This is a genomic window from Micromonospora echinofusca (assembly GCF_900091445.1).
Lineage (GTDB): Bacteria > Actinomycetota > Actinomycetes > Mycobacteriales > Micromonosporaceae > Micromonospora > Micromonospora echinofusca.
Genome location: NZ_LT607733.1, coordinates 3,120,286 through 3,235,628 on the forward strand (window position 1 = coordinate 3,120,286; position 115,343 = coordinate 3,235,628).

Genomic DNA, 115,343 nt, shown 5'->3' on the forward strand with positions numbered 1-115,343 from the left:
CCCGGCCGCGGGCGGCCTCCAGGGCGGGCAGCGCGGCGGCGGTGGTCCGCCAGGCGGCGAGCAGGTTCACCTCCAACTGCTGGCGCACCACCTCGTCCGGCGGCAGTTCCGCCGGGGCGGGTCCGCCGACGCCGGCGTTGTTGACCAGCAGGTCCAGCCCGCCGAGGCGCTCCACGGCGGCGGCGACGGTAGGTGCCACGGCGGCGGGGTCGGTCAGGTCGCAGCCGAGCACCGGTACGCCGTCGACGGTGCCGGCCTGGCGGTCGACGCCGACGACCCGTGCCCCGGCGGCGGTGAGCGCGGCGCACAGGTGCCGGCCGAAGGTGCCGCTGGCCCCGGTCACCAGCACCCGGCGGCCCGGCAGGGCGCTCATGCCGCGGCTCCGGTGGCGCGGGCGCGGCGGGCGCCGGCGACCAGTTCCCGTCTCAGCTCGGCCAGGTACGCGTCGAAGTCCACCCGCATGGCGGGCCGGCGCTGTCCCCAGCGGGCGGTGGCAGCGCGCAGCTCGGCCCGGCAGGCGGCGCGCTGCGCGTGCGGCTCGGGCAACGCGTAGCGGCCGGACAGCTGCGCGGCGACCAGTTTGGCCTGCGCCTCGACCAGCGGGAACGCGGCGCCGGTGGACTGCATCAGCCCGACGAACGCCAGCCCGGGCGCGTCGAGGTGGAACACGTGCCGGTACAGCGGCAGGGTGTCCGCCCCGTCGCCGAGCAGCGCGGGGTCGAGGAAGGGGACCTGCACCCGGTAGCCGGTGCACCAGATCACCAGGTCGACCTCGTCGACGCGGCCGTCGGTGAAGGTGACCCGTTCGCCGTCGAAGCCGGCGATGCCGGGGCGGGGCTCGATCTCGCCGTGGGTCAGCCGCGACAGCAGCCCGTCGGACAGCGTCGGGTGGTCCTGGAGGAAGCCGTGGGTGGGGGCGGGCAGGCCGTAGCGGGTGGGCGCGCCGACGGTCGCGGTGAGCAGCCGCTGGGTGATGCGCTGGCGCAGCCGCCACGGCAGCCGCCGGGCGAGGGCGCCGTTGAGGGTGTCCGACGGGCGTCCCAGCAGGTGTTTCGGCACCACCCAGACGCCGCGGCGCAGCGACAGCAGGGTGCGCCGGGCCGCGTACGAGGCGTCCACGGCGATGTCCATCGCGGAGTTGCCGCCGCCGACGACCAGGACCCGCCGGCCGGCGAGCTGTTCGGGCCCCCGGTAGGCGTGGCTGTGCAGCTGCTCGGCGGTGCAGGTGCCCGGCGGGGCGGGGGTGGGCGGTTTCGGCACCCGGTTGTGGCCGTTGGCGACGACGACGGCGTCGACGCTGACGTCGACGCCGCCGTCGGGTCCGGCGGCGTGCACGCTCCAGCGGCCGTCGCCGCCGCGTTCGACCCCCTCGACGGTGTGCCGCAGCCGCACCGCGTCGTGCAGGCCGAAGCGGTCGGCGTAGTCGGTGAGCCAGCCGGCGACGCGGGCGTGGTCGGGGTAGTCCGGCCAGTGCGCCGGCATCGGATGGTCGGCGAACTCGGTGCGCGCCTTGCTGGTGTTCAGGTGCAGGGTCCGGTACGCGGGCGAGCCGGGTGCCCCGTACACCCAGAGGCCGCCGACCCGCTCGGCCGCCTCGAAGCCGACGGCGGGCACGCCGGCGTCGGCGAGCGCCTTGAGGGTGGCCAGTCCGGCCGCGCCCGCGCCGATGACCGCCACGGACGGCTGCGCACCCATCGCCGGCTCCTTCCCGTTAATCCAACGTGCGTTGGATAATGGCCCGGTGCGGGCGGCACGTCAAGGCGTCGCCGGCCCGTACAGCCCGTCGAGGAAGCGGTGCACGAACGCGCGGAACTCCCGCCGCTGCCGCGCCTGCGAACCCCCGCCCGCGGCCAGGGCCACCACGTGCCCGTGCACCGCCCACACCAGGCTGCGCACCGTCACGTGCGGCGCCGGCTCGACCAGCGCCCCGGCCGCCGCGGCGGCGGTGAGCAGGTCCGCGACGAGCCGGTACAGCGGGGCGGCGTAGCGCTCGTCGAGTTCGGCGTGCCGCTGCGGCTCCAGCCAGCGGCGCAGCCACAACGCGGTGGTCTCCGGCCGGTCCTCCAGGAAGTCCACGAACACGTCCACCAGGTCGTGCAGCGCCCGCCGGACCTCGGCCGGCCCGCTGTCGAGCGCCTGCCGGGCGCGCCCCGCCGCCGCCTCGAGCACGTCGCGCTCGGCGGCGAAGACCCGGGCGAAGCAGGCGTCGTAGAGCTGCGCCTTCGTACCCGTGTGGTGCGAGACCGTGGCCACGTCCACGCCGGCCGCCGCCGCGACCTCCCGCAGCCCGACGGCGTCGAAGCCCCGCCGGGCGAACAGCGCGGTCGCGGCGGCGAGCACCACCTCCCGGGTGGGCCGGGTCTCCTCGCGGCGGGGCCGCCCGGGTCGGCGGCGAGGCATGGTCATGGCCGCCATTCTGCCCCTACAATCCAGCATCCGTTGGATTGCGGGCGGCGTGCCCGCAGAGGAGGCCGTCATGACCGGGCTCGACCAGCAGCCGGCCGGCACGCGCAGCGCCACCCTGCCCCGCGGGCCGTTGCTCGGCTTCGCCGCCGGTTCCCTCGGCATGGGCGTCTGGGTGACGGTCCCCGGCCTGCTGCTGCTCTACTTCCTCACCGACGTGCTGGCCGTCGCCCCCTGGCTCGCCGGCCTGGCGCTGCTGCTGCCGAAGGTCGCCGACGTCCTGCTGCACCCTTGGATCGGGCACCGCTGCGACGTCGAGCAGACCCGCCGGGGCGACCGACGGCGGCTGCTGCTGCTCGGCTGCGCCCTGCCGCTGGCCTTCGCCGCCCTGTTCGCCGTGCCCGGCGCGCTCACCGGCGCGCCGGCCGCCGCCTGGGTGGCGCTCGCCTTCGTCGCCGGCAACCTGCTCTTCGCCGCCTACCAGGTCCCCTACCTGGCCACCCCCGCCGACCTGCGCATCGGCTACCACGAACGCACCCGCCTGATGGCCTTCCGGATGGTGGTGCTGACCCTGGGCATCCTCGCCTCCGGGCTGCTGGCGCCGCTGCTCGCCGGCGGGCAGGACGCCACCCGGGGCGGCTACCAGCGGATGGGCGTGCTGCTGGCCGTCGGCATGCTGGCCACCATGCTGGTCGGGGTCGCCGGCATCGGTCGGCTGCGCCGGGCCGCCGCCGCGACGCCCGCACCGCACGCCGGCGGCTGGCGGGGCCTCGCCGTGGCGCTGCGCGATCGGCAGTTCCGGTGGCTGGTCGCCGCCTACCTGGCCATGTCGAGCACCACCCACCTGGTCCTGGCCGGCGTGCCCTACTACGCCGAGTACGAGCTGGGCCGCCCCGGCCTGACCACCGTGCTGGTGGCCGCCTTCGTCGCCCCGGCCCTGCTGGTCACCCCGGCCTGGCTGGTGGCGGCCCGCCGGGTCGGTAAACAACGGGCGCTGCTGGGTGCCCAGGGCGCCTTCGCGGCCGGCTCGCTGGTGCTCGCCGTCGGCCGTCCGGCGGGGCTGCCCGTGCTGGTGGCGGCCGTGGCGGTGCTCGGCGTCGCCTTCGCCGGCATGCAGTTGCTGCCGTTCTCGATGGTGCCCGACGTCATCCGTGCCAGCGGCGGCGCCGCCGGCACCTACACCGGGGTCTGGACGGCCACCGAGGCCACCGGCGCGGCGCTGGGCCCGTGGGCGTACTCGCTGTGCCTGGCCGCGGGCGGGTTCGTCGCCTCCACCGCCGGGGCCGGCGTCACCCAGCCCGACGGCGCGCTGGACGCGATCCGCTGGGGCTTCGGGCTGCTGCCCGCGGCGGCGATGCTCGTCGCGCTGCTGCTGCAACGCCGCTACACCCTGGACCGTACGGCCCGCACGGCCGGCTGAGCGCGTCGACGCCGCACACGGCGGCCACCGTCTGGTGCGTCGGCCAGGTGCGAGGGCGGTCCGGTCGGGCGCTGCGGCGGGGACCGGCGGGGCCGGCAGTAGACTGCGCCCTCGATGGACGCCGAGCCCACCTCCGTTGAGACCCGCCCCTGCGCCCACTGCGGACGCCAGGTGCCGCAGCGTGTCGGCGCCGGCCGGCCGTTCCGCTACTGCCGCGACAACGACGGCGCCTGCCAGCGGGCCTCCCGCAACAGCCGGATGCGGCACCGCAACGCCCCCGGCCTGCCCGGTCAGGTGGCCCGCACCTGGGAGGCGGTGGACCGGCTGGAGCAGGTGGCGGAGACCCTCGTCGACGCCCTGCACGCCGAGCTGTCCCCGGTCGGGGTGGAACGCCAGCTCGCCCAGGCCCGCGCCGACGCGGCCACGCAGGTCGCGGCGGCACAGACCGAGCGCGACGAGGCCCGCCGCGACGCCGAAGACGCCGCCGCGGCCGCCGTCCTGGCCCGCGAGCAGGCCCGCTCCGCCACCGCCGAACGCGACGCCGCCCACACCGAGGCCCGCTCCGCCGCCGAGCGGGCCTCGGCGGCGATCGCCCGCGCCGACCGGGCCGAGGCCGCCCGCGACGAGGCCCGCCGGCAGGCCAGCGCCGCGGAGGCCCTGCGCACCCAGGCCGAACGCGACCGCGACACGGCCCGCCACGAGCTGCGTGCGCTGCGCGTCGACGTCGACGCCGAGCGCCGCCGCGTCACCGAAGTGACCGGCGAGCGCGACGCCGCCCGCGCCGACGCCGACCGGGCGACCCGCGCCGCCACGGAGGCCCTCGACCGCGCGCAGCGCCTGCACGCCGAAGCCGAACAGGCCCGCGAGCGCGCCGAGCAGGCCCGCGCCGAGACTGACGTCGCCCGCACGGCCGCCGCCGAGGCCGACACGGCCCGGCAGCGCGCCGAGGCGACCAGCCGCGACGCCGAGGCCGCCCGGCAGCGCGCCGAGGCGACCGCCGAGCAGGCCCGCGCGCAGGTGGCCGACCTCGCCGGGCACCGCGACACGCTGCGCGCCGAGTTGGCCGCCGCACGCGAGGTTGCGAGCGCCGCCGAGGGCCACGCCGCCGACCTGGCCGTACGGCTACGCGCCGCCGAGACCGACCGCGACGAGGCGCAGCGGCGCGCCGCCCAGCTCGCCGACCAGGTCAGCCACCTCGCCGCCGCCCTGGCCAACCTCGGCGCCCCCGGCCCCGCCCGGCAGGCGCCGTGAGTGAGGCGCACGCCCCGCACCGGCACGGGGTCTGCCCGGTGTCGACGTCGACCCGGTGTTGACCTTGATTTCTTGATCTCGGTTCGGTGCCTCTCCCGGGCCGAGCGCGTCGCCGCGTCCACACGCTGAGCACCGCGCCGCCCGGGGCAGCCGGGCGGGACGTCGGCGGGTCATGATGCCGGGGTGGGAAAGACACATGAGCGCATCGAGGGCCGCCTGCGCACCTTCATCGAGCAGCAGCCGCTGTTCTTCACCGCCACGGCCCCGCTGTCGGCCGACGGCACCATCAACCTGTCGCCGAAAGGGCTGCGCGGCTCGTGGGCGGTGCTCGACGCGCACACGGTGGCCTACCTGGACTTCGCGGGCAGCAACGCCGAAACGATCGCACACCTGCGGGAGAACGGCCGGATCACCCTCATGTGGTGCGCCTTCGAGGGCCCGCCGAACATCGTGCGGGTGCACGGGCGCGGGGAGCCCGTGTTCCGCGACGACGCCCGCTGGCGGGAGCTGACGGGCCACTTCCCCGACATCGACCCCACCGTGCACGGCCTGCGGGCGATCATCGTCGTACGCGCCGAACTGATCCGCGACACCTGCGGCTACGCGGTGCCGTTCATGTCCTACGACGCCGACCGCGACCTGCACGGCCGGCGCTTCGCCCGGGAGGACGACGCGTCGCTGAGCGACTACTTCGCCGGCAAGGACCACGTGGCGCACAGCATCGACGGCCTGCCGGGCCTGCCGCTGCCCCTGCCACCGACCCCGGCGAGCTGAATCGCCCCCGCGCACCTGGTGTCGCCGTCGGCAGGAGCACGCAGCGCCGGTGCTGGCCGGCGCGTCACCGGCCAGCGCGAGCTGCGCCGACGCGGGACGGCTACCATCGCCGTTGGCACCGCGGAGACACCGCAGGACCCGACCCGGCGCGGGACGATCCCGCCGGGCAGCTGGCATGGCCCGCTACCCTTGTGCAGGCCCGCCCGGGCATCCGGGCGGGAATGGCCCGGCGGGAACGGACCGTTACACCGAGTAGACCAGCACCACGAACGAGGGGAAGTCGATCATGGGCGAGCGTATGCTGCGTGGCAGCCGTCTGGGCGCGGTCAGCTACGAATCCGACCGCAACACGGAGCTCGCGCCGCGTCAGACCCGCGAGTACCTCTGCGCCAAGGGCCACCAGTTCGAGGTTCCGTTCGCCGTCGACGCCGAGGTCCCCACGACCTGGGAATGCAAGTTCGACGGCAGCGTGGCCCGGCTAGTCGACGGCAATGAGCCGGAGCAGAAGAAGGCCAAGCCGCCGCGCACCCACTGGGACATGCTGCTGGAGCGGCGCTCCATCGCCGAACTGGAGGACATCCTCGCCGAGCGGCTGCAGGAGGTCCGCACCCGCCGCGGCCGCGCCTGAGCCACACCGCACACGACGGCGCCCCGGAAGCGATGCTTCCGGGGCGCCGTCGTGTGCGACTCAGTTACGGCCGGGCTCCACGATCTCACCCTCGATGGCCCGACCCCCGTCGACGACGACGACGGTCGGCTCGGCCGGCTGCGGCTCCGCCGGCGCGGCCGCGCCCCGACGCACCCGCACCCGCCGCGGCCCGAACAGGTCACCGGCCACCATCGACGACACCCGCCGCTCCGCCGCCCGCTGCACCCCGCCGCGCGCCAACCGGCGCACCGGCGGCACCAGCAACAACACTCCCACCACGCCGCTGAGCAGGCCCGGCAACGCCAGCAGCAGCGCACCGAGCAGCCCGACGAGACCGTCGGTGACCTGCCGGCCCGGCGGCTGCCCGGCCTGCGCGGACGCCTTGAAGCCCCGCCAGGCCCGCATCCCCTCGCGGCGCAGCAGCACCAGCCCGAGCAGCGACGCCGCGAACACCGCCAGCAGCGTCGAACCGAACCCGATCGCCCGTCCCACCGCGACGAACACCACCAGCTCCAGCAACACCGCCGCCAACAGGGCCAACGGCACAAACCTCAGTCCTCGGCGCATCTCACCCCACTCACCATCCGCGGCGCACCGACGCGGGTCACCCGCGCGGGCACCGGCGCCCCGTCCAGCATGACACGCGGCCGCTCAGGGCCACCGGACCTGACCGGTGCGGGTGCCGTGCAGGCCCCGCCGCAACGCCACCCGCCGGTCCTGCACCGCCCACGTCGTGATCCGCCACAGCGCCTCCACCACGATCAGCGGACTCATCTTGCTGCTGCCGCGTTCCCGCTCGGCGAACGTGATCGGCACCTCCACGATGCGCGCCCCCGAACGGTGCGCCAACCGCGACAGCTCCACCTGGAACGAGTAGCCCTGCGAACAGACCGACTCCAGGTCGATGGCGTCCAGGGCCGCCAGCCGGTACACCCGGTAGCCGCCCGTCGCGTCGGACAACGGCATGCCCAACGCCAGCCGCGCGTACAGGTTGCCGCACCGCGACAACAGCAGCCGCCGCAGCGGCCAGTTCACCACCCGCGCCCCGGCGGTCCACCGCGAACCGATCACCACGTCGGCGTCGCGGGCCGCCGCCAGCAGCGCGGGCAGATCCTCGGGGGCGTGCGAACCGTCGGCGTCCATCTCCACCACCGCGTCGAAGCCACGCTCGCGGGCCCACGCGAACCCCGCCAGGTAGGCCGCCCCCAGGCCCTGCTTGCCCTCGCGGTGCAGCACGTGCACCCGGCCGTCGGCGCCCGCCAGGGCGTCGGCGACCGCGCCGGTACCGTCCGGGCTGTTGTCGTCGGCGACCAGGATCTCCACCGCCGGCGCGGCACGACGCACCCGCGCCACGATCCGCGCCACGTTGTCGGCCTCGTTGTAGGTCGGGATCACCACGAGCACCCGACCCACCCCCGGCTGACCGGTGTCCGCCCGGGTACCGGTCGTCTCGCCCACCGTGCTTCCCCTCCGCCGGCGTACCGGCTGGTGTCAGCCGCCGTGGTGCCGGCGGCGCAGCACGACCGCGCCCGCCAGGGCCGCCACGGCCAGGGCGGCCAACGCCACCTCCGGCCACAGCCCGACCCGCGTGGCCAGGGTGCGCCCGTCGTCCAGCCGCAGCTGCCGCACCACGACCGCTCGGGTGTTGAACCCGGTGGCGTCGCTTACCCGCCCGTCCGGGGCAACGAACCCGGACACCCCGACCGTCGAGGCCATCAACGCCGGCCGCCCGTGCTCCACCGCCCGCAACCGCACCATGGCCAACTGCTGACGCGCCTCGGCCACGTCGAACGTGGCGTTGTTGGTCTGCACCACCAGCAACTGCGCCCCACCGGTCACCGTGTCACGCACCACCTCGTCGTAGGCGACCTCGAAACAGATCACGTCGCCGAGCACCGCCGCCCCGCTGTCCAGCACCCCCGGCTCGCTGCCCGGCACGAAATCGGCGCGCACCCGGTCGACCTGCTTGCTGACCATCCGGGCCAGATCACGCATCGGCACGTACTCGGCGAACGGCACCGGATGCCGCTTGGTGTACAGCTGCGCCAGATCCGGGCCACTGCCGGGCCGCCACAGGATGCCCGCGTTACGGACCTGACCGTCGCCCGGGCCACGCAGCACCGCACCCACCAGGACCGGGGCACCGACCGCGTCGGCGGCCTGCGAGATGCGCGCCCCGGCATCGGTGTCGCGCAGCGGGTCGATGTCGCTGGAGTTCTCCGGCCACACCACCAGGTCGGGGCGGGGCCGCACGCCGACGGCCACCTGCCCGGCCAGCTCGATCGTGGCGTCGACGTGGTTGTTCAGCACCGCCTGCCGCTGCGCGTTGAAGTCCAGGCCGAGACGCGGCACGTTGCCCTGCACGATCGCCACCGTCACCGCGTCGCCGCCCCCCACGGCGGCCACCGGCACCAGCAGCCCCACCACGGGCACCGCGACCGCCCCCGCGCTCAACCCGGCCACCGGCACCCACCAGCGCCGCCGCCCGCCCCACGGCCGCCACAGCGCCGCCACCAGCAGCCCACCGGTCAACGCCACCGCGAACGTCACCAGCGGCGCCCCACCCCACGCGGCCAGCCGCAGCAGCGGCGAGTCACCCTGACTGAACGCCAGCCGCCCCCACGGGAACCCGCCGAACGGCGTACGGTCACGCAGCGCCTCCTGCCCCACCCACAACACCCCGGTCACCGCCGGCCAGCTCCACCGCAGCCGGTCCACCAGCGGCGACACGTACGCGCCCGCCGCGCCCAGCAACGCCAGGTAACCGGCCTGCAACAGCGACAAGAGCACCCACGGCAGGTAGCCGGTGTGCAGGTTCGTCCAGCTCAACAGCGGCGCGAACAACGCCACCCCGGTCAGGAAACCCAGCCCCGCCCCGGCGCGCAGCCGACGGCGGTGCGTCGCCGCCGCCAGCAACGCCACCCCCAGCGGCGCCAGCGGCCACAGCCCGTACGGCGGAAACGCCCCCAGCAACGCCAGACCCGCCGCCACCGCCATCGGCGCGGCCACCCGCAACGGCAACGCCTCCGCCCGCCCGGCAGGCCGGTCGTCGTCCCCGGTCGCCGCCGGTCGATTCCCCACGATCACGCGCCGAAGGCTACCCGCCCGTACCGCCGCCGCCCCGCCACGCCCACCCGGCCGCTCTGCCCCCGCCGCCAACGGACACCGGACACAAATCGGGGCGCGGCTCGCGCCGCGCCCCGATGCTCCCAGGCCCTTCCCGGCCGGTGGGGCGAGAATGAGCTGCGCCGACCTTCGGACCGACCCGACGCGGACTGGCTGCCCCCGCCTGGCCGTTGTCTACTGGCCGTGCACCTCACCCTGCCCGTACACCGGTAACCGCGGCCGGTTCGCGCCGCCCCGCCGACCCCCGCCCGCTGGACCTGGCCGCCGCGACGCACTGCTCACATGTCGCTCGGCCAGCGGACGAAGGGACGAAGCGAACAACAGCCGCTTCCCGTAGTAGGACTCAAAGACGGTACGGCGTACACCCCCGCCGCTGTCAACCCACCCGGGCCTGTCGTGTGATGTACCACGGCGTGTCGCGTCGGCGAGTCTCAATCCGTGCCCAGGTGCCGCCGCAGCAACGCCACCGCCGCCACCGGATGCTCCGCCGCCAGCAGCCCACCGGCGGCCAGCACGTAGTCGACGTCGACCACCGGCCGGGCCGCCCGCGGCAACGCCCACCCGCCGGCATGATCCGTCAGCACCGCACCCAGCACCCCCGCCGCGTCCACCGGCGCGGCATGCCGCAACACCCCACCCGAGCCCACCAGCAGCCGCACGTCGCGCAGGTCCCGCCCGGCCCGCTCACCCGTCGCGGCACCCCGCGCGTGCCGCCGCAACGCCACCGTCGCCGCCAACGCCGCGATCCGGGCGTCCACCGCACGGTCCGCCTCCCCTGCGGGCAGGAAACCCGGATCGGCGGCCCGCGCCGCCGCCCCCGCCGCCAGCGCGTCGCGCTCCGCGTCGGTGAGCAACCGCTCCTCCGCCGCCGCCCGCACCACCCCCGGCGCGCTCCACCGCATACCCAGATCGCCCTCGACCGTACGGGCCCGCCACAGCGACCCCGCCACCTCCCGCCCCGGCCCCGTCGCCCGCTCGTCCGGCGTCAACACCGAGTACACGTCCGTGGTGGCGCCCCCCACGTCCACCACCACCAGATCACCACCCAGCGCGTCGGCCAGCACCTCCACCCCGGTCAACACCGCGTCGGGGGTGGCCGCGCGCACCAGCCGCGCGAACCGCGACCCCCGCGACAACCGCTTCCCGCCGATCACGTGCCGCAGGAACACCTCCCGGATGGCCGCCCGCGCCCCCGCCGGCGCCAACACCCCGATGCGCGGCAGCACGTTGTCGGCCACCGTCACCGGCACCCCCGCCGCCGCCAGCACCGCGTGCAGCTCCTCGCGGACGTCGACGTTGCCCGCAAGGACCACCGGCACCCGCCAGCGGGCCCGCGCCAGCCGCGTCGCGTTGTGCGTCAACGTCTCGGCGTCCCCGCCGTCGGTGCCACCCACCAGCAGCACCACGTCCGGGCGGGCCGCCCGCAACCCGGCCAGGTCCGCCGCGCCGAGCCGACCCGCCGCCACGTGCACCACGTTCGCGCCCGCCGACAGGCCCACCCGCCGGCCCGCCTGCGCCGTCACCAGCCGCTCGTATCCGATGACCGCCAACCGCAGCCCACCACCGGCCGACGAACACACGTACCACGGCGCATCCCGCACACCAGGCAACCCGGCGCGGGCCGCCCCGACCGCCGCGTCCAGGCCGTGCAGCACGTCCGTACCCACCGTCGTCGGCGCCGACGACGCACCCACCAACGCGCCGACGTCAAGGTCCACCACCGCCACCTTCGTGTACGTGGACCCGACGTCGGCGCAGACCGCGTACCTCACGCCGCGGGCGGAACGACCACCGTGCCGGTCGCCGTGACCGCCACGACCGGCTCGTCGAGCACCTCCGCCGCCGACTCACCCCGATCCGGACGCCCCCGACACACCACTCGCGCCTCGAAGTCGATCGTGCGGCTACGCGTACCCACCCGGGTCACCGTCGCCGTCACCTCCAACACGTCCCCCGCCTTCATCGGCGCCCGGAACTGCACATCCGAGTACGACGCGAACAACCCCTCGTCACCATCGGTGCGGATACACACCTCCGTGGCCACGTCCCCGAACAACCCCAACGCGTACGCCCCGTCGACCAGGTCGCCCGCGTAGTGGGCGTGCGAATACGGCACATACCGCCGGTGCACCACCGTCAGACCCACCCGGGAATCACTCATGCCTTCGCCTTCTTCTCGATCAACGCGTGCACCAGGAAACTCGCCACCTCACCCGGAGTCGTCCCCCGGCCGAAGATCCGATCCACGCCCAACTCACCGGCCATCGTCTCGTCGAACCGCGGCCCACCCACGATCAGCAGCGGCCGACGCCCCGCCGGCATCGCCTCCCGGAACGCCGCCGACATCTCCCGCGTGTTGTGCAGATGCGCATCCCGCTGCGTCACCACCTGCGACACCAGCACCGCATCCGCCCGCTCCACCCGGGCCGCCTCCACCAACTCCGGCACACTCACCTGCGCCCCCAGGTTGGTGACCTTCAACTCCCGGTAGTACTCCAGACCCTTCTCACCGGCGATGCCCTTGACGTTGAGGATCGCGTCGATGCCGACCGTGTGCGCGTCCGTACCGATGCACGCCCCCACCACCGACAACTTGCGCCGCAACCGCCGCTTCACCACCGCGTTGACCTCCTTGGCGCTCAGCAGCGGAAAGTCACGCTCCACCACCTGCACCGCCGACAGGTCCACCAGATGGTTCACCCGCCCATACACCACGAAGAACGTGAAACCCTCACTCATCGGCTTGGCGTGCACCAGCATCGCCGGATCGATGCCCATCTTGTTCGCCAACTGCACCGCCGCGCCCTCGGCCCGCTTGTCGTGCGGCACCGGCAACGTGAACGACACCTGCACCATGCCGTCGCCCGTGGTGTCCCCGTACGGCCGCACGACCTTCTTCCCGGCGGCCCCGCCGCCGGCCTCCACGGCGCTCACGCACCCGCCCCTTCCAGGATCTCGGTGGCCGGATTGAAGTAGCCGGCCTCGTGCGCGGCCACCCCCGCCAACCCCTTGCCCCGGTCCGCCGGCCGCTTCATGATCCCGAACGTGCCCTCGGCGATCGCCGTCAACAACGACTGCTCACCGATACGCTCCAACAACTCGACCGCCTCCGAGAGCACCCGGTTGGCCCGCTGCTGGATGAACCCACCCGGCGCCGGCACGAAATCCTCGTGCAACCCACCCGCCGCACCCAGCACATACCGCACGTTCTGCAACGCGATGTCCCGGTCCGACAACCACGGCGTCACCACCGCCTCGGTCATCATCCCCACCAGCAGGATCCCCTGCCCCGTCATCGTGCCCACCAGGTTGAAGAACCCGTCCAGCAGATTGCCCCGGAACACGTCACCCGTCATGTGCTTCGTCGGCGGCATCCACTTCAACGGCGCGTCCGGGAACAACTCCCGCGCCAACAACGCGTGCGCCAACTCCAGCCGGAACGACTCCGGCACATCCGGGTTGATCTCGAACGCGTGCCCCAGACCCAACTGCCAGTCCGCCAACCCCGCCTCGTGCGCGAAGAACTCGTTGAGCAACTGCGACACCGTCACCGTGTGCGCCTCGTCCACCGCGTCCGCCGTGGTCAGGTAGTTGTCCTCACCGGTGTTGATGACGATCCCCGCCCGCGCGTGCACCTGCCGCGAGAACCGCTGGTCCACGAACGTACGGATCGGATTGATGTCCCGGAACAGAATCCCGTACATCGAATCGTTCAACATCATGTCGAGCCGCTCCAGGCCCGCCAACGTCGCCATCTCCGGCATGCACAGACCCGACGCGTAGTTCGTCAACCGCACGTAGCGGCCCAACTCCCGCGACGTCTCATCCAACGCCGCCCGCATCAACCGGAAGTTCTCCTGCGTCGCGTACGTGCCCGCGAACCCCTCCCGCGTCGCACCCTCCGGCACGTAGTCCAACAACGACTGCCCCGTCGACCGGATCACCGCGATGACGTCCGCACCCGCCCGCGCCGCCGCCTGCGCCTGCGGAATGTCCTCGTAGATGTCCCCCGTCGCCACGATCAGATAGATCCACGGCCGCTGCTTCGGATCCCCGAACCGCTTCACCAGCCGGTCCCGCTCCGCCCGCCGCCGGTCGATCGCCCGCACCCCCGCACCGACCGCCCGCCGCGCCGCCCGCCGCGCCGCCGTCGCGGCCTTCCCCGTCGGCACCTCGAACCGCACCGACCCCGCCGCCGCCTTCTGCGCCAGCAACGTCACGTCACCGAGCTGCTCCCGGGCCAACGCGTCGAACACCGGCAACGCCACCCCGTGCCCCAACCCCACGTCCGCGACCACCGCGTCCACGAGCCGGTTCACCCACGGAATCCCGTCCGGATCGGCACCGGAAACCCCGGCCAGCCGCAACACCGCCCGCTCCACCGACACCGTCGTGTGGCTACGCGCCAGATCCACCACCGGCTGACCCGCACGGCGCGCCAACTCCCGCGCCCGCGCCACCAACCGCGGATCCAGATCAAGCTTGCCCGTCACACCGTCACCCCACCCTGCCCCGCGACGGCGCCACACGCCGTACCGATGGATCGCTCGCTCACGAAGACCCTTCCTCGAAGATCACGTCACCACGCAACACCGTGCGCCGACACACCGGCAGCGGCGTCGGATCCTGCGGACCACGCGCCTCCGGATCCGCCGCCAACAACACCGGTAGACCCCGCTCCACCCCCGCCGGCGTCGACCACACCGCGAACGTCGCCGGCGCCCCCAACGCCAACACACCCTCGTTGTCCAGCCGCACCGCCCGCCACCCACCACGGGTATGCGCCGCGAACGCCGCCCGCACACTCATCCGCTGCGCCGGGCTGTGATGCCACACCGCCGCCCGCACCGAACCCCACGGATCCAACGGCGTCACCGGCGAATCCGACCCGAACGCCAACGCCACCCCCACCGCGTGCATCGCACCCATCGGATTCGACTCCAACGACCGGTCCAACCCCAGCCGCGACTCGTACATCCGACCCGCACCGCCCCACAACCGGTCGAACGCCGGCTGCATGCTCGCCACGATCCCGTACTCCACGAACCCCGCGATCAACCGCTTGTTCATGATCTCCGCGTGCTCGATGCGGTGCCGCGCCGCCCGCACCCGGTCCGTGCCCAGCTTCTCCGCCGCCCCCGCGAACCCCTCCAACACCGTCGAGATCGCCGCGTCACCGATCGCGTGGAAACCACCCTGCACACCGTGCGCCGCACAGTCCAACAGATGATCCCGCACCTGCTCCGCACTCAGATAACCGTGACCACACCCACCGTCACCGTCCAGGTAGTCCCGCGACACGTGCGCCGTACGCGACCCCAACGCCCCGTCGGCGAACAGATCACCACCCGCACCCACCGCACCCAACTCCCGGGCCCGCGCCGCACCACCCAGCTCACCCCAGTACCCGTACACCTCCGCCACGCCGTCACCCGACAACGCCAACAGACCCGTGAAGTCCTCCTCGTCGGAGATCTCCGGACCACCGCACTCGTGCACCGCCGCGACACCCAACGACGCCGCGTGCCCCAACGCCGCCCGCTGCGCCGCCACCCGCTGCGCCCGCGTCACCGACGCGAACGCCGCCGCCCGCACCACGTGGTGCGCGTCGCGCCGCAACCACCCCGACGCGTCGTACCCCACCGCAAACACCACCTGCGGACACGCCGCCAGCAACGCCTCCGACACCAACGCCGAATGGATCGACGCCTGCGACAGATAGACCCGCCGCCCCCCGGCCGCCCGGTCCACCATCGCCGCGTCCGGCAGCTCCGGCACCGGCCAACTCGACTCGTCCCAGCCGTGCCCCAGCACCACCGCGTCCGACGGCAATCCCGCCGCGAACCCCGCCACCGCGTCCAACAGCTCCGCCGCCGAACGCACCCCCGATAGGTCCAGCCCCGACAACGCCAACCCCGTGTCCGTGGCGTGCACGTGCGCGTCCACGAACGCCGGCGTCACCAACGCCCCGTCCAGATCCACCACCCGGTCGGCGGACGGCGCGTCCGCGTCCACCCCCAGCCAGGAGATCCTGCCGTCGGACACCAGCAGAGCCGTCGCGCTCGGATCGGCCGGGCAGTGCAGCGTCCCGCCGCGGTACAGAGTCGAGGGGTTCGTCATGACCATCAGTCTGCCGCGAGTCGCGCCTCGAACAACGCCCGCACCCCCGGCTCCGACCGCAGCAGACCGAGCGCGAACTCCGCGTGCCCCGGCACGTAACCGTTGCCGACCAGCATCGTCACGTCCGCCGCCAGGCCCTCCGCCCCCAACGCCGCCGCCGCGAAACTCGTCGCCATCGAGAAGAACACCACCGTGCCGCCGTCCGCCGTCGCCAGCACCGCCCCGTGCTCACAGCCCGGCACGTCCACGCACACCACCGTCACGTCCGCCGGCGCCTCCAACGCCGTCGTCACCGCCGTCGACAGCGCCACCGGATCCCGGGCGTCGGCCAACGCCACCGCGTCCGCCAGCCCCACCGCCGTCAGCGCGTCCCGCTCCGCCACCACCGGCACCACCCCGACCGTACGGGCGGCACCCGCCCGCCGCGCCGCCGCCAGCGACAGCGACCCGCTCTTGCCCGCGCCACCGATCACCGCCACCCGCACCGGCGTCGGGTCCCCCGCCCGCTCCCGCTCCACCACGTACCGCGACACCACCCGCGCCGTCAGCGCCGGAGCCCCGCACACGTCCAGCACCGCCAGGGACAGCTGCGGGTCCAGGTCCGCCGGCAGCACCGCCGCGATCGACCGGGCGAACAGGATCGCGTACCCGTCGCACGGCACCTGCTCGCTGCGCCCGTCCCAGCGGGCCAACCCGTCGAGGATCGTCAGCGGCGTCAACGTCAGCGACACCAGGGTCGCCACCCGCTGCCCCACCCGCAGCCCCAGCGGGGAACGCCGCCCCGCCTCCTCCACCGTGCCGATCAGCATCCCGCCCGACCCCGTCACCGGGTTCTGCATCTTGCCCCGCGCGGACACGATCTCAAGCACCTCGGCGCGCACCGCGTCGCCGTCCCCGCCGTGCTTCTCCCACAACTGCCGGAAGCTCGCCGCGTCCAGGTTCAACCGCTCCACCCGGATCCGCACCTCGTTCGGCGCGATCTCCGGACTCGCGTCCAGCCGCCACGCGGCCTGCGGCAGCACCCCCGCCGGTTCGACAACGCGGTGCAGACCCACCGGTGACGTCACGCCGACCTCCCCCTGTCACGCCGCTCGAAGCCCCGGCCAGGGCTCGCGTAGCGGGAAAACTTCCGGCAGACTAATTTCTTCACCGAATATTTTCCAGTAGCCTTCGGGATCGCTGATCAACCCGCACCACATCGAGGAGGGGCCGTGACCCAGACCCAACCGGTGGAGACCCTGCCCCCGCCCCACCCCGCGCCGGTCGCGGTACCCACCGCCGGACAGCCCTACGAATACCGCCGCGCGCCCCTCGTCGAGCCCGACTGGACCCGCTTCCCCGGCTGGCGCCACATCACCCGCGAGCAGTGGGAGAACGCACAGTGGCAGCGCGTCAACTGCGTCAAGAACATCAAGCAGCTGCGCACCGTCCTCGGCGACACGGTCGACGAGACCTTCTACGCCGACCTCGAGGCCGACCAGAAGGCCCTGGCCACCATGTCCATGCTGGTGCCGCCACAGATGATCAACACGATGGTGCCGTTCGCGCCGATGACCACCGAGGCGTTCCTCGCCGACCCCATCCGGCGCTACATGATCCCCGTCGCCTCCGACCGGCGCACCGACTGGCCCTCCCACCCGTACGCCAGCCGCGACTCCCTGCACGAACACGACATGTGGGTCGCCGAGGGCCTCACCCACCGCTACCCCACCAAGGTCCTCGCCGAGCTGCTCTCCACCTGCCCCCAGTACTGCGGGCACTGCACCCGCATGGACCTCGTGGGCAACTCCACCCCCGCCGTCGACAAGCTCAAGCTGACCCTCAAGCCCGTCGACCGCTACGACGCCCACATCGGCTACCTCAAGGCCCACCCCGGCGTCCGTGACGTCGTCGTCTCCGGTGGCGACGTCGCCAACGTGCCGTGGAAGAACCTCGAGTCCTACCTGATGCGGCTGCTGGAGATCGAAACCATCCGCGACATCCGGCTCGCCACCAAGGCCCTCATGGGCCTGCCCCAGCACTGGCTCCAGCCCGACGTCGTCGAGGGCCTCGAACGCGTCGCCCGCACCGCCGCCCGCCGAGGCGTCAACCTCGCCATCCACACCCACGTCAACCACGCCCAGTCGCTCACCCCGCTGGTCGCCAGGGCCGCCCAGACCGCCCTCGACGTGGGCGTACGCGACGTACGCAACCAGGGCGTGCTCATGCGCGGCGTCAACGCCACCGCCCCCGACCTGCTCGACCTCTGCTTCGCCCTCCAGGGCGAGGCGGGCATCCTGCCGTACTACTTCTACATGTGCGACATGATCCCCAACGCCGAGCACTGGCGGGTGCCGGTCTGGCACGCCCAGCAGCTCCAGCACGACATCATGGGCTACCTGCCCGGCTACGCCACGCCGCGCATCGTCTGCGACGTCCCCTTCGTCGGCAAGCGCTGGGTGCACATGCTCACCGAGTACGACCGCGACCGCGGCATCTCGTACTGGACGAAGAACTACCGCACCTCCATCGAGTCCGCCGACGCCGAGGCGCTCAACAAGCGCCACGCCTACTACGACCCGATCGACACCCTGCCCGAGACCGGGCAGCAGTGGTGGGCCGAGCACCGCAACGACTGACCCCGCTCGCGACACCGTCACCCCCGGCGCCGACCACCGGCCCGGGGGTGACGCGTTTCCGGGTCCCCCGGGCCCACCACTCCCCTGGTGGTACACCGGCCCGCTGGCACGCCACGTCCGGCCCGCCTGGACTCCCTCCTCGGTGTCGTCTGTCTTCGTTGATCCGCCCCTCTGCTGTCTGTGCGGTGGCTCGCACACCCGCTAAGGCATCCTAGGACACTAGGTGAAGGATGGGAGCCGGTCGTCTGGTTGACTGGACGGATGGGAGAGCTTCTGCTGATCCGGCACGGCGAGACCACCTGGAGCGCCAGCCGGAGGCACACCTCGTACACCGACCTCCCTCTCACCCCCGACGGCGAGCGGCAGGCCCGCATCCTCGGCCGGTTCCTCGCCGGCCGACGCTTCGCCGCGGTCCTCACCAGTCCCCGCGCCCGGGCGCTGCACACCGCGCGGCTGGCCGGCCTCACCGTCACCGGCACCCTCGACGACCTGGCCGAATGGAACTACGGCGAGTACGAGGGGCGGACCACCGCCGACATCAGCGACGACCACCCGAACTGGTCCATCTGGACCGACGGCTGCCCCGGCGGGGAGTCCCCCAACCAGGTCGGCGAACGCCTCGACCGGGTGCTCGCCCGGGTCCACCCACTGCTCGACCGGGGCACCGTCGCCCTCGTCGGGCACGCCCACAGCCTGCGCGTGCTCGGCGCCCGCTGGGTCGGCCTGCCGCCCTCGGCCGGCGGGCTGCTGCGGCTGGACACCGCCACCGTCAGCGTGCTCGGCCACGAGCACGGCCGACGGGTCATCCTGCGGTGGAACCAGCCGGTTCCCCCGACGCCCGGGAACGCACCCGAACGTGGGACTCGGCACTGATCTTCGGCGGCCGGTTCTCGTACGGCGTCGACAGCACCACCGTCGTACGGGTGGTGACGTTCGCCGCCGTACGGATCTCCTGGAGCAGCCGCTCCAGGTCCGCCGGGCTGGCCACCCGCACCAGCAGGAGGTAGAAGTCCTCCCCCGCCACCGAGTAGCACGAGTCGATCTCCGGCAGGTGGGCCAGCCGCTCCGGCGCGTCGTCGGGCTGCGACGGGTCGAACGGTCGGATCGCCACGAACGCGGTAAGCGGCAGCTCCAAGGCCTCGAAGGAGACGCGGGCGGCGTACCCCTTGATGACGCCGCGCTGCTCCAGGCGGCGCACCCGCTGGTGCACGGCGGAGACCGACAGGCCCACCCGCTCCGCCAGATCGGTGTACGACAGCCGACCGTCAGCGGTCAGCGCGGCGATGATGGCGCGGTCGATCTCCTCCACGGCGTGCAACCTACCGGGAAAACCGCGCCACGGCGACGACGCGGCCCGCCGGCGCGACGCGGCACACGCGCCGGCCGGCGGGACGACGCCCGTCAGCCCTTCGCCAGCGCCCGGGAGATGACCAGCCGCTGGATCTGGTTGGTGCCCTCCACGATCTGGAGCACCTTGGCCTCGCGCATGTAGCGCTCCACCGGGTGGTCGGCCACGTAGCCGGCCCCGCCCAGCACCTGCACCGCGTCGGTGGTCACCCGCATCGCCACGTCGGTGGCGAAAAGCTTCGCCTTCGCCGCCTCGATCGAGTACGGCCGGCCAGCGTCACGCAGCCGGGCCGCGGCCAGCGTCAACGCCCGGGCCGCGGAGATCTGGGTCGCCAGGTCGGCGAGGGTGAACCCCAGCCCCTGGAAGTCGATGATCGCCTTGCCGAACTGCTGGCGTTCCCGGGCGTAGCCGACCGCGTAGTCCAGCGCCGCCTGGGCCAGCCCCACCGCGCAGGCGGCGATGCCGAGGCGCCCCGAGTCGAGCGCGGACATCGCGATGGTGAAGCCCGCCCCCTCCCCGCCGATCAGCCGCTCGGCCGGCACCCGGGCCGAGTCGAAGGCGATCTGCGCCACCGGGGAGGCGCGCAGCCCCATCGTGCGCTCGGCCGCCTGCGGCGCGATGCCCGGCGTGTCGCGGTCGGCCAGCAGGCAGGAGATGCCCTTCGGGCCGGGCCCGCCGGTACGGCAGAAGATGTTGTAGAAGTCCGCCACCTGGGCGTGGGTGATCCACGCCTTGGTGCCGTCGACCAGGTAGGCGTCGCCGTCGCGTACCGCCCTCGTCGTCAGCGCGGCGGCGTCCGAGCCGCCCTGCGGCTCCGACAGGCAGTACGCCCCGAGCAGCTCCCCGCCGACCATGGCGGGCAGCAGCTTGCGCTGCTCGTCGGTGCCGAACTGCGCCAGGGGGTAGCAGGACAGCGTGTGCACGCTGACCGCCTCGGCGACCGCGAGCCAGCGGCTGGCCAGGATCTCCAGCACCTGGAGGTACACCTCGTAGGGCTGGGCGGCGCCGCCGTGCTCCTCGGCGTACGGCAGGCCGAGCAGGCCGGCCCGCCCGAGGGTGCGCAGCACCTCGCGGGGGAACTCCGCGCGTTCCTCGAACCCGGCGGCCCGTGGCGCCAACTCCCGGTCGGCGAGTTCGGTGGCGAGGTCGAGCAGGTCGTGGGCCTCGTCGGTGGGGAGGATCCGGTCGACAGTCATAGCGCGATGAGCTCCGTGGGGGTGGTGTTGAGCCGTTGCACGCCGTCCGGGGCGCAGACGACGATGTCCTCGATACGGGCGCCGTGGCGGCCCGCCAGGTAGATGCCCGGTTCGACGGAGAACGCCATCCCCGCCTCCAGCGGGCGGGCGTTGCCGGCCACCACGTAGGGCTCCTCGTGGCCGTCCAGGCCGATGCCGTGGCCGGTGCGGTGCAGGAAGGCCGCGCCGAACCCCGCGGCGGCGATCGGTTCGCGGGCCGCCGCGTCGACGTCCTCGGCGGTCACCCCGGGGCGGACCGCGGCCACCGCGGCGCGCTGGGCGGCGTGCAGCACCGCGTAGTAGTCGACGAACTCGGCCGGCGCCGGGGCGCCGGCGACGTAGGTGCGGGTGCAGTCGGAGCGGTAGCCCGAGGGCATCGTCCCGCCGATGTCCACGACGACGGGCTCGCCGGCGCCGATCGGCCGGCCGGAGGTGCCGTGGTGCGGGCTGGCGCCGTTCGGGCCGGCGGCGACGATCACGAAGTCCACGCTCACGTGGCCGGCGGCCCGGATCGCCGCGGCGATGTCGGCGCCCACCTCCGCCTCGGTGCGCCCCGGCCGCAGCCACTCCCCCATCCGCCGGTGCACGGCGTCGATCGCCGCGCCCGCCTCGGCCAGCGCCGCGACCTCGGCCGGGGACTTTCGCAGGCGCATCTCGCGCAGCACCTCGGAGGCCAGCCGCTGGGCGGCGCCGGGCAGCGCCGCGCGCAGGGCCAGGACCTGCTCGGCCCACATCCGGTCGGCCAGCCCGACCGCCGCCACCGGTCCGCCGAGGGCGGCGACGAGCAGCGGGTACGGGTCGGTGCCGTCGGCGTGGTCGACGATGCGTACGCCGGTGGCGGGTGCCGGGGACGCCTCGGCGGCCGGCCGCTCCAGGGTGGGCACGATCAGGGTCGGCTCCCCCTGCGCGGGCAGCACCAGGCAGGTGAGCCGCTCCCCCTCGTGGGCGTCGTAGCCGGTCAGGTAGCGCAGGTCGGAGCCGGGGGTGAGCAGCAGCGCGTCCAGGCCGGCGGCGGCGGTGGCGCGCTGGGCGTCGGCCAGCCGTCGGGGCGGATACAACTCGTCGGATGCCACCCGGTCAGCTTAACGGTCGTTCGGGGGGCCGCCCCAGCCCGCCCGGCTGCGGGGAGCACTCTCCGATCCATCTAGCGGCGTCGTTGACGCCACAGTTAACACTCCTTAGGATTTGGCTGCCTCGAGGATGTCCGCCCGTCCCACCCGTTCGCCCGCTTTCCGGCGCCGGTCGCCGACGCGGGCGGCACGGCCGCCGCAACCCGCCCACGGGAAGGCCCCCGATGCCCTCATCGCTGCCCCGCCTCAGGTCGGCCCTCGCCGCCGGCCTGACCCCCGCCCCCGCGCAGGCCGCCGCGCTGCCCGACGGCTTCCGCAGCGTGGGTTACCTGCCGTCGTGGACCGGCGACGTCAACGCCGTGCAGTACGGCAAGCTCACCCACGTCAACTACGCATTCGTGCTGCCCAACGGCGACGGCACGCTGCGTCCGGTGGAGAACCCCGCCAAGCTCTCCCAGCTGGTCTCCCGCGGCCACGCCAGCAACGTCAAGGTGTCGATCGCGATCGGCGGCTGGAACAACGGCGACGACTCCGCCTTCGAGGCGCTCGCCACGAACGCCGGCAGCCGCACGACGTTCGTCAACAACGTCGTCGCCTTCGTCAACCAGTACGGCCTCGACGGCGTCGACATGGACTGGGAGTACCCCGACCCGGGCGCCTCGGCCACCAACTACACGGCGCTGATGCAGCAGCTGGCCGGCGCCCTGCACAGCCGGGGCAAGCTGCTCACCGCCGCCGTCGTCTCCGAGGGCTGGTACGCCGAGGGCGTGCAGCCCGCCGTGTTCGGCCACGTGGACTGGCTCAACATCATGGCGTACGACGGCGGCAGCCCACACGCCAACTACGACTGGTCGATCAACGCCGTCAACTACTGGAAGTCCCGGGGCCTGCCCGCCCGCAAGGCGGTGCTCGGCGTGCCGTTCTACAGCCGGCCCGGCTACCACACCTACGCCTCGCTGGTCGCCATGGACCCGGCCAACGCCAACCGCGACTGCACCACGGTCGGCGGGACCCAGCAGTGCTACAACGGCGTCCCCACCGTCAGGCGCAAGACCCAGTGGGCCATGGCCAACGCCGGCGGCATGATGAACTGGGAACTCAGCCAGGACACCACCGGGGCCACCTCCCTGGTCAGCGCCATCTACGACGTCGCCACCGGCGGCAGCATCCCGCCGCCCGCCGGGCGGACCGGCCCGATCACCGGGATCGGCGGCAAGTGCGTCGACGTGGCCGCCGCGAACACCGCCAACGGCACCGCCGTGCAGCTCTACGCCTGCAACGGCACGAACGCCCAGAGCTGGACGGTGGGCACCGACGGCACGCTGCGCGCCCTCGGCAAGTGCGCCGACGTGGCCAGCGGCTCCACCGCCAACGGCGCCAAGGTGCAGCTGTGGGAATGCAACGGCACCGGCGCCCAGGTCTGGCAGGCCCAGTCCAACGGCACGCTACGCAACCCGCAGGCCGGCAAGTGCCTCGACGCCACCGGCGACAGCTCCGCCGACGGCACCCGATTGCAGATCTGGGACTGCTTCGGCGGCGCCAACCAGGTCGGGCGGCTGCCCGCCTGAGCGGCGCGCGGGGCACCGCCACCGCCCCGGCGGGACGGGGCCCGCCACCGCCCTCGACGGGGCGGCCGCGCCGCCGTCGGCGCGGCCGCCCGGCGTCAGTCGGCGCCGTCCGCCACCGGCGGCAGCGCGGCGGCGAGCCGGCGGACCCGGTGCGCGTGGGTCAGCACGTCCACGCTGTCGACGTACTGGTCGACCGCGCCGAGCGGCACACGCGCGCGCAGGGCCGGGTCGATGATGGCGGCGCGTAGCGCGGCGGCGAGGCGACCCGCGTCCAGGACCAGGAACGGCCGGGCGTGAAACGGCCGGGGCCGGGCGCGCACCGGCGCCGCCAGGCCGGTGCCGTCGGTCCAGGCGGCGACCGCCGCCAGCGCCCGGACCAGCCCGTCCTCCCGCTCCCGCCAGTCCGCCGGGCCGAGCGCGTCGGCCAGGGCCGCGACGACGGGCGCCGCGTCCGGCAGCCGGGCGAACACCGTGCCGAGCCACTTGTCGTACGGGGGCCAGCGGCGGTGCAGCAGCAGGCCGAGCCGCATCAGGTCCCGGGCCAGCCCGGCGGCGACCACCCGGCTGCCCAGCTCGTCGCCGCTCTCCGCGCAGCGGCCGGGCAGGTGCTCGGCCTGCGCGACGCGGGTCCACGCGGCGGCGAGCACGTGCCGCCACACGTCGTCCGGATACCACGCCAGGGCCGCCCGGGCCACGGTCAGCGCGCCGTCGAGGCCGTCGTGGAAGATCGCGCCGCCGGTCACCTCGGCCAGCCGCTGCGTCGGGGTGGCCAGCCAGTCGGCCGTGCCGACGCCGCCGGCCGGGTCGAAGCCCAGCCGGTCGTGCCACCAGCCGCCCAGCTCGTGGACCGTGACGCCGTGGCGGCTGCCCGCCCGGTCGGCCACCCCGAGCCGCCCGTGCCCGGTGAACCGGGTCGGCCAGCCGAGAAACTCCGCCGGCAGGTCCGCGTCCAGCGCCGCGCGCAGGGCCGGGATGCGCGCCGCGTCCGGCGCGGCGACGAAGAGCTGCCCCCGCGGGCCCCAGTCGTGGTCGGTGGAGCGCGGGGTGTCCAGGCCGAGCAGTTCCGAGCCGCCGTCGAGCAGACCGGCCGCGTACGGCAGGTCGGAAAGGCGACGACGCAGGATCGGCGCCAGCACCTCGTCGTGGAACCGGCGGCCCAGCGTCAGGCCGGCAACGAACGTCACACCGGCAAGTCTGCGCCCGGGGGCGGCGCTCCCGCAGCCCGGTTCCGCCGCCGCCGGCCGTACCCGCCGATAGGCTGGGCGCGGACGGGTCGCCGACGGGAAGGAGCGACCGCCGTGGCAGCGACGGAACCCGAGCGCGCCGCGACCCGACGCCGCCAGCTGCTCTGGGCGGGCGTCCTCGCGGTGGCGGGCCTGGTCCTGCTGCTCGTCGGCCTGACCGTCGCCGACGGCACGGCGGCCTGGCTCGAGGTGGCGGCCGCGATCGTGCTGCTGCTGGTCAGCTACGGGCTTCAGCACGTGGCCCGCCGCGAGGCGCTATACCGCGACGACGACCGTCCCTGATCCGCCGCGCCGTGCCCCCTGATCGTCGGGGGGGTGTGCCAGGCTGTCGGGCGTGGCACACCGACCCCCGATCCTGCTCATCGACGCGCCCAGTCTCTACTTCCGGGCCTACTTCGGCATTCCCGAGTCGGCGGCCCGCGCCGCCGACGGCAGCCCCGTCAACGCGGTGCGCGGCTTCCTCGACATGCTGGCGAGCCTGATCCGCACCCGTCGGCCCGACCGGATGGTCTGCGCGATGGACCACGACTGGCGGCCCGACTGGCGGGTGGCGCTGCTGCCGTCCTACAAGGCGCACCGGGTGGCCCCCGAGGGCGGCGAGGTGGTGCCCGACACGCTCAGCCCGCAGGTCCCGCTGATCCTGGAGGTGCTCGACGCCGTCGGGATCACCCACGTCGGCGCGGCCGGCTACGAGGCCGACGACGTGCTCGGCACCCTCTCGGTGACGCAGCCGGCGCCGGTCGAGGTGGTCTCCGGCGACCGGGACCTGTTCCAGCTCGTCGACGACGCCCGCCCCGTGCGGCTGCTCTACGTCGGGCGGGGCGTGGCCAAGCTGGACGACTGCGACGACGCCGCGGTGCGCGCCCGCTACGGGGTGCCGGCGAACCGGTACGCCGACTTCGCCGCCCTGCGGGGCGATCCCAGCGACGGGCTGCCCGGAGTGGCGGGCGTGGGCGAGAAGACGGCCGCCCGGCTGGTCGAGCGCTACGGCGACGTGGCGGGCATCCTGGCCGCCCTGGACGACCCGGGCTCGGGCTTCGCCCCCGGGCTGCGCACCAAGCTCGCCGCCGCGCGGGACTACCTGGCGGTCGCGCCGAAGGTGGTCCGGGTCGCCCTCGACGTGCCGCTGCCCGAGCTGCCCACCGCGCTGCCGACCGCCCCGGCCGACCCCGAGCGGCTGCTGGAGCTGGCGGGCGAGTGGAACCTGGCCGGCTCGGCGCGCCGCCTCGTCGACGCCCTCGCGCAGCGGGCCTAGCACCCCGACGGGGCCGGAGCCCGGCGCTCAGCGTGGCGGGTCGTTCCGGCGCGACGGGAACGGGGTGCCGGGGCTGCCGAGCGTGGAGCGGGCCCGCAGCCCCACCGGGTCCGGTGCCGCCACCGCCGTGGCCTCGGCCGGCTCCCTCTCCCGCAGGCTGCCGACGTACGCCGCGGCGGCCCGGTCCTCGGCGGTGGGGGCGGCCAGCAGCGCGTAGACCAGCCCCACCACGCCGAACACCACCGCGAGGACGATCGGCACGAGCAGGGTGCTGACGCCGGCGCCGGTCACCTCGCCCTGCCGGGTGTGCGGGTGCACCGACATGGCGCTCATCCCGGTGAAGTGCATGCCGTTGACCGCGACGCCCATCAGCAGCGCCGAGCCGACGATCGCCAGCCATCGCCGGACGGTCATCGCCAGCCAGAGTGCCACGGTGGCCGCGACCACCGCGATCACGACGGACAGCACGACGCGCGTCGTGTCGTAGTCGATCCGGCCGTTGAGCCGCATGGCGGCCATGCCGGTGTAGTGCATCGCGGCGACCCCCGCGCCGGTGAACAGGCCCCCGGCGACAAGCCGTACGGCGGAGAACCGCCCGGTGCCGACGATGGCCAGACCGATGCCGACCGCGACCACGGCGATGAGGGCGCTGGCCACGGTGATCGGCACGTCGTACCGGATCCGGGTGCCTTCGACGGCGAAGCCGAGCATCGCCATGAAGTGCATGGTCCAGATGGCCGTACCGCCGATGGCCCAGGCCGCCAGGGTGCCCCACCAGGCGCGTTGGCCGGCGCTGCCCGCGGTGCGGATCCGGCTCGCGCAGATCAGCCCCAGGGCCGAGCCCAGCACCGAGAGCGCGTAGCTGAGAGCGGGGGTGATCCACCCGTACTCAAAGTGATTTATCTCCGCCATCGCGGCCTTCCTCGGATCGATTACCGGCGCGTAACCGCGCGCCGCAGCAATGATCGAGGATGCTCCCACCAGGCAAGACGGCACCCCCCGCACAACTCGGGGGGTGCCGTCGTAATGACTGTGCGATGCGTCGATTCCGATCGCCGGTTACCGACGGTGACGATCAGGCGGTGGCGTGGTAGGCCAGCACGCCCCGGTTCACGGCGCCGATCGCCTGCCGGGCGGTCGACCTGAGTTCCGTCGAGGCGCCGCCCGAGTCGGCGAGCTGGCCGAGCAGGTCGACCACCTGCCGCGCCCACCGGACGAAGTCGCCGGCCGGCATCTCACCGTCGATCTCGTGGCCGCTGCCGAGGACCTTCGCGAGCGCCTCGCCGCGGGCCCAGCGGTAGACCGGCCAGGCGAAGCCGAGGTCGGGCTCCCGGGTGCCGGTGAGGCCGCGGGCCGCCTCGTCGGCCTCGATCTCGCTCCACAGCTTGAGCGTCTCGTCGACCGCTTCGGCCACCGGGCCGCGCGGCAGCGACGCCCGCTCGTCGACGTCGCGGCGGGCCTCGAAGACCACCACCGAGACCGCCGCCGCCAGTTCGGCCGGGGAGAGCCCGTCCCACACCCCGCGTCGCAGGCACTCGGCGACCAGCAGGTCGGCCTCGGTCCAGATCCGGCCGAGCATCCGGCCGGCATCGGTCACCGTCCCGTCGGGCGTCAGGTAGCCCCGGGCGGTGAGCAGGGCCACGATCCGGTCGAACGTGCGGGCCAGCGACCCCGTCCGGCCGGCCACCCGCTGGCGCAGCTCCTCGGTGTCCTTCTCCAGGCGGCGGCGCCGCTCCGCCCAGCGGGCGTGCTCCTCGCGGTCGGGGCAGGCGTGGCAGGGGTGCCGGCGCAGCTCGGTGCGCAGCTGGCTGAGCCGGTGGTCCTCGCCGACCGCCTGCCGGGAGCGGCCACCCCGCCGGCCGCCGTGGCGGTCCAGCCCCGTGCCGCTGACCTCGGCGGCCAGGTCCCGCCGGGCCGCCGGGGACCGGTGGTTGAAGTGCTTCGGCACCCGGATGCGCGCCAGCACCTCGGCGGGGGTCGAGAAGTCGCCGGGGCTGACTCGGCCCGCCCAACGGTCCTGGGTGAGCACCAGCGGCCGGGGCTCACCGAAGCCGCCGGTCGCCGGGTCGAGCACGACGGCCAGGCCGGCCCGCCGACCCGACGGCACGCGGATCACGTCGCCGACCCGCAGCCGCTCCAGCGAGGCCACCGCGGCGGCCTTGCGCTGGCTCTGCCCCTGCCGGGCGATGGCCCGCTCCCGGTCGCCGATCGCCACCCGCAGCGCGAAGTACTCGTCGAAGTCGCCGTGGTGGCAGGCCGCCTCCGCGCCGTACGCCTCGATGGTCTCGCTGTTGCGCTGCACCTGACGGGCCAGGCCGACCACGGAGCGGTCTGCCTGGAACTGGGCGAACGAGGACTCCAGCAGCGCGCGGGCCGGCTCGGCGCCGACGGTGCCGACCAGGTTGACCGCCATGTTGTACGACGGCCGGAAGCTGGACCGCAGCGGGTAGGTGCGGGTGGAGGCGAGACCGGCCACGTGCCGGGGGTCGGTCTCCGGGGACCAGACGACGACGGCGTGCCCCTCGACGTCGATGCCCCGCCGGCCGGCCCGGCCGGTGAGCTGCGTGTATTCCCCCGGCGTCAGGTCGACGTGCGCCTCGCCGTTGTACTTCACCAGGCGCTCCAGCACGACGCATCGGGCCGGCATGTTGATGCCCAGGGCGAGCGTCTCGGTGGCGAAGACCGCCTTGACCAGGCCCCGGACGAAGAGCTCCTCCACGACCTCCTTGAACACCGGCAGCATGCCGGCGTGGTGGGCGGCCAGCCCGCGCTCCAGCCCGTCGAGCCACTCCCAGTAGCCGAGGACGGTCAGGTCCTCGCCGGGAATGGCGGTCACCCGCGACTCGACGACGCGGCGGATCTCCGCCCGCTCGTCGGGAGAGGTCAGCCGCAGGCCGGCGGCGAGGCACTGCTGCACGGCGGCGGCGCAGCCGGCGCGGCTGAAGATGAACAGGATGGCCGGCAGCAGCCCCTCGCGGTCGAGCCGATCGACGATGTCGGGGCGCATCGGGCCGCGCCAGCGGGGCCCGCGCCGCCCGGCGCCGGGGCCGGCGCTGCGGCCCTCGCCGAGCTCCAGTCGGCGCATGGTGTCGCGGGTGTAGCGCAGCAGCTCGGGGTGCACGTCGTGCTTGCGGGCGGCGTCGGCGTCGTGGAACAGGTCGAACATGCGCTTGCCGACCAGCATGTGCTGCCACAGCGGCACCGGGCGGTGCTCGCTGACCACCACGGCCGTCTCGCCGCGCACGGTGACCAGCCAGTCGGCGAACTCCTCGGCGTTGGACACGGTGGCCGACAGGGAGACCAGCGTGACCGAGGCGGGCAGGTGGATGATCACCTCTTCCCACACCCCGCCGCGGAAGCGGTCGGCGAGGTAGTGCACCTCGTCCATCACCACGTACGCCAGGCCGTCGAGGGTGGCCGAGCCGGCGTAGAGCATGTTGCGCAGCACCTCGGTGGTCATCACCACCACCGGGGCGTCGCCGTTGATGGCGTTGTCGCCCGTGAGCAGCCCGACCTGCGCGGCGCCGTAGCGGTCGACCAGGTCGTGGTACTTCTGGTTCGACAGGGCCTTGATCGGGGTGGTGTAGAAGCACTTGCGCCGGCGGGGCGGGGCCGCCTCGGCACCGGTCGCCGTCGCGTCGCCGTCGGCGGGCGCCGGGGTGCCGCGCAGCGCCAGGTGCACGGCGAACTCGCCGACCACGGTCTTGCCGGCACCGGTCGGGGCGCACACCAGCACGCCGCTGCCGCGCTCCAGTGCCTGGCAGGCCTCCCGCTGGAAGTCGTCGAGATCGAACCCCAGGTCGAGGGCGAACTCGTTGAGTGCCGGGAACTGTGAGGCCTGCGCGGCCCGGCGGCGCGCCGCGGCGTACCGCTCGGCGGGGCTCGACATGTCTCCAAGATTAATGCGTGGTGCCGACAGCCACCGGACAAGGCCAACCGGCAGTCGGGTCGGGGGCGGTCGGTAGGGTGCACGACGTGCCGGATCATGCCGAACCGCCCCACGCCCCGCGCGGCGCCGACGACGCCGTCCGTCCGGATCCGTCCCGCCGGCCGGTGGAGGCGGTCCTGCTCGACTTCCACGGCACCCTGGCCCAGGTGGAGGAGCCCCGGGAGTGGGTCCTCGCCGCCGCGGCCGCCTGCGGGGTGACGCTGGAGCGGATGCGGGCCACCGCGCTGGCCGACCGGTTGCTGACCGCCGGCCGGGCGGGCGGGCCGCTGCCGACCCGGGTGCCGCCCCGGCTGACCGAGCTCTGGGCCGACCGGGATCTCTACCCGCACGCCCACCGGGGCGCCTACACGGGGCTCGCCGAGACCGTGGACGCGGGCATCGAGGGCTTCGCCGAGGCGCTCTACGAGCGGGTGCTGGTGCCCGAGGGTTGGGTGCCCTACCCGGACACCGCCCCGACCCTGGCCGCGCTGCGCGCCGGGGGCGTACGGGTCGCGGTGGTCAGCAACATCGGTTTCGACATCCGGCCGCACTTCGAGGCGTGGGGGCTGGCCGGGCTCGTCGACGCGTTCGTGCTGTCGTACGAGGTGGGGCGCTGCAAGCCCGACCCGGGCATCTTCCTGCGCGCCTGCGGGATGCTCGGCGTCGACCCGGAGCGGACGCTGATGGTCGGTGACACCCCGGCCGACGCGGGCGCCGTGGCGGCCGGGTGCGCGGCGCTGGTGCTGCCGACCGCCGAGGCGGGCCGGGCCAACGGCCTGGGTGCCGTGCTGGACCTGGCCGGGGTCGGCGAGCAGAGCTAACAGGACGTCGACAGCACCGTTAACACGCGGTGCTAACGCGAAAACGTTATCGTCGCTGTCATGATCACCGAGACGTCGCCCCGGGACCGGATCGTCCGGGCCGCCGCAGCGCTGCTCGCCGAGGGAGGCCGCGCGGCGGTCTCCACCCGGGCGGTCGGGCGGGCGGCGGGAGTGCAGGCGCCCACGATCTACCGCCAGTTCGGCGACATGCGGGGGCTGCTGGACGCGGCGGCCAGCTACGGGTTCGCCGCGTACCTGCACGCCCAGGCGGCCGGCGACCTCGCCGGCGACCCCGTCGACGACCTGCGCCGGGGCTGGGACCTGCACGTCGGCTTCGGGGTGACCAACCCGGCGTTCCACGCCCTCATGTACGCCGACCCACGCCCCGGCGAGACCCCGACCGCGACCCGGGTCGCCGCCGACATCCTGCGCCAGCTCGTGCAGCGGGTCGCCGAGACGGGCCGGCTGCGCACGGGCGTCGACGAGGCGACCGAGATGCTGCACGCCACCGCGTGCGGGGTGACCCTCAGCCTGATCCGGACCCCGCCCCCGCAGCGCGATCCGGCCCTGTCGACCCGTACCCGGGAGGCGGTGCTCGCCGCACTGGTCAGCGACTCCGCCGCCGCCCGGGCGACCTCCCGGGCCGACCGTCCGCTCCGGCACGCGGTGGCGCTGCGCGCCGCCCTGGACACGCTCACCACGGACCTCACCACCGCCGAACGCACCCTGCTGGCCGAATGGCTGGACCGCATGACCAGATCCACCCCCTGACCCACGCGTCGATCATGCGCTTCTGGTGCCGGTCTCAGCCGCATCCGCATCCACGGCGTGTGCGGGGCACCGCGACCTCCATGACCGACGCCGTTCGGGCGGGGACGACGCCGGGAGAGCACGCGGCGGGTCAGCGGAGGAGGTGCAGGGCGGCGGGGGCGGCCGTGACGGTCAGTGGGAGGGCCAGGGCGCGCTCGCCGTCGGCGTACGTGGTGATGCCCTCGGCGCTCAGCTCTACCGTACGGGCGCGGTAGCTGCGCACCAGCGGGTGCGCCACATGGGTGCCCCGGTAGATGCGCGGCTTCACCCGCATCAGGGTGCGCCGGTCGAAGCCGCCGCCCACCACCACGTCGAGCAGGCCGTCGGTCGGGTCCGCGTCCGGGCAGATCCGCATGCCACCGCCGTAGCTGGCGCAGTTGCCCACCGCCACCAGCACGGCGTCCACCTCGTGTGCCACCCCGTCGAGGCGCAGCGTGTAGCGGCGCGGGCGCAGCCGGGCCAGCTCCACCAGGATCGCCAGGTCGTAGCGGCGCGGACCGCTCGGCCAGCGCATCCGGTTGGCGCGCTCGTTGACGATCGCGTCGAAGCCGGCGGCGAGCACCGCCCCGTACCAGCGCTGCGTGCCGTCGGCCCCCGTCATCCGGGCCAGGTCCACCGGGCGGGTGCAGCCGTCGCGCAGGGCCGCGGCGATGACGTCGGCGGCGGCGAGCGGGTCGGCCGGGAAGCCGGTGTCGGCCGCGAAGTCGTTGCCGGTGCCGGCGGGCACCGGACCGAACGGGACGGCGGTGCCGGCGACCGCCTGCACCGCGCGGTGCACGGTCCCGTCGCCGCCGACCACGACCAGGGCCGACGCGCCGTCGCGCACGGCCGCGCGGCAGGCCGCCTCGGCCTCGTCGGCGGTGCCGGCGCGCAGCGGGCGTACGGGCCGGCCGGCGGCCGCGAGCCGGTGCAGGACCTGCGGCAGCAACCCTCGGTACCGGCCCCGGCCCGCGGTCGGGTTGGCCAGGACGGCGACGGGCCCGTCGCCGGCGACGGAGGGGTGATCGTCTGCGGTCACGGCGAGCACCGTACCGCCCCCGGCCGGGTGGGGGCACCGCCCACCGTGCCGCCGCTCACCCGCCGACTGGGCACCTCACGACCCGGACGCAACTGACTTTTGTCATGGCCGACCGTGCGGCACGCATTCGTCGTCATGACTGAACGCACTGGAACCGCCATGGCCCGAACGGACAGACTCATATCCGTCGGCAGGCCGAGCACATCGGCCGAACGACAGAGGCATCGACCGAACAGCGGAGGGAGTCGTCACGGTGGACGAGCGTTACGACAGCTACTGCGCCGCCGACCGGCTCTTCTACGATTCCCTCGGCAGCGCGGTCGAGCAGCCCACGTTCGCGGCGGCGCAGCGAGCCGTACCCGACGGCTGGCGCTCCGAGCCGCTCGACGACTGGCTGATCTACGCCCCCGACGGCGGCACGCTGCCCCAGCAGGGCTGGAAGATCCACGTGTCGGCGACGCTGGGCAACGCCGAGCGGGTGCTCGACATCGTCTGGGACTACTGCGTACCGCGGGGCCTGTCCTTCAAGTTCCTCCGCGGCCCGCGCACCCTGCTGCTGCGCAACTCCAAGTACGCCTCCCGGGCGGCCAGCGGCAAGTTCGTCACGGTCTACCCCCGCGACGACGCGGAGCTGGAGCTGGTCTGCAAGGAGCTCGACGAGCTGCTCGCCGGCGAGCCGGGCCCGTACATCCTCAGCGACCTGCGCCACGGCGCCGGCCCGGTGCACGTGCGCTACGGCGGCTTCGCCGCCCGCTACTGCCACTCCCCCGACGGCCAGGTGGTCCCGGCGATCGAGGACGACACGGGCACGCTGGTGCCCGACCGGCGCGACCCCGTGTTCCACGTGCCGTCCTGGGTGACCCTGCCCGACTTCCTCGCCCCGCACCTGGCCGCCCGCAACGCCACCAGCACCGACGAGGTGCCGTACCGGATCGAGAAGGTCATCCACTTCTCCAACGGCGGCGGTCTCTACGTCGGGCGGGACGTGCGCACCGACACCCAGGTCGTGCTGAAGGAGGCCCGGCCGCACGCCGGCCTCGACGCCGACGGCACCGACGCCGTCGCCCGCCTGGCCCGGGAGGCCGACGCGCTGCGCCGCCTCGCCGACCTGCCCCAGGTGCCCCGGGTGCACGACGAGTTCACCCTCGGCGAGCACCGGTTCCTCGCGCTGGAGTTCGTCGAGGGCCGCGCGCTGAACAAGGTGCTGGTCGACCGGTACCCGCTGATCGACGCCGACGCCACGGACGCCGACCGTGCCGAGTACACCCGGTGGGCGCTGGACGTGCACCGGCAGGTCGAGGAGGTCGTCACGGCGATCCACGACCGCGGCCTGGTCTACGGCGACCTGCACCTGTTCAACGTCATGGTCCGCCCGGACGACCGGATCGCGCTGGTCGACTTCGAGGTCGCCGCGCCGATCGACGGTCACCGCCGGCCTGGCCTGCGCAACCAGGGCTTCGCCGCACCCCGGGACCGCACCGGTCCCGCCGTCGACCGGTACGCCCTGGCCTGCCTGCGGCTGGCGCTGTTCCTGCCGCTGACCCAGCTCGTCCGGCTCGGGCCGGACAAGGCCGCGCACCTGGCCGACGTGATCGCCGCGCACTTCCCGGTGCCGAGGGACCTCCTCGACGCCGCCGTACGGGAGATCACCGGCACCGAGGCGGCGGACGCCGGGCCGGCCCCCGACCTCAGCGTCGACGTCGGGCCGGCCCACCGGGACCGCCTCGCCCGGGCGATCCTCGCCAGCGCGACACCCCAGCGGGACGACCGGCTCTTCCCCGGTGACATCGAGCAGTTCCGCAGCGGCGGGCTCAACCTCGCCCACGGCGCGGCCGGCGTCCTGTACGCCCTGCACGTCAGCGGCGCCGGGCAATGGCCGGAACACGAGCGGTGGCTGGTCCGCCACGCCACCGCGCCCGCCTCCGGCACCCGGTGCGGCTTCTACGACGGCCTGCACGGCGTGGCGTACGCACTGGAGGCGCTCGGCCGCCGGCAGGACGCCCTCGACGTGCTCGACATCTGCCTGCGCCAGCCGCTCGACGGCCTGGACCACAGCCTCTCCAGCGGCCTCTCCGGCATCGCGCTCAACCTGGCCGAGCTGGCCGGGCGCACCGGCGAGCCGGCCCTGCGCGACGCGGCCTGGCGGGTCGCCGAGCGGGTGGTCGACCAGCTCGCCGACGACCCGGGGCCGGACATCAGCGGTGGACGCAACCCGTACGCCGGGCTGCTGCGCGGCAGGACCGGGCCGGCGCTGCTGCTGGTGCGGCTGCACGAGCTGACCGGCGAGCAGTCCCTGCTGGACCACGCCGCCACGGCCCTGCGCCAGGACCTGCGCCGCTGCGTGGTACGCCCCGACGGCGCGCTGGAGGTCAACGAGGGCTGGCGCACCATGCCCTACCTCGGGCAGGGCAGCGTCGGCATCGGGCTGGTGCTCGACGAGTACCTGCGCCACCGCGCCGACGAGCGTTTCGCCGAGGCCAGCGCCGGCGTACGCCGCGCCGCCCGGTCCCCGTTCTACGCGCAGTCCGGCCTCTTCGCCGGGCGGGCCGGGATCGTGGCCTACCTGGCGGCGTACCCCGACGATCCGCAGCGCCGCCGCGAACGCGACGCCCAGGTGGCCCGGCTGGCCTGGCACGCCCTGCCCTACGGCGACGGCACCGCGTTCCCGGGCGAGCAGCTGCTGCGGCTGTCCATGGACCTCGGCACCGGCACCGCCGGCGTGCTGCTGGCCCTGGCCGCCGCACGGCCCGACGACCCGGTGAGCCTGCCGTTCCTCGCGCCCCTGGCGGGCGCCCCCGACTCCCTCGCCTCGGCGAGGGCGACCGACCCGACCGACCAGCACGGAAGGAGGTGACACGACATGGCGCTTCTGGACCTCCAGGGCCTCGAGATGGCCCCCGCCGACCGCACCGGCGGCGGAAGCCGGGCGAGCCTGCTGCTCTGCGGCGACAGCTCGCTGTCCGTCACGACCTGCAACTGAACCGAACGCCTTCACCGGCGACATGCAGGGCACGACCATCCGACCGACCAGCACACAAGGAGATGATCGACATGGCGCTTCTCGACCTTCAGGGCATGGAGATGGCCCCCGCCGACCGCACCGGCGGCGGCAGCCGCGCGAGCCTGCTGCTCTGCGGCGACAGCTCGCTGTCCGTCACGACCTGCAACTGATCAGGTCATCACGCGAGGCCCTGGGCGGATGGACGTGTCCGCCCAGGGCCGCACGTCTTCTGCGGGAGGACCGATGCGGACGCCGACCGGCTCCGACCGGCTGCTGCGCCGGGTGGTCCGCGACGGCGGCGGATGGACGGTCCTGCTCGGCGCGGTGGCGCTCACCGGCGCCGCCGCCGAACTCGCCCTGCCCGCCGCGCTCGGGCTCGCGGTCGACGCCGCCGTCGCCGGCGACGGTGGCGCCTGGTGGCCGGCCGCCGCCTGCGGCCTGATCGCCGTCCTCATGCTCACCGACATCCTCGGCGACGTGGCCAGCGGATACGGCGCGGCCCGGGCAACCGCGCGGCTTCGCCGGCGCCTGCTGCGTCACCTCTTCGCCTGCGACGTGCGCACCGTCCGCCGCCATCCGGTGGGCGACCTGGTCGGCCGACTCGTCGGGCAGGCCGCCGACGCCGGGCAGGCGGGCACCGCCGTGGTACTGGGCGTCGTCGCGCTGCTTCCTCCGGTCGGCAGCGTCGTGGCGCTCACCCTGCTCGAACCGCTGCTCGGCCTCACCCTCCTCGGCGGGCTGGCCCTGCTCACGCTGCTCATGCGCGCCTTCGTCACGGACGCCTCCGCCGCCGTGGCCGGCTACCAGCGGGTGCTGGGGGACATCGCCGGCCGGCTGCTGGAGGCTCTCGGCGGTGCCCGCACCATCGCCGCCGCCGCGACCGTCGACCGGGAACGCGACCGGGTGCTCGCGGCCCTGCCGGAACTGCGCGGGTACGGCCTGCTCAGCTGGCGGTTGCTGGCCAGGGCGAGCGCCCGCACCGCCGCCGTCGGCCCGCTGCTCCAGGTGGCCGTCGTGGCCGTCGGCGGGTACGCGCTGACCGTCGGCTGGCTCACCCCCGGCCAGCTCGTCGCCGCCGTGCAGTACGCGGCCCTCGGCGCCGGGCTCGGCGCGATGCTGGCCACCCTGAACCGGCTGGTGCGCAGCCGCGCGGCGGCCAGCCGGATCGCCGAACCGCTGGCCCACCCGGTACGCCCCGACGGCACCGAGCCGCTGCCGCCCGGGCGGGGGGAACTGCGGCTGCGCGGGGTGGGCGTACGCGCCGACGACGGGCGAACGGTCCTCGACGGGATCGACCTGACCGTACCGGCGGGCGCCACGCTGGCCGTCGTCGGCCGCTCCGGCGCCGGCAAGTCGACCCTCGCCGCGGTGGCCGGCCGGCTGCACGACCCGGACAGCGGCGAGGTGCTGCTGGACGGGGTGCCGCTGCGCCGGCTCGCCCCGCCCGCGCTGCGCCGGGCCGTCGGCCACGCCTTCGACCGGCCCGTCCTGGTCGGCGAGACGGTGCACGACGCGATCGGGCTCGGCCTGCCCGCCACGGCGGCACGACCGCCCGCCGACGCCGCACCGGCCACCCCTGCGGTGCTGGCCGCGGCGCGCGCGGCGCAGGTCGCCGACGTCGTCGCCCGGCTGCCCGAGGGCTTCCGCACCCGGCTGGCGGACGCGCCGTTCTCCGGCGGCGAGACGCAGCGCCTCGGGCTGGCCCGCGCGTTCCCCGCCGAGCGGCTGCTCATCCTCGACGACGCCACGTCCAGCCTCGACACCGCCACCGAGCACCGCATCGCCCGCGCCGTGGCGACCGGCGCCGGCGGCCGTACCCGACTCGTGGTGACCCACCGCGCCGCGACGGCGGCGGCGGCCGACCTGGTGGCGTGGCTCGACGGCGGGCGGCTGCGGGCCGTGGCGCCACACCGGCGGCTCTGGTCCGACCCGGCCTACCGGGCGGTCTTCGCGCCCGGCGGGGACGCCCGATGAGCGGCCCCGGCGTACGCCGGACCACCTGGGCGGCGCTGCGGGCCCGCCGCCGGGCGCTGGGCCGGCTGGCCGCCTGGTCGGCCGTCGAGGCCCTGCCGGCGCTGCTCGGCGGCGCGCTCGTGGCCCGGGCCGTGGACCGGGGCTTCCTGGCCGGCCAGTTCGGCACCGGGCTGGCCTGGCTGGCCGGGCTCGCCGCGGCGGTACTGGTCGGCGCGGCGGCCAGCGGCCGGGTGTACCGCAGCCTCGGGGCCGTGGTCGAGCCGTTCCGCGACGACCTCGCCGCCCGGGTGGTGTGGGGGGCGCTGCGCGACGCCACCCGGGCCGGCGGCCGGGCGGACAGCGCATCCGTGGCCCGGCTGACCCATCAGGTCGAGGTGGTCCGGGACACCTTCGGCGGGCTGCTGCTGGTGGTCCGCGGGTTCCTGTTCACCGCCGGCGCGGCGCTGCTCGGCCTGTTCGCCCTGGCCCCACCGCTGGCGGGCGCGGTGGCCGCCCCGCTGCTGGTGGGGCTGGCCGTGTTCGCCGCGTCGCTGCCGGCCATGGTGGCGCACCAGCGGGCGCAGGTGAGCGCCGGCGAGCGGCTCGGCCGCTCGGCCGCGTCGGCGCTGGCCGGGCACCGCGACGTCGTGGCCTGCGGCGCGCAGGAGCGCGTGGTGTCCGACGTGGACCGGCGGGTCACGGCGCAGGCCGACGCGGAGCGGACGCTGGCCCGGATGGCGGCGCTGCGCAGCCTCAGCCTCGGGGTGGGCGGCTGGCTGCCCGTCGTGGTGCTGGTGCTGGCCGCGCCGTGGCTGGTCCGGCAGGGGCTCAGCGCCGGGGCCGTGCTGGGCGCGCTGGTCTACGTCACCACCGGGCTGCAACCGGCCCTGCACGCCGTGGTGCAGGGCGTCGGCGGGGGCGGTCTGCGCTACGCCGTCACCCTGGACCGGATCCTGCGCACCAGCCCGCCCCCGGGGCCCGCTCCCCTGCCGTCCACCCGCCCGGCGGCCGACGGCGCCCCGGCCACCGACGGCGACGCCGGGCCGGCGACCCGCTCCGACGCCGCGTCGTCTCCCCCCGCCGCCGGCCCGGCGCCCCGCACCGGCCCGGCCGGGGAAGCCGGCAGCGTGCCGCCGGCGGTCGCGCTGCGGGGGCTGACCTTCCGGTACGGCCCGCACGCCCGCCCCGTCCTGACCGACCTCACCCTGACCGTGGCGGCCGGCGAACACGTGGCCGTGGTGGGGCCGAGCGGCGCCGGCAAGTCCACCCTGGCCGCCCTGGTCTCCGGGCTCGTGCCACCGGAGTCCGGCACGGTCCACCTGGCCGGCGTGCCGACCGCCGGCACCGCGCCGCAGGAACTGGCCCGGCTGCGGGTCCTCCTGCCGCAGGAGGCGTACGTGCGCACCGGTTCCCTCGGCGACAACCTGCGCTACCTGCACCCCGGGGTGGACGACGCGACGGTCCTGGCCGCCGTACGCACCCTCGGCGCCGGTCCCCTGCTGAGCCGCCTCGGTGGCCTCGACGCCGACCTCGACCCCGCCGCCCTCTCCGCCGGGGAGCGCCAACTCGTCGCCGCGGTCCGGGCCTACCTGGCCCCCGCGCCGCTGGTGATCCTCGACGAGGCGACGTGTCACCTGGACCCGACCCTGGAGGCGACCGTCGAGCACGCCTTCGCCCACCGGGGCGGCACCCTGGTGGTGATCGCGCACCGGATCAGCTCGGCGACCCGCGCCCGCCGGGTGGTGGTCTTCGACGGCGACCGGCCCCTCGTCGGCACCCACGACGACCTGCTGCTCCGCTCGCCCGTCTACCGTGAGCTGGTCGGGCACTGGGAGGACGTGGCACCGCCGGCCCGCGTGCCGCTCGGCCGGCCCTGAGCACCCGCCGACGCCACCGTTCTCGATCCAGGCGCGGGTGCGACGGCGATCCGGTCGCGGGTGCCGGGGCGGTCGTCAGATCCAGCCGGCCTCGCGGGCGACCCGCACGGCCTCCACCCTCGTGCGCGCGCCCGCCTTGCGGGCTATCCGGCCCAGGTGGTTGCGTACGGTCCCCGGGGCGAGCCCGAGCGTCCGGGCGACCTCCACGACCGGCGCCCCGGCCGCGGTCAGGTCGAGGATCTCGGTCTCCCGCGAGGTGAGCGGGCTGTCGCGGCTCAGTGCCGCCATCACCAGGTCGGCGTCGACCACCGACTCGCTGCGGGCCAGCCGCCGGATGCCGTCCACCACCCGGTGCGGGGAGACGTCGCTACCGAGGATCCCGACGGTGCGCCCCGGCACGAAGACCCGGTGCAGGCTGCGTGCCCGGCGTCGGTCGGCCAGCACCAGCAGCGGGCACCTCCCCGCCACCCCCGCCTCGCCGATGAGGTCGAGGTCCACGACCGCGACGTCGGGACGCTGCGTCCGGACCGCCGGCGGCAGGTCGTCGCCCCGGTCCAGTTCGGCCACCACGCTGATGTCCGCCTCGGCGGCGAGGACGAGCGACAGTGCGCCACGGACCAGGGCACCGTCGAGAGCGAGCAGCGTACGGATCACCGTCGATCCTCCGGAAACGTCGTCAGACAGATCACGGACCGTCAGAATTCAAACACGTTACGGCGCTCTCCGCTCGGCGAGCGCGGCGACCGTCCAAGCCGGACGAAGGACGCGGCGACGCTGGCGCCCGGGGCGGGCCCGCTACAGCCAGCCGTCGCGTCGGGCGCGCCACACCGCCTCCATCCGGTTGCGCGCGCCGGTCTTGCGCATGACCGCCGACAGGTGGTTGCGTACCGTCCCGTGCGCCAGGTAGAGCCGGCGGGCGATCTCCTTGAGCGGCAGGCCCTCCGCGGCGACGCGCAGCACCTCCACCTCGCGGCGCGTCAGCGGGCTCGACGCGGGCCGTAGCGCCGTCACGGCGGCGTCCGCGTCGATGACCTTCCCGCCGGCCGCGAGTTCCCGTACGGCGCCGACCAGCGCCTCCAACGAGGCGTCCTTGCCGACCAGGCCCCGTACGCCGGCGGCCAGCAGGTCCCCGATGAGCTGCTGGCTCCACCGCCGCCCCATGGCGAGCACGGCGGTGTCGGGCATGGCATCGGTGATGTGGGCGACGACCTGGACCGGGTGCGGGGCGTCCGGCGCCAGGTCCACCAGTACCACGTCCGGCCGGTGCCGGCGCACCAGGGCGGGCAGGTCCTCCACCCCGGTCACCTCGGCGGCGACCTCGATGTCCTCCTCGCTCGACAGTGCCGCGCACAGGGCGGTGCGCAGCAGTCCCATCTCCTCGACAACGACGACGCGGATCAACGCGTTAGCTCCGATCTGGGGTGCGGGGGCGGCGGTCGGTCCCGTTGACGGGACCCGGCAGGCCGGCCGGAGGGAACGACTGGATCAAGTAGCGCGACAGACGGCGATCGGACGGTCAGGGGCGTTCGGGCGGCCCGGCGCGCCGGGATGCGGCCGGAGGGGCCGGACGACCGCGCGGGTGGGCCGCCGGGCCTCAGCCGGGGCGGGCACTCACCCCGGGAAACCGGTCGCCCGGGGCGAGCAGCGGCCCGCCGTCAGTCCTCGTCGAGCGCACGACGGACCGGGCGACGGACACGCCGCACCCCCGCAGCCGGGAGGTGGTCTCGACCCCGGCCACGGGTGGACGACGAAACGTCGGGCGACGCACTGGACAGCGACCTCCCTCGTCGGGCACGTCGACACATCGTAAAGATCTGCTTACCCGATTGCAGCTCGTGGATGCCTCGTGACGGATTGCCGACTGCGGGCTGACGGCTGGCGCGGCATGCGTTAAGGGCGCCAACGGAACAAGCCCCCCGGCGAGGGAGGGCTTGGTCCGTGCGGCACGAGGACGACCGGCGGTCAGGTCATGTCGTCGTAGCGGCGGTCGATCGGCGCCGGCGCGGCGACCGGCTCCGGGGCGGTGATCGGCGCGCTCGCGTCCACCCGCTGCCCGGCCTCCACCGGCTCGGGGTCGAGCGTCAGCGGCGAGACCTCGTCGTCGTCGATGCCGGCGTAGATCTCCTTGCCACGTCCCTTGCGCTTGTCGTTGATGAACGCGACACCGACCGCCGCGAAGTAGAGCGCGCAGAGACAGAGCGCCAGCGCGGTCATCCCGAACGGGTCGGGGGTCGGCGTGACCACGGCGGAGAACGCGAAGAACACGAACACCGCGACCCGCCACCAACTGAGCAGCCGCTTCGCGCTGGCGATGCCGACGAAGTTCAGCATCAACACCAGCAGCGGAAACTCGAACGCCACTCCGAACAGCAGAATCAGGTTGGTGACGAACGAGACGTAACGGGTGATGTCCAGGGTCGTGTTGATGTCGCTGCCGGAGATGTCCAGCAGGAACTCCAGACCCTTCGCGGTCACGAAGTACGCCAGCACCGCGCCGGCGGCGAACAGCGGCGCCGCCAGCGCGGTGAAGAGGTACGCGTAGCGCCGCTCGTGCCGGTGCAGGCCGGGCGCGATGAACGCCCAGAGCTGGTAGAGCCAGACCGGCGCGGCGATGATCAGCCCGACCCAGAGCCCGATCTTCAGGTTGAGCAGGAACAGGTCGGCCGGGCCGAGCTGGACGAAGTCGCAGGCGCCGTTGGTCGTCCGTGCCTGCGGCAGATCGCAGTAGGGCCGCTTCAGCACGTTCAGCACCGGCCCGGCGAGCCAGATGCCGAAGCCGAAGCCGACTAGGATCGCCAGCGACGCCTTGAACAGCCGGTTGCGCAGCTCGCGAATGTGCTCGATGAGCGTCATCGAGCCGTCGGCGGCCCGCACGAAGCTGCTCGGGCCGCGCTTCTTTAGGGCGAAGGCCACGGTCTCGGGCCCTTCGGTCAGTTGTCGCGGACGCGCTGCACCGGGTCGTTGACCGGGGGTGCGTACGGCTGCTGCTGCGGGGTGACGTGCGGCTGCTGGCCGGGGGGCGGCGGCGCGTACGGCTGGCCCTGGACGGTCTGCGGCGGGAGCGGCTGGTAGCCGGACTGCGCGTCGGCCTTCTCCGCGAGGTCGCGGTCGTCGTCGTGCAGGCTCTTGGTCTCGGCCTTGATGATCCGCAGCGACCGGCCCAGCGAACGGGCCGCGTCAGGGAGCCGCTTCGCGCCGAAGAGCAGGATCAGCACGACCACGAGTACGGCGATGTGCCACGGCTTGAGGGCACCCATGGGAAGCTCCAGTCGCTCTGTGTCGTCGTGAGGGGTGTACCGCAGCCCATCGTACGTGCGCCGACGGCCGTTGCCACCCGCCGGGTGATGGTGGTTCGTCCCGGCCGGTGAAGTCTTGACCAACACGGAGCGTCCCGTCAACCACCTGCCGCCGGATCGTTCCTGCGTGCAACCGGGCCGCTTCGCGCAGGAACCGGGCACAGAACGATCAGCCGCCGCGTTTCGCCTTGATCACGGCCATCCGCCGCTGGGCGGTGTCGAGCTGCTCCTGGAGGGCCTCCGCCCGCGCCTGGAGGGTCTCGGCGGTCGCCCGCAGCGCCTCCGCCTCGCCCGCCCGGCGTTGCAGGGCCACGGCCGCGCGACGCAGTCGGGGCAGCCGCGTCAGCACCGGCCGCAGGGCCAGGACGAACACGACGAGCGCGAACAGCACCACCGCGAGCACGATCCACTTCACCACGGCGGCCAGCCTACTGGGTGCCCACGGTCACCGCCGGGTCGGCCGGCGACACCGCCCGCGCCGTGGCCGCGACGCCCGCCGGCCCGCGCGGCGAGGCGTACGCGTCGAGGGCCGCGACCGCCGCGGCCCGGACCTGCTCGGCCAGCTCGACCGGCGCGACCACCGCCACGTCCGGACCCAGACCCAGCACGAAGCGGCGGGCCCAGCCCAGGTCGGTGACCCGCAGCGAGACCAGCCAGTGGTCGCCGTCACCGGCCTCGACCCGCTCGCACGGGTAGTACTCGGTCAGCCACCGCTCGCCCCGACCGATGCGCAGCGTGATCAGCGGCAGGTCGGGCGACGGGCGGAACACGCCTTCGGTGAGGTCGTGCGGGCGGGCCTGCGGCGGCACGACGGCCCGCTCGTCCAGCTCGGTGACCGCGTCGATGCGGTCGGCCCGGAACAGCCGCACCGCCTCCGCCCGGCGGCACCACGCCTCCACGTACGCCCGCCCGCCGACCATGAGCATGCGCAGCGGGTCGACGACCCGCTCGGTGGTCTCGTCCCGCGCGGCCGTGTAGTAGGTGATGCGCAGCGCCCGGCCGCTCTCGACGGCCGACCGCAGCTCCTCCACCCGTCGGGTGTCGGCGGGCAGCCGGACCTCGACCGGCGCCGCCACCAGGTCACCGGCCGCGTGCTCGATCTTCGCCAGGGCCCGCTCGACGGCCTCCCGGTTGGTCACCCCGGGCGTCTCGGCAAGCATCCGCAGCGCCACCACCAACGCGAGGGCCTCGTCGGGGGTGAGCCGCAGCGGCCGGTCGATGCCGGCGTCGTAGGTGATCGTCACCCGGTCGCCGTCGAAGGCCATGTCGATCAGGTCACCCGGGCCGTAGCCGGGCAACCCGCACACCCACAGCAGCTCCAGGTCCTCGCGCAGCTGCCGCTCGGTGACGCCCAGGTCCCCCGCCGCCTCGGCTAGCTCGATGCCGGGCCGGGCCAGCAGGTAGGGCACCAGGTTCAGCAGCCGGGCCAGCCGGTCGGCCGACGCGCGGGAGCCGCCCCGGGCGGCCGGGCGGGTCACCGGACACCCCCGGCGACCGCGAGGTCCTCGTGCCGCGCGGCGATTTCCTTGAGTCGCTGGATCACCGCGTCACGCACCTCGGGGGGATCGAGCACCCGCACGTCCGGACCGTAGCCGACGAGCTGCCCGGCGAGGACGTCCACGTCGGCGTACGGCAGCACCAGCCGGTCGCCGTCGGGCCCGGCGGTGACGCCGACCGCCCAGCGGCGCAGCCCGGCGGCGCGCCCGGCGGCGACCAGCACGGTGGCCCGTCCGGTGCGTTCCGTCGGCCCCGACCAGCGGGCCACGTGGCTGATCAGGTCGACCCCGGCCGGCGGCTCGTAGCCCCCCGGGGCGCCGGTCGCCCGGACCGTGCCGACCACCCGGGACAGCCGGAAGCAGCGCGTCGCCGCGCGGTCGAGGTCGTGCCCGACCACGTACCAGCGGCCCCGCCAGCAGACCACGCCCCACGGCTGGAGGCGGCGACGGGTCGGGTCGTCGCGGTCGGGGACCCGGTAGTCGAAGCTGACCTCGCGCCGGTCCCGGGCGGCCGCGGTGAGCGGCGCGAACGCCGGGTCCACCGTCACCATCGGCTCCAGGCCCAGCGTGGCCTGCGGATCCACGTCGACGCCGGCGGCACGCAGCTTCGCCAGCCCCGAGGAGGCGGCGGCGGCCAGGCCGGCGTGCTGCCACAGCCGGGCGGCGATGCCGACGGCGGCGGCCTCGTCCGGTTCGAGGGGGATGTCGGGCAGCGCGTACTCCCGGTGGGCGATCCGGTAGCCGGGCTCCGCGTCGAAGACGCTGGCCGTCCCGGTCTCCAGCGGCACGCCCAGCTCACGCAGCTCGGCCTTGTCCCGCTCGAACTTACGCTGGAATGCCTCGTGGTCACGCGCGTCGTCCGGATCGTGCTCGTAGCCGGGCACGGTCGCGGCGATCTGCGCGGCGGTCAGGAACCGTCGCGTGGACAGCAGGCAGATAACCAGGTTGACCAGGCGTTCGGTGCGGGTCCGCGACACGCGGTAGACGCTAGCAGCCCACGCGCCGCGCCCGTGCACCCACGCGGGCAGGACGTGGGGCGCGTCGCGACCGGCCGGCCCCGCCGTACGCCGGGCGGCGGGCGCCGGGCGGCGGGCCGGCGACGAGCGGGAGTCGGACGGCTCCGGCGGCTGACCCGCCCCGGGCGCGCCCGCCACGGGCGGCGACGCTAGCGTGCCGGGCATGGTGCGATGGCGGTCGGGAACGGTGACGGCGCTGCGGCGGCAGTGGACCGGGGCGGTGGAACTGGACGTCGACCTGCCCGACGGCGCCACCGTACGGGCCCTGGCCTATCCCGCGCTCGTCGGCCGGCCCGAGCCCGGCGACCGGGTCCTGCTCAACGCCGGCGCGCTGCTGATGGGCCTCGGCACCGGCGGGTACGCCCTGGTGGTCGCGCTGCCCGACCGGCTGCCGCCGGACCCGCCGCAGGCCCTCGACAGTCGCGACGCCGGCCACCTGGTCAAGGCCCGCTACACCCCGTTGCAGCCGATCCTGCTCGGCGTCGACGAGGAGGCCTCGCCGCACCGGGAGGTCATGGCCGCCGCCGACGACCTGGCCGGCCTGCCCGTCGTCACCGCCGACCTGCACTCCGCGCTGCCGGCGATCCTGGCCGGCATCCACGCCGACGCCCCCGCCGCCCGGGTGGCGTACCTGCTGACGGACGGCGGCGCCCTGCCGGCCTGGTTCTCCCGCACCCTCGCCGGGCTGCGCGAGCACCTCGTCGGCACGGTCACCGTCGGCCAGTCCTTCGGCGGGGACCTGGAGGCGGGCACCGTGCACAGCGGGTTGCTGGCCGCCCGGCACGTCCTGGGCGCCGACGTCGCGATCGTCGCCCAGGGGCCGGGCAACCTGGGCACCGGCACCCGGTGGGGCTTCTCGGGGGTGGCCGTCGGCGAGGCCGTCAACGCCGTCGCCACGCTGGGCGGGCGCCCGGTCGGCTCGCTGCGGATCTCCGACGCCGACCCCCGGCCCCGGCACCGGGGCGTGTCGCACCACAGCCTCACCGCGTACGGCCGGGTGGCCCTCGCCCCCGCCGAGCTGGTGGTGCCCGACGGCCTGGCCCCGGCGCTGGCCGGCGAGGTGGACGCGGCGCTGGCGCCGCTGGCGGCGCGGCACACCCTCGTCCGGGTGCCGACCGACGGGCTCGACGCCGCGCTGCGGGCCGCGCCCGTCGCGCTGTCCACCATGGGCCGGGGCCTCGACGCCGACCACGCCTACTTCCTGGCCGCCGCCGCGGCCGGCCGGCACGCCGCGCGCCTGCTGACCTGAGCTGCCCGACGCCCCGCCCCGCGACGCTGCTCCACGCGCGCGGGGGCGGGCGGCTCGACGGCGGACGGATCGCCCGACCCGCCCGACGGACCGGCCTCGACGGCGCGCCGGGGCGGGCCCGACGGCGCTGCGGTCAGCTCGTGCCGTAGCCGTAGCGCACGATGTGCTCGGCGGTCCGCTCGTAGACCCCCGGGTCCTCCGGGGCCAGCGTGCCCAGCCCGTCGACGTACCGGTTGAACATGCAGAACGCCGCCGCGATCAGGACCGTGTCGTGGATCTCCAGATCCGTCGCGCCGGCGACCCGGGCGGCCTTGACCAGCTCCGCCGTCACGTCACGGCCGCTGCGCTGCACCGCGCCGGCGATCTCCAGCAGCGCCCGCAGCTTGTCGCTGACCTCGGCGGTCGCCGGATCGGCGCGCACCTGGTCGACCAGCCGCATGCCCGAGGGGAGCTGCGCCGCCGCGAACGCCGAGTGCGACGCGCAGCAGAACCGGCACTCGTTGAGCCCCGACACGTACGCCGCGATCAGCTCCCGCTCGCCGGGCGTCAGCGTCGGGTGCGGGGCGCGCAGCAGCGTCTCCGCGAGCTCGTTGAGCGGCTTGGCCGTCTCGGGGCGGAACCGCATCGGACCGTTGATGCCCGGATGTGCCCGCTCGTCGAGACCAAGGTCGATGTGTGCCATGCCGCCACCCTCCCTGCCGCGACCACGCGGCGTGCGCGGCCGGTCACCGGAAACGCCGAACGGCACCACGGTTCCAGTTCCATCGGGGGCGCACAACTTCGAGATTGCGGCGTCGCCGCGCCGGTACGACCACGGGCCGCAGCCGCGCCCGGTCGGCTACCGCCGGGTGTCGGCGTCGCCGCGCCGGCAGCGGCTCAGACCAGGAAGATCAGGGCCAGCCAGGCGCCCACGATCAGCACCAGCGCGAGCGCCAGCACCCAGGTGGGCACCGTGTACTCGCCGCGCCGGTTGCGCTCGATCTCGGCGCGGATCTTCTCGCGGCGGCGCTCGGCCCAGTTCTGCCGCTGGCGGCCGCTCTCGGGAGGTTCGGAAGTCGTCATCGCGCGGTCAGCCTACCGGCCCCGGCCCGGACGGCGCTCAGCACCACCCGGGCCGGCATCGGCGTCACATGCTGGCGATCAGCCGCTCCACCCGCTCGTCGTACGCCCGGAACGGGTCCTTGCAGAGCACGGTGCGCTGCGCCTGGTCGTTGAGCTTCAGGTGCACCCAGTCGACGGTGAAGTCGCGCCGCTTCTCCTGGGCGTGCCGGATGAACTCCCCGCGCAGGCGGGCCCGCGTCGTCTGCGGCGGCGTCTCCTTGGCCTCGAAGATCTCCGGGTCAGTCGCCACCCGGTCCACCTCCCCGCGCCGCTCCAGCAGCCCGTAGAGGCCCCGGCCGCGACGCAGGTCGTGGTAGGCGAGGTCCAGCTGGGCCACCCGCGGGTGCGACAGCGGCAGGTCGTGCTTGCGCTGGTAGCGCTCGATGAGCCGCAGCTTCGTCACCCAGTCGATCTCGCGCGACACCGGCTCCAGGTCGCCGGTCTCCACCGCGCGCAGCACCCGGCCCCACAGCTCCACCACCCGCTTGGCGGTCTGGTCGCCGCCGCGCCGCTCCACGAACTCGGTCGCCTTGGCCAGGTATTCCTGCTGGATCTCCAGCGCGCTGACCTCCTTGCCGGAGGAGAGCCGCACCTTGCGCCGCCCCGTGATGTCGTGCGAGACCTCGCGGATCGCCCGGATCGGGTTCTCCAGCGTCAGGTCACGCATCACCACCCCCGACTCGATCATCCGCAGCACGATGTCGGCGGTGCCGACCTTGAGCAGCGTGGTGACCTCGTTCATGTTGGAGTCGCCGACGATCACGTGCAGCCGGCGGTAGCGCTCCGCGTCGGCGTGCGGCTCGTCGCGGGTGTTGATGATCGGCCGGCTGCGGGTCGTCGCCGACGAGACGCCCTCCCAGATGTGCTCGGCCCGCTGCGACAGGCAGTAGACCGCCCCGCGCGGCGTCTGCAACACCTTGCCCGCCCCGCAGATCAGCTGCCGGGTGACCAGGAACGGGATCAGGACGTCGGCCAGCCGGCCGAACTCCCCGTGCCGCGACACCAGGTAGTTCTCGTGGCAGCCGTACGAGTTGCCGGCCGAGTCGGTGTTGTTCTTGAACAGGTAGATCTCGCCCGCGATGCCCTCGTCGTGCAGCCGCTTCTCCGCGTCGACGAGCAGACCCTCCAGGATCCGTTCGCCGGCCCGGTCGTGCGCGACCAGGTCCACCACCGAGTCGCACTCGGGGGTGGCGTACTCCGGGTGCGAGCCGACGTCCAGGTAGAGCCGGGCGCCGTTGCGCAGGAAGACGTTGCTGGACCGGCCCCAGGACACCACGCGGCGGAAGAGGTACCGGGCGACTTCGTCGGGGGACAGCCGCCGCTGCCCACGGTAGGTGCAGGTGACGCCGTACTCGGTCTCGAGGCCGAAGATTCGCCGCTCCATGATGAGACATTAGCCGCCCGAGGCCCCAGATGGGCAGCGCACACCGCGCACGTCTCACACCGGGCGCCCGCCGGCCGTCCCGGGCAGCCCGCCGCGCGGCCGATCACCCGGGCTCGCTCCCGATTCCCGTACGCCCAGGCGTCCCAGGTGGACGCTGACCGCCGAAAGTCCCTGGGCGGCCGGGCACAGGGCGCCCAGGCGGCGGAGGCCCCGTACTGCGGCCTGCGCAGACCCCCTTGGACACCCGGCGCTGGCAGTCGCCGACCCGGCCGGGCGCAGATCCGCACCGGGGCGGCGCGGACGGCGGAGCATGCGAGGCCCCTACCGCCGGCTCCTTGTCGGCCCGGGGGCGGAACGCGGGCGAGGCGGAGCACGGGTCGGGCGGCGGGCGCGGATCCGGGCGAGCGGTCGTTCCGGGGGTGTCGACGCCCCGACCGTCCGCCCGCCCGGCACGTGCCTCCGCTACGCCTCGGGGGCCTCCTGGCCCTCCAGGTCCGCCGAGCCGGCCGACGTGGTGGGCTTCCTCGCCTCCTGACTCGGCGAGGTCGGCGTCTCCGGACGGGCCGACACCGGCTCCTCGGCCTTGTCGCCGTCGAGCAGCGCGGTCAGCGCGGCCCCGGTGATGCGGCGGAACGTCCGCCCCACCCGGCGCCGGTCCAGGACGGCCACCTCCAGTTGGTTGGCGGCGATGGTGCGGGCGGCGCCGCCCTCTCCCCCGACGCTGCTCAGCGCCTGCATCGCGACCTTGACCGCCTCGCCCAGCGACATGTCCGGACGGTGGTGCGACTTGAGCACGCCGGTGATCGCCTCGGCCTGCCCACCCATGGCCATCCGGCCCGGCTCGTCGTTGACGGAGCCGTCGTAGGTGAGCCGGTAGAGCTCGTCGTCCTCGGCGGTGGTGCCGACCTCGGCCACGCAGATCTCCACCTCGAACGGCTTCGACTGCTCGGTGAAGATGGCACCCAGGGTCTGCGCGAACGCGTTCGCCAGGGCCCGGCCGGTGACGTCACGCCGGTCGTAGCTCAGGCCGTTCAGGTCGGCCATCCGCACCCCGGCACGGCGCAGGTTCTCGAACTCGTTGTAGCGGCCGACGGCGGCGAAGCCGATCCGGTCGTAGATCTCACTGACCTTGTGCAGGGCGCTGGAGAGGTTCTCGGCGACGAAGAGCACCCCACCCTCGTAGCTCAGGACCACCGCGCTGCGGCCCCGGGCGATGCCCTTGCGGGCCAGCTCGGAGCGGTCGCGCATGATCTGCTCGGGCGAGGCGTAGAACTGCATGGCCACGGCGGCGGTTCTCCTTAGGGAGCTGTGCTGACGGCTGCTGACTGCTGCGGGCGGGAGCGGATCAACCGCCCGGGTTCTCCATCCGGCCGGAGACCACGCTCTCGGCGATCGCCGACATCTCCTCGTCGGTGAGCCGGTGGGTGCCCTCCGCCGTCGCCGTCATGACCACCGGGTAGATCCGTCGGATCAGGTCCGGGCCGCCGGTCGCGGTGTCGTCGTCGGCCGCGTCGTAGAGCGCCTCCACCGCGAGCCGGACCGCCTCGTCGATGGAGAGCCCCGGCTGGAAGCGCTTCTTCAGCGCCGACCGGGCAAACAGCGAGCCGGAGCCGATCGCGTCGTAGCCGGTCTCCTCGTAGGGGCCGCCGGTGACGTCGAAGCTGAAGATGCGCCCGGCGCGCGCCGGGTCCTTCGCGGCCAGGTCGAACCCGGCGAAGAGCGGGATCACCGCGAGACCCTGCATCGCGGCGCCCAGGTTGCCGCGGATCATCGAGGCGAGGCGGTTGGCCTTGCCGTCGAGCGAGAGCATCGCGCCCTCGATCTTCTCGTAGTGCTCCAGCTCCACCTGGAACAGTCGCATCAGCTCGATGCCGATCCCCGCCGTGCCGGCGATGCCGACCAGGGAGTACGCGTCGGCCGGGTGCACCTTCTCGATGTCGCGCTGGGCGATCAGGTTGCCCATGGTGGCCCGTCGGTCGCCGGCCATCACGACGCCGCCGGCCGCCGAGATCGCCACGATGGTCGTCGCGTGCGGCGCCATGTCGGCGGCCATACCCGGCGGCAGGGGCCGGCGGCCGGGCAGCATCTCGGGGGCCACCTTGCTCAGGAACGAGGTGAAGGAGGACGTCCCCGCGTTGGTGAACACATCTGGTAGACGCCCGGATGGATCAAAACCCGCTGCCACGTGGTTCCTCTCAGATATGTGATCGCCTCCGCCAGCCGCGACTGATCGTCACGGAACTGGCCGAGACCACCGTTGCAGTTGAAGCACAATATCCCGCGCACCCACCCGGTGCGATGATCGTGGTCCAGATGTTGGGGGTCCGGCGTGCCACAGATCGCGCAGACCCCGCCCTGCTCGCCCAGGAGCTGCCGGAACTCCCTCTCCCCGATGCCGTGGGCCGCCGCAGGTGGTACTTGCGCGTACCGCGACAGAGCCGCTCAACCGTCGACGGCGGCTCGCCGTGGAGCGGGCCGCCGCGCAGGATCCGCAGTGGTACGCAAGCCCGTCAGCCCGCCGCCGGTTGCGATGGAACTCGGCGACGGGCAGCAAGCGGCTGCGCTGGGAGCACACCTTGTCCGACGCCAGAGGCGAATCGAACATAAGTGCTATTGCCCCCCTTTCTGCACGTAACCGCGCACGAATTCCTCGGCGTTCTCCTCCAGCACGGAGTCGATCTCGTCGAGCAGGTCGTCGACGTCCTCGGTGATTTCGGCGTGCCGCTCCGCCACCTCCGGGTTCGCCTCGGTGGTGACGTCCTCGATCTCCTCGCCCTGACGCGACTTGCCCGACTGCGACTGCCCGCCGCTGTCACGAGTGGCCATTGCTGCCTCCTCCACGATCGCCCTGCGATCAACTTACCTCGCGCAGGCGACGAAAAGCCCGCCGCGCGCCGGCTTCGGCACACGGCGGGCAATCGGCGACGACGCCTCAGCCGCCGGTGAGGGTCTCCAACAGGTCCTTCGCGCTGGGGCAGCGGTCGAAGAGCGCGCCCACGTGCTTGCGGGTGCCGCGCTCCGGCTCCATCATCGGCACCCGCACGAGCGACTCCCGGCCGACGTCGAAGATGACCGAGTCCCAGCTGGCCGCGACGACCTCCGAGGCGTACTGGGCCAGGCAACGGCCGCGGAAGTAGGCCCGGGTGTCCTCCGGCGGCTCGGTCATCGCCGTACGCGTCTGCTCGTCGTCGAGCAGCGTCTTCATCGCGCCCCGGGAGACCAGCCGGTGGTAGAGGCCCTTCTCCGGGCGGACGTCGGAGTACTGGAGGTCGACCAGCTGGAGCTTGTGCGAACCCCAGCCGAGCTGCTCGCGCTCCCGGTAGCCCTCCAGCAGCCGCAGCTTGGCCACCCAGTCCAGCTCGTCGGCGCAGAGCATGACGTCGCGGCCCAGCCTGTCCAGGACGCGCTCCCAGCGGGCGAGCACGTCGAGGGTCTGCTCGTCGGCGTCGGTGCCGTAGCGGTCGTCCACGAAGGACCGGACCCGCTCGTAGTAGGCCCACTGCACGTCCAGGGCGGTGAGCCGCCGCCCGTCGCGCAGCCGCATCCGGTGCGTCAGGGACGGGTCGTGGCTGACGGCGCGCAGCTCGCTGACCGGGTCGGCGATGCCGAGGTCGGGGCCGAGCGCCTTCTCCTCGATCATGGTGAGGATCAGCGCCGTGGTGCCGACCTTGAGGTACGTGGAGATCTCCGACAGGTTCGCGTCGCCGATGATGACGTGCAGCCGGCGGTACTTGTCGGCGTCGGCGTGCGGCTCGTCGCGGGTGTTGATGATCGGCCGCTTGAGGGTGGTCTCCAGGCCGACCTCGACCTCGAAGAAGTCCGCACGCTGGGAGATCTGGAAGCCCGTCTGCCCGCCGTCCTGGCCGATGCCGACCCGCCCGGCGCCGCAGACGATCTGCCGGGTCACGAAGAACGGCGTCAGGTACGCGACGATGTCGGCGAACGGCGTCTGCCGGCGCATCAGGTAGTTCTCGTGCGAGCCGTAGCTGGCACCCTTGTTGTCGGTGTTGTTCTTGTAGAGGTGGATCGGCTGGGTGCCGGGGATGGTGGCGGCGCGGCGGGCCGCCTCGGCCATCACCCGCTCCCCCGCCTTGTCCCAGCGCACCACGTCCAGCGGGTTGGTCACCTCCGGCGTGGAGTATTCCGGGTGGGCGTGGTCGACGTAGAGCCGCGCCCCGTTGGTGAGTATCACGTTGGCCAGCCCGAGGTCCTCGTCGGCGAGTGCCTCGGCCGGGTCGTAGGCGGCGCCCGAGTAGGTGAAGCCGCGCGCGTCCCGCAGCGGCGACTCCTCCTCGTAGTCCCAGCGGGCGCGGCCGCCCCGGTTGAGTTCCGGGCGCGCCCCGTAGGCGTTGACCACCTGCGAGGAGGTGACCATGGGGTTGGCCCCGGCCTGGCCGGGAACGGAGATGCCGTACTCGACCTCGGTGCCCATGATCCGTCTTACGCTCATCGACCTACCCGCTTCGCTCGCCCGACCCGGTCCCCCGTCACGTCGAGCGTAGTCGGCCGCGCGGCGGAAGGGGGCGCGGCGGACCGGGGCGACGGGGCACGGAGGCGGGCACGGACGGCACGGGGCCCGTGACGCGTCGCGTCACGGGCCCCGTGCGGGTGTCCGTCAGAGGTACTGGCCGGTGTTGCTGGCGGTTTCGATGGACCGCCCGGCCTCGGTGCCCTTGCCGCCGGAGACGAGCGTGCGGATGTAGACGATCCGCTCGCCCTTCTTGCCGGAGATGCGGGCCCAGTCGTCGGGGTTGGTGGTGTTGGGCAGGTCCTCGTTCTCGCGGAACTCGTCGACGCAGGCGTCGAGGAGGTGCTGGAGGCGTAGGCCCTTGCGTCCGGAGGTGAGGAACTCCTTGATGGCCATCTTCTTGCCCCGGTCGACGATGTTCTGGATCATCGCGCCGGAGTTGAAGTCCTTGAAGTAGAGGACTTCCTTGTCGCCGTTGGCGTAGGTGACCTCGAGGAAGCGGTTCTCCTCGGTCTCCGAGTACATCCGCAGCACGACCGCGTCGATCATCGCCGCGACGGTGGCCTGGGGGTCGCCGCCGTGCTCGGCCAGGTCGTCCGGGTGCAGCGGCAGCCCGGAGAGGATGTACTTGGAGAAGATGTCCTTGGCCGCCTCGGCGTCCGGTCGCTCGATCTTGATCTTCACGTCGAGTCGGCCGGGGCGCAGGATCGCCGGGTCGATCATGTCTTCCCGGTTGGAGGCGCCGATGACGATGACGTTCTCGAGCCCCTCGACACCGTCGATCTCGCTGAGCAGCTGCGGGACGATGGTGTTCTCCACGTCGGAGGAGACGCCGGAGCCGCGGGTCCGGAAGATCGAGTCCATCTCGTCGAAGAACACGATCACCGGGGTGCCCTCGCCGGCCTTCTCGCGGGCCCGCTGGAAGATCAGCCGGATGTGCCGCTCGGTCTCGCCGACGTACTTGTTGAGCAGCTCCGGGCCCTTGATGTTGAGGAAGAAGCTGGTGTGCTTCTCCTTGCCCTCCCGCTCGGCGATCTTCTTCGCCAGCGAGTTGGCCACCGCCTTGGCGATCAGCGTCTTGCCGCAGCCGGGCGGACCGTAGAGCAGGATGCCCTTCGGCGGGCGGAGCTGGTGCTCGCGGAACAGGTCGGCGTGCAGGAAGGGCAGTTCCACCGCGTCGCGGATCTGCTCGATCTGCGAGTGGAGGCCACCGATGTCGGTGTAGTCGACGTCGGGCACCTCCTCCAGGACCAGTTCCTCGACCTCGCTCTTCGGGATCCGCTCGTACGCGTACGCCGAGCGGGGCTCGATCATGAGCGAGTCGCCGGCCCTGATCGGCGAGCCGATCAGGGTGTCGGCGAGGTGCACGATGCGCTCCTCGTCGGAGTGCGAGACCACCAGGGCCCGGTCGCCCGGAGCGCCGTCGGGACCCGCGAGGATCTCCTTGAGCATCGCCACCTCGCCGACCCGCTCGAAACCGAACGCGTCGACGATGTTGAGTGCGTCGTTGAGCAGGACCTCCTGGCCGCGCCGCAGCTCGGCGACGTCCAGCGAGGGTGAGACGGCGACGCGGAGCTTGCGCCCGCCGGTGAAGACATCCACCGTGCCGTCATCGTGCCGCGCGAGGAAGACGCCATAACCACTCGGCGGTTGCGCGAGGCGGTCGATCTCCTCCTTGAGCGTCACGATCTGCGCGCGAGCCTCCTTGAGGGTGCTCACGAGCCGGTCGTTGTTCTCGGTCAGCCGCGCCAACTGTGCCTGGGTGGCCGCCAGCCGCTCTTCGAGCTGCCGGACGTGTCGGGGGCTTTCGGTCAACTTGCGCCGCACCAGAGCGAGTTCCTCTTGAAGGAACGCGACCTGCGTGGAGAGATCGTGGGCCTCCTTCTCCCACCGTGCGGCGCGCGAGTCCGCGTCGTCGCTGCGTGCCACGTCCCACCTCCCCGGGGGGCTTGAACGTTCTGCCCTAACACTAGCCGCTATGAGGCCGATTCGGTCCCACGCAACGCCCTCGTCACCGAACCTTGATCGCGAAGGGTGGCCCCGGGGGCCGGTCCGGGCGTTCGGGTACCGTCGGTGCGTGGGTCGGGAAAACATGGGGGGTGCGCCGTGGCGGAGGTCGTGACGGATCAGCTGCAGGTCTGGGTTGACCAGGATCTCTGCACGGGCGACGGGCTCTGCGTGCAGTACGCGCCCGAGGTCTTCGAGTTCGACGTCGACGGGCTCGCCTACGTCAAGGGCTCCGACGGTGAGCTGCGGACGGCGCCGGGCAGCCGGGTCGACGTGCCGGAGCACCTGCGCCTCGAGGTCATCGACTCGGCGAAGGAGTGCCCGGGCGAGTGCATCCACGTGGTGCGCGGCAGCGACGGCGTCGAGGTGGCCGGCCCGGAGGCCGAGGAGGACTGACGGCGGCGTCCTCCCGCGCCACCGGGCACGCCGAGGACGACCGGACCGGGTGTCGACCGGACCGTGCGGCCGACCCCGAGGGCGACGCCCAGGCGTACGGCTCAGAGCATCGGGCGGCCGACCACCGAGGCGACCAGGCGGGCGAACTCCTCCAGCCGGGCGATCTGCCCCGCGCCGCCGTCGTCGAGGGTCTTGCCGAAGCGCAGCGCGTCGTGCCGGGCCCCGCCCACCGCCTCGTCGCTGGGCGGGGCCTCGTCGAGCGAGGTGAGCAGCAGGTAGACGTCGATGCTGTCGACCCGGATCCCGCCGTCGTCGTCGCGGGTCAGCCGGCGCCGGCAGCCGACCTCGGTCACCGTGGAGATCGGCACCACCCGCAGCGACGAGGTCATCGACCCCGGTGGCCCCTCCCCCGGCGGCACGTCCTCACCGTGCCAGAGGACGAGCCGGCTGCCGTCGCAGACCACGACCTCCTGCCACACCCCGTTGACCTCGTTGACGAAGCGTTCCAGGGTGAAGCCGAGCACCGACGCGCCGCGCAGCACCCCGCCGAGCGCCTCCAGCGCGACGTCGGGATCCCGCAGGTACGCCCGGGCCGCCGATTCGAGGTCCTGGTAGGGCGACCAGTCCGGGAACACCGCCGGCAGGTCGCCCTGGCCGAAGCCGGGCCGGCTCATTCCACCTCCCCGTGCCCGGCCCGCCGGCACGCGCCGACGGGCGGGATCCGTCCGTTCACTCCTCGTCGCCCCGCCGCACCGTCACGGCCGTTCCGCGTCCTCGGTCGCCGCCTGCCGGGCCTGCCGGGCGGCCTCCGCCTCGCGAAGCGCCTGGCGGCGTTCGGCGTACGCCTCGGCGCCCTTGCTGGGCTTGCGGCGCCGCGGCGGCGCGGTGACGCCGGGGGCGAGCTTACGCGCGGAGACCAGGAACGCGGTGTGCGCGATCATGCGGTGGTCCGGTCGCACGGCCAGACCCTCGGCGTGCCAGTCGCGCACCAGCGACTCCCAGGCCCGCGGCTCGGTCCAGCCGCCGCGCTCGCGCAGCGCCTCGACCAGCTCGGACAGCTGCGGGGTGGTGGCGACATAGCCGATGAACACGCCGCCGGGCACGAGGGCCCGCTCGACCATGTCGAGGGTCTCCCACGGGGTGAGCATGTCGAGGATGATCCGGTCGAAGCCGGTCTCGGCGCAGCCGGCGACGTCGCCGACGTGCAGGTGCCACGCGGGGTGCGGTCCGTTGAAGAACGCCTCGACGTTGCGCCGGGCGATCTGGGCGAAGTCCTCGCGCACCTCGAACGAGTGCAGCTCGCCCCCGGTGCCGACCGCGCGCAGCAGCGAGCAGGACAGCGCGCCGGAGCCAGCGCCGGCCTCCAGGACCTTGGCCCCGGGGAAGATGTCGCCCATGGCGACGATCTGGGCGGAGTCCTTCGGGTAGATCACCTGGGCGCCGCGCGGCATGGAGAGCACGTAGTCCGACAGCAGCGGGCGCAGGGCCAGGAAGGCGGTGCCGCCGCCGGTGGTGGTGACCACGCTGCCGTCGGGCAGGCCGATGAGCGCGTCGTGCTCCAGGATGCCACGGTGGGTGTGGAACGCCTTGCCGGGCTCCAGGGTGACCGTGTGCATCCGCCCCTTGGGGTCGGTCAGCTGCACCCGGTCGCCGGGCCGGAACGGGCCACGGTGCACGGGGGGCAGCGCCGGGGTGTCGGCGGGCACCGGGACGCCCGGGTCGGCCGGGGTGACGGGGGGAGTTGCGGTCACGTGTTCATCTTCCGTTGAGGTTCGAGGAGCTGAGCCAGATCCGCGATGTGCAGAACGCCCACGACATCTTCGCCTGAGGTCACCACGTACTGCGCGCCCGGGTGGGTCTGCACGGTCTCCATGACGCGCTCCCCGTCGAGCCCGACCGGCATCGTCGGCAGGTTGGCCAGGGAGCGGGCGACCGCGTCGACGGCCAGCCACGGGCGGCGTTCCGCGGGTACGGCCTGCGCGGCGGCCGGGTCGACCAGGGCGACCGGCCGCCCGGCGGTGTCGGCGACCACGAGGGCGGCGCCGGGGGTGCCGCCCTCGGCGCGGCGGCGGTGCGCCTCGGCCAGCGGCGTGCCGGTGGGCACGGCGAACACGGGCCGGGCCAGCCGGAACAGGTCGATCAGCGGGAAGCGGCGGCTGATCCGGGCCATCCGGATCGACTGGCCGGCGCCGCGCCACAGCGTGAACGCGACGAGCAGCATCAGCGGCAGCGCCAGTGGGGCCAGGTCACGGGTGAGGGTGAGCAGGACGACCAGCGCGGCGGTGCCGACGGCGACGGCGCGCCCCACCCAGCCGGCGACCTCGGTGCCGCGGTGCCGGTCGCCGGTCGCCGCCCAGACCGCGGCCCGCAGCGCCCGGCCGCCGTCGAGCGGCAGCCCGGGCAGGCTGTTGAACAGCGCGACGATGACGTTGCTCACGGCCAGCTGGAACGCGAGCTGGTTGGCCAGGGTGCGGTCGGGCAGGGCGAGGGTGGCGGCGACCGCGAGGGCGCCGAGCACGGCGGAGACGGCCGGGCCGGCGAGCGACACCAGCAGGTCGATCCGCGGTGTCGGGGCGTCGCGGTCCATCTCGGTGTAGCCGCCGAGCAGCTCCAGGGTGATCCCGCGCACACCGATGCCGTAGCGGCGGGCGGTGAGGGCGTGGCCGAGCTCGTGCAGCAGCACCGAGCCGAGCAGGGAGACCACGAAGCCGAAGCCGATGAGGTAGCCGGCGAGCTGGGACAGGTCGAGCTGCCGGCGGGCGAACTCGGCGTACAGCACGGTGACCAGCAGGGTGAGCAGCACCATCGAGCCGTTGAGGTGCAGCGGCACCCCGAACACCCGGCCCACGCTCAGGCCGCCCCGGGCGTCGGGCCGGCGGCGCGGTCGCCTCGTCTGCTCCATCGGCTCGATGCTACGCGGCGGAGATCATGCGCCGGCGCGGCGACGGGACCACGCGCCGGTGCGGCGAGGCGATCATGCACCGGTGCGGCGACGGTGGTGGTGTCACACCGGTGCCCTAACCTTCGGGCATGACGGCGCAACCGGTGACCACGCAGCAGTCCTCGACCCCGGCCGACGTCCCGGCGACCGTGCGGGCCTCGCTGTCGCCGTCGCGGGCGGCGGATTTCAAGACCTGCCCGCTGCTCTACCGGTTCCGCAGCATCGACCGGCTGCCCGAGCGGCCGACCGTCGAGCAGGCCCGGGGCACGCTGGTGCACGCGGTGCTGGAGCGGCTGTTCGACCTGCCGGCCACCGGGCGCACCCCGGCGGCGGCCGGCGACCTGGTCGGCCCGCAGTGGGACCGGTTGGTCACCGAGCAGCCGGAGCTGGCGGCGCTGTTCGCCGACGGCGACTCCCCCGCCGCGGCCGAGTTCCTCCGCTCCGCCGCCGCGCTGCTGGAGGGCTACTTCGCGGTGGAGGATCCGCGCCGGCTGGAGCCGGCCGAGCGGGAGAGCCTGATCTCGGCGGTGGTCGACGAGGAGCTGCTGATCCGGGGCTACGTCGACCGGCTCGACGTGGCGCCCGACGGGGCGCTGCGGGTGGTCGACTACAAGACCGGCGGCGCGCCGCGAGAGGCGTTCGAGGCCAGGGCGTTGTTCCAGCTCAAGTTCTACGCGCTGGTGCTCTGGCGCACCCGGGGTGTGGTTCCCCGGGTGCTGCGGCTGCTCTACCTCAAGGACGCGGAGGTCTGCGACTACGCCCCCGACGCCGACGAGCTGCTGCGCTTCGAGCGCACGGTGGTGGCGTTGTGGCGGGCCATCGAGCAGGCGACCGCGCAGCAGGACTTCCGCCCCCGGCCGAGCCGGCTGTGCGACTGGTGCAGCCACCAGGCGCTCTGCCCGACCTACGGGGGCACGCCGCCGCCGTTTCCGACCCTGGCGGCGCCGGATCCGCTGCGTGACGCCCGGTCGCACCCGACGCCCCCGGGCGCCGACGAGTGACCCGAGGCCCCCACCCGGCCGGCGCCGACAGGGATGAGGGGCTCTCCTCCTGACGGAGGAGGCCGACCTCACCGCCGGCGACGATCAATCGGGCGGGTTGGCGGATAGCGTCGCGGTATGACTTCGGCCCCCCGGGCGTGGCTGCGCCGGCACCCCCTCGCCGCGGACGCGCTCCTCGCCGGGGGGCTCGTCGTGGCGGAGGTGGTGCTCACCGCGCTGACTCCCCGCGAGTTCTGGCCGGGGCGGCTGCTGGCGGCGCTGGGCTGGAGCGTGGTGTGCGCCGTGCCGGTGGCGTGGCGGCGGGTGGCCCCGTGGGCGGCGGTCGCGCTGGCGGTGGCGACGCTGGCGGTGCCCCTGCTGCTCGGCCCCGCGCCGGCCACCCAGGGCATGACCTTCATGGTGCTCACCTACACGGCGGCCACCGTCGGACCACCGCGTACGGCGGCCGTGGCGGCACTGGCGCTGTGGGTGCCGGTCTGCGTCACCAGCGTCCTCGCCCCGCCGCCCGACGAGTTGCTGGCCAACGTCAGTCCCACCTACCTGGTGCTGAACAACCTGCTGGTCGGCGTCGTGTCGTACTCGGTGGGGCGTGCCGTGCACGCCCGCCGGGCCTCGACGGAGGCGCTGCGGGAGCGGGCCCGGGCGGCCGAGGAGAACCAGCGCTCGCTGGCCGAACGGGCCGTCGCTGACGAACGCCGGCGCATCGCCCGGGAGCTGCACGACGTCGTCGCCCACCACGTCAGCGTGATGGGGGTGCTGGCCACGGGCGCGCGCCGCGTACTGCCGAAGGACCCGGCCGCGGCCGACGGGGCGATCGCCACCATCGAGCAGACCAGCCGGGAGACGCTGCGGGAGATGCGCCGACTGCTCGACGTGTTGCGTACCGACGCCGAGCCGGCCGCCGACCTGGCTCCCCAGCCGGGCCTCGCCGGCATCGGGGCGCTGGTGGAGCAGGTGCGCGAGGCCGGCCTGCCGGTGACCCTGCGGGTGGAGGGCACGCCGGCGGTGCTGGAGGAGGGGGTGGCGCTGACCCTCTACCGGATCACCCAGGAGGCGCTGACGAACACGCTCAAGCACGCCGGTGCGGCCACCGCCCAGGTGCTGCTGAGCTTCGACGGGGGCACGGTCGACGTGGAGATCACCGACACCGGGCGCGGACCCGGGCCGGACGGCGACCGCATCGGGCACGGCCTGGTCGGCATGCGGGAGCGGGTCGCCCTCTACGGTGGTGTCCTGCGCACCGGGGCCCGCCCGGGCGGGGGCTTCCGGGTGTCGGCGCGGATCCCGGTGGAGCCGCGGGGCGCGGCGGCGTGACCGGGGAATCGGGACGGGGGAATCGGATGACCGACACGACGGTACCGGCACGGCCGGTACGCATCCTGCTCGCCGACGACCAGCCGCTGCTGCGTACGGGCTTCCGGATGGTGCTGGGCACGGAGGACGACCTGGACATCGTGGCCGAGGCCGCCGACGGCCTGGAGGCGGTGGAGCTGTCCCGCCGGCTGCTGCCCGACGTGGTGCTGATGGACATCCGGATGCCGCGGATGGACGGGGTCGCCGCGACCCGGGCGATCGTCGACGCCCGCCTGCCGGTGCGGGTGCTGATCCTGACCACCTTCGACCTGGACGAGTACGTGGTGGGGGCGCTGCGGGCCGGGGCGAGCGGCTTCCTGGCCAAGGACGTGCCGGCCGACGACCTGGTGGCCGCGATCCGCACGGTGGCCGCCGGGGACGCGGTGGTGGCGCCGCGGATCCTGCGGCGTCTGCTGGACCGCTTCGCCGACGTGCTGCCCGATCCCGCGGCCGCGCCGCCGCGGACGCTGAGCGCGTTGACCGAGCGCGAGCGGGAGGTGCTCGTGCACGTGGCCCGGGGGCTGTCCAACGCCGAGATCGCCCGGGCGTTGTCGGTCAGCGAGACCACCATCAAGACCCACGTCGGGCACGTGCTGACGAAGCTCGGGCTTCGCGACCGGGTGCAGGCCGTGGTGCTGGCGTACGAGTCGGGTCTGGTGCGCCCGCGCGCGTAGCGCCTCGTCGCCGACGGCGTGTGGGGCGTACCGCCGAGTGCGCCGCGCACGACGGCGCGGTTGTCGCCGTCACCTACCGTGACCGCAGGGGTCGTCGCGTGGTTGACCCTGACGCGGCGTCACTGTGCAGGATCGGTCCGGGCCGGTGGGAAGGCCCTCGACCGGCCGCCGACTCAGGGGCAACCCTGAGTCGGCGGTGGGGGGCACCCGCAGCGCGAAATCCGCCCCGGCTCCGACCGGAGTCGGACGGATCGCGGCGGGCGGGCACAGATGATGGGACTGCCGTGCCGGACCAGCGGGGGCGGCGCGGATCGAAGACAGACGGAAGAGGTAGATGACGTGACCGCGACGGTAGGCCAGCAGGCGCAGGCCGCGGCCCGGGCGAACGACGTGTGGAAGGTGTACGGCAGCGGCGAGGCGCAGGTCGTCGCGCTGCGGGGGGTCAGCGCGGAGTTCGAGCGCGGCCGGTTCACGGCGATCATGGGGCCTTCGGGCTCGGGCAAGTCGACGTTGATGCACTGCCTGGCGGGCCTGGACTCGGTGACCCGTGGCACGGTGTCGATCGGCGACACGAAGGTCACCGGGCTGGGCGACGCGGGCCTGACGAAGCTGCGCCGCGACAAGGTCGGCTTCATCTTCCAGCAGTTCAACCTGCTGCCGACGTTGACGGCCAAGGAGAACATCCTGCTGCCGTTGTCGATCGCCGGGCGCAAGCCGGATCCGGCCTGGTACGACACCGTGATCGCCACGGTCGGGCTGCGGGACCGCCTGGACCACCGGCCGGCGCAGCTCTCCGGCGGCCAGCAGCAGCGCGTGGCGTGCGCCCGCGCGCTGGTCGCCCGCCCCGAGGTGATCTTCGCCGACGAGCCGACGGGCAACCTGGACTCGCGGGCCGGCGCGGAGGTGCTCAACTTCCTGCGCAACTCCGTACGCGAGCACGGCCAGACCATCGTCATGGTCACCCACGACCCGACCGCCGCCGCGTACGCCGACCGGGTGGTCTTCCTCGCCGACGGGCAGATCGTCTCGGAGTTGATCGAGCCGACCGCCGAGACGGTGCTGGACACCATGAAGAAGCTGGACACCCCCGCCGAGGTGGGGCGCTGATGTTCCGCGCGACCCTCAAGAGCCTGCTGGCCCGCAAGGTCCGGCTGATCCTCTCCGGCCTGGCCGTGGTGCTGGGCGTCATGTTCGTCTCCGGCGCGTTCGTGCTCACCGACACCCTCGGCCGCTCGTTCGACGCGATCTTCGCCGACGCGTACGAGGGGGTGGACGTCAACGTCGCCGCCAAGCCGAAGATCGACGTCGGCGAGACCGACGGCATGCCGGTGGTGCCCGAGCCGGTGCCGGCGGCCACCCTGGACAGGGTGCGGGCGGTGCCGGGCGTGGCCGAGGCCACCGGCGTGGTCGGCGTCGACGGGGCGCGGCTGATCGGCAGCAACGGCAAGGTGGTGGCCTCGTTCGGCCCGCCGCAGCTCGGCGAGAACTGGACCGGCGAGAGCGACCTGGTGCGACTGCGCGAGGGGCGGGCTCCGCAGGCCGACGACGAGATCGTCATCAACAGGGCGCTCGCGACGGCCGGCAAGGTGAAGGTCGGCGACCGGGTCGGCGTGCTGACCCTCCGGCCGAAGCAGGAGTTCACCATCGTCGGCGTGTTCGGCTACAGCGGCGACCGGGACTCCATCGGCGGCGCCAACGAGATCATGTTCACGACGCCGGTCGCGCAGAAGCTGATGCTCGGCGCGCCCGACACCTTCAGCAACATCTCGGTCACCGCCGCGGACGGGGTGTCGGACGAGGCGCTGCGCGACGCCGTTGCCGCCGCGGTGGGCGCCGGCTTCGAGGTCAAGACCGGTGCGCAACTGTCGGAGGACGCGGCGGCCGGCATGAAGGAGGCGCTGTCCTTCTTCAACCGGATCCTGCTCGGCTTCGCGGCGGTGGCGCTGCTGGTGGGCACCTTCCTGATCCTCAACACCTTCTCGATCATCGTGGCGCAGCGCACCCGGGAGTTGGCGCTGATGCGCGCCGTCGGGGCGAGCGGACGCCAGATCATCGGCTCGGTGGTGCTGGAGGCCGTCGCGGTGGGGCTGGTCGCCTCGGTGCTGGGCCTCGGCGCGGGCATCGGCATCGGCGCGCTGCTGGCGTACCTGTTCAGCACCTTCGCCGGCGGGCTGACCCTGGCGGGGATCGGCGTACCCCTCTCCGCCGTCATCGGCGCGTTCGCCGTCGGCCTCGTGATCACCGTGGTGGCGGCGCTGCTGCCGGCGCTGCGGGCGTCGCGGATCCCGCCGATCGCGGCGATGCAGGACGTGGCCACCCCCGACCGGCCGCTGACCAAGATCACCGTGGCCGGGGCGGTCGTCACGGCCGTGGGCGGCGCGCTGCTGGCCCTCGGGCTCACCGGCAACGCCGGGGGCAGCACCCTGGCCACCATCCTCGGCGGGGTGCTGTTCGCCTTCATCGGCGTGGCCCTGCTGACGCCGCTGATCAGCCGGCCGGTGGTGAGCCTGCTCGGCGCGATCTTCGCCTGGTCGGTGCCGGGCAAGCTGGGGCGGCTCAACTCGGGGCGCAACCCGCGCCGCACCGCCATCACCGCCGCCGCGCTGATGGTCGGCATCGCCCTGGTCACCGGGGTGACGGTGATCCTGGACTCGGCGAAGAGCAGCATCGGCGGGCTCGCCCAGGACAGCCTGAAGGCGGAACTGGTGATCGCCGGGGCGCAGAGCGGCCCCCGCCCGCCGAGCTTCGACCCGGCGGTGCTGGAGAAGGCCGCCGCGATCCCCGGGGTGCGCCTGGTCGACGGCGAGTACGGCGACCTGGCGATGGTCGGCGGCGAGCGCACCTGGGTGGCCGCCAGCAGTGACGTCGCCGCGCTGCGGCAGATCTTCGGCGCCGAGCCCACCGCCGGCGACATCGACCGGCTGGCGCCGGACGCGATGCTGGTCAGCTCGGACACGGCGACGGCCCGCGGCCTCTCGGTCGGCTCGAAGGTGCCGGTGCAGACCTCGCGGGGCGAGGCGCGCACCTACACGGTGACCGGCATCTACGCCAGCTCCCAGCTGACGAACCCGGTGGTGCTGCCGGCGGAGGCGGCACGCGACTTCACCATCCCGCAGCCGATCCAGGGCTTCATCCAGCTGGCGCCGGGCACCCGGGTGGCCGACGTGCAGCCGCAGATCGAGGCGCTGCTCGCCGACTCCCCCGAGGTGTCGGTGGCCGACCGGGAGGCGTTCATCGAGCAGCAGACCGGCCAGCTGGACGGGCTGCTCACGATGATCCAGATCCTGCTGGCGCTGGCCATCGTGATCGCCGTGCTCGGCATCATCAACACCCTGGCGCTGTCGGTGCTGGAGCGCACCCGGGAACTGGGGCTGCTGCGGGCCATCGGCCTGCGGCGGGCGCAGACCATGCGGATGATCACCGTGGAGGCGGTGGTGATCTCGGTGTTCGGCGCGCTGCTCGGCGTGGTCGTCGGCGCCGGCCTCGGCGCGGCCGTGGTCGAGGCGCTGCGCGACGAGGGGATCACCGACCTGGTGCTGCCCTGGACGCAGATGGGGATCTTCCTGGGCCTCGCCGCGATCGTGGGGGTGGTCGCGGCGGCACTGCCGGCGGTGCGGGCCGCCCGGATCAACGTGCTGGGCGCCATCGCCCACGACTGATCCCGACGCGCGACGAGGGCCCCGCCGGTGGGGCCCTCGTCGTCTCAGCCGACGGGCGGCGGCGCGCCGAGCAGGGCCGCCAGCAGCTCCAGGTCCGCGCCGGTCAGGCTCTCCAACTGGTGTACGCCGTCCAGCGGCCCGATCGGCACCTCCGCCGGTACGGCCAGCACCGCCGCGCCGGCGGCGAGCGCGCTGGCCACCCCCGTCGGCGAGTCCTCGATCGCCACGCAACGGGCGATCGGCACGCCGAGCAGCCGGGCGGCGGTGAGGTACGGCTCGGGGTGCGGCTTGGCGGCGTCGACCTCGTCGCCGCAGACGATGGCGTCGAAGCTGTCGCGTCCGAGGGTGTCCAACGCCACCTCGACCAGCGGCCGGCCGCTGGAGGTCACCAGCGCGGTCGGGATGCCCGCCGTCCGGACGGCCCGCAGCAGGTTCAGCGCGCCGGGACGCCAGCGCAGGCCGGTGCGGAACAGCTCCAGGATGCGGGCGTTGATCCACGCCGCGCTGGCCTCGGGATCGCGCCCCGGCTGGTCCAGGTCGTCGTGCAGGATGCGCATCGACGCGGCCATGCTGGAGCCGATCATCGCCTTGCGGGCGGGATCGGAGAGGGTGCCGCCGTACTCGGCCGCCAGCTCGTGCAGCGCGACGTCCCACAGCTTCTCACTGTCGACCAGGGTGCCGTCCATGTCGAAGAGCACGGCGGCCAGGTGGTGGCTGTTCAGCGGGTCCTCCCTCGGGTGGCTACCCGGGGATCCTCTCAGCCGGCACGGCGCCGGCACGCGCCCAGGTGTCGCGGGGTGACCTGGCCGACGGGTTGCGCCCACACGCGAGACTCGGGGACAACCGGTCGCCGGCACGGCGGCCCCTCGCGCGGAGGTCGCCATGCGCGTCCGATCCCTGGTCTCCCGGTGCACCGTGGTCCTGCTCGCCGCCGCCGTCGCGATCTGGCCGGCGGGGCCGGCCGCCGCGGCGAGCCTGCCGCTGGACCGCTGCTACGACCTGGAGACCCCCCAGCACGAGGATGAGCGGGACTGGTTCGCGCCGGGCAACGTGCACACCACGTGGCCCTCGCCGGTGGGCATGGTCGACCGGGACGTGTTCCGGGCGTCGGCCATAGGCACGATCCGCATCGACCACTGGGGCACCCGCAAGTCCATCTCCGGCGAGCTGCCGTTGGCCGGCAGCGGCTGGCCGGCGCCCGACGCCCCCCGGTACGCGCTGATCGCCAAGGTGACGTCGGGGTCCATGCTGGTGCTGCGCAACGGGCTGACCTACACCACGGGCCGGTGGTTCCCGGTCGGCGCCGACAGCGGCTGCATGCTCTACTCGAACGGCGGTGCGCCGTCGCGGCTCATCTTCTCCTTCAACGACCCGAACCTCGGCGACAACGGCGGCGGCGCGTCGGTGTGGGTACGGCAGTGGTGGAACTGACTGCGCCCCGGCGGTCTCAGCCGAGGTCGCAGGCGGCGAGGGACTTCTCGTAGCCGCGGAAGAACGACTCGGTGCGTTGCTCGGCGGTGCCGTGCGCGCCCTCGGCGAACCACGGCTGGTCGGGGGCGTCCCCGACGGCCAGCAGCCCCTCGCGGAACTCCTCCAGGTCGCCGTCGGCGAGCCGCAGCGCCTTCGCGCGTACCGAGTCGCCGAGGTAGGCCCCGGCCATGCAGTCCGCCTGCAACTCCTGCTGGATGGTGTAGGAGTAGCGGATGCCGAGCCGGGCCTGGATGCCGTGCGCGTACTCGTGGCCGAGCAGGTAGAACACGAAGGCGTCGCCGACCTGCCGGAACGCGGCCACCGACCAGTTCACGTCGTAGGCGATGAAGTCGCCCGCCGAGCAGTAGACGGCGTTGTTGCGCGGCAGCGGCTGCCCGCCGCAGGAGACCTCCCCGGCCCGCTGGTACGGGATGATCCGGCGGATCGGGCGGAACCGCTGCCCCGAGGCCCGGAACTGGGCGGCCCAGTACCGCTCGGCGATGCTCTGCGCGTCGGCGACGTCCTGCCGGAACTCCGCGACGCTGGTGGTGCCGTCGGCCCGGGTCTGCTCGGCACCCGGCGAGGACCCGCCGCCGGGGCGCGGCGGCTCGGGCTGCTGTCCCTCGGGTTCGGACACCCCGCCGACCACGCACCCGGCCGCCGCGACGAGGGCCACCAGCAGGCCGGCCAGCGAGCTTCGCGGTCGGCGTCCCACGCGCGTCGTCACAGTGCCCTCCCCGGCGTCGGCGTCGCGGCGTGCAGTACCCCCGTGGTAGGTCCCTCATGCCCGGACACGGACGCACCCGGCGGCGGGACCGCGCCGGTTCACCGGTCAGGGGCTCGCGGCGAGGAAGACGAAGGCGGCGAGCAGCACCAGGTGCACGCCGCCCTGGAGCACGGTGGCCCGGCCCGGCACCACGGTCAGCACGCTCGTGACGACGGTGAGGGCGAGCAGGGTCACCTGGGTGCCGCCGAGACCGAGCAGCAGCGGGCCCTCCAACCAGATCGACGCGAGCGCTATCGCCGGGATGGTCAGCCCGATGCTGGCCATGGCCGAGCCCAGGGCCAGGTTCAGGCTGATCTGCACCCGGTCGCGGCGGGCGGCCCGGGCGGCGGCGAGCGTCTCGGGCAGCAGCACCAGCAGCGCGATGACCACCCCTACGAAGGACGGGGGCAGGTTCGCCCCGGCCACGGCCGACTCGATCGCCGGGGAGACCGACTTGGCGTCGCCCACCACGGCGACCAGCGCCACCAGCAGCAGTCCCAGGCTGAGCAGGGCGGCCCGGTCGGACGGCGGCTCGGCGTGCCCCTCGGTGCCGAGCACCCGCCCCTGGCTGTTGACGGGCAGGAAGTAGTCGCGGTGGCGGCCGGTCTGCACCATGACGAACAGGCCGTAGAGGGCGAGCGAGACCACGGCGGCGAAGGCGAGCTGCGCCGGGGTGAACTGCGGTCCCGGCCGGCTGGTGGTGAAGGTCGGCACCACGAGGCTCAGCGCGGCGAGAGTGGTCACGGTGGCCAGCGCCCCGCCGGTGCCCTCGGAGTTGAACACCGCCACCCGTCGGCGCAGCGCCCCGATCAGCAGCGACAGCCCTAGGATGCCGTTGCAGGTGATCATCACGGCGGCGAAGACGGTGTCGCGCGCGAGGGACTGCGTCTTCTCGCCACCGCTGATCATGAGCGTGACGATCAGGGCCACCTCGATGACGGTGACGGCCACGGCGAGCACGAGCGAGCCGTACGGCTCCCCCACCTTGTGGGCCACCACCTCGGCGTGGTGCACGGCGGCCAGCACCGCGCCCGCCAGCAGCAGAGCCACGACCACCACGACGGGACCGGAGAGGTCACGCCCCCAGGTCATGATCAAGACCAGGATCGCCAGCAGCGGGACGGACACGTTCCAGTCGGTCAGACGTGAGCGAAACGGCGCGGCCATGCCCCAACCTTCGCAGAGCAGCCGGCCGGCTGAACACAGACCGACGCGACGGGGTGCGACCCGGGGCCACCGCCCCGGTCAGAGACGTCAGGTCGCGTCCGGCAGCCACACCTCGAGTACGGCGGGATCGGCGATCGCCTGCCGCACCTGCGTCCGCTCCGGCGCGGTCAGCGGCAGCGCCGCGAGTCGGGCGCCCCAGTCAGGCACCAGCTCCGGCTTCTCCAGCGCGAGCGACAGCTCGATCAACCCGGCCAGCGCCAACGCCTGCTCCACCCTCGGGTTCAGTGGGCCGGCAGGGACTTGCGCACGGGCACGACGCCGACCCCGGTCGGTGCCGCGCGGACCGGCCCGGGCAGGCGTAGGCTGGGGGCATCCCGGAAACGACGGCATCCCACTCCTGAGGGGCCCGCCACGCCGGCTCCGCCCGAGGGCACGCGACGTCCCGACCCGATCCGACGGTCATCCGGCCCGCCTCGATCACCGCGTCCTTCGCGGTGGCACGACGCACCATCTCCGGGAAGTCCCTCTCACCTGCCAGCGGCCGAGGGTGCCGTTGACCCGCGCGACGCTCGCGGTCGACACCACGGTGACCGGCACCGCCCGTACCGCACCGCGAGGGCGCCCCGGAGCGGGGCAACCGACGATCCGACCGGGCGAGTCGGCGCACCGGACGTCCGCCCGGCGCAGGACGCGACCTTGACGCACGACCCCACCGCTACGCCGCGGTCACGGCGATGAGGAATCCGACATGACGCCACCGACCCACGCTCTCGATCTCCCATCGCCGCCGTCGACGCCGCGCCTGCGGATCGAACCGACCCGCACCACGCGTACGCTGCTCGACGGCGGCTGGTGGCCCCGCTCGACGGATCCGCTCGCCGAGCTGCCCGGCCTCGTCCTCGCCATCGACCTGCTGCACGGGCCGATCGTCCGGCTGGTCCTCAACGCCGACGTCTGGGACGGCAACCCGCGCCGCCTGGCCGTCGACGGCAGGGTGGTGCGGGTCGGCTACTTCGCCAGCCAGCCCGCCACCCTGCTGACCGCGATCTGCCTCAACGACGACCGGGTCGACCTGCTGGTCGTCCCGCCGCAGACCCCGGTCGGCCTGGCCGAGGCGGCGATGGCGCTCGCCGTCACCGCCGGCAACCTGGTGCGTTCACCGAACCTGCTCGCCGCCGCGGGCACGACGTCCGCCGCGCGGACCGGCAGCGCCGACAGGCACACCTGGGAGGGCGAGGGCGGCCGTCTCCGCACCGACCCCGACGCCCCTTCCCGCCCGGCCGACGCCGGACCGGCCGGGATGCCCGCCCCGACAGCGCCCCCCAGGCAGCGGCGCACCGGCGACCTTCCCACCATCACCACCAAGGAGCAGACCATGACAGTTTCCCGGCACACGATCGTCGCCGCGCTGCGTCGGCGCGACCAGCACACCAGGGCCGACTGGGTCGAACGGGAACTGCCGGCGCAGGTCGACACCACCCGGCACGCCGGGCTGCTCGCGACCCTGCGTCTCGACCTCGCCGAACTGGACGGGTCGACGACACGGTGAGAGTGGCCCTGCTGGGCCCGGTGGCCTGGCGGACGCCGCCGCGCCACTACGGCCCGTGGGAACAGGTGACCGGCCTCCTGGCCGAAGGCCTCGTCGCGCGGGGTGTGGACGTGACGCTCTTCGCCACGTTGGATTCGCTCACCTCCGCCGCCCTGGACGGGGTGTGCCCGCGCGGCTACGCCGAGGATCAGGGCATGGACGGACGGGTCTGGGAGGCGATGCACGTCTCCCACGCGTTGGCCCGCTCCGCCGAGTTCGACCTCGTGCACAGTCACCTGGACTGGCTGCCGCTGGCCTTCGCCGCGCACTGCGACGCCCCGCTGCTGACCACCGTGCACGGCTTCTCCGGGGTGGGGATCCTGCCGGCGTACGAGAAGGGCCGCTCGGCATACGTCTCCATCTCCGACGCCGACCGGGTCCGTGGGCTCGACTACCTCGCCACCGTGTACCACGGGGTCGACCTGGACGGGCTGCCGTTCACCCCCGATCCCGGCCCCGGCCTGGTGGCTTTCGGTCGGATCCACCCCGACAAGGGCACCCACACCGCCATCGAGATCGCCCGGCGGGCCGGCCGGCCGCTGACCATCTGCGGCATCGTGCAGGACGAGCGGTACTTCAGCGAGGAGGTGGCGCCGCACGTCGACGGCGAGCGGGTCACCTTCCTCGGCGCCGTGGGCCCACGCCGCCGCGCCGAGGTCCTGGGCGGCGCCGCCGCCCTGCTGCACCCCGTCGCCTTCGACGAACCGTTCGGCCTGTCGGTGGTGGAGTCGATGGCGTGCGGGACACCGGTCGTGGCGTACGCCCGTGGGTCGATGCCCGAGGTGGTCGACGACGGGGTGACGGGGCTGCTCGTGCGGACCGCCGAGCAGGCCGTCGAGGCGGTCGGTCGGGTGACGTCGATCGACCGCGCCGCCTGCCGGGCCCGGGCCCGGCAGCGCTTCGGCGCCGACCGGATGGTCACCGACTACCTCGCCGTCTACGACGACCTCGCCCGTCGCCCCGAACGCTGACGTCCTCCACGCGCCCAGGTCCACCACAAGTCCGGCTCCCACTCGACCCCGGTTCGCCGCCGGCCCCACCCCGCTGACGCGGCGGTCGCCGGTGAACCCGTCCGTCGGCCGTCCACGTCGGCCGACGCGCGCCGTTACCTCGTGAGGCCCGCCCCGTCCCTCGGTGGCGGCCGACAACCGGAAGGCACGGCACCCGATGTCCACCCGTTACGGCTTCCTGAGCACCCACCCGCCGACCCGGTGCGGGCTGGCCACCTTCAACTCGGCCCTCGCCGCCCATCTCACCGCCGGCGGACCGCCCGGCGGCGTCGTACGGGTCACCGCCCCCGGCGACGCCCCGCGCCCGGAACCGGGCGTCGTGCACACCTGGTCCGCGCGGAACGCGGCCGGCTGGCGGGGCGCCGCCGCGGCGCTCAACGCCTTCGACGTGGCCGTCGTGCAGCACGAGTACGGCATCTACCCGGGACCCGACGGCGAGGACGTCCTGCCGGTGCTGCGGCGGCTCACCGTGCCGAGCATCGTGGTCCTGCACACCGTGCTCCGTCAGCCCTCGGCCCGGCAGAAGACGCTGCTGGAGCAGATCGTGGCCGCCGCCGGCGCGGTCGTCACGATGACCGGCACCGCCCACGACCGGCTGCTCGTCGGCTACGCCGTCGACCCCGCGAAGGTGTCGGTGATCCCGCACGGCGCCGCCGATCCCGTGGGCGCGCCCACCCTGCGGCGCACCCGCCCGCACCTGCTCACCTGGGGACTGCTCGGGCCGGGCAAGGGGATCGAGTGGGCGTTGCGGGCGCTGGCCCGGTTGCAGGACCTGGACCCGACCCCCACGTACACCGTCGCCGGCCGGACCCATCCGAAGGTGATCGAGCACCAGGGCGAGGCGTACCGGGCCGGCCTGCACCGCCTCGGCGCCGAGCTCGGCGTCGCGCACGGCGTGGATTACCAGGCCGCGTACCAGGACCAGGCCACGCTCGGCGCGCTGATCCGCTCCGCCGACGTGGTCGTGCTGCCCTACGACTCGACCGAACAGGTGACCTCCGGCGTCCTGACCGAAGCGGTGGCCGCTGGCGTCCCCGTCGTCGCCACGCCCTTCCCGCACGCCGTCGAGCTGCTCACCGGCGGCCCCGGGCTGGTCGTACCCCATCGGGACCCGGCGGCACTGGCGGGCGCGATCCGGCGGATCCTCACCGAACCCGGCCTGTCCGCGAGCCTCGCCGGTCGCTCCCGACCGATCGCGGCGGACCTGCGCTGGCCGTCGGTGGCGGCGCGGTACGAGGCCCTCGCCGGGCGGCTCGTCGCCGGCCGGTCGCCCACCGTGACCCCGGCAGCTGCGTGACCACGTCGGGCGACCGGTCCGGCGCCGGCATGCCGGTACCCGCGCCGAGCTTCACCCACCTGGCCCGGCTCAGTGACGACACCGGCCTCTTCGAGCACGCCCGGCACGCCATCGTCCGTCGGGAACACGGCTACTGCACCGACGACGTCGCCCGGGGTCTGCTGGTCGCCAGCCGGGAGCCGGAACCGTCGGCGCAGGTGCTCGGGCTGGCCGAGTGCTACCTGGCCTTCCTCACCCACGCCCAGGACGGTCGCGGCGCCTTCCACAACCGCCTCGGCCACGACCGGCGCTGGACCGACCAGCCCGGTCTCGGTGACTGGTGGGGGCGGGCGCTGTGGGGGCTGGGGACGGCCGCCGCCCGCAACCCCGCCGACTGGATCCGCACCGAGGCGCTCGTGGCCTTCAGCCGCGGCGCGGCCCGGCGGTCGGCCGCGCCGCACGCCATGGCCTTCGCCGGGCTGGGCGCCGCCGAGGTGCTGCGCCGCCACCCCGGGCACGCCGTGGCGGGGGCGCTGCTCGACGACGCCGCCGGGGCGGTCGGTGCCGCCGACCCCGATCCGCGCTGGCCGTGGCCGCAGCAGCGGCTCAGCTATGCCAGCGCCGCCCTCGCGGAGGTCGTCATCGCCGCCGGCCACCTGCGCGGGAACGCCGCACTGCTCGCCGACGGGCTGCGGATGTTGACCTGGCTGTGCGAGGTGCAGGTGCGCGACGGGCGGCTCTCGGTCGTACCCGTCGGCGGCTGGCGGCGCGACGGAGCCCGTCCGCGGCACGACCAACAGCCCATCGAGGTCGCCGCCCTCGCCGACGCGTGCGCGACCGCCGCCACGATCACCGGCGACCCGGCCTGGCGGATCGCGCTCGGGCGGGCCGTCGGATGGTTCCTGGGTCACAACGACCTCGGCATGGCCATGTGGGACCCGGCGACCGGCGGCGGCTACGACGGGCTCACCCCGCACGGCCCCAACTTCAACCAGGGCGCCGAGTCGACCCTGGCGCTGATCTCCACCCTCCAGCACGCCCGGCAGCGGTCGTGACCGGGATCCTGGCCACCCGCCAGAGCCGCACGCTCGCTCCCGATCCCCGGCGGGTCGTCGTCAAGCTCTTCGTCCCGGGAGAGGACGCCGCGGTCGCGCACACCCGCGCGCACGACCTCGTCGACCGGATCGCGAGCCTCGACCCGGACCAGACGCGGCTCCTGCTCCGGCGGACCCTGCGCGACTTCGGCGACCGGCACCGCGACCTGGAGGGCACCTTCCGGCACCACTACGAGCTCGTCCGGCACCGGGTCGAACGCAGCCGGCAGCTCTCCCCCACCGCGCGGCTGCTGGTCGGCGCCTACTTCAGCCACGAGTACGCCGTCGAGGCCGCGGCGCTGTGCAATCCGTCCATGGTGGCCCATCCCGACCAGTCCGGGCTGCGCCCGGGGCAGCTGCGGGTGGCGGTCAGCCTGCGCCAGATCGGAGAGGGTCACCTCTCCTCCATCGGGTTCGCCAGCGCCGTGCTGGGGCCCGGGAGCCGCCTCGCCGTGGGAAGACGGTCGGGACCGCTGGTGAGCGGCCGGCGCAGCCACGTCCACCACCGACGGGACCTGCTCGCCGCCGGGCTACGCGAGGAGGGCTGGGACAACGAGGTCTGCGCCACCGTGCTGGCGGCCCTGCCGGAGCGGTACGACGAGGCCGGCCTGGAACGGACACTGGCCGCGCTGCCACCCGATCTGCTGTACCGCCATACCACCACGGACACCCTGGAGCAGCTGCGCCGGCTCTCCGCGGCCAGCTACGCCGTCGCCTTCCCGGCCGACACCCTCCTGCACGAGCGGGTGCTCTGGCCGGCCACCGCGGCGGAGAGCAGCGGCATGGAGGACGCCCGCTTCGTCAGGTTCGTCGACGACGCCGGCACCCCGACGTACCAGGCGACGTACACCGCGTACGACGGTCGACGCATCGCCGCCCGGAGGTTGGCCAGCGACGATCTGACCCGGTTCCGGATCGACCCGATGCGCGGGCCGGGCGCCCGGAACAAGGGGATGGCGCTCTTTCCCCGGACCGTCGACGGTCGGCACCTGGCGCTCTGCCGCTCCGACGGCGAGACCATCGGCCTGACCGTCCTGGCCGACGACGGGACCTGGCAGGCGCCGGTGCCACTGCACGGGCCGCGCCGCGGCTGGGAGCTCATCCAGGTCGGCAACTGCGGATCGCCCGTCGAGACGGCGTCGGGCTGGCTGGTGCTCACCCACGGCGTCGGGCCGATGCGCCGCTACGCCATCGGGGCCCTGCTGCTCGACCTGCACCGGCCGGAGCGGGTGCTCGCGGAACTGCCCGGGCCGCTGCTGGCCCCCGACGACACCGAGCGCGAAGGATACGTGCCGAACGTCGTCTACTCCTGCGGCGGCCTGCTCCACGACGGGCTGCTCTGGCTGCCGTACGGGGCCAGCGACGCCCGGGTCGGCTTCGCCACCGTACCCCTCGACGCGCTCGTCGAGGCGATGGTCGACCACCGCTCCGGCTGAGAGCCCGGCGGGCGCGGCACCGCCCGACGGACCTGCCGGCCGGGGACCTCATCGACCTCGGGCCGGTCGATCTCACGAAGCCGTCACCCGACGGCACCTTTGTGGAAGGTGCCGTCGGGTGACGGAAGACTCGTGCCCTAGCGGTGCGGGCCCCGGCGGCCGATGACCGGCCGCCGGGGCCCACCCCGTCAGGCCTAGGAGGTCCTGCGGCGGTAGAGGAAGAGCAGGCTCGCGCCGGTGGCGACGGCGAGGCTGCCGAGGCCCGTCAGCACGGGGACCAGCGCGCCACCGCCGCTACCACCGGTCACCGGCAGCTGCGTGCGGCTCGGGGTCGGGAACCCGGTCGGGGTTCCCGTGGGCTGTCCGGTCGGAGAGCCGGTGGGGCTTCCGGTGGGCTGTCCGGTCGGGGTGCCGGTCGGCGTGCCCGTCGGAGTGCCGGTAGGGGTACCGGTCGGCGTGCCCGTCGGAGTGCCGGTGGGCTGGCCCGTCGGCGTGCCCGTGGGGGTGGTGGTCGGGCTTCCTGTCGGCTGGAGGCAGACGGGGGCGTTGATGGTGTTGGTGTCGAGGGTGACGGCGCCGGTCCGGGCCAGGGCCCGGCCCTGCAGGGTCGCGCCGGTGTTCATGCTGATCGAGGTCTGGGCCAGGATGTTGCCCATGAACCGGGTTCCGGTGCCGAGCGTCGCCGAGCTGCCCACCTGCCAGTAGACGTTGCAGGGCGAGGCGCCGTTGATGAACACGACGCTGCTGTTGGAGGCGGTGATGAGGGTGGAGGCGATCTGGAAGATGAACACCGCCGCCGGGTCGCCCTGGCTGTTGAGCGTCAGCTGGCCGGTCAGTTGCGCGGCGCCGATGCGGTACACCCCCGGGGTGAGCGTGGCGCCGCCGAGTTCCGACGGCCGGTTGGTGAAGGGAGTCCGGCCGGCGGCGTCGTTGTACGCGGTGGTCAGGTCGTCCTTGGCCTGCAGTGCGACGGCGTCACCGAGGTGGATCTCGCCGCCGACGACGCCGGGCGGGAAGCCGGGCGCGGTGTTGCCGGGGTGGACGCCGAGGCTCTGCGCCAGGAAGCTCGGACCGGTGTTGGTCACGGTGGAGCCGGCCAGTACGGAGAAGTTCGCCGCTGTGCCCAGGCCGACCGGCGCCTCAGCGGCGCTGGCACCGGTGCCACTGACGATCAGCACGACGACGGCCGCGCTGGCGGCGGCGACGGCCGCGAGCGCCGGCATTGCCGCGCGCCGGAGATGACGGATTCGGGTGACTGTCACGATGAGGCCCTCTCATGGTGCGTCTCCGGCCGGCGCTGTCGGAACAGCGGGCCGGGAGCCACACAAGTGCAAATATTGGTAGATCGGACTTTTGCATATTCATGGGCTCAATGCTCCCATAAGTTTAGAAATCGTCGCCACGCATCGACCGGCGGGACGCCAGGCCGACCAGTGAGCGCAGACCCGCAACGATCCTCACGTCGACCGGACGCGCCCTCTCCTGAGCCCGATCCCGCAGCCGGCCGCGCTCCATTCGAAACGGCGCTTCGTGGACCGGCACAGGCGGAAGCCGACCAGAGCGGTGGCGGCGCGATCCGCCGGACCGCAGGGCCATGCCCCCAGCCGTTCTCCGTCCTCGCCTGTTCGACGTGCCGGACAGCCGCGAGCAGTCGCTGCGCCGCCTCGCCGCGTTGGACCACGACGATCCCGGTCGCGCGAGGCTCCGGGCCCGGATCATCGAGAACGGCCTGCCGATGGCTGGCCCACCGGTACGCCGGACGCGGCGAGCCGTACGACGACCTGGCGCAGGTTGCGGCGCTGGCCCTGGTCAGAGCGGTCGACGGGTTCGACGTCGAGCGAGGCGTTCCCTTCTCCGGCTACGCGGTCCCGAGCATTTTCGGTGCCCTGCGTCGGCACTTCCGCGACACCACGTGGGCGATGCGGGTACCGCGCCGGGCCCAGGAGCTGAACGGCAGGATGCGCGCCGTCACGGCGGAGTTGACACAGTCGCGGGGCCACCATCCGAGTGCCGCCGAACTTGCCGACCACCTTGAGGTGCGCGTCGAGGAGATCCAGGCCACCGCCCTCGCGGCGCAGGCCTACCGGCTGATGTCGCTCGACGCGCCGCGTCACGAAACCGACGACCTCGGGACGCTCGCGCTCATCGGTGCCGTCGACCCCGCCTTCGCCCGGGTGGACGATCACCTCGTTCTGCGGTCGCTCCTGGCAGACCTTCCGCCGCGGGAGCGTCGGATCCTGACGCTGCGGTTCCACGGCCAGCTGACCCAGAAGCTGATCGCCGAGCGGTGCGAGCTGTCGCAGATGCACGTGTCACGGCTGCTGAAGCAGTCCCTTGCCCGGCTCCGTGCCGGCATGCCGCGCGGACCGTCCCCGGCCCGCAGCGCATCCCCGGCCCGCAGCGCATCCCCGACCCGAATGCCCCGACCGTGTCGAATGCGCCGAATCGCCACCCACCGCCCCTGCGCTGTCTCCACGATGGGAACGAGGTCGGATTCCAACCGAGAGGGGTAGTGCGGCATGAGACGTCGACGTAGCAGAAGGGTCCCGCTGATGCAGGCGGCGGCGATGTCCCTGGCAGCGGTGGTGGCGGCGGCGGCCGTCGTACGGGCTCGGCGCCGTCGCGCCGTGGGCGACACGATGGGCGGCGATCTTCCTGCCCTGCGCGACGGCGCGTTCGCCGACGCGAGCACGGTCGGGATGCCGGTGCCCGGCGGCGCTGCCGGCCGGGACAAGCAGACGGCGTCATCGGCAGCCGCAGCGCGGTGAGGACGGGGAGCGCCGCCCCGCGACCAGGCAGGCACCGCGCCGGCCCGGCGTGACCAGGCGGCGCCCGCCCGACGGCCCTGGACGAACGCGCCCCGGCGCGACGTGCCGAACTGCTCGTGGAAGTGACGGCGGATGAGTGACCCGTCCAGCGGCGCCCGGGCGGAGTTGACCGCCACGGTAGACGCGCCGGCTCCGGCGCCGCGATGGTCGGCGGCGCGGGCGCAATGGCGCTGTTCCGGACGGGAACGCTCGTCGCCGCGCTCGTCCTGGTCCTCGCCGGGTTCATGCCGGCGTGGGTGGCCACGCTCGTCGTCGCGGTGGCTCTCTCCGCGATGGCCGGGCTGCTCGTGCTGTTCGGAAAGAAGCAGGTGAAGCAGACGATGCCCGTCAAGCCGGAGTCGACGCTGCACAGCGTGCGCGGGCGCGGAGCCGGTGCGGCAGACGGCCAGGGAGGGACGAGGGCGATGACCCCGAACGCGAGCAGCGACCCGGATCGCACCCGTGCGGACATCGAAGCGACGCTGGGCGGGATTGGATCGGTCGCCCGCCGACACCCTCTCCTGGTCGTGGTCGTCGCCACCACCGTTGGTCTCGTCGTGACGATGCGTCAGAACGAGCGTCGACCATGAGCGACGCCACCCTCGACACCCAACGCCACGGTGGCAGCCAGTACGCGGAGCTGTCGCGCGTGATCCGGCGCGCGGGCCTGCTCGATCGCCGGCGTCGTTACTACGCGCTGCGCATCGGCGCCCTCGGCGGGTGCTACGTCGGCGCGTGGACGCTGTTCGGGTGGCTCGGTGAGTCGTGGTGGCAACTGGGCGTCGCAGCCGCCCTGGCGGTGGTCTTCGCGCAGGCCGGGTTCATCGGTCACGACGCCGGTCACCGCCAGATCTTCCGTACCCGCCGCGCCAACGACCTGGTCGGCCTGGTGCACGGCAATCTCCTGATCGGCCTCAGTTACGGCTGGTGGATCGACAAGCACAACCGCCATCACGCGCACCCCAACACCGAGGGGCACGACCCGGACATCGTCGTCCGGCCGCTGTCGTTCACCCGGGAGCAGGCGCGGGGGCAGCGCGGGCCGGGCGCGGTGGTGGTCCGGTACCAGGCGTACCTGTTCTTTCCGCTGCTGCTGCTGGAGGGCCTGCACCTGCACGCCAACAGCGTCAAGGCGGTCGTCGGCCCGGGTCGGCTCAGGCGACGCCCCGTGGAGGCCGCGCTGCTGGCCCTGCACGTCGTCGGATACCTCGGGGCCGTGCTGCTCGTGCTGAGCCCGGCGCAGGCCGTCGCGTTCGTCCTCGTCAACCAGGGCCTGCTCGGGCTCTACCTCGGCAGCGCCTTCGCGCCCAACCACAAGGGCATGCCGATCCTCGCCGCCGACGACCGGCTCGACTACCTCCGACGCCAGGTGCTCACCTCCCGCAACGTGCGCGGCAACTGGTTCATCGACGCCCTGCTCGGCGGCCTGAACTATCAGATCGAGCACCACCTCTTCCCCAGCATGCCGCGCCCCAACCTCCGGCACGCCCGGCCACTGGTCCGCCAGTTCTGCGCCGACCACGACGTTCCCTACCACGAGACCAGCCTGACGCGTTCGTGGCGCCAGGTGCTGGGGCACCTGCACGGGGTCGGATCGGGTCGACGGGCCGACGACGCCGGCCTGGGCTGAGGCACGGACGCCTGCCGGGTCCCGCCGCGCCGGACGTCGCCGGCGAGGGCCCCGACTCGCCGGCGGGTCGGGGACGCCGATCACGCACACGCGTGGGGTCGGGTCCACCGCCTGTTCCTCGGGCCGCGTTGCCGAGGGTGTGTCCCGGGCCGGTCGACGGGCGCGGGATGCGCCGACATCCGTGCGGTGACGTACAGTTCCGGGTCGGACTTGGCGTGGGCCGGGAAGACACGGCGCGGAAACGGGACGAGACAGCGACGGCATGGCGGCGGACAAAATTACCGAAACCGGTCAAGACGGCATCGACCAGGGCCGGCTGGAGATCTGTCTCAGCGTCTTCGAGGCGTTGGAGGACCTTCCTCCCGATCACCCCGACGTGGTGCGCGTGCAGCGGGCCACGGCGAGGCTCTACAAGGTGATCAAGCAGCGCCGGCGCGAGGAGCGGCGCGACGCGATCGCGGCGGCGGACCGCGCGGTGACGGCCGCCACCGCCACCGGCGCCCCGGGCCGGATCGACGACGAGACCCAGGGGATCCCGCTCGCCTCCCCCACCGAGGGCACCACGGCCGGCTTCCTGCACAACCCGCGCGGCTGCTACGTCTGCAAGCAGCGCTACCACGAGGTGGACGCCTTCTACCACCAGCTCTGCCCGACCTGCGCGGCACTCAACCGGGAGCGCCGCGACGCCCGCACCAACCTGACCGGGCGGCGGGCGCTGCTCACCGGCGGCCGAGCCAAGATCGGCATGTACATCGCGCTGCGGCTGCTGCGCGACGGCGCGCACACCACGGTCACCACCCGGTTCCCGCACGACGCGGTGCGCCGGTTCGCGGCGATGCCCGACAGCGCGGAGTGGCTGCACCGGCTGCGGGTCGTCGGGATCGACCTGCGCGATCCCGCCCAGGTGATCGCGCTCGCCGACTCGGTCAGCAGCCAGGGCCCGCTCGACATCCTGATCAACAACGCGGCGCAGACCGTGCGGCGCAGCCCCGGGGCGTACGCGCAGCTCGTCGCCGCGGAGGCCGCGGCCCTGCCGGACGGTCCCCTGCCGGAGATCGTCACGTTCGCCAAGCCGGCCGGCGGGAGCGACCCGGCGGGCAGCCTGACCGCCGGGCCGCAGTCGACCCCGCTCACCCCGTACGCGCTCACGGCGCTCGCGCTGACCAGCGGCTCCGCCTCGCCGGAACGGATCGCGGCGGCCACCGCCATCGACGCCGGCGGCCTGGTGCCGGACCTCGACCCGGTCAACAGCTGGGTGCAGCGGGTGCAGGAGGTGGACCCGGTGGAGCTGCTGGAAGTGCAGCTGTGCAACGTGACGGCCCCGTTCGTGCTGGTCAGCCGCCTGCGGGCGGCGATGGCCGCGGCACCGGCGCGCCGCAAGTACGTCGTGAACGTCTCGGCGATGGAGGGCCAGTTCGGCCGCGGCTACAAGGGCCCGGGGCACCCGCACACCAACATGGCCAAGGCGGCGCTGAACATGCTGACCCGCACCAGCGCCCAGGAGATGCTGACCGACGGCATCCTGATGACCAGCGTCGACACCGGCTGGATCACCGACGAGCGTCCGCACCCGACGAAGATGCGGCTGGCGGACGCCGGCTTCCACGCCCCGCTGGACCTGGTCGACGGCGCGGCCCGGGTGTACGACCCGATCGTCCGTGGCGAGCAGGGCGAGGACCTGTACGGCTGCTTCCTGAAGGACTACGCGCCCTGCGCCTGGTGACCGGCACGCCCATCGATCGACACTATTGCCAACCGTCGATCCGCTGTGTAAAAGTTCTTCACTGATTTCATCCTCGTGTAAAAATTCTTCGAGGGAGACCGGATGAAGAGGACCACCACCTGGCTGATGAGCCTCGCCACCACGGCGGCGCTCACCACCGCGCTCGGATCGGCGGCCGCGGCGGAGTCGACGCCGGCCCCACCGCCGCAGCCGCAGCCCGTGGCGGTGTCGGCCGTCGGTCCGCAGCCCGGCACCTTCGTCGGTAAGGGCTTCGACACCTGCGCCGCCCCGTCGCAGTCGGCGATGAACGCCTGGCGGGCCAGCTCGCCGTATCGCGCGGTGGGCATCTACATCAGCGGTGCCAGCCGCACCTGCGCACAGCCCAACCTGACGGCGACCTGGGTCAGCAACCAGACCGCCAACGGCTGGCGGCTCATCCCCATCGAACTCGGCTACCAGGCGCCCTGCGGCACCCGCGCGCCGAAGATGTCCGCCGACCCCGCCACCGCGCGCTCGCAGGGCCGCACCGCCGCCGACAGCGCCGCCAACGCCGCGCAGGCGTTGGGCATCGGCGCCGGCAGCACCATCTACAACGACATCGAGCACTACCCGACCACCACGGCGTGCCGCGCCGCGGTGCTGTCGTTCCTGTCCGGCTGGGTCGACCGGTTGCACACCCGGGGCTACCTGGCCGGCATGTACTCCAGCGGATCCTCAGGGATCCGGGACGTCTGCCTGGAGTACAACAACGCGAGCTACACCAGGCTGGACCAGATCTGGATCGCCTGGTGGAACGGCGTGGCCGACACCGACGCCGGGAGCTACTGCTCCGACGCCTACTACGCCAACCACCAGCGGCTGCACCAGTACGCCGGCGACGTGACGGAGACCTGGGGCGGCGTGACGATGAAGATCGACCGCAACTACCTGGACGTCAGCACGTCCCAGCAGCCACCCCCGCAGCAGTGGAGCACCACCGTCGACAACACCACGTCGGGCCGGTTCACGGCGAGCACCAACTGGAGCACGTCGGCGTACTCCGGCAGCCGGTTCGGCACGGACTACCGCTTCGCGAACCCGACGTCGGCCAGCGACGTCGCCTGGTACCGGGCGAACATCCCGGAGACGGGGGCGTACGAGATCTCGGTCTGGTACCCGGCCGATCCCGGGTACAACGGCCAGACGCCGTACATCGTCGCCACCGCCTCGGGCAACCGGACGGTGCCGGTCGACCAGCGCGTCAACGGCGGTCGGTGGGTGTCGATCGGCGTGTTCACCCTCGCGGCCGGCGACGCCAACAAGGTCGGGGTGAGCCGCTGGACCAGTGGCAGCGGCTACGTGGTCGCCGACGCCGTACGCATCACCCGCGCGTGAGCGGAGTGCTACCCGGATCGACGCGTCGGTCCGGGTAGCACTCACCCAGCTCGATCTCGGCCCGTACGGCGAACTCGCGCAGCTTCGTCATCGCCTCGTCCGGCCCACCGGTGGCCTGCACCATCGCCGACTGGGCCAGGACGATCAGCGCCTCGACGGCCTCCTGCGGGCGGGGGTTGACCAGGGCCGCCACCTGGACCATGTCGTCGTCGAAGTAGGCCAGCAGGATCCGGCTCGCCAGCCCGATGGTCCGGGCGGTGTCCCGCGACAGATCACTCGCCTCGCCTGACGTCACGTTCCGCTCCTCCCCACGACACCGAGCGCCCCCGGCAGGAGCCCGGCCCGACCGCTGCCGGACATCCGCGCCGGTGCGGGCATCCCCACTCTGCACGGTGCACGCCACCGCCCCGGCGCGCGGCGGGGTGCCGCTGGCGGGCCGGGTTCCGCCGTCGGCGGGCGGGGCTGGGACGGTGCGGAGAAATCGATTGCCTGCCCTATAGGATCTCAGGCGGACACTCTCGGACGGCGGGTCGCGACGCACGGTGGCGCTCGCGCGTGTGGCCGCCTCCGGGGCCGACGCGGGACCGAGCGTACGACACCGACAGGGGCGGCCACATGACGACCATCTACGACGTGGCTCGGGTGGCCGAGGTCTCGGCGTCGACGGTGTCCAGGGTGCTCAACGGCCACTCGTCGGTGGATCCGGACCTGGCGGCGCGGGTACGCCAGGCGATGCTCGACCTGGACTACCGGCCCAACGCGGTGGCCCGCAGCCTGCGCCGGCAGCGCACCAGCCTCTGGGCGGTCATCATCTCCGACATCGGCAACCCGTTCTTCACCTCGCTGGTGCGCGGCATCGAGGACGTGGCGCAGGAGGCCGGCTTCTCCGTCGTGCTCTGCAACGGCGACGAGGACCCCGACAAGGAGACCCGCTACGTGACGGCGGCCCTGGCCGAACGCATGGCCGGGGTGATCATCTCGCCGTCGGGACCGGCCCTGATCAACCGGCTCACCGAGGCCGGGATGCCGGTCGTGGCCATCGACCGGCAGCCCCACGGGGTGGCCGTGGACACCGTCCTGGTCGACAACGTCCACGGCGCCGAGACGGCCACCGCCCACCTGGTCGACGGCGGCTACCGACGGATCGCCTGCATCACGGGGCCGCGCCGGATCTCCACCGCCGTGCAACGGCTGCGCGGCTACCAGCAGGCCCTGCGCGCGGCCGGCCGGAGCGTGCCGGAGGACATGGTCCGCTACGCCGACTTCCGCGAGGACGGCGGCTACCGGGCCATGGCGTCCCTGCTGGGCGCGGCCGAGCCGCCGGACGCGGTCTTCGTCACCAACAACCTGATGACCGTGGGCGCGATAAAGTGCCTGGTCGACAGGGGTGTCGCCGTGCCCGCCCGGTGCGGCGTGGTGGGGTTCGACGACATCCCCTGGGCCCACCTGGTGCGCCCCTCGCTGAGCACGGTCGCGCAGCCCACGTACGACCTGGGGCGGGCCGCGGCCTCGCTGCTCACCGAGCGGATCGCCAACCCCGCGAAGGCCGCCTCGACCGTCACCCTGCGGACCACCCTGCGGGTACGCGAGAGCTCGGTCCGCCCGCCGGGTGAGCCGGGCGGGCAGCCCACCGCCGAGCGGGGCGGGCTGCCCGCCCGAGCCCGCTGAACCCGCGCCGCCGGGCGCCCGGGATCACAGCGACACGTCGCCGCACAGGTGCACCCGCACCCCGAGCGCGTCGAGCATCGCGGCCTTGACCCGCAGGGCGCGGTCGGCGGCGTCGGCGTCGTCGGCGTAGACCACGTTGACGTGGTTGGCCCTGTGCCGGGCCATCAACTGGTCGCGGCCCACGCCGTGCAGGACGGCGTGCATGATCGGCCACTGCGGGGTGGTGGCCCGCAGCCGACGCTGCGTCTCGGCGGCCGGCAGCTCCACCACGGTGCCCCGGCCCAGGTCGGCGTGCAGCACGCCGTCCATGATGAAGATCCGCGACCAGACGATCTCGCCCGGTCGGGAGACACCGCTGAGGGTGCCGCCGCCCAGCGGGAAGTACATCGGCGGCTGCCGCATGCTGTACGACCGGTCGTAGCCGCCGTTGTGCGAGGCGGGCACCGAGCCGGAGATCTCGAACACCCAGACGAAGTCCGGCCCGTACGACTCGCCCCAGCGGATGTCGTGCAGGGTGGTGGCCGGGTCCATCCCCATCGCGGTCCAGATCCGGTTCGTGACCAGCGAATCCACCGCGACGCCCTCGTCGACCTCGTTGAAGTGCGGCAGGGCACGTCCCGCATACAGCTCGCGCGAGCCGTCCCGGCTGGTCACCGGCGGCCGGGACACGTCGTTGAGCAGCCCCTCGGCCAGGTCGCTCGCCGGCACCGTGTCCTTGAGCCCCTGCTGGTACTGGATGCCGACCGCGTCCAGGCCGAAGTCGTCGGCGATGCGCAGCGCGGCGACGTACATCTTGAACTGGCTGAGCAGTTGGGCGTCGGTCAGTTCGGTGGCCTCGTCCGTGCCGGTGTGGAAGGTCATCCCGGCGGCGTCGAGCCACGCCCGCACCGCCTGCGCCTCCTCGTCGGACACCCGCGACATCTCCGCCACCAGCGCGCTCTGCGACAGCCGTTCCTTGTAGACGCCGAGCGGGTTGAGCAACTCGTCGTCGATGATCGCGTTGTACATGCCCATGCAGCCCTCGTCGAAGACGCCGATGACGGCCGGCCGGCGCCGGAGCTGCCGGGCCAGCGCCACGCCGAGCGCGACCTCGGGGTCGAACGGCAGCGGCGGCAGGTCCCGTACGTGGCTCTCGTCGTGGACCACCTCGCCGGTCTCCAGCCAGGCCTTCAGTCCGTCGCGGGCCCACTCGTCGGTGAAGTCCTCGCTCCACAGCGCCGAGTACCGCACGCCCGCCTTGGTGAGGCTGCCGGCGAGGTTCAGCAGGCCCACCAGGCCCGGAAACTCGCCGCTCCAGTTCGCCACGAGCAGGATCGGGCCCCGGTGGGCGCGCAGCCCGGCCAGCACGTGGTGGCTGTACTGCCACACCGCCTCCACGACGACGAGCGGGGCGTCGAGGGGGATCTGCTGGAAGACCTCGATGCCGGCGCGCTGGCTGTCGATGAAGCCGTGACCGGCGCGGTCGTCGACCGGGTGGGCCCGCCGGGTCTGCCAGCCCAGGGCGGCGACGGCGGCCGCGAGGTCCGACTCGAGGCGTTGCTGGGTCGGCCAACCGGTGACGTTCGCGGCGGGCCGCAGGTCGCCGCTGGCGACGGTGTAGACCGTCCGGGGGGCGGCGGCCGGCGGCTCGACCAGCACCGGCATGGTGTAGTTGCTCACGGGTTGACTTCCTCCATCGGCTCGTCGGTTCCTGGCTGGGGCGGGGTCGCGAGGCGCGCCTGGCGGGCCGCCAACGCGTGGGCCACGGACTTCGATCCGGCGTACAGCTGCCGGTACAGCCCGTACAGCTCGTCGTAGTCGGCGGCGAGCGCGGCTCGCGGCTCACGGACCTCCCGGATCGGGTTCCAGCGGTGGATGTCGACCGGCTGCACCGTCCCGGCGGCGAGGTACGCGGCACCGTAGCTGGCGCCGATGGTGATCGACGGGACGTGCTGCGCCCGGCCGGTGACGTCCGAGACGATCTGCGTCCAGAGCTCGCCCCGGGTGCCACCGCCCACCGCCACGACGCGCCGGATGTCGCCGCCGGCCGCCTCGATGGTCTCGATGTTGTGGCGCACCGCCAGCCCGGTCGCCTCCAGCGCCGCGCGGTAGATGTCGCCGCGCCCGTGCGAGAGCGTCAGGCCGGCGATCACGCCACGGGCGTCGGGGTCGAGGATGGGGGTCCGCTCCCCGGCGAAGTACGGCAGCATCAGCAGCCCCCGCGCGCCCGGCCCGGACCGCTCGGCCAGGCGGAGCAGCTCGGGGTAGTCGGCGGCGTCGAACAGCTCCCGCAGCCATCCGGTTATCGCCCCGGAGGTCGCCATGCCGCCGGCCAGGTTGCGGGTGCCCGGCAGCGCGCCGACGGTGCCCCACAGCGACGGGCTGGTGAGCCCGTGCGGCACCGTGTGCACGAGGAACATCGTGGTGCCGTACATGAGCATCAGGTCGCCGACGCCCTGGGCGCCCACGCTGAGCGCCTCGGACCAGGCGTCGATCGTCCCGGTCACGACCGGGGTGCCCGGTGCCAGCCCGGTCACCGCGGCGGCCCCGTCGGTGACGGTCCCGGCCACGTCGCCGGGCCAGCGCAGCTCGGGCAGCTCCAGCGCCGGGGCGATCTCGTCGGCCCACGGCCGGAGCCAGGTCTGGGCCGCGCTGTCGTACAGCGGGGTGCACTGGCTGGCCGAGTGCTGGTCGAGCAGGTAGCCGCCGGTCAGCTGGTGCACCAGCCAGGAACTCGGCATGAACAGCCGCCGGGCCCGGGCGAACAGCTCCGGCTCGGCGTCGGCGACCCAGGCGACCTTCGCCCCCGCCGCCTGGGTCGACAGCGCCGAGCCGCACCGGCGCAGGATCTCGTCGGCGCCGAAGCGCTCGGTGAGCCGGGCGATCTGCGGCGTGCAGCGGGTGTCCACGCCGTAGAGGATGGCCGGCCGCAGGGGCGTGCCGGCGGCGTCGGTGAGCAGCACGCACGGCCCCATGCCGCTGGCCCCGACCGACACCACGTGGGCGTCGCGCGGGGCCAGCAGCTCACGGGTGAGGCCGACGAACTCGTCCCACCAGATGCGGCCGTCCATCTCCACCCAGCCCGGTCGCGGCCGGTCCACCCGGTGCTCCCGCACCGCGCAGCGCAGCACGCGCCCGGACAGGTCCACCAGGACGCCCTTGCTGCTGGACGTGCCGATGTCGACGCCGAGCACCGCGGCCACCGTCATGCCAGCCATCCCCCGATCTCCAGGTCCGGTCCCGGCCCGTCGGGCCGTGCCGGGTCGGTGCTCAGGCGACGCCGCCGAGCTTCGCGTACGTCTCGGCGGCGTTGTCCTTCGTGACGCGCATCGTGTCGAGGGTGGTGGTACGCGGGACGTCCTCGGCGCAGTCGACGAGGATCCTGCGGGCCAGGTCGACGGCCTCCCGGCCACCCGTGGCGTACTGGAAGGTCGCCGCGAGCCGGCCCTGCTCGACGGCCTTGATGCCGCCCGACGGCACCGGAAGCGCGTCGATGCCGGTGAACTTCACCTTCGTGTGCAGCCCGGCCGCCTTCGCCGCCAGGTACGCGCCCTCGGCCATCGGGTCGTTGTGGGCGTAGACGGCCACGGCGTCGGGGTGGGCCTTGAGCAGCGCGTCGGCCACCGACTGGCCCTTCTCCCGCAGCCAGTCCCCCGGCTGGCTGGCGACGACCTCGATCTTCGGGTTGGCCGCGATGCCCTCCCGGAAGCCCTGGGCGCGTTCCGCCGCCGGCGTGGAACCGGGCAGCCCGGCGATCTCGATGACCTTGCCACCGTCGGGCAGCAGCGTCGTGGCGTAGAACTCGCCGGCGGCCCTGCCGATCGCGACGTTGTCCCCGCCGATGAAGGCCGTGTACGCCTCGCCCTCCACCTTGCGGTCGAGCACGATGACCGGGACCCCCCGGTCGTACGCCTTGCGCACCACGGCGGTCAGCGGCTTGGCCTCGTTCGGCGAGATGATCAGCAGGTCGATCTTCTGGGTGAGGAAGTTCTCCACGTCGGCGACCTGTTTGCTGTTGTCCTGCGCGGCGTCGGAGACCACCACGCTGAACCCGGGGACGGACTTCGCCGCCGTCTGCACGTCGTTGTTCATGACCTGCCGGTAGGGCTCGGCGTTGTTGGCCTGCGACATGCCGATCAGGAAGTCCTTGCCGGTGCCGCAGTTCCTGGCGGCGGCGTCGCGGCCGTCGGACGGCTTCTCCACGCTGCACGCGCTGGAGGCGGCGAGCGCGCCGGTGCACAGCAGGGCGAGAAGGACGGTACGGGTGCGCATGATGACGCTCCTTGTTCGGTGGCGGTTCAGACGATGCTGCGGCGGAGCTTCTGCAGCCCGGCGGCGGCCACGATCACCAGTCCCTTGATCAGTAGCTGCACGTTGGCGTCGATGTTGTTGAGCGCGAGGATGTTGTTGAGGATGCCGAGCAGCAGCGCCCCGGCGAGGGTGCCGCCCATCGAGCCGGTGCCCCCGGCGAGGCTGGTGCCGCCGATGACCACGGCGGCGATGGCATCGAGTTCGTAACCGGCGCCGTCGTTGGGGCTGCCCTGGTTGAGCTGTCCGGCGTGGATGACGCCGGCGACGGCGGCGAGCAGGCCCGCGATGGCGAAGACCGCGACCTTGACGCGCAGCACGGGTACGCCGGAGAGGCGGGCGGCCTTCTCGTTGCCGCCGATGGCGTAGACGTGGCGGGCGAACGCGGTCTTGCGCAGCACGACGATGGCGGCCACGCCGATGCCGAGGAACAGCACCGCGGGGACGGGCACCACGCCGTTGATGGTGCCGTTGAGGATCTCGAACGCCGGGGGCGCCTCCTGCGGGCCGTCGCCGTAGGCGATCGGGATGCCGAGCCCGCCCGACCAGATCCGGGCGAGGCCACGCGCGACCTGGAGTCCGGCGAGGGTGACGATGAACGACTGGATGCCGAGCCGGGCCGTCGCGTAGCCCTGCAACGCGCCGAAGAGGGCGCCGATCAGCAGGACGACGGTGACCGCCGGGAGGATGCCGAGCCCCGAGTCGACCATCAGCGTCGCGGTGCCGACGGCGGACAGGCCGAGGATGGCGCCGACGGAGAGGTCGATGCCGCCGAGCAGGACGACGAACGTCATGCCGACCGCGATGATCCCGATCTCGGAGACCGCGCGGACGATGTTGCCGAGGTTCTCCGTGGACAGGAACAGGATCTCGCCGTCGCGACGGGGCGAGACGGCGATGGCCAGCACGAACACCACCAGTAGCGCGAAGAGGCTCTGCACGGCGAAGAGCCGCTCGACGAGCTCGCCCCGGCCGCCGGGGCGGTGCCACCACCGGTCGCCGCCATCGGCCGTGCCGCCGCCGGCCGGCACCGGCGTGCCGGACCCCTTCTCCGGTGCGCCCAGGTGGGTCATCGGTCGTCTCCTCCGGCGGACGCGCCGCCCATCGCCGCGGTCAGGATGTCCTCGCCGGTGCACCCGTCGGCCGGCAGTTCGGCGACGGCCCGCCCGCGCCGCAGGACCACGATCCGGTCGCAGACGCCGGTCAGCTCGGGCAGCTCCGACGAGGCGAGCAGGATGCCCATGCCGTCGTCGGCTAGCCGGCGCAGCAGCCGGTAGATCTCCGCCTTGGCGCCGACGTCGACGCCCCGGGTCGGCTCGTCGAGCAGCAACAGGCGGGGGCGGGTCAGCAGGTGCCGGGCGAAGACGACCTTCTGCTGGTTGCCGCCGGAGAGCGAGCCGACCGGCGCGGCGGCCGACGACGTCCTGATCGCCAGGGCGGCGACCTGCTGGCGTACGGCGTCGCGCTCGCGCGCGGCGCGGACGAAGCCGGCGGTGGTGAGCCGGCGCAGGGCGGCCAGCACGATGCTGCGGCCGACGGGGTGTTCGAGGACCAGGGCGCAGTGGCGACGGTCCTCCGGCACGAAGCCGACGCCGGCGCGCAGCGCGGCGCGGGGGCCGCGCGGGGCGTACGGGCGGCCGGCCAGCCGGACCTGGCCGCTGCGGCGACCGGGCGGGCCGGCGCCGTACAGCGTCTCCAGCAGCTCGGTGCGGCCCGCCCCCATCAGGCCCGCCAGGCCGACGATCTCCCCGGCGCGGACGGTCAGGCTGACGCCGGCGGGTTCGCAGCGCCCGGGGCGGGTGCCGCGGGGCCGTACGGCGAGGTCGTCGACCTGGAGCACCGGGGGCTCGGCGGGGCGCTCGGCGTCGGCGGGTCCGACGTCGAACAGCGCCTGCGCCGGGCGGCCGACCATCAGCGTGATGATCCGCTGCCGGTCGGCGCGGTCCGGGCGCAGCGTGCCGGCCACCTCGCCGTTGCGCAGGACGGTGGCCCGGTCGGCGATGTGCTCGATCTCCTCGAGCCGGTGGGAGATGTAGACGACGGCCACGCCGCGCTCGCGCAGCGCGCGGATGGTGGACATCAGCCGCCGCACCTCGGCGTCGGCGAGCGCGGCGGTCGGCTCGTCCATGATGAGCACGCGGGCGTCGAGGGAGAGCGCCTTGGCGATCTCGACGAGCTGCTGCTCGCCGACGCGCAGCGACCCGACGGGCCGGCGCGGGTCGATCTCGGCGCCGAGGGGGCCCAGCCAGTCGCGGGCGGTGCGGGTCATGGCGCGCCGGTCGAGCGTCCGCAGCCGGGTGCGCGGCTCCCGGCCGAGTACGAGGTTCTCGGCGACGGAGAGCGCCGGCACGAGGTCGAGTTCCTGGTGGATGGTGGCGATGCCGGCGGCCTGGGCGGCGGCGGGGCCGGCGAAGCGTACGGGGTCGCCGCCGATCGAGATCCGCCCGTCGTGGTCGGTGACGACGCCGGACAGGATGTTGATCAGGGTGGACTTGCCGGCCCCGTTCTCCCCCAGCAGGGCGTGCACCTCGCCGGCGCGCAGGACGAGGTCCACGCCGCGCAGGGCGTGCACGCCGCCGAAACGCTTCGCGATGCCGGACATGGCGACGACGACCTGGTCGCTCATGCGGGCCTCCGAGAGAGATCGGAAATCGATTTCTGGCAACATAGAGGAGCGTCGAAGTGGTGTCAACGCCCCCTCAGGGCACCGCGTTGACCGCCGCGTGCACGGTCTCGGCGAACGCGGTGTCCCGCCCCACCCCGCTGGCGGCGAACCGCCACGTCCCGCCCGGGTACGACCCCGTCGGCCACGCCATCCCCCCGTTGCGCCACAGCGGCTGCCAGGCCGCCATCGCGTGACCGGCGTCGTACCAGGTGTTGTCGCCGCGCCACGCCGAGGCCCAGCGGTGCGCGGCCACGAGGGACAGGTTCGCCCCGGAGGTCATCGACCACGTCGGCATCCCGGTCACATCACCGGTCGGACGGGCCGCCACGGCGAGGTCGCCCACCGACGGCAGGGCGCCGTCGACGTTGAACGCGACCTCCCACACCGGCGCCGTCGTCGGGCCGGTCACCGACCAGGTGACGTCGCTCTGCAACGCCGGCCCGGTCCAGCGCGGCGCCACCGTCAGCAGCCAGTCGGCGGTGACCGGCTCGTCGCCCATGCGCATGCCGACCAGGTGGATCCGGGAGCCGTCGGCGGAGACGTCCACCCGCGCCGGCGGGCCCGCCCGGTCGGTGACGTCGAAGCGTCCGACCGCCAGGTAGGGCCCTGTCCCCCGGTGCGACGAGTCCAGCGCCGGCCGGTACGCCCCGGCGCCGGCCGGGTCGACCGCCAGCGACGCGATGCGGGTGTGCGGCCAGGTGCGTACGTCGGCGCGCAGGAAGCCGGTGCTCACCTGGTAGCCCCGGGCGACGACCTGGGTGGACCAGGTCAGCGGGGCGAGCCACAGCCCGCCCTGGCCCCAGCCGGCGTGGCTGAGGTACCAGGTGTCGCCGTCCACCACGACCTCGGCGGCGTGCGCGTCGAGCACGGTCACCTTCTCCGCCCCCTCGAAGCGCAGGGGGTCCCGGCTGCGGTAGACCGCCGTGCGCCGGTACGCCGCGCCGTAGTCGGTGCCGTCGCAGCAGACGAAGAGGTACCACCAGTCCCCCCGGCGCACCACGAACGGCGACTCCGTCTGCCCGGCCGCCCGGCCGGTGTGCGGCGACGCGTACGCCACGCCCCGCCCGCTCCACGTGCGCAGGTCGGTGCTGGTGCGGTAGGCCACGACGTGGTTGCCGCCCTGCGGGTTCGAGGTGGCCGTGTAGTACATGACCCAGCGGTCGCCGACGCGGGTCACCATCGGGTCGCGTGCCTCCCAGCCGTCGGTGAACAGCGGGTTGGCGGGGCTGCGGGTCCAGGTGAACAGGTCGGTCGAGGTGGCCAGGTGCATGCGGTAGTTCGCGTAGTCGGGGCTGCCGGCCGCGTAGAACATGTAGTAGGTGCCCTGGTCGTGGACGACGTGGGGCGCCCAGATCCACTGTTCGCCCCGCGCCGGGTCGGCCGTCAGCGCCGGTCGTTGCTTCGTCCACGGCCCGGTGGGCGTGGGCGCCGTGGCGTGGCCGAAGCTCTTCTCGTCCTGCGGCGCGCCCGGCTCGGCGTGGGCGATGGCGAAGGCGTGCCACAGGCCGGTCCGCTGGTCGCGCACGATCGTGTGGTCGTTGTAGTACCACGCCGTCGGCTCCCCCACGCCCGGGTCGTAGACCCGGGTCAGCGGCCCGCGCGCCGGCGTCTCGCCCACCGTCTCGTACGCCGTCGTGGTGACCGCCGCCAGCGGGCCGACGCGGCGCAGGGTGAGCGTGTCCAGGCCCGCGAAGAACCCGGTCGAGGAAGCGGAGCGGCCGGTCACCGTCACCGTCAGCCGGTGGCTGCCGGCGGCGAGCGAGGCCGATCCCAGCGGCACCGCCTCGACGCGCCGCACGGTGGGGGCGTAGCCGTCGAAGAGCTGACCGACGGCCACCCCGTCGACGGCGAAGCGCAGGGTGCCGTAGTCGGCGGCGCGGGTGAGCACCGCGCCGATGTCGTACTGCCCGGCCGGCACCGACGGCAGCGTCACGGTGACCGAGTCCCCCGCCCGGGCGCCCCGCAGCCACAGCTGGCGGCCGGCCGACCAGGCGACCCCGCAGCAGTTCGACTGCGCCTCGACCGGGGCGGTGGCCGACACCACCGCCAGCGACTCCGCCTCGGCCCGTACGACGTCCTCGGCGGCGGCCGGCACGGCCGGCACGGTCAGCAGCGCGGCGCCGAGCAGGAGCACCGCGAGCATCCGGGGCACGCGCATCACGACACGCTCGGGCGGGGCAGGTCGGTGCCGGGCGCGAACTGGTCGTGCCACCTGACCCCGGCGCCGAAGCCGCCGCCGGTCGACAGCGCCACGTACGTGTCCGCTCTGGTCCCCCGGGTGTACGTCACCAGGTCCGCCCTTCCGTCGCCGTTGAAGTCGCCGATGCCGGGCAGTTCGTCGCCCACCGAGAACCAGTCGTGCCACCTGGCGGCCTGCGGGACGAACCGCGTCCCGTCGGAGAGGGAGACGAACACGTCGCCGGTGGTGCCGCGGGTGAACGTCACCACGTCGTCGCGCCCGTCGCCGTCGACGTCACCCAGCGCCGGCAGCTGGTCGCCGAGCGCCACCGAGTCGTGCCACTTCCAGCCGTCCTCGACGAACCGGGTGCCGTCGGAGAGGGAGACGAACGCGTCGCCGGTGGCGCCCCGGGTGAACGTCACCACGTCGTCGCGGCCGTCGCCGTCGACGTCGCCCACCGCCGGCAGCTCGTTGCCGAGGGCGAAGTGGTCGTGCCACTTGACGCCCGGGCCGAAGCCGCTGCCGGTCGACAGCGCCACGTACACGTCGCCCGCCGCACCCCGGGTGAAGGTGATGATGTCCGCGCGCCCGTCGCCGTTCACGTCGCCGACTGCGGGGATCTCCGTGCCGGTGGCGAAGAAGTCGTGCCACTTGACCCCGGCGGCGTACGTCGTGCCGGTGGACAGCCCCACGTAGACGTCGGCGCTGTCGCCCCGGGTGAACGTGACGATGTCCGCGCGGCCGTCGCCGTCGACGTCGCCGGTGAGCGGGATCTCCTCGCCGACGGCGAAGAAGTCGTTCCACCTCCGGCCGTCCGGCACGAACCGGGTGCCGTCCGACAGGGACGTGGTCACGTCGGCGGTGTCGCCCCGGGTGAACGCGACGGCGTCGTCGCGGCGGTCGCCGTCGGCGTCGCTGGTGTTGCGCGTACGGGTGGTGGCCGACACCTCGGCCGACGGCGCGGAGGCGTTGCCGGCGCCGTCGACCGCGACGACCCGGTAGTGGCGGGTCTGCCCGGCCGGCAGCGGGCCGTGCCGGAAGGTGGTCGCGCGGGTCGTGCCGACCAGGTTGGTCGGGGTGATCGCGACGCCGGGGTTGCGCGAGGCGTAGACCCGGTAGCCGGCGACGCCCACGTCGTCGGGCGAGGGCGACCAGGACAGGCCGATGGCGTGCACCCGCCCGCCCGCCAGGCCGAGGCCGGCGACCGCGCCCGGCGCGGTGGTGTCGAGGAAGGGGGCGACCATGCTGTCGGCCTCGTAGCGGGCCGCCGTCCACGCCGGGGCGCCGGCGGCCGGGGTCAGGGTGAGCGTGACCGTCGACCGGCCGGCGGTCAGCGCGGCCGGGAGGACGAACTCGTCGGCCGACCAGCGCTGCCGGTCGTTGCCCAGCGGCTGCCGCCACACCCCGGCCGGCCGGCCGTCGACCGAGACGGCGACCTGCTGGTACGCGGCGGCCTGGTCGCCGTGCCGGCGCAGCCGTACGCCCTGGTTGCCGGGGTCGACGGCGAGCCGGAAGCTGACGGCGCCGCCGCCGGCGCGGACCTGGCCGGCGACGGGGACGTTGTCGTCGTCGCCCTCGTACGGCGCGGTCAGCGGGTACTGGGTCCCGGAGTCGGTGTACGCGTGCCCGGCGCGACTGGCGGCGTCGCCGGTGACCAGCGTGTCGGTACGGCGCAGGGCGACCGTCGGCTGGGTGTAGAGGAAGGCCGTCGAGGCGTAGTCGGCCGGCATGTCGTTCGCCGGGCCGTGCTCGATGCCGAAGCGCAGCGCCGTGGCGTAGGGCACCGAGTCGCCGATCATCAGCCGGTACATGGCGTCGCACTCGTCGACGCAGCCGCCGGAGCGCAACAGGTGGGCGGTGTTGCCGGTGAAGACGCCGCTGTACTCCCCCCGGTTGAAGTACCACCCGGACTCGTAGAAGTCCTCGGTGCCGGTGCCGTAGATCTGCGGCGTGGGCGAGCCGTCGACGTGGATGCGCTCGTCGCCCTCCAGGTAGTTGCGGGTGTTGCCGCCGGTGATGTGCCCACGGGCGGTCTGCGACACCCCGACGAAGCGTCCCCGGCCGGCCTGGTCGGCCACGATCCAGTCGCTGCCCCCCACGGTCTCCGCACGGCGCGACCGGGTGGTGAAGTAGCCGGCTACGCCGTCGGCGGCGAGCGCCGAGGCCCAGGCGGCCCCCGGCGCGCTGGTCACCTCCGCCTGGACGCCGGTGACGGCGGCGCCGGTGGTGTTGGCCACCGACACGGTGGCGGTGGAACGGAACGGCATCGGCCACCAGGCGCTGTACCAGCCGCCCGGCGCGGAGTCCATGGCGAACATCAGCGAACGCACGGAGCGCTCGCCGAGCCCGGCGCCGAAGAACTCGCCCACCGGGCTGTCGACGGTGGCGCGCCCGTCGAAGGTGATCCGCAGCCGCAGGCCCGACAGCGTCGACGCGGTGGCGGCGGCGTCGGGCAGGCGCAGCCGCAGCGCCGTGACGGCGGCGGGACCGGTGAGCGTGGCGAGCGTCGCCTGCCCACCCGCGGGGACGTCGACGCGGGCGGTCCTGGTGCTCGCGCCGGGCTGGCTCGGCTTCGGGTCGCGCTGGCCGGCGGCGCGCAGCTTCTCGACCACGTCGGTGGCGGGGTCGGCGGGGTCGAACCTGGACACCCCGACGGCGTCGGCGAACGTGCGGTAGGTGACGTGGTGGAACAGCGGGTTGAACTGGGTGGTGATCCGCATGGACTCGCGGTACGGCATGGGCACCTTGACCGTGACCCCGCCGGAGGTCTGGTCGGCGTTCGTCACCAACGGCCACACGAACGGGTGGCCGAGGCCGCCGTCGACCAGGCGCTGGAGGCTGGTGTCCACGACCGTCACGCCGTCGAGCTCGACGCGGATCCAGCCGGTGGCGCTGACGTTGCCGTCGTCGCGGGTGAACCAGATCGACTGCACCTCGCCGGCTCCGCGGTCCTCGGCGATGACGCAGCCGCCGGACTGGCGCAGGCACGAGTGGGTGCCGACGAAGCCGTCGTCGTTCGAGCCGTCGCGGGCGAAGCTGGAGAACTGCCGGGTGCGGCTGCCGGCGGCCAGCTCGGGCAGCCGGTCGAGGCGGCGGTACACGTCCCAGCCGACCGGGCCCTTGTCGTCGGCCACGGCGAGCGCCCCGGCGCCGCGCGGGGCCGGGGCGGGCTCGGCGGCCACCGCCGCCGTCGGGGGGATCATGCTCGCCAGCGCCACGGCCAGCGCCAGCCAGCGGCGTACGTGGGGCTTCATGGATGTCCCTCCAGGATGACCGGCGGAGCGGCGGGAAATCGATTGCTCGGCAGTTAACCGGGGGACATCGCGGGATGTCAATACTTTACCGGCACCGCTCAGTTGCCGAAGGAAGATTCCAGCACGCATTGACAGTCGTCGGGGTCCTGACGATACTCCTCGGCAATCGATTTCCCACCGACGAGGAGGTGTCCACGCGGCGGCGCACCCGTCAGCCCCGGCGGCCCTCCCGGCGGCAGCGCGCCTCCGTGGCGGATCCGCTCGCCGCACCCGCTGACACCCCTCAGAGGAGCATCGTGAGACGTACCCCCCTCGCCCTGCTGGTCGGCCTCTGCACCGCGCTGGCGTCGGTCGTGGCGACCGCGCCGGCCCAGGCCGACGCTCCGGTCGGCACGCTGGCCTGTTCCTCCATCCCCGCCAACCACGACCCCGCGATCACCGTGATCGTCTACCGGGTCGCGCGCGCCCACAACGTCAACGACAAGGTCATGCTCTCCGCGTTCGAGGCCGGCTGGGTCGAGTCGCACATGAACAACCTGCCGTGCGGCGACAAGTCCTCACTCGGGGTGTTCCAGCAACGGTGGGACTACGGCTGGGGCACGCCGGAGCAGATCATGGACCCGGTCTACGCCAGCACCCAGTACGTCACCCGCGCGATCGTCTGCGACCGGAACAACCCCCGCTACACCGCCGGCCAGGTCGCCCAGTGCGTGCAGCGCTCCGGCTTCCCCGACCGCTACGACCAGGTGGCGACCAAGGCACGAGCCCTGCTCAACGAGGCGGCGCGTACGCACGCCATCGCCGGTGGCTCCGCCACGGACGTCAACGGCGACGGCCGCGACGACATCGTCACCTTCACCCAGAACGCCCTCGCCGACGTCTACGTGAGCACCTCCACGGGCGCCGGCTTCGCCGGGACCTCGGTGAAGTGGAACGACTTCTTCTCCATCGGCGGCGAGACGGCCTCGACCGGCGACGTCGACGGCGACGGCAGGGACGACGTCGTCACCTTCGCGCACGGCAACACCGGCGACGTGTACGTGGCGCTGTCGAACGGCACCAGCTTCGGCGGCGGCCAGAAGTGGCACGACTGGTTCGCCCCCGGCGCGGAGATCGGCGCCGTCGGCGACGTCAACGGCGACGGACGCGCCGACCTCGTCGCCTTCACCCACAACGCCGCCGGCGACGTCTACGTGGCGCTGTCCACCGGATCGTCGTTCGCGGGCACGGCGGTGAAGTGGCACGAGTACTTCTCCATCACCGGCGAGTACCCGGCCCTCGGCGACGTCAACGGCGACGGCCGCGACGACATCATCACCTTCACCCAGGGCCCCAACACCGCCTCGGACGTCATCGTCGCCCTCTCCACCGGCACCGGATTCGGCGCGCCGCAGAAGTGGCACGACCTGTTCGCCGTGGGCGCCGAACTGCCACGCGTCGGCGACGTCAACGGCGACGGCCGCGACGACATCGTCACGTTCACCTGCGACGCCAACGCCGACGTCTACGCCGCCACCTCCACCGGCACGTCGTTCGCCGGCACCACCGTCAAGTGGCACGACTTCTTCTGCCTGGGCGGCGAGTTCCCCTACCTGGCCGACGCCAACGGCGACGGCAAGGACGACATCGTCGTGTTCACCAAGGGCGCCACCAACGACGTCCACGTCGCCCTCTCCACCGGCACCACCTTCGGTGCCAGCGCCAAGTGGCACGACTACTTCGGCCTCAACGGCGAGACCACCCTGTGACCCGCGGACGGGAGACCACCATGAGACCCAGCAGACTCCCCTGGCGCACGGGCGCCGCCGCCGTCCTCGCGGCGACGCTGCTGAGCCCCGCCGCGCCGGCCACCGCCGCGCCCGCCAGCCCGCTGGATGCGGCCTTCACCCGGGCGGCCGGCGAGTTCGACGTACCCAGGGACCTGCTGGTCGCCGTCGGTTACGGCGAGACCCGGCTGGACGGGCACGAGGGGCAGCCCAGTCAGGCCAACGGCTACGGCGTCATGCACCTGGTCAGCAACCCCCGCCAGCGCAGCCTGGAGCGGGCGGCCGAACTGACCGGGCAGCCGGTGACCGCCCTGAAGTCGCAGACCTCGGCCAACATCAGGGGCGGCGCGGCCCTGCTGCGGGACATCGCCGACGCCGAGCGCCTCACGGCCGCCGACCGCGACCGCGTCGCCGCCTGGTATCCGGTGGTCGCGCGGTACGCGCACGCCGCCGACGACGCCACCGCCCGCCTGTACGCCGACCACGTCTACGACCTGCTCCGCGACGGCATCACCACCGCCTCCGTACGGGTGACGCCCCAGCGGGTGCGGCCGGAACTCGGCCGGTACGCCCGCGTCGCCCCCGCCGGCACGGCCGCACCGGCCGCCCTCGCCGCGGCGGTGCCCGAGTACGCGCCGGCCCGGTGGATCTCGGCGTACGGCGGCAACTACGCGACGGGCCGCTCCTCGCGGATCACCACGGTGGTGGTGCACGTGACCCAGGGCTCGTACGCCGGCACGATCAGCTGGTTCCAGAACCCGTCGGCGGGGGTGAGCGCGCACTACGTCGTGAAGTCGAGCAACGGCGAGATCACCCAGATGGTGCGCGAGGGCGACACCGCCTACCACGCGCGCTCGGCCAACCCGTACTCCGTGGGCATCGAGCACGAGGGCTACGTCGATAACCCGAGTTGGTTCACCGAGAGCATGTACCGCTCGTCGGCGGCGCTGACCCGCTACCTGTGTGACAAGTACGGCCTGCCGAAGAACCGCACCGCGATCAAGGGCCACCACGAGATGCCGGGCAACGACCACACCGATCCCGGTCCCCACTGGAACTGGAACCACTACGTCTCCCTGGTCAACGCCGGTGGCGGATCCGGTGGTCGGTATCTGGCGGGTTCGCCCACGGACTTCACCGGCGACGGCAAGGACGACATCGTCGCCTTCACCCACGGCAACCTCAACGACGTCTACGTCTCCACCTCCACCGGCACCACCTTCGCCGGCACCTCCAACAAATGGAACGACTTCTTCGGCCTCAACGGCGAAACCCTCCTCACCGGAGACTTCAACGGCGACGGACGCGACGACATCGTCGCCTTCACCCACGGCACCCTCGCCGACGTCTACGTCTCCACCTCCACCGGCACCAGCTTCAACGCCAGCCAAAAATGGCACGACTGGTTCGCCCCCCACAACGAAGTCGCCGCCATCGGCGACGTCAACGGCGACGGCAAAGACGACATCATCACCTTCACCCACGACAACAACGCCGACGTCTACGTCGCCCTCTCCACCGGCACCAGCTTCACCGGCACCGCCGTCAAATGGCACGACTACTTCTCCATCCCCGGCGAACACCCCGCCCTCGGCGACGTCAACGGCGACGGCCGCGACGACATCATCACCTTCACCCAAGGCCCCAACACCGCCGCCGACGTCATCATCGCCCTCTCCAACGGATCCTCGTTCGGCACCCCCCAGAAATGGCACGACCTCTTCGCCGTCGGCAACGAAAAACCCCGCGTCGGCGACATCAACGGCGACGGCAAAGACGACATCGTCACCTTCACCTGCGACACCAACGCCGACGTCTACGCCGCCACCTCCACCGGCACATCATTCGCCGGCACCACCATCAAATGGCACGACTACTTCTGCCTCAACAACGAATTCCCCTACCTCGCCGACGCCAACGGCGACGGCAAAGACGACATCATCGTCTTCACCAAGAACACCACCAACGACGTCTACGTAGGACTCTCCACCGGCACCACCTTCAACCCCAGCACCAAATGGCACGACTACTTCGGCCTCAACGGCGAAACCACCCTCTGAGACGTCCCACGTAGACAAGGAAAGCTCCGCGCCGACTTCATAGTCCCTTCGGCGCGGCCCCACCCCCGATGGAGGAATCATGGACAACATCCCTGCCGTCCGTCAGTCCCTCAGTCGCCGGCGGCTGCTGACCGGTGCCGCGGGCGTCGCCGCGGCCGGCGCCCTGGGCGGCGCCTTCGCCGCCCAGGGTCCGGCCGCCGCCGCCGGCGACGGCCACGGCCTGCGCATCCTCCGGCACGAGAACTACGGCCGGCTGCAGTACTACCGGTTCGTCACCGACGCCATCGAGTGGGACCCGGCGGTCAACGTCCTGCTCCCCGACGGCTACCACACCAGCGGCAAGCGCTACCCGGTGCTGTACCTGCTGCACGGCGGCGGATCGGACTTCCGGGAGTTCCACCTGCACCACAACATCATCAACCTGACCGCCGGCAGGGAACTCATCGTCGTCATGCCGGACGCCTCCACCGGGTGGTACTCGAACCCGGTCAGCAGCAACGCCGGGCCCCGCAACTGGGAGACGTTCCACATGGCACAGCTGCTGCCGTGGATCGACTCGAACTTCCGCACGTTCGCCGAGTACGACGGCCGCGCCGTGGCCGGCTTCTCGATGGGCGGGTTCGGCGCCCTCAAGTACACCGCCAAGTACTACGGGCACTTCTGCTCGGTCAGCTCGCACTCCGGCCCCGCCAGCCTGCGCCGGGACTTCGGGCTCGTCGTGCACTGGGCCAACGCGACCTCCGCCGCCATGGACCTCGGCGGCGGCACGGTGTACGGCGTGCCGCTGTGGGACGAGGCGCGGGTCAGCGCCGACAACCCGATCCAACGCATCGAGAGCTACCGCCACAAGCGCATCTTCCTGGTCGCCGGCAACTCGCCGGCACCGCTGGACTTCTGGGACCGGATCAACGAGGAGCAGGTGCTCGCCGGTCAGCGGGAGTTCCGGGCGGCCCTGGCACGGGCCGGCATCCCGCACGAGGGGCGGGAGGTGTCCGGCGGTCACGTCTTCCGGCAGAACGTCTTCGTCGACGACCTCAACGGGATGCTCGCGCGCCTGCGCCGCGCCGGCTGATTCCCGGCTGACGACGCGCCGCCCTCGTACCACGGCGGCGCGTCGTCGGCTCCGCCCTCCCCACCGCTGCCGGGTCGGTGCGTTCCGGCCCGGCAGCCGGTCCTTCCCGCGCGCGACGAGCCCCGCCCGGGCCCTGGCGGTGCGCGCCCCACCCGTCCGACTCTTCCCTGACCGGAGTCACCCATGTCACGGCATTCGAGGAGCAGGGTGCGTCGCATCCTGGTCTCCCTGCTCACCCTGGTGGTCGGCGTACTGACCGGGGCGGTGGTCATCTCGTCCCCCGCACTCGCCGCGCCCAACTTCAAGGCCCCGTTCCCGTGCGGGCAGCGGTGGACGTACGGGCACCACAGCGCCGAGGTCCGGCTGGCCCTGGACTTCGTACGGGCCGACGGAGGATCCACCGCCGGCACGCCGCAGCTCGCCTCCGCGGCCGGTGTCGCCCGCCGGTACTCGCAGCCCAGCGGCGCCGGCAACTACATCGTCATCGACCACGGCGGCGGGTGGACCACCTACTACTTCCACCTCAGCTCCTACTCCGTGCCCGACGGGGCGTACGTGCAGCAGGGCCAGCAGATCGGCACCACGGGCAGCACCGGCAACTCGTCCGGCGCGCACATCCACTACGAGCAACTCTACAACGGCGTCGGGCAGACGATCGTGATCAACGGGACGTCACTGGCGCCGTATCCCGGCCAGTACAACCAGAAGTACCTGGTCAGCGACAACTGCGGCCCGTCGCCGTCGGGTGGTCGGTATCTGGCGGGTTCGCCCACGGACTTCACCGGCGACGGCAAGGACGACATCGTCGCCTTCACCCACGGCAACCTCAACGACGTCTACGTCTCCACCTCCACCGGCACCACCTTCGCCGGCACCTCCAACAAATGGAACGACTTCTTCGGCCTCAACGGCGAAACCCTCCTCACCGGAGACTTCAACGGCGACGGACGCGACGACATCGTCGCCTTCACCCACGGCACCCTCGCCGACGTCTACGTCTCCACCTCCACCGGCACCAGCTTCAACGCCAGCCAAAAATGGCACGACTGGTTCGCCCCCCACAACGAAGTCGCCGCCATCGGCGACGTCAACGGCGACGGCAAAGACGACATCATCACCTTCACCCACGACAACAACGCCGACGTCTACGTCGCCCTCTCCACCGGCACCAGCTTCACCGGCACCGCCGTCAAATGGCACGACTACTTCTCCATCCCCGGCGAACACCCCGCCCTCGGCGACGTCAACGGCGACGGCCGCGACGACATCATCACCTTCACCCAAGGCCCCAACACCGCCGCCGACGTCATCATCGCCCTCTCCAACGGATCCTCGTTCGGCACCCCCCAGAAATGGCACGACCTCTTCGCCGTCGGCAACGAAAAACCCCGCGTCGGCGACATCAACGGCGACGGCAAAGACGACATCGTCACCTTCACCTGCGACACCAACGCCGACGTCTACGCCGCCACCTCCACCGGCACATCATTCGCCGGCACCACCATCAAATGGCACGACTACTTCTGCCTCAACAACGAATTCCCCTACCTCGCCGACGCCAACGGCGACGGCAAAGACGACATCATCGTCTTCACCAAGAACACCACCAACGACGTCTACGTAGGACTCTCCACCGGCACCACCTTCAACCCCAGCACCAAATGGCACGACTACTTCGGCCTCAACGGCGAAACCACCCTCTGAGTCAGGCGCCCCGGCGGTCCCGCCGGGAGCGCCGTGAGGCGAAGGGCGCCGCGTGAAGCTGCGGGCCCCGCTCCCTTGCCGGGGAGAGCGGGGCCCGCAGCCGTCTCAGCAGTGCCGAGTCGAGGTCCGGCGGTGGGACGGAACATCAGTTCCAGCTCGAGCACCACGGGACGAAAGCCTGAATGGGCACCTGGGCGGCGCTGACCCAGCCGGTCTTCCAGCCGGCGGTGGTGTTCGCGGTGATCTTGAACCAGCGGTTGGTGGAGGGCTCGCCGGCCCACTCGCCGTCGCGCCAGCACCACGTCCGGTCCCACTGGTCGCCCACGACCGATCCCTTGACGCCGTTGGCGCCGAGCCCGTCCGGACACTGGATCTGCCGTACCGATCCGCAGACGCGGACGTTGGTGTGGTTCAGGACGTAGCTGACGTCGCCGGCGGCGGCCTGCGCCTGCTGGGGTACGGCGAGACCGGCCACGGTGGCGGCGGCGACACTGAGCGAGGCGAGCCAGCGGTTTCGGGTGGTCGGATTGGTTGCGCGCATGGGGTCCACCGTCCTGTCCGGGAGGGAGGCGTCGACCTGCTGGTCGCCGCGCACTTCACGGTAGGAGCCGACGCGGCCTCCCGGCGGGCGTCTTGCACGCGGCGGTGTCGGCTGCAAGAGGTCGCATCCCGCCGGGGTTCATCGCGTGACGCGCCCTCCCGGAAGCGGACGCGGCGACCTGCTCAGCGGGCGCGACGGTTGGCCCGCAGCGCGCCCAGGAGCACGCCGGGCGTGGCCAGCGTTCTCGGGTGGGCGCGAAGGGAGACCACCTCGTTGAAGCATCGCGCCGTCGGCACGTCCGTGACGGTCGCCTGGACGATCTGCCTGCTGACCCAACTGGAGAGCCGGTAGCCGCGCGGGTAGGGCCCGTCGACGTGCGGCAGCGCCAGGTCGGCGGAGGTCGACATCGACCACGCCACGTCGACGACCACCTTCTGAAGGGCGAAGAACCGGCGCGCGGGCACCCTCGGATCGGGACGCGACCGCAGGTACGTCGACAGGCACGCCGCGTGCAGGGCAGCCGCCGTGATCCCCTGCCCGTACACCGGGTTGAACGACGCGACGGCGTCACCGACGCTGACGAGCCCGGCCGGGAGCCGCCGCAGCGCGTGGAAGTCACGCCGCCGGCTGTCGGCGTGGCGGTAGGTCCGGACGTCGCCGAGCATCTCGTTCCCGGCCATCTCGCCGAACTCCGGCGGGAACTGCTCCCGCAGCCGGCGTACGAAGTCGTCCGCGGTGCGCCCTGGGCGGTTGTCGCCGTAGCCGGCCATCATGGCCATCCAGCGCCCGTCCTCGACGGCGAAGTACGCGGCACCGGCCACGTCCGGCGGCGTCCCCGGAGTGTGCAACGCCATCACCACCGTGGCCCGCGGGTCGGTCTCCCGGCGCCGGAACAGGGCGGTCGCGTAGTTGAGGTTCACGGTCATCCGCCGCAGGGCGGGCCGCTGCCAGCCGGCCTGCTCCAACCAGTCGGAGAGCCTGCTCGATCGTCCCATGGCGTCGACCACGAGGTCACCCGACTCGACGCCCGTCACCCCGCCGGCCTCGCAGCGGACCCCGGTGGCCGCGCCACCCTCGCAGACGAGACCCGTGGCGCGGGCGGTGACCGTCTTGACGTTGGGCAGTCGCAGCACCCGCTGGCGGATCAGCCCTTCCAGCAGGGGCCGGGTGCCGGCCAGGCTGTCGGCGTCGTCGGGCACGACGACCTTGAGGCGGCCGTCGAGGTAGCTGCGCCGGGCCGCGGGTGGCGCCTCGACCGCCCCCTGGGCCAGGGCCTGCTCGCGGAAGCCGGGGAACAGGCGCTCGAGCAGGAGGAAGCCGCCGGGCAGCAGCGCGTGCAACTGCGTCCCCTGTGGAACGCCCAGTCGCCCGGCGGTCCCCTGTGGGTCGTCGCGATCGATGATCACGACACTCTCCGCGTAGTCGGACAGCACCCGGGCCGCCAGCAGCCCGGCGACACTGCCGCCGACCACGACGGCCCTGCCGACGACGGGGGACGCCTGGTCGGGGGGCCGCACCGCGTTCAGTCCGGCGAGGACCCGGGCCGGGGACAGGGACATGACGCCCTCCAAGGGGTACGAGGTGTGTGCCTTCCCGCCTGCCTGCCCGGGACCGGCGCGAGGCGGACCGGCGGGAGGACCGGTCGGCGCGACGTCCGACAATCGTCGCACAGGCGTCGGGCGCGAGCGGGGACCCGAGGGATGCCCGCTGTGCGTACCCGGGCGGATCAGCACTCGATGACGTTGACGGCCAGTCCGCCGCGCGCCGTCTCCTTGTACTTGACCTTCATGTCCGCGCCGGTCTCGCGCATCGTCTTGATGACCTTGTCCAACGAGACGTGGTGCACCCCGTCACCACGCAACGCCAACCGGGCAGCCGTGATCGCCTTGATGCTAGCCACCGCGTTGCGCTCGATGCAGGGGATCTGCACCAGACCACCAACCGGATCACAGGTCAACCCAAGATTGTGTTCCATGCCGATCTCGGCGGCGTTCTCCACCTGCTCGGGGGTGCCGCCCAGCGCCTCGGCCAGCCCCGCGGCGGCCATCGAACAGGCCGAACCCACCTCGCCCTGACAACCCACCTCCGCACCCGAGATCGACGCGTTCTCCTTGAACAACACCCCGATCGCGCCCGCCGCCAACAGGAACCGCACCACCCCCTCCTCGCAGGCACCCGGCACGAAACGGGTGTAGTAATGCAGCACCGCCGGAATGATCCCGGCAGCCCCGTTCGTCGGCGCCGTCACCACCCGACCGCCAGCCGCGTTCTCCTCATTCACCGCGAGGGCGAACAGCGTCACCCAGTCCATCGCCCGCAGCGGATCAGCCGCATCGGACTCCGTCTCCAGGCTGCGGCGCAGCTCGGCGGCGCGGCGGCGGACCTTCAGACCACCGGGCAGCACCCCGTCCCGGGAGCAGCCCCGCTCGACGCACTCCCGCATCACCCGCCAGATCCCCAACAGACCGGCACGCACCTCACCCTCACCACGCCAGGAGAGCTCGTTGGCGAGCATCACCTCACTGATCGACAGCCCCGTCGACGCGGTCACGCCGAGCAGCTGCGCACCGGTCAGGAACGGATACCGCACCCGCGTGCCGTCGGGCTTGATCCGATCCGCCCCCGCCGCCGCCTCGTCCACCACGAACCCACCACCCACCGAGTAGTACGTCCGCACCCGCAACTCCGCGCCCGCGTCGTCGTACGCGACGAACGCCATCCCGTTCGGGTGGTACGGCAACGACCGACGCCGGTGCAACACCAGATCCCGGTCCACATCGAAATCAACCTCGTGCGCGTCGAGCAGACTCAGCCGCCCCTCGACGCGCACCCGCCCCACCCGCGCCTCCACCGCGTCCGTGTCGACCGACTCCGGAACCTCACCGGCCAACCCCAGCAACACCGCCCGATCACTGCCGTGACCATGCCCCGTCGCGCCCAGCGACCCGAACAACTCCGCCCGCACCCGAGCCGTCCCAGCCAACAACCCATCGGCCTTCAACCCCGCGACGAACGTACGGGCCGCCCGCATCGGCCCCACCGTATGGGAGCTGGACGGCCCGATACCGACACTGAACAGATCGAACACACTGATCATGGCTGTACTTCCTGTCGCGTCGGCCGCACCTGGCGGCTCAATTGGCGGAACCGGGCGTGAACGAGCGGGCCAGCAGCAGCAGGTTCGTGGGCTTCTCGGCGAGTCGCCGCATGAAGTACGCGTACCAGTCGCGGCCGTACGGCAGGTAGACCCGCATCCGGTTCCCGCCCGACGCCAGTCGCAGCTGCTCGTTCTCGCGGATGCCGTACAGCATCTGGAACTCGAAGTCCTCGACGCTGCGCCCGCCCAGCCGCGCCAGGTGCAGGGTGTGCTCGATGAGCTTCGGGTCGTGGGTGGCGACCATCGGATACCCCTGTCCCTCCATGAGGATGCGCAGGCACCGCCGGAACTCGTCGTCGACCTGGCGCTTCCGGACGTACGCCACCGAGGCGGGCTCGGCGTAGGCGCCCTTCACCAGGCGGACCCGGCTGCCCGCGTGGGCGAGCCGGCGGCAGTCGGCCGCCGTACGCCGCAGGCACGCCTGGAGGGCGACCCCGACGCACGGGAACTCCGCCCGCAGCTCGCCGAGCAGGGTGAGGGTCGCGTCGACGGTCGTGTGGTCCTCCATGTCGATGGTGACGCTCGACCCGACGGCCGCGGCGGCGGCGCAGACGTCGCGCGTGAGCCGCAGGGCGTGCCCGTACCCGTCACCCGGCAGCGACCCACCGAGCGCCGAGACCTTCAGTGAGACCTCGGCGGTCGCGGCCAGGTCCGCGGCGTGCAGCGACCACAGCAGGGCGAGGTACGTGTCGCGGGTGGCCTCGGCCTGCGCGAGCGCCGTGGTCCCCTCGCCGAGGAGGTCGATCGTGACCTGGAGGCCCACCCCGGCGAGCCGGCGGGCCACCGCGACCACCTCACGATCCTCCTCGCCCGCGACGAACCGGCGGACGATTCCCCGGGTCAGGGACGAGCGCGAGACCAGTGCGCGCATGCGCTCGTTCTCCGCGGCCAGGAGCAGGAGCTTGTTCGGCATGGAACGCCTTTCCGGAGGGCCGGGTCGCGACGCCGTCGCCGGACGGCGGCGAGCGGGTTGGTGCCGCCGGGGTGCGGTGCACGCACGCGTCCCCGGCGGATGGTTCACGGGTGGGCCGTGGGGCCCGCAGCCGCCGCGTCGGCCAGGTAGGCGCGGTACTCGTCGGCCGTCACTTGGTGGACTCCACCTCGCCGCAGACCTCGCCCGCGCTCAGGTGGGTGCCCGGTTCGGGCGGCTCGGCGTAGATGACGTCGCCGAGGGCGGCGGCGGAGTGCCGCGTACCGCGTCGGCGGGGCTGAGGGCGCCGGACGCGACCGACCCGGACCGACCTGCAGCGAAGAGGCCGGCGCGTTCGTGTACCGCGCGGTGCCCGGCGGTCTCGCTGCCGTGGCGCAGCGGCGCGGACCAGCCGGTGAACCGGACGCCGAGTTCGGCGCGCACGGCGTGCAGGGGTGAGCGGAGCAGGATGGTCGGACTGTGCTGCACGGAGGCCTCCCTCGTCCCGACGCGGTCGCGTCGTACGGTCGGTTGCCTCCCGCTCTGTCATCGACCTGAGAGCTTCACCGCCGGTTGGCGGCTTGCACCGTGGGTGAGACGACGGATCGTCTGCTTTCCAGAGTTCGCCTCACCCGAGCGGTAACGGGGCCTGAGAGTTTCTTGGGAGTTTGCTCCTTCGGCGCCCCGACGGACGGTCGGGATCTCTCCCGCGCGGGTTCGAACGGCGTCTATGTAGTTGTGGGTCGCCCGCAGACCCTAGGCGACCGGTCGAGCGGGTGTCAACGACCACGGACGGTCGCCGGACCGGCACGCATATCGACCATCAACGATCCTTTACACGATGTGTGATGTGTGCCATTGTACTGGCCACCCGCAGCGCGGACCCCGCTTGATCGACGGGCGTCAGCGCGCGCAGCCACCTCACACCACCACCCGCCGGCCGCCCGGCCGGACCACGAACGCCAGGAGGCGACCCGTGAGAACCACGAGACCACGACACCGGCGCGGCTGGCTCGCCGCCCCGCTCGCACTGGTACTGGCCCTGGGGCTGGCCCCGATGGCCTCCGCCGGCACCGCAAGCGCGGCGCCGCCGCCCAGGCCGACCGGCGCCGCCCCGACCGACGCCGGTCCCGGCTCCGGTGCCGCCGACGCCCACGTGCGGCGGTCGCCACTACCGGTCAGCGAGCGGGCCCCGCTCCCCTCGTCCCGGGAGGAGCTGCGCCGCGACTACGACCGGCCCGACGACGCGGGGCGGCGCACCGCCCCGTCGATGCGCGGCTCGGCCGCGGCGCCGTGCGCGGTCGGCGACTTCACCGGCCGGACCGGCAACGCGCTGGTGCAGCAGATCAGGGCGGCCACGACCGACTGCGTGAACACCCTGTTCAGCCTCTCCGGCAGCGACGCCGCCCAGGCCTTCCGCGAGGCGCAGATGACCAGCGTGGCGTACGGGCTGCGGGACGACGCCGCCACCTACGACGGCACCAACCGCACGGGCACCGCCCAGCTCGTGCTGTACCTGCGGGCCGGCTACTACGTGCAGTGGAACCACCCCGCCACGGTGGGCTCGTACGGCCCCGGCCTGCGCGCCGCCATCCGCGCCGGGCTGGACACGTTCTTCGCCAACAGCCGCTCCGGCGACGTCAGCGACGCCAACGGCGAGGTGCTGGCCGAGGCGGTCACCCTCATCGACAGCGCGGAGGAGAACGCCCGCTACCTGTACGTGGTGAAGCGGCTGCTGACCGGCTACGACAGCTCGTACGACTCGTCGTGGTGGATGCTCAGCGCCGTCAACAACGTCTACACGGTGCTGTTCCGGGGCCATCAGGTGCCCGAGTTCGTCAGCACGGTCAGCGCCGACCCGAGCGTGCTGGACACCCTGTACGCCTTCGCCTCCGGCAGGCGGGCCCTGCTCGGCACCGACCGGGGTTACCTCGTCTCCAACGCCGGCCGCGAACTGGGCCGCTTCCTCCAGCACCCCGCCCTGCGGTCGAAGGCGCGGCCCCTGGCCCGGGGCCTGCTCGACCTGAGCGCGATCACCGGCCCCACCGCCGCCCTCTGGGTCGGCGTCGCCGAGATGACCGACCACTACGACAAGGCCGAGTGCGCCTACTACGGCACCTGCGACCTCCAGCGGCGGCTGGCGGCCGAGGTCCTGCCGATCACCTACACCTGTGGCAGCACCATCCGCGTCCGGGCCCAGCAGATGACCTCGGCCCAGCTCGACCGGGCGTGCGCGAGCATGCGCAACCAGGACGCCTACTTCCACTCCGTCGCGGCGGACACGGGCCCGGTCGCCAACGACCGCAACACGACCATCGAGGTCGTGGTCTTCGACTCCAGCGCCGACTACCAGACGTACGGCGGGCCGATGTTCGGCATCGACACGAACAACGGCGGCATGTACCTCGAAGGCGACCCGGCGGCCGCCGGCAACCAGGCGCGCTTCATCGCGTACGAGGCGGAGTGGCTGCGACCCACCTTCGAGATCTGGAACCTCAACCACGAGTACACCCACTACCTCGACGGTCGCTTCAACCTGTACGGCGACTTCACCGCCAACATCGCCACCCCGACCATCTGGTGGATCGAGGGCTTCGCCGAGTACGTGTCGTACTCGTACCGGGAGCTGACCTACGGCGCCGCCATCACCGAGGCCGGGAAGAAGACGTACCCGCTGCGTACGCTCTTCGACACCACGTACGGCCACGACACCAACCGCGTCTACCGGTGGGGCTACCTGGCGGTGCGGTACATGCTCCAGTCGCACCGCGGTGACGTCACCACGCTGCTCGGGCACTACCGCGCGGGCAACTGGAACGCCGCCCGTACGCTGCTGACCGGCACCATCGGCAGCCGCTACGACGCCGACTGGTACGCCTGGCTGGGCGCCTGCGCGGCCGGCAACTGCGGCGGCACCAACCCGCCCGCGAACCAGGCCCCGGTCGCGGCGTTCACGTCCACCACCACCGGGCTGAGCGTCACCTTCACCGACCGGTCCACCGACGGCGACGGCAGCATCGCCGCCCGGTCCTGGACCTTCGGCGACGGCACCACCTCGACGGCGACCAACCCCACGAAGACCTACCGCGCCGCCGGCACGTACGCGGTCACCCTCACCGTCACCGACGACAGGGGCGCCACCGCCCGGACCTCCCGCGACGTCACGGTCACCGGCGATCCCGCCGCGCTGCCCGAGTGCACCGGCGGCGACGTACGGACGCTGGGCCGCAACTGCCAACGCGGCAACCTCCAGGCCACCACCGGAAACCTCTCCTACCTCTACCTCCAGGTGCCCGCCGGCACCGCCCGCCTGACGATCACCTCGTCCGGTGGCACCGGCGACGCGGACCTGTACTACAGCCCCAGCGGCTGGGCCACCACGAGCGCGTACACCCACCGGTCGGTCACCAGCGGCAACGGCGAGACGATCACGATCGACAACCCGGCCCCCGGCTACCACTACGTGAGCCTGCACGCCAGGCAGGCGTTCAGCGGGGTCACCGTGAAGTCGGAGTACTGACGACCCGTGCCACGTCCGGCAGTGGTGGCCGCCAACGCTCGCGCGGGCGGCCACCCCCGCTTGGCGGCCGGCGTGCCCGCGTGGCCTTGCGGATCGGCGACGGCCCGGGCCGCAGCGCTCAGTCGTCGGCGGCGATTTCGCCGAGCGTGACCGGCTGCGCCAGCGGACGGGACGCGTACCCGGCCAGGTCGGCCGCGCCCGGCGCCCGGCCCGCCTCCCGGGCCACCAGGCAGGCGGTGGCGTAGCCGCAGACCCGACCCTGGCACCAGCCCATGCCGGCCCTGGTCAGCAGCTTCGCGCCCCGGGCGTCGATGGCGGACAGCTCCCGCACCGCCCGCCGGACCGCCGCGACGGGCACCTCCTCGCACCGGCAGACGAGCGTGTCGTCGGCGCACCAGTCCGGCCAGCCGGCCGGCACGGGGTGGACCGCGTGCAGCGCCGCCGCGAACCGGCGCAGCCGGCGTCGGGCCCGCAGCAGCCGGTCGAGCCGGCGGGCAGGGAAGGGCGGCGGACGGCCGAGGGAGAGCGCGGCGGCGCCCCCGGCGAGCTGCCCCTCCACCAGCGCCAGGCCGGCACCGCCGACGCCGGTGACCTCACCGGCCGCGTACACCCCCGGCACCGAGGTCGCCTGGGCCGCGTCGACGGCCAGCACCAGGCTGCCGTCGCGGTCCAGCCGGGTCGCACAGCCCAGGGCCACGGCCAGCTCCAGCTGCGGGGTGAACCCGAAGCCCACCGCGAGGCCGTCGCACTCCACCCGGGTGCCGGTGCCGGGCAGCACGGTGCCGTCGGGACCGAGCCGGGCAACGGTCACCCCGGTCACGTGGTCGGTGCCGTGCGCGGCCACCACCGCCGTCCGGCGGTGGTAGGGCACGGCGTGCCGCAGCATCCGCCAGCCGTACCGGCCGGCCTCGGTGAGCTTGCCCGCCGCGCCGGCGACCGCGCGCGGGTGGCGGGCGTAGCACGCCGGGTCGTTCGCCTCGTAGACGCCGACGACGGTGCCGCCCGCCGCGGCCAGGCCGGTCGCGACCGGCAGCAGGAACGGTCCCGTCCCCGCCACCACGATCCGCCGCGCGAAGGTCACCCCCTGGCCCTTGAGCATGGCCTGGGCGCCGCCGGCGGTGACCACCCCGGGCAGGTCCCAGCCCGGGAACGGCACGACCCGGTCGTGGGCGCCGGTGGCGACGACCAGCCGGCGCCCGTGCACCACCCCCGAACGGGTGTGCACGGCGAACTGCGGGTCGGCGCGGCCCGCCGGGGGCTCGACGAACCAGACGGCGGCGTCGGCCCGGTGCGCGACCCGGCCGAGCTGCCCGCGCAGCCGGGCGAACGTCGACCAGTCGGGGTGCTCGCCGCCGTCCGCGTCGGCGCGGTGCCGCCAGAACTGCCCGCCCGGGCGTGACCCGGCGTCCAGCAGCGCCACCCGGCAGCCGGCCCGCGCCGCCGAGGCCGCCGCGGCCAGCCCGGCCGGCCCGGCGCCCATCACCACCACGTCGTACGCGGTCACGGCCGCGGCCCGCCGTCGTCGTGGGTCTCGACCACGTCCCCCGGACGGGCGACGACCAGGCAGGCGCGCTGGGACGGCGTCCCGTTGACGCGTACCAGGCAGTCGAAGCAGATCCCGATCCCGCAGAAGATGCCCCGGGGCCGGGCGCCGACCCGGGTGCGCCGCCACGAGCGGATGCCGGCGGCGAGCAGTGCGGCGGCGATCGTCCGCCGTCCGTCGGTGGGGACGGGGCGGCCGTCAAAGGTGAACGTCATGGCGCTCCGGGGCGAATGGTCGTAGGTCCACGTCCGGGCGGCGCCCGGTCAGCAGTGCCGCGACGGCGTGCCCGGTGGCCGGGGCGAGACCGATCCCGGCGCCCTCGTGGCCGGCGGCATGGTAGAGGCCCGGCACCCGGGAATCGGCGCCGATCATCGGGAGGTGGTCGGGGCTGTAGGGCCGGAACCCCCGGTAGGCGCGGATCGCCGACACCCGGCCGAGGACCGGGAAGAGCCGGACCGCTCCCGCCGCCAGCCGGCGCAGCGCCGGCAGCGGGATCGTCGGGTCGAATCCCACCCGCTCCCGGGTGGAGCCGATCAGGATCGTGCCCGCCCTGGTGCCCTCCACCACGGGCGAGACCTCCAGGTCGCCGGAGCTGCGGCCGACGTTGGCGACGTAGCCGGCCGCGTACACCTTGTGCCGCACCAGCGGCGGCAGCGCCTCGGTGACGAGGATGAAGCCGCGCCGGGGCAGGATCGGCAGCTCGACCCCGGCCAGGGCGGCGACCTCGCCGGCCCAGACGCCGGCGGCGTTGACCACCGTCGCGGTGTGCAGCGTGCCCCGGTCGGTCACCACGGCCCGGACCGCTCCGGTGGCGCCGCGGCGCACCCCGACGACCCGGGTCCCCGTCAGCAGCCGCACCCCGGCGGCACGCAGCAGGTGGGCGGCGGCCAGCATCGGCTGCACCTGAATGTCCTGCGGATAGTGCACGCCGCCGGTGAGGTCCCGGGCCAGGTGCGGCTCGAACTCGGCCAACGCCTCGGCGGCCACCTCGTACGCCTCGACCCCGACGGCGCGCTGGCTGGCGGCGAACGCCCGCAACGCGGCGTGTTCGGCCGGCGAGGCGGCCACCACCAGCCCGCCCTTGTGTTCCAGCTCGATGTGTTCCCCGCCGAGGCTCCGTCCGAGCTCCCGCCACAGGGCGACGGAGTGCCGAGCCAGCGCCAGCTCCGGCCCGGGCGGCTTGTCGGAGACCAGGATGTTGCCCTCGCCGGCGCCGGTGGTGCCGGCGGCCACCCCGCCCCGGTCGACCACGGTCACGGCCAGTCCGGCGCGGGCGGCGTAGTAGGCGCACGCGACGCCGACCATGCCCGCCCCGATGACGACGACGTCCGGGCTGGCGGCGGTCATGAGGCGACGCGGTGCATCCACGCCTCGACGTCGTCCGCGTGGCGGGGCAGGTCGGCGGAGAGCATGCGGTAGCCGTCGTCGGTGATCAGCACGTCCTCCTCGATGCGCATGCCCAGCCCGCGCAGCTCGGCGGGGATGAGTTCGTCGTCCGGCTGGAAGTAGAGTCCCGGCTCCACGGTCAGCACGTGACCGGCCGCGAGGCGGCCGTCCAGGTAGGTCTCGGAGCGGGCGGCGGCGCAGTCGTGCACGTCCAGGCCGAGCATGTGGCCCGAGCCGCAGAGGGTCCACCGGCGGTGCAGGCCGCAGTCCTGCGCCAACGACTGCTCCGGCGTGCAGGGCAGTACCCCGAGATCCGCCAGCCCGTGCACCAGCACGGTCATCGCGGCCTCGTGGAAGGCCCGGAAGTGCGCCCCCGGCCGCAGGCACTCCAATGCGGCGTCGTTGGCCCGCCGGCACAGCTCGTACAGGTCGCGCTGCAACGGGCTGAACCGGCCGGAGACCGGCAGGACCCGGGTGATGTCGGCGGTGTACAGCGACCGGGTCTCCGCCCCGGCGTCGAGCAGCAGCAGGTCGCCGTCGCGGACCGGCCCGTCGTTGTCGTTCCAGTGCAGGGTCGCCGCGTGCGCGCCGGCGGCCACGATGGACTGGTAGCCGACGTCGTTGCCCTCCAGCCGGGCGCGCTGCCAGAACACCCCCTCCAGGTACCGCTCGGACGTCCGCATCGCCATCGGCAGCGCCCGCACCACGTCCTCGAAGCCGCGGGTCGTGGTGGCCACCGCCTGCTCCAGCTGGGCGATCT

General features: G+C 73.6%; 98 protein-coding genes, 3 pseudogenes and 2 riboswitches (2 of these 103 only partly in view). Of the genes and pseudogenes, 41 read left to right on the forward strand and 60 right to left on the reverse strand.

Annotated features, from left to right (window positions below; genetic code table 11):
* The 3 genes in view from GA0070610_RS13695 to GA0070610_RS13705 are tightly spaced (at most 60 nt apart) and all read right to left on the reverse strand, a layout consistent with a single transcriptional unit that may run on beyond the window.
* Positions 1-373: the 5' end (the start) of an SDR family NAD(P)-dependent oxidoreductase gene (locus tag GA0070610_RS13695; protein WP_089000398.1), read on the reverse strand. It extends 482 nt beyond the left edge of the window; 373 of the gene's 855 nt are visible here — the first part of the coding sequence; the start codon lies at positions 371-373; its stop codon lies off the left edge, out of view.
* On the reverse strand, positions 370-1,695 hold the full coding sequence (locus GA0070610_RS13700; RefSeq protein WP_089000399.1) for a flavin-containing monooxygenase: 1,326 nt from the start codon (positions 1,693-1,695) through the stop codon (positions 370-372). Before GA0070610_RS13700 ends, GA0070610_RS13695 begins: the two co-directional genes overlap by 4 nt.
* Positions 1,696-1,755: 60 nt before the next feature.
* Positions 1,756-2,406 (reverse strand): TetR/AcrR family transcriptional regulator, encoded by a 651-nt coding sequence (locus GA0070610_RS13705; RefSeq protein WP_269458877.1) that lies wholly within the window; start codon positions 2,404-2,406, stop codon positions 1,756-1,758.
* A 70-nt stretch (positions 2,407-2,476) separates the two neighbouring features.
* On the opposite strand from GA0070610_RS13705, the gene GA0070610_RS13710 reads away from it, so the two are divergent.
* The 4 genes from GA0070610_RS13710 to GA0070610_RS13725 all read left to right on the forward strand — a co-directional run bounded on the left by GA0070610_RS13710 (position 2,477) and on the right by GA0070610_RS13725 (position 6,476).
* Positions 2,477-3,823, forward strand: coding sequence for an MFS transporter (locus GA0070610_RS13710; RefSeq protein WP_089000400.1), 1,347 nt, complete (start codon positions 2,477-2,479; stop codon positions 3,821-3,823).
* 114 nt (positions 3,824-3,937) lie between these two features.
* Complete coding sequence (locus tag GA0070610_RS13715; RefSeq protein WP_089000401.1) at positions 3,938-5,074, forward strand: coiled-coil domain-containing protein; 1,137 nt, start codon at positions 3,938-3,940, stop codon at positions 5,072-5,074.
* Between the two features lie 183 nt (positions 5,075-5,257).
* On the forward strand, positions 5,258-5,848 hold the full coding sequence (locus GA0070610_RS13720) for a pyridoxamine 5'-phosphate oxidase family protein (protein ID WP_089000402.1): 591 nt from the start codon (positions 5,258-5,260) through the stop codon (positions 5,846-5,848).
* Positions 5,849-6,134: 286 nt separating this feature from the next.
* The gene (locus tag GA0070610_RS13725) at positions 6,135-6,476 is read left to right on the forward strand and encodes an RNA polymerase-binding protein RbpA (protein ID WP_007460094.1); all 342 of its coding nucleotides are present in this window, start codon (positions 6,135-6,137) and stop codon (positions 6,474-6,476) included.
* Between the two features lie 60 nt (positions 6,477-6,536).
* Here the strand turns inward: GA0070610_RS13725 and GA0070610_RS13730 are convergent, their stop codons facing one another.
* From GA0070610_RS13730 to kdd, 9 genes and pseudogenes are all read right to left on the reverse strand, one after another.
* Positions 6,537-7,064 (reverse strand): FxsA family protein, encoded by a 528-nt coding sequence (locus tag GA0070610_RS13730; protein ID WP_089000403.1) that lies wholly within the window; start codon positions 7,062-7,064, stop codon positions 6,537-6,539.
* 84 nt (positions 7,065-7,148) lie between these two features.
* Positions 7,149-7,955 carry a polyprenol monophosphomannose synthase gene (locus GA0070610_RS13735; RefSeq protein ID WP_089000404.1) on the reverse strand — a complete coding sequence of 269 codons (807 nt, stop codon included), beginning with the start codon at positions 7,953-7,955 and terminating at the stop codon, positions 7,149-7,151.
* A pseudogene (gene lnt / locus GA0070610_RS13740) lies at positions 7,951-9,656 on the reverse strand (apolipoprotein N-acyltransferase); the annotation flags it as partial. The pseudogene lnt and the gene GA0070610_RS13735, both read right to left, overlap by 5 nt.
* Positions 9,657-10,054: 398 nt before the next feature.
* Positions 10,055-11,395: a glutamate mutase L gene (locus tag GA0070610_RS13745; RefSeq protein ID WP_089000406.1), complete on the reverse strand. Its 1,341-nt coding sequence runs from the start codon at positions 11,393-11,395 to the stop codon at positions 10,055-10,057.
* A complete protein-coding gene (kal, locus tag GA0070610_RS13750) occupies positions 11,392-11,784 on the reverse strand; it encodes a 3-aminobutyryl-CoA ammonia lyase (RefSeq protein WP_089000407.1) in 393 nt (130 codons plus the stop codon). The genes GA0070610_RS13745 and kal overlap by 4 nt, the downstream gene beginning before the upstream one ends.
* A complete protein-coding gene (gene kamE / locus GA0070610_RS13755; protein ID WP_392567323.1) occupies positions 11,781-12,548 on the reverse strand; it encodes a lysine 5,6-aminomutase subunit beta in 768 nt (255 codons plus the stop codon). The genes kal and kamE overlap by 4 nt, the downstream gene beginning before the upstream one ends.
* Before the next feature lie 5 nt (positions 12,549-12,553).
* The gene (kamD, locus tag GA0070610_RS13760; protein ID WP_089000409.1) at positions 12,554-14,116 is read right to left on the reverse strand and encodes a lysine 5,6-aminomutase subunit alpha; all 1,563 of its coding nucleotides are present in this window, start codon (positions 14,114-14,116) and stop codon (positions 12,554-12,556) included.
* Positions 14,117-14,174: 58 nt separating this feature from the next.
* Positions 14,175-15,743: an amidohydrolase gene (locus GA0070610_RS13765; RefSeq protein WP_089003484.1), complete on the reverse strand. Its 1,569-nt coding sequence runs from the start codon at positions 15,741-15,743 to the stop codon at positions 14,175-14,177.
* 5 nt (positions 15,744-15,748) lie between these two features.
* A complete protein-coding gene (kdd, locus tag GA0070610_RS13770) occupies positions 15,749-16,810 on the reverse strand; it encodes an L-erythro-3,5-diaminohexanoate dehydrogenase (RefSeq protein ID WP_089000410.1) in 1,062 nt (353 codons plus the stop codon).
* A 144-nt stretch (positions 16,811-16,954) separates the two neighbouring features.
* Here kdd and GA0070610_RS13775 point away from each other — a divergent pair, with 144 nt between their 5' ends.
* On the forward strand, positions 16,955-18,361 hold the full coding sequence (locus GA0070610_RS13775; protein ID WP_089000411.1) for a KamA family radical SAM protein: 1,407 nt from the start codon (positions 16,955-16,957) through the stop codon (positions 18,359-18,361).
* A gap of 261 nt (positions 18,362-18,622) precedes the next feature.
* Positions 18,623-19,234, forward strand: a complete 612-nt coding sequence (locus GA0070610_RS13780; protein ID WP_089000412.1) for a histidine phosphatase family protein — start codon at positions 18,623-18,625, stop codon at positions 19,232-19,234.
* Here GA0070610_RS13780 and GA0070610_RS13785 read toward each other — a convergent pair.
* The 3 genes from GA0070610_RS13785 to GA0070610_RS13795 form a co-directional block, all read right to left on the reverse strand.
* On the reverse strand, positions 19,164-19,670 hold the full coding sequence (locus tag GA0070610_RS13785; RefSeq protein WP_089000413.1) for an Lrp/AsnC family transcriptional regulator: 507 nt from the start codon (positions 19,668-19,670) through the stop codon (positions 19,164-19,166). The two genes, GA0070610_RS13780 and GA0070610_RS13785, sit on opposite strands and share 71 nt — an antisense overlap.
* Before the next feature lie 92 nt (positions 19,671-19,762).
* Positions 19,763-20,905: an acyl-CoA dehydrogenase family protein gene (locus GA0070610_RS13790; protein ID WP_089000414.1), complete on the reverse strand. Its 1,143-nt coding sequence runs from the start codon at positions 20,903-20,905 to the stop codon at positions 19,763-19,765.
* Positions 20,902-22,017, reverse strand: coding sequence for a M24 family metallopeptidase (locus GA0070610_RS13795; RefSeq protein WP_089000415.1), 1,116 nt, complete (start codon positions 22,015-22,017; stop codon positions 20,902-20,904). The genes GA0070610_RS13790 and GA0070610_RS13795 overlap by 4 nt, the downstream gene beginning before the upstream one ends.
* Positions 22,018-22,238: 221 nt before the next feature.
* On the opposite strand from GA0070610_RS13795, the gene GA0070610_RS13800 reads away from it, so the two are divergent.
* Entirely contained in the window at positions 22,239-23,582 is a 1,344-nt protein-coding gene (locus tag GA0070610_RS13800; RefSeq protein ID WP_089000416.1) for a glycosyl hydrolase family 18 protein, read from the forward strand.
* 95 nt (positions 23,583-23,677) lie between these two features.
* Here the strand turns inward: GA0070610_RS13800 and GA0070610_RS13805 are convergent, their stop codons facing one another.
* A complete protein-coding gene (locus tag GA0070610_RS13805) occupies positions 23,678-24,766 on the reverse strand; it encodes a DUF4037 domain-containing protein (protein WP_089000417.1) in 1,089 nt (362 codons plus the stop codon).
* A 114-nt stretch (positions 24,767-24,880) separates the two neighbouring features.
* On the opposite strand from GA0070610_RS13805, the gene GA0070610_RS13810 reads away from it, so the two are divergent.
* Together GA0070610_RS13810 and GA0070610_RS13815 are read left to right on the forward strand one after the other, a co-directional pair.
* Positions 24,881-25,108: a hypothetical protein gene (locus tag GA0070610_RS13810; protein WP_089000418.1), complete on the forward strand. Its 228-nt coding sequence runs from the start codon at positions 24,881-24,883 to the stop codon at positions 25,106-25,108.
* A 52-nt stretch (positions 25,109-25,160) separates the two neighbouring features.
* On the forward strand, positions 25,161-26,081 hold the full coding sequence (locus tag GA0070610_RS13815) for a 5'-3' exonuclease (RefSeq protein WP_089000419.1): 921 nt from the start codon (positions 25,161-25,163) through the stop codon (positions 26,079-26,081).
* 27 nt (positions 26,082-26,108) lie between these two features.
* Here the strand turns inward: GA0070610_RS13815 and GA0070610_RS13820 are convergent, their stop codons facing one another.
* Both GA0070610_RS13820 and GA0070610_RS13825 read right to left on the reverse strand, forming a co-directional pair.
* A complete protein-coding gene (locus tag GA0070610_RS13820; protein WP_089000420.1) occupies positions 26,109-26,993 on the reverse strand; it encodes an MHYT domain-containing protein in 885 nt (294 codons plus the stop codon).
* A gap of 163 nt (positions 26,994-27,156) precedes the next feature.
* A complete protein-coding gene (locus tag GA0070610_RS13825; protein ID WP_089000421.1) occupies positions 27,157-29,970 on the reverse strand; it encodes a DEAD/DEAH box helicase in 2,814 nt (937 codons plus the stop codon).
* A gap of 86 nt (positions 29,971-30,056) precedes the next feature.
* On the opposite strand from GA0070610_RS13825, the gene GA0070610_RS13830 reads away from it, so the two are divergent.
* Both GA0070610_RS13830 and GA0070610_RS13835 read left to right on the forward strand, forming a co-directional pair.
* Positions 30,057-30,830, forward strand: a complete 774-nt coding sequence (locus tag GA0070610_RS13830; protein WP_089003485.1) for an HAD family hydrolase — start codon at positions 30,057-30,059, stop codon at positions 30,828-30,830.
* Between the two features lie 60 nt (positions 30,831-30,890).
* Complete coding sequence (locus GA0070610_RS13835; RefSeq protein ID WP_089000422.1) at positions 30,891-31,601, forward strand: TetR/AcrR family transcriptional regulator; 711 nt, start codon at positions 30,891-30,893, stop codon at positions 31,599-31,601.
* A 130-nt stretch (positions 31,602-31,731) separates the two neighbouring features.
* On the opposite strand, the gene GA0070610_RS13840 is transcribed toward GA0070610_RS13835, so the two are convergent.
* Positions 31,732-32,667: a diacylglycerol kinase gene (locus GA0070610_RS13840; RefSeq protein WP_089000423.1), complete on the reverse strand. Its 936-nt coding sequence runs from the start codon at positions 32,665-32,667 to the stop codon at positions 31,732-31,734.
* A 244-nt stretch (positions 32,668-32,911) separates the two neighbouring features.
* On the opposite strand from GA0070610_RS13840, the gene lanKC reads away from it, so the two are divergent.
* From lanKC to GA0070610_RS13865, 5 genes are all read left to right on the forward strand, one after another.
* A complete protein-coding gene (lanKC, locus tag GA0070610_RS13845) occupies positions 32,912-35,512 on the forward strand; it encodes a class III lanthionine synthetase LanKC (protein WP_089000424.1) in 2,601 nt (866 codons plus the stop codon).
* A 6-nt stretch (positions 35,513-35,518) separates the two neighbouring features.
* Entirely contained in the window at positions 35,519-35,638 is a 120-nt protein-coding gene (locus GA0070610_RS13850) for a SapB/AmfS family lanthipeptide (RefSeq protein ID WP_013734295.1), read from the forward strand.
* A 71-nt stretch (positions 35,639-35,709) separates the two neighbouring features.
* On the forward strand, positions 35,710-35,829 hold the full coding sequence (locus tag GA0070610_RS13855; RefSeq protein ID WP_089003486.1) for a SapB/AmfS family lanthipeptide: 120 nt from the start codon (positions 35,710-35,712) through the stop codon (positions 35,827-35,829).
* Between the two features lie 73 nt (positions 35,830-35,902).
* Positions 35,903-37,633 (forward strand): ATP-binding cassette domain-containing protein, encoded by a 1,731-nt coding sequence (locus tag GA0070610_RS13860; protein ID WP_089000425.1) that lies wholly within the window; start codon positions 35,903-35,905, stop codon positions 37,631-37,633.
* The gene (locus GA0070610_RS13865) at positions 37,630-39,489 is read left to right on the forward strand and encodes an ATP-binding cassette domain-containing protein (protein ID WP_089000426.1); all 1,860 of its coding nucleotides are present in this window, start codon (positions 37,630-37,632) and stop codon (positions 39,487-39,489) included. The genes GA0070610_RS13860 and GA0070610_RS13865 overlap by 4 nt, the downstream gene beginning before the upstream one ends.
* A gap of 75 nt (positions 39,490-39,564) precedes the next feature.
* Here the strand turns inward: GA0070610_RS13865 and GA0070610_RS13870 are convergent, their stop codons facing one another.
* From GA0070610_RS13870 to GA0070610_RS13900, 7 genes are all read right to left on the reverse strand, one after another.
* Entirely contained in the window at positions 39,565-40,143 is a 579-nt protein-coding gene (locus GA0070610_RS13870) for a response regulator transcription factor (RefSeq protein ID WP_089000427.1), read from the reverse strand.
* Positions 40,144-40,284: 141 nt separating this feature from the next.
* Positions 40,285-40,890: a response regulator transcription factor gene (locus tag GA0070610_RS13875; RefSeq protein WP_231926109.1), complete on the reverse strand. Its 606-nt coding sequence runs from the start codon at positions 40,888-40,890 to the stop codon at positions 40,285-40,287.
* A 561-nt stretch (positions 40,891-41,451) separates the two neighbouring features.
* Positions 41,452-42,402 (reverse strand): twin-arginine translocase subunit TatC, encoded by a 951-nt coding sequence (tatC, locus tag GA0070610_RS13880; RefSeq protein ID WP_089000429.1) that lies wholly within the window; start codon positions 42,400-42,402, stop codon positions 41,452-41,454.
* Between the two features lie 17 nt (positions 42,403-42,419).
* Positions 42,420-42,746 carry a Sec-independent protein translocase subunit TatA gene (gene tatA / locus GA0070610_RS13885; protein ID WP_089000430.1) on the reverse strand — a complete coding sequence of 109 codons (327 nt, stop codon included), beginning with the start codon at positions 42,744-42,746 and terminating at the stop codon, positions 42,420-42,422.
* Positions 42,747-42,954: 208 nt separating this feature from the next.
* The gene (locus GA0070610_RS13890; protein ID WP_089000431.1) at positions 42,955-43,203 is read right to left on the reverse strand and encodes a hypothetical protein; all 249 of its coding nucleotides are present in this window, start codon (positions 43,201-43,203) and stop codon (positions 42,955-42,957) included.
* Between the two features lie 10 nt (positions 43,204-43,213).
* Positions 43,214-44,263, reverse strand: coding sequence for a helix-turn-helix transcriptional regulator (locus GA0070610_RS13895; RefSeq protein WP_089000432.1), 1,050 nt, complete (start codon positions 44,261-44,263; stop codon positions 43,214-43,216).
* Positions 44,260-45,258 carry a helix-turn-helix transcriptional regulator gene (locus GA0070610_RS13900; protein WP_089000433.1) on the reverse strand — a complete coding sequence of 333 codons (999 nt, stop codon included), beginning with the start codon at positions 45,256-45,258 and terminating at the stop codon, positions 44,260-44,262. The genes GA0070610_RS13895 and GA0070610_RS13900 overlap by 4 nt, the downstream gene beginning before the upstream one ends.
* A 202-nt stretch (positions 45,259-45,460) precedes the next feature.
* Here GA0070610_RS13900 and GA0070610_RS13905 point away from each other — a divergent pair, with 202 nt between their 5' ends.
* A complete protein-coding gene (locus tag GA0070610_RS13905) occupies positions 45,461-46,546 on the forward strand; it encodes a DUF3866 family protein (protein WP_089000434.1) in 1,086 nt (361 codons plus the stop codon).
* A 133-nt stretch (positions 46,547-46,679) separates the two neighbouring features.
* Here GA0070610_RS13905 and GA0070610_RS13910 read toward each other — a convergent pair whose 3' ends face one another.
* The 9 genes from GA0070610_RS13910 to arc form a co-directional block, all read right to left on the reverse strand.
* Positions 46,680-47,228, reverse strand: coding sequence for a carboxymuconolactone decarboxylase family protein (locus GA0070610_RS13910; protein ID WP_089000435.1), 549 nt, complete (start codon positions 47,226-47,228; stop codon positions 46,680-46,682).
* A gap of 194 nt (positions 47,229-47,422) precedes the next feature.
* Positions 47,423-47,608 carry a hypothetical protein gene (locus GA0070610_RS13915; protein WP_089000436.1) on the reverse strand — a complete coding sequence of 62 codons (186 nt, stop codon included), beginning with the start codon at positions 47,606-47,608 and terminating at the stop codon, positions 47,423-47,425.
* Positions 47,609-47,672: 64 nt separating this feature from the next.
* Positions 47,673-49,031, reverse strand: a complete 1,359-nt coding sequence (gene pafA, locus GA0070610_RS13920) for a Pup--protein ligase (protein ID WP_089000437.1) — start codon at positions 49,029-49,031, stop codon at positions 47,673-47,675.
* A gap of 462 nt (positions 49,032-49,493) precedes the next feature.
* Entirely contained in the window at positions 49,494-50,315 is an 822-nt protein-coding gene (gene prcA, locus GA0070610_RS13925; RefSeq protein ID WP_089000438.1) for a proteasome subunit alpha, read from the reverse strand.
* Positions 50,316-50,376: 61 nt separating this feature from the next.
* Positions 50,377-51,216 (reverse strand): proteasome subunit beta, encoded by an 840-nt coding sequence (gene prcB, locus GA0070610_RS13930; RefSeq protein ID WP_172896527.1) that lies wholly within the window; start codon positions 51,214-51,216, stop codon positions 50,377-50,379.
* Positions 51,135-51,467, reverse strand: coding sequence for an endonuclease VII domain-containing protein (locus GA0070610_RS31400; protein WP_331716521.1), 333 nt, complete (start codon positions 51,465-51,467; stop codon positions 51,135-51,137). The genes prcB and GA0070610_RS31400 overlap by 82 nt, the downstream gene beginning before the upstream one ends.
* Positions 51,468-51,641: 174 nt before the next feature.
* The gene (locus tag GA0070610_RS13940) at positions 51,642-51,857 is read right to left on the reverse strand and encodes a ubiquitin-like protein Pup (RefSeq protein WP_067366797.1); all 216 of its coding nucleotides are present in this window, start codon (positions 51,855-51,857) and stop codon (positions 51,642-51,644) included.
* Positions 51,858-51,963: 106 nt separating this feature from the next.
* Positions 51,964-53,481 (reverse strand): depupylase/deamidase Dop, encoded by a 1,518-nt coding sequence (dop, locus tag GA0070610_RS13945; protein ID WP_089000440.1) that lies wholly within the window; start codon positions 53,479-53,481, stop codon positions 51,964-51,966.
* A gap of 165 nt (positions 53,482-53,646) precedes the next feature.
* The gene (gene arc / locus GA0070610_RS13950; RefSeq protein ID WP_089000441.1) at positions 53,647-55,428 is read right to left on the reverse strand and encodes a proteasome ATPase; all 1,782 of its coding nucleotides are present in this window, start codon (positions 55,426-55,428) and stop codon (positions 53,647-53,649) included.
* A 177-nt stretch (positions 55,429-55,605) separates the two neighbouring features.
* Here arc and GA0070610_RS13955 point away from each other — a divergent pair, with 177 nt between their 5' ends.
* A complete protein-coding gene (locus tag GA0070610_RS13955; RefSeq protein WP_089000442.1) occupies positions 55,606-55,902 on the forward strand; it encodes a ferredoxin in 297 nt (98 codons plus the stop codon).
* A gap of 101 nt (positions 55,903-56,003) precedes the next feature.
* Here GA0070610_RS13955 and GA0070610_RS13960 read toward each other — a convergent pair whose 3' ends face one another.
* The 3 genes from GA0070610_RS13960 to GA0070610_RS13970 form a co-directional block, all read right to left on the reverse strand.
* Entirely contained in the window at positions 56,004-56,576 is a 573-nt protein-coding gene (locus tag GA0070610_RS13960; protein WP_089000443.1) for a hypothetical protein, read from the reverse strand.
* Between the two features lie 81 nt (positions 56,577-56,657).
* Entirely contained in the window at positions 56,658-57,653 is a 996-nt protein-coding gene (locus tag GA0070610_RS13965) for a tRNA (adenine-N1)-methyltransferase (RefSeq protein ID WP_392567302.1), read from the reverse strand.
* Entirely contained in the window at positions 57,650-58,741 is a 1,092-nt protein-coding gene (locus tag GA0070610_RS13970) for a M50 family metallopeptidase (RefSeq protein ID WP_392567324.1), read from the reverse strand. The genes GA0070610_RS13965 and GA0070610_RS13970 overlap by 4 nt, the downstream gene beginning before the upstream one ends.
* 191 nt (positions 58,742-58,932) lie before the next feature.
* On the opposite strand from GA0070610_RS13970, the gene GA0070610_RS13975 reads away from it, so the two are divergent.
* The 5 genes from GA0070610_RS13975 (at position 58,933) to GA0070610_RS13995 (ending at position 65,530) form a co-directional block, all read left to right on the forward strand.
* Positions 58,933-59,844 (forward strand): RecB family exonuclease, encoded by a 912-nt coding sequence (locus GA0070610_RS13975; protein WP_089000445.1) that lies wholly within the window; start codon positions 58,933-58,935, stop codon positions 59,842-59,844.
* A gap of 117 nt (positions 59,845-59,961) precedes the next feature.
* Entirely contained in the window at positions 59,962-61,158 is a 1,197-nt protein-coding gene (locus GA0070610_RS13980; RefSeq protein WP_089000446.1) for a sensor histidine kinase, read from the forward strand.
* A gap of 26 nt (positions 61,159-61,184) precedes the next feature.
* Positions 61,185-61,871 (forward strand): response regulator, encoded by a 687-nt coding sequence (locus GA0070610_RS13985; RefSeq protein ID WP_089000447.1) that lies wholly within the window; start codon positions 61,185-61,187, stop codon positions 61,869-61,871.
* A 339-nt stretch (positions 61,872-62,210) separates the two neighbouring features.
* Positions 62,211-62,978, forward strand: coding sequence for an ABC transporter ATP-binding protein (locus tag GA0070610_RS13990; protein WP_089000448.1), 768 nt, complete (start codon positions 62,211-62,213; stop codon positions 62,976-62,978).
* Positions 62,978-65,530 carry an ABC transporter permease gene (locus GA0070610_RS13995; RefSeq protein WP_089000449.1) on the forward strand — a complete coding sequence of 851 codons (2,553 nt, stop codon included), beginning with the start codon at positions 62,978-62,980 and terminating at the stop codon, positions 65,528-65,530. Before GA0070610_RS13990 ends, GA0070610_RS13995 begins: the two co-directional genes overlap by 1 nt.
* A 44-nt stretch (positions 65,531-65,574) precedes the next feature.
* Here GA0070610_RS13995 and GA0070610_RS14000 read toward each other — a convergent pair whose 3' ends face one another.
* Positions 65,575-66,228, reverse strand: a complete 654-nt coding sequence (locus GA0070610_RS14000) for an HAD family hydrolase (RefSeq protein WP_089000450.1) — start codon at positions 66,226-66,228, stop codon at positions 65,575-65,577.
* A 184-nt stretch (positions 66,229-66,412) separates the two neighbouring features.
* On the opposite strand from GA0070610_RS14000, the gene GA0070610_RS14005 reads away from it, so the two are divergent.
* Positions 66,413-66,961, forward strand: a complete 549-nt coding sequence (locus GA0070610_RS14005) for a hypothetical protein (protein WP_089000451.1) — start codon at positions 66,413-66,415, stop codon at positions 66,959-66,961.
* Positions 66,962-66,977: 16 nt separating this feature from the next.
* Here the strand turns inward: GA0070610_RS14005 and GA0070610_RS14010 are convergent.
* The 3 genes and pseudogenes from GA0070610_RS14010 to GA0070610_RS14020 all read right to left on the reverse strand — a co-directional run.
* A pseudogene (locus tag GA0070610_RS14010) lies at positions 66,978-67,742 on the reverse strand (neutral zinc metallopeptidase); the annotation flags it as partial.
* A 90-nt stretch (positions 67,743-67,832) separates the two neighbouring features.
* A complete protein-coding gene (locus tag GA0070610_RS14015; RefSeq protein ID WP_089000453.1) occupies positions 67,833-68,933 on the reverse strand; it encodes a calcium:proton antiporter in 1,101 nt (366 codons plus the stop codon).
* Between the two features lie 87 nt (positions 68,934-69,020).
* Complete coding sequence (locus GA0070610_RS14020; protein WP_197697847.1) at positions 69,021-69,206, reverse strand: hypothetical protein; 186 nt, start codon at positions 69,204-69,206, stop codon at positions 69,021-69,023.
* Between the two features lie 475 nt (positions 69,207-69,681).
* Between GA0070610_RS14020 and GA0070610_RS14025 the strand changes: the two genes are divergently transcribed.
* The 5 genes from GA0070610_RS14025 (at position 69,682) to GA0070610_RS14045 (ending at position 75,337) form a co-directional block, all read left to right on the forward strand.
* Complete coding sequence (locus GA0070610_RS14025; RefSeq protein ID WP_089000454.1) at positions 69,682-70,482, forward strand: DUF5994 family protein; 801 nt, start codon at positions 69,682-69,684, stop codon at positions 70,480-70,482.
* Positions 70,479-71,492 carry a glycosyltransferase family 4 protein gene (locus GA0070610_RS14030; protein ID WP_089000455.1) on the forward strand — a complete coding sequence of 338 codons (1,014 nt, stop codon included), beginning with the start codon at positions 70,479-70,481 and terminating at the stop codon, positions 71,490-71,492. The genes GA0070610_RS14025 and GA0070610_RS14030 overlap by 4 nt, the downstream gene beginning before the upstream one ends.
* Before the next feature lie 196 nt (positions 71,493-71,688).
* Positions 71,689-72,828, forward strand: coding sequence for a glycosyltransferase (locus GA0070610_RS14035; RefSeq protein WP_089003488.1), 1,140 nt, complete (start codon positions 71,689-71,691; stop codon positions 72,826-72,828).
* Positions 72,829-72,857: 29 nt separating this feature from the next.
* On the forward strand, positions 72,858-73,862 hold the full coding sequence (locus GA0070610_RS14040) for a glycosyltransferase (RefSeq protein ID WP_089003489.1): 1,005 nt from the start codon (positions 72,858-72,860) through the stop codon (positions 73,860-73,862).
* Entirely contained in the window at positions 73,859-75,337 is a 1,479-nt protein-coding gene (locus tag GA0070610_RS14045) for a glycoside hydrolase family 130 protein (RefSeq protein ID WP_089000456.1), read from the forward strand. Before GA0070610_RS14040 ends, GA0070610_RS14045 begins: the two co-directional genes overlap by 4 nt.
* A 194-nt stretch (positions 75,338-75,531) precedes the next feature.
* Here GA0070610_RS14045 and GA0070610_RS14050 read toward each other — a convergent pair whose 3' ends face one another.
* Complete coding sequence (locus tag GA0070610_RS14050; RefSeq protein ID WP_231926110.1) at positions 75,532-76,599, reverse strand: ice-binding family protein; 1,068 nt, start codon at positions 76,597-76,599, stop codon at positions 75,532-75,534.
* On the opposite strand from GA0070610_RS14050, the gene GA0070610_RS31950 reads away from it, so the two are divergent.
* The 6 genes and pseudogenes from GA0070610_RS31950 (at position 76,576) to GA0070610_RS14080 (ending at position 82,871) form a co-directional block, all read left to right on the forward strand.
* Positions 76,576-77,850, forward strand: coding sequence for a sigma-70 family RNA polymerase sigma factor (locus GA0070610_RS31950; RefSeq protein WP_392567303.1), 1,275 nt, complete (start codon positions 76,576-76,578; stop codon positions 77,848-77,850). The two genes, GA0070610_RS14050 and GA0070610_RS31950, sit on opposite strands and share 24 nt — an antisense overlap.
* Before the next feature lie 39 nt (positions 77,851-77,889).
* Positions 77,890-78,105: a hypothetical protein gene (locus GA0070610_RS14060; protein WP_089000458.1), complete on the forward strand. Its 216-nt coding sequence runs from the start codon at positions 77,890-77,892 to the stop codon at positions 78,103-78,105.
* A gap of 182 nt (positions 78,106-78,287) precedes the next feature.
* Positions 78,288-78,734 (forward strand): annotated as a pseudogene (locus GA0070610_RS14065) (phage holin family protein); the annotation flags it as partial.
* Positions 78,731-79,774, forward strand: coding sequence for a fatty acid desaturase family protein (locus GA0070610_RS14070; RefSeq protein ID WP_089000460.1), 1,044 nt, complete (start codon positions 78,731-78,733; stop codon positions 79,772-79,774). The pseudogene GA0070610_RS14065 and the gene GA0070610_RS14070, both read left to right, overlap by 4 nt.
* 262 nt (positions 79,775-80,036) lie before the next feature.
* A complete protein-coding gene (locus GA0070610_RS14075) occupies positions 80,037-81,497 on the forward strand; it encodes an SDR family NAD(P)-dependent oxidoreductase (protein ID WP_089000461.1) in 1,461 nt (486 codons plus the stop codon).
* A 102-nt stretch (positions 81,498-81,599) separates the two neighbouring features.
* On the forward strand, positions 81,600-82,871 hold the full coding sequence (locus GA0070610_RS14080; protein ID WP_089000462.1) for a glycoside hydrolase domain-containing protein: 1,272 nt from the start codon (positions 81,600-81,602) through the stop codon (positions 82,869-82,871).
* Here the strand turns inward: GA0070610_RS14080 and GA0070610_RS14085 are convergent.
* Positions 82,858-83,166, reverse strand: coding sequence for a hypothetical protein (locus GA0070610_RS14085; RefSeq protein WP_089000463.1), 309 nt, complete (start codon positions 83,164-83,166; stop codon positions 82,858-82,860). The two genes, GA0070610_RS14080 and GA0070610_RS14085, sit on opposite strands and share 14 nt — an antisense overlap.
* A 320-nt stretch (positions 83,167-83,486) precedes the next feature.
* Between GA0070610_RS14085 and GA0070610_RS14090 the strand changes: the two genes are divergently transcribed.
* Positions 83,487-84,539 (forward strand): LacI family DNA-binding transcriptional regulator, encoded by a 1,053-nt coding sequence (locus GA0070610_RS14090; RefSeq protein WP_089000464.1) that lies wholly within the window; start codon positions 83,487-83,489, stop codon positions 84,537-84,539.
* Positions 84,540-84,563: 24 nt separating this feature from the next.
* Here the strand turns inward: GA0070610_RS14090 and GA0070610_RS14095 are convergent, their stop codons facing one another.
* From GA0070610_RS14095 to GA0070610_RS14125, 7 genes are all read right to left on the reverse strand, one after another.
* Positions 84,564-86,198, reverse strand: a complete 1,635-nt coding sequence (locus GA0070610_RS14095) for a fucose isomerase (RefSeq protein ID WP_089000465.1) — start codon at positions 86,196-86,198, stop codon at positions 84,564-84,566.
* A complete protein-coding gene (locus GA0070610_RS14100; RefSeq protein WP_089000466.1) occupies positions 86,195-87,727 on the reverse strand; it encodes an FGGY-family carbohydrate kinase in 1,533 nt (510 codons plus the stop codon). Before GA0070610_RS14100 ends, GA0070610_RS14095 begins: the two co-directional genes overlap by 4 nt.
* A gap of 61 nt (positions 87,728-87,788) precedes the next feature.
* Positions 87,789-88,790: a substrate-binding domain-containing protein gene (locus GA0070610_RS14105; protein WP_089000467.1), complete on the reverse strand. Its 1,002-nt coding sequence runs from the start codon at positions 88,788-88,790 to the stop codon at positions 87,789-87,791.
* A gap of 26 nt (positions 88,791-88,816) precedes the next feature.
* On the reverse strand, positions 88,817-89,899 hold the full coding sequence (locus GA0070610_RS14110) for an ABC transporter permease (RefSeq protein ID WP_231926113.1): 1,083 nt from the start codon (positions 89,897-89,899) through the stop codon (positions 88,817-88,819).
* Positions 89,896-91,452 carry a sugar ABC transporter ATP-binding protein gene (locus GA0070610_RS14115; protein ID WP_089000468.1) on the reverse strand — a complete coding sequence of 519 codons (1,557 nt, stop codon included), beginning with the start codon at positions 91,450-91,452 and terminating at the stop codon, positions 89,896-89,898. The genes GA0070610_RS14110 and GA0070610_RS14115 overlap by 4 nt, the downstream gene beginning before the upstream one ends.
* Positions 91,453-91,525: 73 nt before the next feature.
* Positions 91,526-93,649, reverse strand: coding sequence for a family 43 glycosylhydrolase (locus GA0070610_RS14120; protein WP_089000469.1), 2,124 nt, complete (start codon positions 93,647-93,649; stop codon positions 91,526-91,528).
* Positions 93,649-96,924 carry a DUF2961 domain-containing protein gene (locus GA0070610_RS14125; RefSeq protein ID WP_089000470.1) on the reverse strand — a complete coding sequence of 1,092 codons (3,276 nt, stop codon included), beginning with the start codon at positions 96,922-96,924 and terminating at the stop codon, positions 93,649-93,651. The genes GA0070610_RS14120 and GA0070610_RS14125 overlap by 1 nt, the downstream gene beginning before the upstream one ends.
* 296 nt (positions 96,925-97,220) lie before the next feature.
* Between GA0070610_RS14125 and GA0070610_RS14130 the strand changes: the two genes are divergently transcribed.
* The 4 genes from GA0070610_RS14130 (at position 97,221) to GA0070610_RS31785 (ending at position 103,526) form a co-directional block, all read left to right on the forward strand.
* Positions 97,221-98,672, forward strand: coding sequence for an FG-GAP repeat domain-containing protein (locus tag GA0070610_RS14130; RefSeq protein WP_089000471.1), 1,452 nt, complete (start codon positions 97,221-97,223; stop codon positions 98,670-98,672).
* A 20-nt stretch (positions 98,673-98,692) separates the two neighbouring features.
* Complete coding sequence (locus GA0070610_RS14135; RefSeq protein WP_089003491.1) at positions 98,693-100,750, forward strand: N-acetylmuramoyl-L-alanine amidase; 2,058 nt, start codon at positions 98,693-98,695, stop codon at positions 100,748-100,750.
* A gap of 79 nt (positions 100,751-100,829) precedes the next feature.
* Entirely contained in the window at positions 100,830-101,822 is a 993-nt protein-coding gene (locus GA0070610_RS14140; protein WP_089000472.1) for an alpha/beta hydrolase, read from the forward strand.
* A gap of 240 nt (positions 101,823-102,062) precedes the next feature.
* A complete protein-coding gene (locus tag GA0070610_RS31785; RefSeq protein ID WP_392567325.1) occupies positions 102,063-103,526 on the forward strand; it encodes an FG-GAP-like repeat-containing protein in 1,464 nt (487 codons plus the stop codon).
* A gap of 145 nt (positions 103,527-103,671) precedes the next feature.
* Here GA0070610_RS31785 and GA0070610_RS14150 read toward each other — a convergent pair whose 3' ends face one another.
* From GA0070610_RS14150 to GA0070610_RS31145, 5 genes are all read right to left on the reverse strand, one after another.
* A complete protein-coding gene (locus GA0070610_RS14150; RefSeq protein ID WP_157747153.1) occupies positions 103,672-104,067 on the reverse strand; it encodes a hypothetical protein in 396 nt (131 codons plus the stop codon).
* 182 nt (positions 104,068-104,249) lie between these two features.
* A complete protein-coding gene (locus GA0070610_RS14155; RefSeq protein ID WP_089000475.1) occupies positions 104,250-105,626 on the reverse strand; it encodes an FAD-dependent oxidoreductase in 1,377 nt (458 codons plus the stop codon).
* A gap of 167 nt (positions 105,627-105,793) precedes the next feature.
* Complete coding sequence (locus GA0070610_RS14160) at positions 105,794-107,164, reverse strand: L-serine ammonia-lyase (protein ID WP_089000476.1); 1,371 nt, start codon at positions 107,162-107,164, stop codon at positions 105,794-105,796.
* A 37-nt stretch (positions 107,165-107,201) separates the two neighbouring features.
* Positions 107,202-108,137, reverse strand: coding sequence for a proline dehydrogenase family protein (locus GA0070610_RS14165; protein WP_089000477.1), 936 nt, complete (start codon positions 108,135-108,137; stop codon positions 107,202-107,204).
* 210 nt (positions 108,138-108,347) lie between these two features.
* Entirely contained in the window at positions 108,348-108,623 is a 276-nt protein-coding gene (locus GA0070610_RS31145; protein ID WP_197697850.1) for a hypothetical protein, read from the reverse strand.
* A 52-nt stretch (positions 108,624-108,675) separates the two neighbouring features.
* A riboswitch (glycine riboswitch) is annotated at positions 108,676-108,756 on the reverse strand.
* A 5-nt stretch (positions 108,757-108,761) separates the two neighbouring features.
* Positions 108,762-108,854: riboswitch (glycine riboswitch) on the reverse strand.
* 256 nt (positions 108,855-109,110) lie between these two features.
* Here GA0070610_RS31145 and GA0070610_RS14175 point away from each other — a divergent pair.
* Positions 109,111-111,654, forward strand: a complete 2,544-nt coding sequence (locus tag GA0070610_RS14175; RefSeq protein ID WP_231926114.1) for a collagenase — start codon at positions 109,111-109,113, stop codon at positions 111,652-111,654.
* Positions 111,655-111,772: 118 nt separating this feature from the next.
* Here the strand turns inward: GA0070610_RS14175 and GA0070610_RS14180 are convergent, their stop codons facing one another.
* The 4 genes in view from GA0070610_RS14180 to GA0070610_RS14195 are tightly spaced (each overlapping or abutting the next) and all read right to left on the reverse strand, a layout consistent with a single transcriptional unit that may run on beyond the window.
* Positions 111,773-113,158, reverse strand: coding sequence for an FAD/NAD(P)-dependent oxidoreductase (locus tag GA0070610_RS14180; protein WP_231926115.1), 1,386 nt, complete (start codon positions 113,156-113,158; stop codon positions 111,773-111,775).
* Positions 113,155-113,412: a (2Fe-2S)-binding protein gene (locus GA0070610_RS14185; protein ID WP_089000478.1), complete on the reverse strand. Its 258-nt coding sequence runs from the start codon at positions 113,410-113,412 to the stop codon at positions 113,155-113,157. The genes GA0070610_RS14180 and GA0070610_RS14185 overlap by 4 nt, the downstream gene beginning before the upstream one ends.
* Positions 113,396-114,544, reverse strand: coding sequence for an NAD(P)/FAD-dependent oxidoreductase (locus GA0070610_RS14190; RefSeq protein ID WP_089000479.1), 1,149 nt, complete (start codon positions 114,542-114,544; stop codon positions 113,396-113,398). The genes GA0070610_RS14185 and GA0070610_RS14190 overlap by 17 nt, the downstream gene beginning before the upstream one ends.
* Positions 114,541-115,343, reverse strand: the 3' portion of a protein-coding gene (locus tag GA0070610_RS14195; protein WP_089003494.1) for an aminopeptidase P family protein. Its footprint extends 547 nt past the window's final position; the window shows 803 of its 1,350 coding nt (coding positions 548-1,350); its start codon lies off the right edge, out of view; its stop codon occupies positions 114,541-114,543. Before GA0070610_RS14195 ends, GA0070610_RS14190 begins: the two co-directional genes overlap by 4 nt.

Bases quoted from the DNA above. Each gene is read 5' to 3' on its own strand.
- GA0070610_RS14140 (WP_089000472.1), top strand. From the start codon at position 100,830: ATGGACAACATCCCTGCCGTCCGTCAGTCCCTCAGTCGCCGGCGGCTG.
- kal (WP_089000407.1), bottom strand. From the start codon at position 11,784: ATGAGTGATTCCCGGGTGGGTCTGACGGTGGTGCACCGGCGGTATGTG.
- GA0070610_RS31950 (WP_392567303.1), top strand. From the start codon at position 76,576: ATGACGGATTCGGGTGACTGTCACGATGAGGCCCTCTCATGGTGCGTC.
- GA0070610_RS14015 (WP_089000453.1), bottom strand. From the start codon at position 68,933: ATGGCCGCGCCGTTTCGCTCACGTCTGACCGACTGGAACGTGTCCGTC.
- GA0070610_RS14185 (WP_089000478.1), bottom strand. From the start codon at position 113,412: ATGACGTTCACCTTTGACGGCCGCCCCGTCCCCACCGACGGACGGCGG.
- GA0070610_RS14120 (WP_089000469.1), bottom strand. From the start codon at position 93,649: ATGCGCGTGCCCCGGATGCTCGCGGTGCTCCTGCTCGGCGCCGCGCTG.
- GA0070610_RS14135 (WP_089003491.1), top strand. From the start codon at position 98,693: ATGAGACCCAGCAGACTCCCCTGGCGCACGGGCGCCGCCGCCGTCCTC.
- GA0070610_RS13960 (WP_089000443.1), bottom strand. From the start codon at position 56,576: ATGAGCCGGCCCGGCTTCGGCCAGGGCGACCTGCCGGCGGTGTTCCCG.
- GA0070610_RS13910 (WP_089000435.1), bottom strand. From the start codon at position 47,228: ATGGCACACATCGACCTTGGTCTCGACGAGCGGGCACATCCGGGCATC.
- GA0070610_RS14040 (WP_089003489.1), top strand. From the start codon at position 72,858: ATGCCGGTACCCGCGCCGAGCTTCACCCACCTGGCCCGGCTCAGTGAC.
- GA0070610_RS14150 (WP_157747153.1), bottom strand. From the start codon at position 104,067: ATGCGCGCAACCAATCCGACCACCCGAAACCGCTGGCTCGCCTCGCTC.
- GA0070610_RS14110 (WP_231926113.1), bottom strand. From the start codon at position 89,899: ATGACCCACCTGGGCGCACCGGAGAAGGGGTCCGGCACGCCGGTGCCG.
- GA0070610_RS14125 (WP_089000470.1), bottom strand. From the start codon at position 96,924: ATGAAGCCCCACGTACGCCGCTGGCTGGCGCTGGCCGTGGCGCTGGCG.
- GA0070610_RS14100 (WP_089000466.1), bottom strand. From the start codon at position 87,727: ATGACGGTGGCCGCGGTGCTCGGCGTCGACATCGGCACGTCCAGCAGC.
- pafA (WP_089000437.1), bottom strand. From the start codon at position 49,031: ATGGAGCGGCGAATCTTCGGCCTCGAGACCGAGTACGGCGTCACCTGC.
- GA0070610_RS13850 (WP_013734295.1), top strand. From the start codon at position 35,519: ATGGCGCTTCTGGACCTCCAGGGCCTCGAGATGGCCCCCGCCGACCGC.
- GA0070610_RS13865 (WP_089000426.1), top strand. From the start codon at position 37,630: ATGAGCGGCCCCGGCGTACGCCGGACCACCTGGGCGGCGCTGCGGGCC.
- GA0070610_RS14075 (WP_089000461.1), top strand. From the start codon at position 80,037: ATGGCGGCGGACAAAATTACCGAAACCGGTCAAGACGGCATCGACCAG.
- GA0070610_RS14165 (WP_089000477.1), bottom strand. From the start codon at position 108,137: ATGCCGAACAAGCTCCTGCTCCTGGCCGCGGAGAACGAGCGCATGCGC.
- GA0070610_RS13725 (WP_007460094.1), top strand. From the start codon at position 6,135: ATGGGCGAGCGTATGCTGCGTGGCAGCCGTCTGGGCGCGGTCAGCTAC.
- GA0070610_RS13835 (WP_089000422.1), top strand. From the start codon at position 30,891: ATGATCACCGAGACGTCGCCCCGGGACCGGATCGTCCGGGCCGCCGCA.
- GA0070610_RS14155 (WP_089000475.1), bottom strand. From the start codon at position 105,626: ATGTCCCTGTCCCCGGCCCGGGTCCTCGCCGGACTGAACGCGGTGCGG.
- GA0070610_RS13915 (WP_089000436.1), bottom strand. From the start codon at position 47,608: ATGACGACTTCCGAACCTCCCGAGAGCGGCCGCCAGCGGCAGAACTGG.
- GA0070610_RS14080 (WP_089000462.1), top strand. From the start codon at position 81,600: ATGAAGAGGACCACCACCTGGCTGATGAGCCTCGCCACCACGGCGGCG.
- GA0070610_RS13765 (WP_089003484.1), bottom strand. From the start codon at position 15,743: ATGACGAACCCCTCGACTCTGTACCGCGGCGGGACGCTGCACTGCCCG.
- GA0070610_RS13995 (WP_089000449.1), top strand. From the start codon at position 62,978: ATGTTCCGCGCGACCCTCAAGAGCCTGCTGGCCCGCAAGGTCCGGCTG.
- GA0070610_RS13975 (WP_089000445.1), top strand. From the start codon at position 58,933: ATGACGGCGCAACCGGTGACCACGCAGCAGTCCTCGACCCCGGCCGAC.
- GA0070610_RS13905 (WP_089000434.1), top strand. From the start codon at position 45,461: ATGGTGCGATGGCGGTCGGGAACGGTGACGGCGCTGCGGCGGCAGTGG.
- GA0070610_RS14090 (WP_089000464.1), top strand. From the start codon at position 83,487: ATGACGACCATCTACGACGTGGCTCGGGTGGCCGAGGTCTCGGCGTCG.
- GA0070610_RS14160 (WP_089000476.1), bottom strand. From the start codon at position 107,164: ATGATCAGTGTGTTCGATCTGTTCAGTGTCGGTATCGGGCCGTCCAGC.
- GA0070610_RS14105 (WP_089000467.1), bottom strand. From the start codon at position 88,790: ATGCGCACCCGTACCGTCCTTCTCGCCCTGCTGTGCACCGGCGCGCTC.
- GA0070610_RS14005 (WP_089000451.1), top strand. From the start codon at position 66,413: ATGCGCGTCCGATCCCTGGTCTCCCGGTGCACCGTGGTCCTGCTCGCC.
- GA0070610_RS13855 (WP_089003486.1), top strand. From the start codon at position 35,710: ATGGCGCTTCTCGACCTTCAGGGCATGGAGATGGCCCCCGCCGACCGC.
- GA0070610_RS13790 (WP_089000414.1), bottom strand. From the start codon at position 20,905: ATGACTGTCGACCGGATCCTCCCCACCGACGAGGCCCACGACCTGCTC.
- GA0070610_RS13715 (WP_089000401.1), top strand. From the start codon at position 3,938: ATGGACGCCGAGCCCACCTCCGTTGAGACCCGCCCCTGCGCCCACTGC.
- GA0070610_RS14190 (WP_089000479.1), bottom strand. From the start codon at position 114,544: ATGACCGCCGCCAGCCCGGACGTCGTCGTCATCGGGGCGGGCATGGTC.
- GA0070610_RS14115 (WP_089000468.1), bottom strand. From the start codon at position 91,452: ATGAGCGACCAGGTCGTCGTCGCCATGTCCGGCATCGCGAAGCGTTTC.
- GA0070610_RS13825 (WP_089000421.1), bottom strand. From the start codon at position 29,970: ATGTCGAGCCCCGCCGAGCGGTACGCCGCGGCGCGCCGCCGGGCCGCG.
- GA0070610_RS13780 (WP_089000412.1), top strand. From the start codon at position 18,623: ATGGGAGAGCTTCTGCTGATCCGGCACGGCGAGACCACCTGGAGCGCC.
- GA0070610_RS13730 (WP_089000403.1), bottom strand. From the start codon at position 7,064: ATGCGCCGAGGACTGAGGTTTGTGCCGTTGGCCCTGTTGGCGGCGGTG.
- GA0070610_RS14025 (WP_089000454.1), top strand. From the start codon at position 69,682: ATGACGCCACCGACCCACGCTCTCGATCTCCCATCGCCGCCGTCGACG.
- GA0070610_RS13860 (WP_089000425.1), top strand. From the start codon at position 35,903: ATGCGGACGCCGACCGGCTCCGACCGGCTGCTGCGCCGGGTGGTCCGC.
- GA0070610_RS14060 (WP_089000458.1), top strand. From the start codon at position 77,890: ATGCAGGCGGCGGCGATGTCCCTGGCAGCGGTGGTGGCGGCGGCGGCC.
- GA0070610_RS13985 (WP_089000447.1), top strand. From the start codon at position 61,185: ATGACCGACACGACGGTACCGGCACGGCCGGTACGCATCCTGCTCGCC.
- GA0070610_RS13705 (WP_269458877.1), bottom strand. From the start codon at position 2,406: ATGACCATGCCTCGCCGCCGACCCGGGCGGCCCCGCCGCGAGGAGACC.
- GA0070610_RS13800 (WP_089000416.1), top strand. From the start codon at position 22,239: ATGCCCTCATCGCTGCCCCGCCTCAGGTCGGCCCTCGCCGCCGGCCTG.
- GA0070610_RS13820 (WP_089000420.1), bottom strand. From the start codon at position 26,993: ATGGCGGAGATAAATCACTTTGAGTACGGGTGGATCACCCCCGCTCTC.
- GA0070610_RS13940 (WP_067366797.1), bottom strand. From the start codon at position 51,857: ATGGCCACTCGTGACAGCGGCGGGCAGTCGCAGTCGGGCAAGTCGCGT.
- tatA (WP_089000430.1), bottom strand. From the start codon at position 42,746: ATGGGTGCCCTCAAGCCGTGGCACATCGCCGTACTCGTGGTCGTGCTG.
- GA0070610_RS14035 (WP_089003488.1), top strand. From the start codon at position 71,689: ATGTCCACCCGTTACGGCTTCCTGAGCACCCACCCGCCGACCCGGTGC.
- GA0070610_RS13700 (WP_089000399.1), bottom strand. From the start codon at position 1,695: ATGGGTGCGCAGCCGTCCGTGGCGGTCATCGGCGCGGGCGCGGCCGGA.
- GA0070610_RS13710 (WP_089000400.1), top strand. From the start codon at position 2,477: ATGACCGGGCTCGACCAGCAGCCGGCCGGCACGCGCAGCGCCACCCTG.
- GA0070610_RS14070 (WP_089000460.1), top strand. From the start codon at position 78,731: ATGAGCGACGCCACCCTCGACACCCAACGCCACGGTGGCAGCCAGTAC.
- GA0070610_RS13980 (WP_089000446.1), top strand. From the start codon at position 59,962: ATGACTTCGGCCCCCCGGGCGTGGCTGCGCCGGCACCCCCTCGCCGCG.
- dop (WP_089000440.1), bottom strand. From the start codon at position 53,481: ATGAGCGTAAGACGGATCATGGGCACCGAGGTCGAGTACGGCATCTCC.